The organism is Candidatus Phytoplasma pini (assembly GCF_007821455.1).
Classification (GTDB): Bacteria; Bacillota_I; Bacilli_A; order Acholeplasmatales; family Acholeplasmataceae; genus Phytoplasma; species Phytoplasma pini.
The window spans coordinates 1-110,223 of the sequence record NZ_VIAE01000001.1 but is presented as its reverse complement, the minus strand read 5'-3'; the positions used below and the strand labels follow the sequence as shown (position 1 = coordinate 110,223).

Here is a 110,223-nt window from a genome sequence, read left to right as displayed (position 1 = left end):
TTCAGGGGTTAATTTTTCCCAAACATGGAGATCGCTTTGCAAACTAATATCCTCAGGACGCCAAAATTGACTTAAATTTTGCTCGTAAAAAAATTGGGTATAAGGATCTTCCAGAATATTCCAATTTGCTGCATTATATTTAAATTCTTTTATTTTAACTTTTTTATTCATGATAAGTTATGTTTTTGCTTTATTTTCATTTCTAAATCTTTAGCTATATTGGGATTTTGTTCCAAAAATTCTTTAACTTTTTCTTTACCTTGACCTATTGGTTTATTTTTATAATTATACCAAGTGCCACTTTTTTGAATTAAATCTAGTTCTACGGCTAAATCTAATATTTCTCCTTGTCTCGAAATTCCTTGATTATAGATTATTTCTAAAGTAGCCTTTTTAAAAGGAGAAGAAACTTTAGATTTAACAACTTTAACATTAGATTTAATACCTAAAATATTATTATTATTATCTTTAATATATTCGGTTCTTCTTATGTCTAATCTTAAAGAAGCGAAATATTTTAAAGCTTTTCCACCTGGAGTTGTTTCAGAACTCCCATAAATATTTCCTACTTTTTCTCTTAATTGGTTTACATAAATAACAGTAGTATTATTTTTTGATATAATAGTAGATTGTTTTCTCATTGCTTGTCCCATGATACGAGCATGTAATCCCATATGAGAATCTCCACTTTCGCCTCTTAGTTCGGCTTCAGGAGTTAAAGCGGCGACCGAATCTAAAACAATTAAGCTAACACTTCTGCTTTTAATTAGCATTTCTACAATATCTAGAGCTTTTTCGGCTGAATCAGGTTGAGAAATTATAAAGTTATTAATATCAACTCCTATTTTTTTAGCATATTGCGCATCTAAAGCATTTTCTAAATCTATAAAAGCTACATATCCTCCTTTTTTTTGCGCTTCTGCTACAGCATGTAATGTTAATGTAGTTTTTCCTGAACTTTCTGGACCAAAAATTTCAACAACTCTTCCTTTTGGAAAACCTCCTATTTCGAGAGCAATATCTAAAGCCAAAGAACCTGTCGGTATTACTTCTAATTTATTTATCTTTTCAGAATTTAATCTCATAATACTGCCTTTGCCAAAACGTTTTTCAATGTCTTTAAGTGTTTGTTCTAATATGTTTTTATTTTCATCATTATTTATAACTTTATTTTCTTTATTCATAATTAATTTTCTTTTCCTTATATTTTTATATTTATTTTTGTTTATTATAGAAATTTTTTTCAATAATTTTGAAATGTTTTATTATGTAATATAAACCAGAAATAAAGATGCAAACAGCATTTATAATTAAACAAGATTTAATCAACATATGTATTGTATTTACAGAACATGTTTCTACAAAAGATTGTCTAATTATATTAGATAATAAAATAAAAATTATAGATATAAAAGCGAAAATAGTTTTTAATTTTCCTAAAAAAGATGATTTTATAATTTTTTTTTGTTCAAAAGCTATTAAACGCACACCCATAATTAAAAAATCTCTCATAATACTTAGGACAAGAACGCCTAAAACATAATATTCAATATTTTCTTCTATTTGATAATCTTCAAACAATACTGCTTTATTACATAATAAATGAATATATAAAAAAGAAATAATAACTAATAGTTTATCAGCTATTGGATCAAAAAATTTACCGAAAATACTTTGTTTTTTAAATTTTTTAGCAATATATCCATCTAAATAATCTGTTATACTCGCTAATAAAAAAATAATACTGAACCAAATCCTTGAATCTTTAAAAAATTTTATAAATGTAGATGTAGATTCAATTTTTATTTGTTTCTTCTCGATATAAAATAAAAAAGGTAACATTACAAAAACTAAACAAATACGAAATAGGGTAAGTAAATTAGCTACTATTCTTGTAAATTTTTTCATTTTTTTATATTTTATACCTCATATTCACTTACATAACATTGATGAAAATTAATTTTTCGTTTTTTAAAATAAATTCATTAATTAGATTAATTAGGCAATTTTAAAAATATTTTTATAATATTAATTAATTTCGAATTTTTATTTTGAAAATTAATTTTTTCTATATATTTTTTTCATCCCTATATATATTTAATTTTAACATAATACAATTATAGCAATTCTTTTAATTTTTTATCTTTTCTTTTTTAGATTATTCTATAGATTTTTAAGTTTATTTTTATTTTTAATTTTTAGATTCATAGTATTTTTTGTAATAATATTTATTATATAAATATTTTTTAAATTAATTTTTAAAATTTAAAGTAATTTTTAATAATATTTATTATATTATATTAATGTATTTATTGATACTAATAGAAAAAAATATTTTAAAAAATAGATAATAAAATAATTTTTTGTTAGTGTGCAAAAAAAGCGTTATTAAATTTTGAATTTTTTATGATAATACTAGAATTAGGAAATATTATCATTAAATACATATTAATCATAAATTTAAAAATATTTTTTACGTTAATTAAAGATTTAAAATTTTAACATCGATTTTATTTAATTAAAAAATTTAATTTAAAGAAGGAAATTAAGGAAAATTTAAATTATGGCAAATATTAAACAACAAAAAAAACGTATTAAAACTGATCAAAAACGTAGATTGAAAAATAGTTGTTTTAAATCGCGTACTAAAACTCTAATTAAGAAATTTAAAGGATTTGCGACTGACGAAAATAAACAACAAATGAATTTGTTTTTTGATCTTAGCATTTCAGCTTTAGATAAAGGTTTATCTAAAAAAATTTATCATAAAAATTTTGTCTCAAGGCATAAATCTAATTTATCCAAGTTAAAAAACACTATTAAATAATAAGATATGATAATGATAATTGATATTATTGACGATAATTGTATCTTTTATTTTTTCAAAATAGATTATTAAATATTAAACATAAACATGTAATATATGTTAGGTTTATTTTATGTTATTATAAATATAGAATTTGATTATAAACATTTTTTATAATACTAAAACACTAATTAGTATTAATATATTAAATTGTATTTTATTACAAGTTAGATGTAAATTAATTATTCGTGTTATTAATTATTTTATTGATTAATTTTTTTTAATCATGAAAAATAAAAATTAAATAATTTTTGTAATATGAATATTACTATTTTGTATTATGCATGGATATTATTGATATTATATTAATATTTTGAATTTAATTTTTTCATTATTTCTTAATTAATAAAATCAATAAGAAAATAAAATAGTAATTTATAAATTTTTTTTATGAGGTTATCTTATAAGTGTTAGATTTAAAATTTGTTATCTCAAATATAAATTTAGTTATTGAAAAACTATCAAAAAGAGGAAACGATTTTTCTTTTTTAAAAGATTTATTGCCTTTGAATCATTCTAGGAAAGAATTAATTTCTCAAATAGAAATGTTGAGATTTCATAAAAATGATTTATCTCATAATATTAATAAAATTCAAGATAATTATGAATTGAAAGAAGATTTATTTTGCAAAGAGAAAATTTCGAAACAAAAAATAAAAGAATTAGAAGAAAGATTATCGATTATTGATCATAAAATATTTGATATTTTATCTTTTGTTCCTAATATACCTCATTTTTCTGTTCCTCAAGGAACTAAAAATAAAAATAATTCATTAGAAGTTTATAGTTTTTTAGAACCTCGAATATTCTCTTTTCCGATAAAAAATCATTTAGAATTAGGGAAACAATTAGATATTTTAGATTTTAAAAGAGCTTCCAAAATTGTAGGTAGTAAGTTTGTTGTTGCAAAAGGTTTAGGAGCTCGCTTAGAAAGATCTTTAATTAATTTTATGATTGATACTCATATACAAAAAGGATATCAAGAGATATTTCCACCTTTTATTGTTAATGAAAGTTCTATGTATGCTACAGGCCAATTGCCTAAATTTAAAAAGGAACTTTTTCGTTTAGACTTAGATCAAAAAGATTGGTATTTGAATCCTACAGCAGAAGTACCTATTATTAATTTTCATCGAAACGAAATATTAAATATTAATCAGTTGCCTATAAAATATGTGGGATTCACAACTTGTTTTCGACAAGAAGCTGGTGCATCAGGTTCTAATACAAGAGGGATTTTGAGACAAAAACAATTTAATAAAATAGAATTAATTCAATTTGTAGAACCTTATTTTTCTTACAAACATTTAGAAGAAATGTTAAAAGATTCTGAAGATATTTTAAAAAAGTTAAAATTACCATATAAAGTTGTAGTTTTAGACGCGAACGATTTAGGTTTTAGTATGGCTAAAACATATGATATTGAAGTTTTTTTCCCTGGGCAAAAGTGTTATTATGAAATTGCTTCTATTAGTAATGCAGAATCATTCCAAGCTATAAGATCTAATATTAAATTTCTTGATTCTAAAAAAATTTCAAAAAAATATGTGCATACTTTAAATGGTTCTGCTTTAGCTATTGGTAGAACATTAGCAGCTATTATAGAAAATTATCAAAATGATGATGGAAGTGTTACAATTCCTGAAGTTTTGTGTAGTTATATGGGAACAGACATTATTAAGTAATTTTTTTATAAATTGTTTTATTTTTGAATTATATATTATATTAATAAGTGTTAGTATTTTTTTTGCTAAAAGATAATTTAAAATTTTTTCAAAATTTAAAAAAATACTATAGGTAGAGATATGGAATTAAAAGATATTTTAAAAAAGATTAATATTTGGCATATTATTATTATAATTATGTTATATCATATAATGGCACCTTTATTTTATATCATAAATGAACCTTCAATTGGCCCAAATGCATTGGAAATATTGGATTTTTTAGAAAAAGATGAAATTAAAAAAATTGAACCTACTTTGATGAGTGATTCTTTTTATAATATTAAAATAACTTTGTTAAATGGTCAAATAAAAAAATATCCATGGGTGAATATTTTTCAATATAATAAAATATGTGATAAAATAGAAGGTAAAGAAAAAAATTCTATAATTAGTGGTGTAGAACCAAAGCAAGATCATTTAGCAAATTTTAAAGATTCTTTTCTTGCTGGTTTTTCTATGTGTTTAAGTATTTTATTTTTTTATTATTTATATACATCATTAAAATTTACAATTTCTCCTTTATTAGAACAATTTATGGATAAACAAGGTCAAGATAAATCTCCTAATAATGAGTTTCTTGATTTTTTACGTTCTCGAAAACCTGATATAACTTTTAAAGATATTGCCGGCGCTCAAGAAGAAAAAGAAGAAATGAAAGAGTTAGTAGATTTTCTTAAAAATTCTCAAAAATATGTTGAAATGGGAGCTAGAATCCCGAAAGGTATTTTATTATCTGGCTTACCAGGTACCGGAAAAACTTTATTAGCAAAAGCTTTAGCTGGTGAAGCAGGTGTGCTTTTTATAGCAGTTTCAGGTTCTGAATTTGTAGAAATGTACGCGGGTTTAGCTGCTCTTCGTATGAGAAATTTATTTAAGAAAGCTAAGAAAAACGCTCCTTGTATTATTTTCATAGATGAAATTGAAACTATTGCTCGTAAAAGAGGTTCTCATTCTAATTTTGCGGAACAAGAACAAGCTTTAAATCAATTATTAGTGGAATTAGATGGTTATAATCAAAATACAGGCGTTATTGTAATAGCGGCAACTAATAAACCAAGAATGTTAGATTCAGCTTTATTAAGACCAGGAAGATTTGATCGTATTTTTCGTGTTAATTTACCTAATTTGAAAGATAGAGAAGCTATTTTGAAATTACACGCTTCTAATAAAAAATTAGGACCTGATGTTAATTTAGAAGAATTAGCTAAACAAACTCCAGGAATGAGCGGAGCACAATTAGAAGGTATTTTAAACGAAGCTGCTTTATTAGCTATTCGCAAAAAATCTTCTTTTATTGATAAAAAAATCTTAAGTGAAGCTACTGATCGTATTTTAATGGGCCCTGCTAAGAAAAGTAGAAAATATTCTGAAAAAGAGAAAAAAATGGTGGCTTATCATGAAGCTGGACATGCTGTTATTGGATTACGTTTGCCAGATTCTAAAAAAGTACAAAAAGTAACTATTATCCCTCGTGGCGATGCGGGTGGTTATAATTTGATATTGGATGAAGAAGAATTATTTTTTTCTTCCAAGAAAAAATTATTGGCTGAAATTACTATTTTATTAGGCGGAAGAGCATCGGAAGAATTGTTTTTAGATGATATTTCAAACGGGGCTGTTGGAGATTTCGAAAGAGCAACAGAAATCGCGAGAATGATGGTTACTAAATTTGGAATGAGCAAAATAGGATTAACACAATTCGTAGAAGATGAAAAATATTTTCATAAAAATTTTTCAGATCCAAAAGCTTTAGAAATTGATCAAGCTATTCAAGAAATTATATCAAATTGTTATGAAATGGCTAAGAAAATTATTTCTGCAAATAAAGAACTTTTATCTAAAATTTCTGAGTATTTAATAGATTTAGAAACTTTATCTAAAAAAGATATTGATGAAATTGATAAAACAGGTATGTTATTTTGGTTCGAAGAGGAAAAAAAACAAAATGTTTCAAGCGAATATATTGATTTAAATATAATAGATCAAAAAGAAGATCAAAAAACAGTACAAAACGAAAATGATAAAAATAAAATATAATTTGAATTTCCAAAATTAAATTATTATCTATAATTTATTTTGATTTTTTGAATTAATCATATATATTTGTCTTTTTTTGAAAGAAAGTAAATTTTAGAATTTTTATTATATAATAATGTATATATGAAAAGTTTTATTGTTGCTCAGAAAGAACATGGTTTTCGATTAGATTTTTTTTTAGCTCAAAAACTAAATTTGAGTAGGAATAAATCTTGTTTTTTAATCATGAATAAAAGTATTTTCGTTAATAATCAAATTGTAAAAAAAAGTTATTTTTTAAAAAAAGATGATTTTGTTACTTTTCAACAAGACAAAAAACCATTATCTTTTGCGATTGATGATTATCGACCTATAAATTTAAATTTACAAATTATATATGAAGATGATTATTTAATTGTTATTAATAAACCACCTAATTTAGTTACACATCCTTGTTTAAGTTATACTGGTGTTACTTTAATTAATGGTTTGCTTTATCAAATTAAAGATTTTTCAAAATTAAAAGGTTTTAGGCCTGGCATTATACATCGTTTAGATAAAGATACTACGGGATTAATTTTGGTCGGCAAAAAAGATGAAATTGTTGTTGAGATGCAAAAAATGCTCCAACAGAAAAAAATTAAAAGAATTTATTGGGCTTTAATTCATGGTTTTTTAGGTTATAAAGGAACTATTAATTTACCTATTAATAGAGATCATAATAATCGTTTAAAGAAAATGGTCTTTTTTAAAGGAAAAAATGCTATAACTCATTTTAAAACTATTAGAAGATTTGAAAATTTTTCTTTATTAGAATTAGAATTAGAAACAGGAAGAACCCATCAAATTAGAGTTCATCTATCTTATTTGCAGCATCCGATTGTCGGTGATCCTTTATACGGAAGAAAAACACAAAAAGAGCCTCAAATGCAATTATTACATTCTAAAAATATAATTTTTATTCATCCTAAGACAAAAAAATCTTTATTTTTTGAATCTACTTTATTTCCTCATTTTCAAGAATTTTTAAATCAATTATTATCAAAATCAAAAATGTAATTTTTATTTCAAGATAATTTTATTATAATTGTTTTAATATTTTTTATACCATAATATTATTTTTTTCATTTTTTATTTTAATAAATATAAAAATTATAAAAATAGGATAATAAAGTTATTTATGTATTTAAAAGAAATTGAAGAAAAAATAAAAAATATTCTTAAGAAAGAATATAATATTTTTGTATTTTTGAAAAATAACCCTAAAGAAAAAGAAAACTTTGATTTATGTTTGCCGTTGTTTTTATACCAAAAAATTTTTAATATAGATTTATTAGAAATTTTCGAAAAATTTAAACAAAAAATAATTATTTTAGAAGAAATCGAAAATATTTTTTTTAAAAATGGTTTTTTGAATATTAAATTAAATAGAAATTGTTTTAGTCAAAAAATTTTAACAGATATTATTGTACAAAAAAATAATTATGGTCAAGAAAAACAAAAAAATAAAGTTATTGTTTTAGATTATTCTTCTCCTAATATTGCTAAAAATTTTTCTATTGGTCATTTACGTTCTACCGTTATTGGTAATGCTATGAAAAATGTTTATCAAAAATTAGGTTTTCAAACTGTAAGTATTAATCATTTAGGGGATTGGGGCACTCAATTTGGGAAACTAATTTTAGCTTATCAAAAATGGAGTTCTAAAGATAGTATTTTAAAAAAATCTATTGATGAATTACAAAAACTTTACATTATGTTTCATGAAAAATCAGAAAAAAACGAAGAATTAAATCGAGAAGCGAAATTTATTTTTTATCAACTTGAAAACAAAAATAAAGATATTTTATCTTTATGGAGATGGTTTAAAAATATTTCTTTAAAAGAATTTAAAAAAATCTATAATTTATTAAATGTTTCTTTTGATTTTTATACAGGCGAATCTTTTTTTCATACAAAAGCTCTAAAATTATTGAAACAATTAATAAAAAAAAATTTATTATTTTTAGATAAAAAAGCTTATATTATCCCTTTAGATAATCACATCCCACCTGCTTTATTACAAAAAGATAACGGTAGCACTCTTTATCTAACAAGGGATTTAGCTTGTGTTTTATATCGTTATAAAAAATTTAATTTTCATCAATGTTTATATTTTGTAGGAAATGAACAAAAATTACATTATCAACAATTAAAACAAGTTTTAAATAAAATAGGATATTCTGAATTAAACATAGAACATATTAATTTTGGTTTAGTTTTATTCCAAAATGAAAAAATTTCTACTCGAAAGAATCATAATTATAAATTTATTGATATACTTCAAAAAACTATTGATGAAGCAGTCAATTTTATGAAAAATAAAAATAATAATTCTAATAAAATAGAACTTAAAAAAATAGCACAAAAAATAGCTATTGGAGCTATTGTTTTTAATGATTTGAAAAATGATCGTCATTTAGATATTGAATTTGATTTAAAAAAAATGGTACAATTCGAAGGTAATACAGGTCCTTATTTACAATATACTATTGTTAGATTAAATTCTATTATTTCGAAAAATTATGATAAAAAAAAATTACACGAATATAATTGGTCAAAAATGAATGTTTATTATCAAAAAAATCATTATTTTATTTTGATTAAATTGATGGATCAATTTTCAGTTACTTTAAACAAAAGTAAAAATAAAAATATGCCTAGTATTTTTGCTAGATATCTTTTGTTATTAGCTCAAAACACAAATAAATTTTATAATCAAGAAAAAATTTTAGTTATTAATAATCTTATTTTACAAGAATCTAATATTCTTATAATGAAAGCAGTTGCAATTGTTTTAAAAGAAGGATTACGTATTTTAGGTATACCTGTTTTAGAAAAAATGTAAAACAAATTTTTTTATAAATAAAATAATAAAAATTATATTAGGTATTAAATATGGAATTTTCGATACAAAATAAAATTAAAATTTTGACAGATCAATTACATCAAGCTAATCATGAATATTATAATTTAAATAATACAATTTTAACTGATCATCAATATGATGCTTTGTTAAAAGAACTAATCTTGTTAGAAAAAGAATATCCTCAATATAAATTGCCTTATAGTCCTACTTTTAAAGTGGGCGGGGGGTTAAGTGTTAAATTTAATAAAATGAAACATGATGTACCAATGTTATCTTTAGATAATGTTTTTAATTTTCAAGAATTAAAGGATTTTAATAAACGTCTTCGGAAAAAAGTGACTAATTTTAGTTTCATTACTGAATTAAAAATAGATGGAGTTGCCATTAGTTTAAAATATAAAAAAGGAATTTTAGAACAAGCTTTAACCAGAGGTAATGGAGATTTTGGAGAATTAATTACAGAAAATGTCAAGACTATTAAAAGTATTCCTTTAAAATTATCGCACGAAATAGATTTAGAAGTTAGAGGAGAAATTCTATTTGATCATAATTCTTTTCAAAAATTAAATTACATGCAACAAAAAAAAGGCAAGACGTTATTTTCTAATCCTAGAAATGCTGCTTCAGGTACCTTACGCCATTTAAATTCTCAAATAGTAGCACAAAGAAATTTATTTTCTTTTTTTTATTTAATCGTTAATCCTCCTAATTATATTACAACTCAAGAAGAATCTTTAATTTTTTTAAAAAAAATGAATTTTTCTGTTAATTCTTATTATGAAGTTATTGATTCTTTCGATAAATTAAAAACAAAAATTGATTATTATTATCATTTAAAAAAAGAATTACCTTATGACACAGATGGTGTGGTTATTAAAATTAATGAATTAGAATCACATTCTATTATCGGTTATACAACAAAATTTCCTAAATGGGCTATTGCTTATAAATTTAGTTCTATTAAGAATACTACTGTGATAATAAATATTAGTTTTCAAGTAGGTCGTACAGGGATGGTTACTCCTTTAGCACATTTATCGCCCATCATTATAGGAGGCAGTTTGGTTTCAAAAGCAACACTGCATAATTATGATTATATTAAGATAAAAGATATTCGCGTTAATGATACAGTTTTAGTTCATAAAACAGGATCTATTATTCCAGAAATTATTGAAGTAGTTAAAGAAAAAAGAACCAATGATTCTAAATCTTTCGAAATGATTCAAAATTGTCCTTTTTGTAATAGCGAATTAAAAAGAAATAAGCATGAAGTAGATTATTTTTGTCTTAACGAAAAATGTTCAGAGAAAACAATTAAAAAAATTATTCATTTTACTTCTAAAGAAGCGATGGATATTAATTTTTTAGGAAAAAAAAATTTAATTTTATTATTTCAAAAAGGTTTTATCAAAAAAATTTCTGATTTATACGATTTACAACAAAAAATAGATGAATTAGAAAATTTGTTTAATTTCGGTAAGAAAAAGATAGATAATATTCTTAAATCTTTAGAAAAAAGTAAATTTCAAACTTTCGATAGATTTTTATTTGGTTTAGGTATTAGACATGTAGGCATAAAAATCGCTAAATTATTAACTTATAAATTCAAAAATATAAATAATTTAAAAAAAGCTACTTATGAAGAAATTTCAATTATTCCTGAAATAGGAACTAAGATAGCTGAAAGTGTTTATCAATATTTTAAAAACGAAAATAATCTTAAAGAAATTGAATTATTAGAACAAAAAAAAGTTATTTCTGATTTACAAAAAAAAGATTTTAATATTTTGAATAATAGTTTATTTCAAAATAAAAAAATATCTATAACAGGTAGTTTTCGTTTTTATTCTAGAAAAAAAATAATAATGATTTTAGAACAATGTGGCGCTCATGTTATTAATAATGTTTCTTCCAATACTGATTATTTAATTTGCGGTCATAATAGTGGTTCCAAATTAAATAAAGCCAAGAATTTAAAAATTAAAATTCTAAATGAACAAAAATTTGAAAATATTTTATCATCATTAATATCGGTAGATTAGATGTGTTTATTAGCAAGATTTGTATCTCACCTTTTATTACAAAACTAGCCCCGCTCCAAATCGTGTGAACAATTTTCCAAGTACACGGCTTTCAATAATATTCTTTTTTAGGGGATTAAATATCTATTGCTAGGTAATTTATACTGCTTTTCAAATAATTTTATGTTTTTAATTTGTTGATTTGTAATTCTTTGGTGGCATTTTTTGCATAATTTCTTTGTTTTTTGTTCAAGATATTACGTCAGTTTTGGTCCCTTACCTTTTTTTTGTGATGGATTTTAACAATTCTCTATTGATCCGCGCTGTTCGCATCTTTCAGCGGCCAAATATCCAAGGTGATAATAGCATTATTTATATATAAAATAATATAATATTTTTTTTGAAAAAAATAATTCTAATTCAATTTATTTAAAAAAATTTTGTTAATAAAAAGGTCTAAAAATATAAAAATGAAAAATATTGGCATTGATTTAGTTGAAATTTATAGAATAAAAACAATAGGTATGCAAAAAATAGTTAATCGTGTTTTATCTTTAAAAGAAATTGATATTTATCAACAAATTCGCCATATGGAAAAAAAATATAGTTTTTTAGCTGGCAGATGGGCAGCAAAAGAAGCTATTTTTAAAGCTTATCAAAGAGGCGATTTAAAAAATAATTATCGCGATTGGTCGATTTTAAATGATATTGTTTCTGGATTTCCTTATGTAGAAAATATTTCTAATCCTCGAATTATGATTTCTATTACTCATAGCGAAAATTATGCTTTAGCTTTTGTTATATTATTTTAATATTATATTTTTTATATCATTGTATTTAGCGAATTAATATATAATTTTAAAAACATATAAATAATTATATTAAAAAATTATCGATATTATTAAAAAATATTTGTGATATTATATTTTTTAAATAAAAAAATTTTTTAAATTTGATCTAAATATAATTTAGAATATTTTTAGTTTATATGTATTAATTCATTTTCAATTACTTTATAAAAAAAAGAGTAATTAATTTAACTCTTTTTTTTATTTATAAATATTTCTTTTGATTTAAAATATTTTATTGGATGTTTTTCTTTGTATTTATGTTATTTAGATTTTTTTTATTATTTATAATAAAAATTATGTAAAAATAACTAATAATAATACAAATTAAAATAATTAAAAAAATATTTTGTGAATTTTTTATTGTATTTAATTGATTGTTTAAAAAATTTATTTTTTCTATTTTGTTATCTGTTTCTTCAAATTGGAAAATATATTTAAAAAAATTTTTTATTGTTTTTTCTAAATCTTTATATTTTTGAAAAATTTTCTGAAAATTTAATTCAGATCTATTAAATTTGTTATTAATTTCCATTTCTTTATCAATATCGAATTCTGCTTCTTTATTGTCTATTACGTTCTTTAATTCTTCTTCAGTTTCTTTAAAATTTTTTTCAGTTTCTTCGTATAATTTATCTTTTTCAAGATCTAATGTTTTTTGTTTGATATTTGTCAGCATCTCTAGTGTTTTTTCTTTTTCACTTAAGTTTGCAAATTTTTCTAATTCTGCCAAAATTTCATCATTTAATGCTTTTGTGTCATATAATAATTTTTTTTGTGTTTCAGCTTTATATTGTTTAATTTGTGAAATAATGATTTTATAATCTTTTAACAATTTTTTGTAGTTGTCTTGAATTTCATTAATTTCTTCTTGTTGCTCTTCTTTGTTCCCGTTTTGCTTTATTCTTATTAATTTTTCTTCTTCTTGGTTAAATTTATAAATGAATGAATCTTGTGCGTTTTTATCGTCGTTTAAACTTGATTTTATTTTATCTAAATTGGTTTCTGTTTCGATGTTTTTGGTTTTTAATTCTTCCTGTATTTGTTTTGTATTACGTAGTTCTCTTTCAGCCCATTCTTTCTTTTCGTTGATTTGTTCTTTTAAAGTTTCGATAGTCTCAAAATTTGCTATTCCAAAAATTTTATTTTTAAAATTTAAATTAAAAATTAATATAAAAAATATTAAAAAATAATATGTTAGATGAAAAAATATTTTTTTAAATAAAAAAATATTTTTTTTAGATTCTTTCAATATTTTTATTTTTTCTTTTCTATTATGAGTTTTTGAAAAATATTATTAATTACTATTATTTTAATAAAAATAATATAATAATATCCTAATGGATTATATCATATTAACATTTTATCATAAATAGATAATAATGATTTTTTTGATATTTTAAAATCCAAAAATAAAACAATTTAAATATCTATATTTTCATGAAATAATATAAAAAAATATTAAATTGTATTAATTTTTATTTTTGAAATATTGTGTTATTACATTTTTTGAATTAAGCTTTTGCCTGTCATTTCTTTTGGTTTAGTTATTTTCATCAATTCTAATAAAGTTGGCGCAACATCGCATAAAGAACCGTTTTTTAAACAAATTGTTTTATCTGTTATAATAAAAGGAACTAAATTAGAAGTGTGAGCTGTATGTGGATTTCCCTTTGTATCTTTCATTTGTTCTGCGTTTCCATGATCAGCTACAATACAAGCTTTACCTTTAATAGATAAAATAGCTATAACAACTTCTCTTAAACAATTATCTATTGTTTCTATTGCTTTAATAGTTGCTTCGAGATAACCTGTATGCCCTACCATATCAGGATTAGCAAAATTCAAAATCATAGTTTGATATTTTTTAGATAAAATTAATTTTTTAGCGGTAGCAGCAATTTCTAAAGCGCTCATTTCAGGTTTTAAATCATAAGTTTTTATTTTAGGGGAAGGTATTAAAACATGATCTATTTTTTCTAAATTAATTTGTTTTCCGCCATCAAAAAAGAAAGTGACATGAGGATATTTTTCTGTTTCTGCAATTCTTAATTGATTTAATCCTAATTTAGAAATAATTTCGCCATAAGTATTTTTTAATTTATTTTTTTCAAAAGCTACCATTGCCTTTACTTGAGGAGAATATTGTGTCATTGTTACTAAACAAAGATTATGAATTAATTTTTCACCTTGAAAATTAATTTTTCCTTCGGAAGAAAAATAAGAAGTCATAGAAGGATTGGATAATGCTGTTGCTAAACGCATAGCACGATCAGAACGAAAATTTACAAAAATAACACTATCATTATCTTCAATTAAGCCGTTATAATTAGAAATAAAAGGTTTAATAAACTCATCTGTAATTCCTTTTTTATAAGAATTTGCAATACCTTTTAAAGGAGAATTGACAAAGTTATTTTTTTTAGATGTCAACATATTATAAACTAAATTAATACGATCCCAATTATTATCTCGATCTAAACCATAATATCTTCCTGAAATAGAAGCAATTTGAACACCATAATCTATTAAATATTTTATATAATAAATACCTGATTTAGGATCTGCGTCTCTTCCATCCATAAAAGCATGTAAATATGTTTTTTTTTCTAAATTATATTTTTTTAATAAATCAAATAAAGCTATAAAATGATCGATATGTGAATGAATACCACCATCAGAAACTAATCCTAAAAGATGCATTTTACTATTATTTTTTTTAACATGTTCTATTGCTTTTAAAAATTTTTCATTATTAAAAAAAGTTTTGTCATGGATAGATTTATTAATTTGTGTTAAGGATTGATAAACAACTCTTCCAGATCCTAAATTAATATGGCCTACTTCGCTATTTCCTACTTGATCTTTTGGCAAACCTACTTCTTCCCCTGAAGCTTTTAAAGTAGTATTAGGAAAGTTTTTAAAGAGGTAATCTAAATAAGGTGTTTTTGCTAAATAAAAAGCATTATCTTCTTTTTTTTTAGATAAACCCAAACCATCTAAAATAATTAGTCCTACAAAATCAAACATAATCACAAAACTCCTTTTTTAGTTATAAAAATATTTTTATATATTTTACATATATTAATATTTTTTTTATTCATATATAATATTATTTAATTTTCTTATTAAGAAAATATGGTATTATTTGTTAGTTATGAGATTTTTAAATTAATTATTTTGGATTAATAATGAATATTATTTTTTTAAATTATAAAAATTTTTAATACCTAAATAAGGAATATTACCTATTTTTTCTTCAATTCTTAATAATTGATTATATTTAGCAATACGATCTGTACGAGAACAAGAACCTGTTTTAATTTGACCTGTGTTCGTAGCTACAACTAAATCAGCTATAGTAGTGTCTTCGGTTTCTCCGCTTCGATGAGAAATAATAGCTGTATAAGAAGCTTTTTTTGCCATTTCGATAGTTTCTAAAGTTTCTGTTAAAGTTCCTATTTGATTTAATTTAACCAAGATAGAGTTAGCTACTTGTTGGTCGATTCCTTGAGATAGTTTTTGAGTATTTGTTACAAATAAATCATCACCTACCAATTGAATTTTTTTACCTATTTTTTTTGTTAAAATGTGCCATCCAAGCCAATCATTTTCATCAAGTCCATCTTCAATAGAAATAATAGGATATTTATCAATTAGTTTTGTATAATAGGAAATTAATTCTTCGCTTGTGAAAAAACTGTTATTTTCAGAATTTAAAATATATTTTTTCTTTTTTTCATCATAAAATTCTGATGAAGCGGCATCTAATCCTAAAAAAATATCTTTTCCTGGTATATAACCTGCATTTTGGATAGACTCCATAATTATCTGAAAAGCTTCTTCGTTTGAATTCAAATTTGGAGCATATCCGCCCTCATCTCCCACAGTAGTCGGATATCCTTTTTGTTTTAAAATTTTTCCTAAATGATGAAAAATTTCTGTACCATAACGCAAAGCTTCTTTAAAATTAGGAGCTCCTGTTGGTAAAATCATAAATTCTTGAAAATCAATATTATTAGAAGCATGAGCGCCACCGTTGATTATGTTTATCATTGGAACAGGCATTTGTTTAGGTTGTATTCCACTTATGTATTGATATAGTTCTAATCCAAGATGATTAGCAGCCGCTTTTGCGCAAGCCAAAGAAACTCCTAAAACAGCATTAGCTCCTAATTTAGATTTATTATAAGTGTTGTCAAGTTGAATCAATAATTTGTCTATTTTGTTTTGTTCTAAAACTGAATAATTATCTTTTAAGGCAGGTTTAATTATTTCATCAATGTTTTTAATCGCTTGTAAAACTCCTTTTCCCAAAAATCTTTTTGAATCATGATCTCTTAATTCAACCGCTTCATATTTTCCTGTAGAAGCTCCAGAAGGCACTATGGCTCTTCCGAAATAACCCGAATATGTATACACTTCTACTTCTATTGTAGGATTTCCTCTAGAATCTAAAATTTCTCGAGCTAAGATATTTTCTATATGTGGCATTGATAAAAACTCCTTATTATTTTTTGATTTAAATGTAAAAAAATATTTTTTTATTTTTTTAATTATTATTAATATTTTAATATTAAATTGATTCTATATTCTATCAACATAAATTAATTATTAATTATATATAATTGATATATTTATTTTAACATTATTTTTTTATGTAATAAAATTTATTATCTTTTTCCCTAAATATTTAGATAATGTTATTTTTTGATTAAAGAAATTTCAAATGATAATTATTCCTGAAACTACAAAACAATTTTTTCAAAAGAAAAAATTATCTTTTTTGCAAAAAGATCATTTTTATAATAAAAAAATATCATTAATTTTATAAAAGAAATTTTGCAAAAAAAATCTTTATTAGCGTCGGAATTAATTTTTTAGAAGATAAGAAGTAATTTTTGAAAATTATTTTATTTCTAAAAAGTGTTTAGTTCGCTAAAAGAAAAAAGTCAAACTAAAATAAATTTGACTTTATTTTTTTTATCTTCTTGCTGGTTCCATTAAAATGGAACAGAACCAAATAAAAAAATGTTATAATACTTTTGAGTATTTATATATTCAAAAATGAAATTAAAATTAAAATAAAAAAGTTAAAAGTATATAATTCTAATAAAATATATAGTTGTATTATTTTAGCATTATATTATTTTATTATCGAAAAAAAAATTCTTACCTAATTACTTTTATTTTTTCATTTTTATGTTATTTTTTTGTTTCAAGAAAATAATTAAAATAATTATTTTTTATTTTATTTAATAAAATATGTATTAGTTATCGTTCGTAAGAAAGGATTATTATATTTTAGAATATGAAAATTTATCAATTACCTAAATTAAATTATAATTATGATGCTTTAGAACCTTTTATTGATAAAAAAACTATGGAAATACATTACTTAAAACATCATCAAAATTATACAGATAATTTAAACAGTGCTTTAAGTAAATATCCTCAATTAATATATGATTTAGATTTTTTATTAAAAAATTTAAGTTTAATACCTGAAGATATTAGAATTCTTGTAAGGAATAATGGAGGGGGATATTTTAATCATACTTTTTTTTGGAAAATTTTAAAATTATCTAATTCAAATGATTATGATGAAACTATTCAATTAAAAAAATTAGTTAAAGAAAATTTTGGTAATTTAGAAAATTTTAAAAATCAATTTCTTTTGCAAGCTAAAAATCTTTTTGGTAGTGGTTGGACATGGTTAATTTTAGATTTTAAAAATCAATTAAAAATTGTTGTTACTTCTAATCAAGATACACCGTTAGATGAAGGACACCCTCTTTTAGCCATAGATCTTTGGGAACATTCTTATTATTTAAGTTATCAAAATCGTCGTGTTGATTACATAGAAGCTTTTTATAATGTTATTAATTGGAATCAAGTAGATAAAAATTTACAAGAAGCTTTAATTTCTAATTCAGCTTTTTAAAAAAGATTAGTTATTTTTGAATTTTCAAAAAATGAATTGTAAAAAAATTTTATGTGGCCTATTAAAATCAAAAAAAAATTAAAGGAAGATATTATTCAAAGTCTTTATCAATATGATTTTTACCAAGAAGAATTAAAAAAATATAATAGTAATGTTCCCGAAAATATACCATTGTTTCAGTATATTATTGATAATATTTCTATTATAGATCGAATTATTGAAAAAAATTTGTATAATTATCAAATAAATAGATTAAATAAGGTAGATAAAGCTATTATTCGCTTAGCTACTTTAGAATTATTAGAAAAAAAAGTTTCTTATAGAATTATTATTAATGAAGCAATTGAATTAACTAGGAAATTCACTTGTTTAGAAGAAAATAAACAATGTAAATTTAATAATAAGTTGTTACAATTAATTTATGAAGACATTAGAGATAATAATTATATAAAAAAAACGAGCTTTTAGTTATTAAAAGCTCGTTTAAATATTTTCATTGAATATATTTTAATAAATCATATTTAAATTAAAATTTTTATATTTCTTTTAATTGTATTATTGCGATTATTAAAGGTAAGAATAGCAAAATAAATATCAAAATATAAATTATTATTTTTGACCAGGGAATTTTTTTTTTATTGTATTTATGTTTTTGATTATTTTTAATTGTTTGAAATTTTTTTTTATCTTTATTATTATTTTTTGGATTCGAATTTTTCATATTTCTCACTTTAAATTAACAAATTTATAAAACTTGATTTTTTATAAAAAATAATAAAAATAAAAAAAATTCTATATTTATTATAGATGAAATTTTAAATTTGAACAAATAAAAAATAAATATATGTGATATATTCTATAATATTTTTTTGAAATAGAAAAATCAAAATTTAATAAAAAATTAAAGGATATTTAAAAAATGTATAATAATTACATTACTCAAAAATTAAAACAATTAAAATTTTCTGTAGTAACTCCTATCCAAAAAGAATTATTTTTGAAATTTCATCAACCTTATAATTTAATAGGAATATCGCCAACCGGAACAGGAAAAACACATGCTTATTTATTACCAATTCTTAGCAAAATAGATTGGAATAAAAATATTATACAAGCTATTATCGTTATTCCTACCAATGAATTAGTTTTTCAAATATTCCTTATGTTAAAAGAATTTGAAATAAGAAATTCTCAAATCAAAATTTTTTACGGAGGCATGGATAAAAAGAAAATATCTTTATTTTTAGAAAAAAAACAACCTAATATTTTAATCACGACCTTAGATAAGTTATATGAATATTCACATATTTTAAAAAAAATAAATATTTGTACAGCTTCTTTTTTGGTTTTAGATGAAGCTGATATGTTATTTGATCAAAAATCTTTAAATTCATTAGATGTTTTATTAAAAAAATGGAATCCTAAAATTTTATTATTTTCTGCTTCTATAACAATAGCCATGCAACCTTTTATTAATAAATATTTTGGTAAATCTTTATTTTTAGATGTTAATTCACAACATAAATTAAATTTAAAATATTTTATTTTACAAAGTCCTATTCAAAAACGTCTAAATGATTTAAAACATTTATTAATCAATTTAAATCCTTATTTATCTTTGATTTTTGTTTCTAAAAAACAAGAACAAACAAAAATTTATAATTTTTTAAAACAATATAATTTAAAAATTTTAAATTTTTCTTCTGATTTATCCGTAAAAAAAAGAAAACAATATATTTTAGAAATTAAAAAAATGAAATATCAATATATTTTAACTAGTGATTTAATGTCTAGAGGATTAGATTTAGATGTTTCTTGGGTGATTCATTATGATTTACCAAAAAAAAATATAGAATTTTTTATGCATCGAAGTGGTAGAACCGGAAGAATGAATAAAAAAGGAAATGTTGTTATATTTTACGACATAGAAGATCAAAATTCTTTACAAAAAATCAAAAAAATAAATAATATTGATTTTCAAAAAATTATTTTAACTAAAAATGGTTTTCAAGAAAAAAATAAAAAAAATCTCTCGAAAAATAATCATAATCAGATATATAAGAAAAATAAATTTATTGAAAATCAAAATAAAACAAAAGATTATTTTGCGTATAAAGACAAAAACAAAAAAAATATAAAATTTAAAATAAAAAATAAAGGAAAGAAAAAAAGAAATGATTAAAATAGGCAGTCATGTATCTTTTAAAAAACCTTTAATGTATTTTGAATCTTTAAAACAATCTATTTCTTTTGGTGCCAATACTTTTATGATTTATACAGGTGCACCTCAAAATACTCAAAGAATAGATTTAAAAAAAGCTTATGTTTCTGAAACTTTAATAGAAATGCAAAAACATAATTTTATTTTCAAAGATTTGGTCGGTCATGCCCCTTATATTGTTAATTTAGCTAATCCTAATACATTAAAAAGAGAATTTTTTATTAAATTTTTAACAGAAGAATTAAATCGTTTTGCAAAATTAAAAATTAGTCAAATGGTTATGCATCCTGGTAACGCTATTTCTCAAAATAGGAAAGAAGCAATTCATTTAATTGCTGATGGAATTAATCAGATTTTATATAATACCCGTCATTCAAAAGTGAAAATAGCATTAGAAACTATGGCTGGTAAAGGCAATGAAATAGGTTTTGTTTTTCAAGAATTAAAAGATATTATTTCTTTAATTCTAGAACCACAAAGAATTAGTGTTTGTTTTGATACTTGTCATGTTTTTGATTCAGGTTATGATATTAAAGATAATTTAGAGTATATTCTACAAGAATTTGATTCTATTATCGGTTTAAAATATATAACAGTTTTTCATATTAATGATTCCAAAAATGTTTTAGGAAGCAAAAAAGATCGACATGAAAATATCGGATATGGTCAAATAGGATTTGAAGCTTTAATGAAAATTATTTATCATCCTTTATTTATTTTTGTACCGAAAATTTTAGAAACTCCTTTTATTAAAGGTTTATCTCCTTATAAAGAAGAAATCAAGATGATCAAACAAAAACAATTTAACCCAAATTTGAAAAATTAAAAATAAAAAATTCATATATTTCATTAAATTCAAATATATTTTAGATTTGTTTTTATTTTTATATTAAATTATATATAAAAACAAAGTAATTAAAATACTTTTGTAATTTAATTGACTTTTATTTATGTTTTTAGAAAAAAACAAATATAATTTAGAGTGAATGGTTAAAGATTAAAATTAATTAGATTTTTTTCTTTTAATGTAAAAAATAAAGGGAAATGATAAGAAAATTAAAATATTGAAATATAATTTGATTAATTTAAAAATTTCTAGATATTTTTTTATATTAATATAAGTATAATTTTATATTTTTGAATTTTGTTTTAAATTCGATTTTATATTATAATTTTTTAAAATAAATTTAAAGAAATTCAAGAAATCGAGGCAAAATTGTTTGTTCAAAAGAGTAAAATCTATCAAGGAACTTTACGATAAATATGTAATTTATTTAAATCAATCAATTTTAATCGAAGGTTGGTTAAAAAATAGACGTTGTCAAAAAAAAATGGTTTTTTTAGATTTGAATGATGGTACTTCATTAGATGATTTACAAATAGTTTATAGAATAGATGATTTTAATAATATTGTTAATGAAATCAAAAATAATTTACAAATTGGTATCTCTTTACAAATAAAAGGTTATTTAGTTAAATCAAAAACAGAAGAACAAAAAATTGAAATATTAGCTAAAGAAATTATCATTTTAGGAAAAAATTATTCTGATTATCCTATTCAAACTAAAAAACATTCTAAAGCTTTTTTAAGACAAAACGCACATTTAAGATTAAGAACGAAACTTTTTGGAGCTATTTTTAGAATCAGAAGTACCGTTTATTATGCAGTAAACGATTTTTTTCGAAAAGAAGCATTTTTTAATATTGCTACTCCTATTATTACAACTAGCGATGGAGAAGGAGCAGGAGAATTATTTAAGGTAACTTCTTTTGATTTAGAAAAAATACCTTTTGATCAAAATAAAAAAGTAGATTATAAAAAAGATTTTTTTGGACAAAAAACTTTTTTAACAGTTACGGGACAATTAGAAGCTGAAGCTTTTGCAACATCTTTACGAAAAGTTTATACTTTTGGTCCTGTTTTTAGGGCCGAAAATTCTAATACTCCACGTCATATTTCTGAATTTTGGATGATAGAAGTAGAAGAAGCTTTTTGTGATTTACAAAAAATTATAAATTTGGCACAAAAATTATTACAACAAATTATTAAATATTGTTTAAAGAATAATATTGAAGATTTTTTATTTTTAGAAAAAAACGGAGAATTTAATTTGATTTCTAGATTAGAAAAAATAGCTTTTTTAGAAAAAATAAAACAGATTGATTATAAAGAAGCTATTAAAATTTTGATAAATAATCAAGATCTTTTTGAAAATAAACCTTTTTTTGGTAGTGATTTATTTAATGAACACGAAAAATTTTTAACTGAAATATATTTTCAAGAACCTATTTTTATTATAAATTGGCCTAGAAATATTAAAGCTTTTTATATGAAAGACAATTCTGATCATCAAACAGTGGCTGCTATGGATTTATTAGTACCTAAAGTAGGTGAATTGATCGGAGGTTCACAAAGAGAAGAAAAATTAGAAGTTTTAATTAATAAAATGAAAGAATTTAATATTGCTTATGAAGAGTTAGAATGGTATCTAGATTTACGTCGATTCGGGAGCTGTATTCATTCAGGATTTGGTGTTGGTTTTGAAAGATTATTGATTTTTTTAACAGGCTTAGATAATGTTAAAGATGTTATTGCTTTTCCAAGAACTCCTGGGAATGCTTTTTTTTAAAAAATATTGATTGAATTGAAGGATTTTATTTATTATGGGCATAATATTAGAGAATGTTTCTAAATTTTTTTTTACTAAAAGTAATAAAACAAAACAATATGCTGTAGAAAAAGCAAATTTAAAGATTCCAAAAGGCGAGATGGTAACTATTTTAGGTCCTTCGGGTTGTGGGAAATCAACTATTCTTTATATGATTGCAGGTTTAATCGATGTAACTGAAGGAAATATTTTTTTTGAAGAAAAGAATGTTACTAATCTACCTCCTGAAAAAAGAGGAGTAGGTCTTGTTTTTCAAAACTATTCTTTGTATCCTCATATGACAGTTAAAAAGAATATTATGTTTCCTTTACAAAATAAAAGAATATCTAATCAAAAGATCGAAGAAGAAGTGCAAAAAATTGCTATTTTAGCGTCTATTGAAGAATATTTAGACAAGAAACCTTCTGAACTTTCTGGTGGACAACAACAAAGAGTAGCAATTGCGAGAGCTTTGATTAAAAACCCCAAAATATTATTATTAGATGAACCTTTATCTAATTTAGATACTCGACTTCGTTTGAGAATGAGAGAAGAAATTAGAAGAATCCAAAAAAAAACTAAAACTACTGCTGTTTTTGTAACACATGATCAAGAAGAAGCAATGTCTATTAGTGATAAAATTTGTGTAATGGAAAAAGGAAAAATTCAACAAATAGATGTTCCGAAAGAGATTTATGATAATCCTTCAAATTTATTTGTAGCTTCTTTTTTAGGAGTTCCTCATATTTCTGTTTTTCATGGTCAATTAGACAACGGCCAAGTTAAAATAGGTGAAACAAATATTTTTTATAATTCTAAAATTAAGCATATTAAAAAAGAAATATATATAGCAATCAGACCTGAAGGATATGTTCTAGATTCTAATGGTATTTTTGAAGTAGAAGGTATAGCTATTGAAAATTTAGGAAGAGAAATTATTTTATTAGCTAAACATAAAAATTCTTTATATTCTAATTTTAAAATTGTTATTCTTAATGAAAAACAAAAATTTTTTGATTTATTCAATGTTAACAAGAAAAAAATTCGTTTTAATATTTTAGGCAATAGATATTTTCTGTTTGATAAAATTCATCGTGGCAGGATTTTTTAAATGTTTGAAATTGTAGGTCATAAAAACAATAAACATTGGTATTATTTATTACCATCTTTAATTATTCTAACTATTTTTACTTTTTATCCTTTAACAAAAAATTTTTTAATTTCTTTTAATTCTAGTTATGATAAATTTAATGATACTTTTGAATTAAAATCTTTTTTTAGTTTAATGAGTTACAAAATGATTTTTCAAGATTTATATTTTAAGATTTCTATTGTTAATACTTTAATTTTAGTTTTGTTTATAGTTCCTATATCTTTAACAATATCTTTAATTATCGCTTTAATTCTAAATAGTATTAAAAATTTATTTTTTAAAAACTTTTTTAAAACTTTCTTTTTTTTACCTTTAATTTCTAATGTTGTTGTTATGGGTATGGTTTTTAGTGTTTTTTTTTACTATAATAATGGTATTTTTACTGACAAACCTGAAGGTTTATTTAATTATTTTTTAAGTATTTTTGGCATAAAATCAAGAAATTGGGTAGGATTTAGTGCTCCTAGTAGTCATAAATTTTTTGCTTTAATATTTTATAATACTTGGTCAAGGATTTCTTTTAAAGTTTTTGTTTTCGTTTTAGCTTTACAAAATATTAACAAATCATATTATGATGCTGCTAAAGTAGATGGTACTTCAAAGTGGCGTATTTTTACAAAGATTACTCTACCTTTATTAATTCCTGTTATTTTTTATCAATTTGTTATCGAAATATTAGCTGTTTTTAAAGAATATGAATCTATTATAGGTGTTTTAGGCCAAGATGCAGATCCTCAAATGCAAACTATAGTAATGTATATTTATAATCAATTATCTAGTTCAAGTATAAATTCTTATTCAAAAGGAGCAGCAGCTTCTATAGTTTTATTCTTTATTTCTGTTTTATTTATAGCCATAAGTTTTTATATTTCTAAAAAGAAAATTAATTATTAAGTTATAAAAAATGAATAATAATAAAAAAATATATTTTAAAAAAATTTTACAAAATATTAAATTACAAGTGAAAAAAATTGATTTTTGGTTTATTACAAAATATTTATTTTTAATTTTAGGTTTAATGTTAATGATTTTACCTTTTTATTTAATGATAATTCTTTCTTTAAAAAGTTCTGGGGATATTGTTAAAAATAATGTTTTATCTTTTCCTAAAGAAGGTTGGTTTTTTTCCAATTATACAAAAGTTTTTTCTTCTGATTTTTTGAAGTATTTTAAAAATACATTTATAATGGTTTTCTTTTCTACAAGTTTAAGTCTTTTTTTGTGTATTCTTAGTGCTTTTGCTTTAAGTATTTTAACATTTAAGTCAAGAACAGTAATATTAATGTTATTCGTCTTAAGTTTGATGATTCCTAACGAAATTTCGGTTTTGTTTAATTATCGAACTGTTTCTTATTTTAATTGGGTTAATACTGGCAAAGATTCTTCTATCAATGGTGGTGTTTATTTGGCAATGATTTTGCCTTTCTTAGTCAATGCAGTATATGTTTTATTATTAATTAATACATTCAACAGTGTTCCAAAAGAATTGTATTATACGTCTAAAATTGATGGAACAACGAATTGGCAATATTTATGGAAAATTTTAGTTCCAATCACTAAACCTACTATAATTATTATTATGATTTTTAGGTTGGTATCCGCATGGAACGCTTACACTTGGCCTGAATTAATTGGAGCAGAATTATTAACTAATATGTCTCGGAAAGCATTCGATCCTGAAACAGGAATTGGCGATGTGAATCTTCAAATGGCTTCTTCGGTTTTAATCAATTTACCTTTATTGTTTGTTTTTATTATTTTTAAAAATTATATTATTTCGGGAGAACATAATAGTGGTATTAAAGGATAATATAAAAAATTTTTTTCTTTTGGTTCTTTTTTTTCTTGTTTTAATATTATTCATTATAATAACAAATGCATTTAAGGATTCTGAAAGCGTAAGTACTTTCAAAAACAAATATGATGTTTTGGAAAAGTTTGTTAAACAAAATTTACCAAATTCAAAACAATATTTTAGTAATCCTGCGAAGAAAACAAAAATTGTTTTTTGGCATAATTTTTATCCAAATGAAGAAAAAATTTTGAAAGATATTATTCAAGAATTCGAAAAAGAATACCCAGGAATAGAAGTAATTTCTATTCATAAAGGTTATTGGTCTCAACTTATTAAAAGTGTTTCAAATGCTCTTCCTGTAAATAAACAACCTAATTTAGTTCTTTCTTATCCTGATCATATACATTTCTTTTCTTCTTCTCACAAAATAGTTCCATTAGATATTTTTATATATGCGGAAAAAGACGAACAATATTATGATCAAACTTTTTATGATGATTTTCGCCAAAAAATGGAATTAAAACAAGAATATGATAAGAAAGCACATTATTATTATTTACCTCTTTTGAAAACTACAGAAGTGATGTTTTATGATAGAAATGTTTTTAAAAAAATTCATAATGATTTTAAAGAATTAATTACTGATGAAGGAAAAATAAAACCACAACAATTAACTTGGGACGACATAAAAAAAATATCTGAAAAAATAAAAAAAGAAAATTTTATTCCCATTCTGGTTGATAGTGAATCAAATTTATTTATAGCTTCTTATATGCAAAAAAATGAAGAAGAAGACAAAAATTTAAAATACCCTAAAGACAAAAATGAAGTTAAAGGTTTTCTAGAAAACAAAACAGTACACGAAATACCTATATATTTTAAAGAACTTTATAATAAAGGTTATTTAACTACTTCTCAATTAAGTACTATTTCTGACAATAAAGATTTGTTTTATAATGAAAGAATTGCTATGTTTATTACTTCTTCAAGGAGAGTAAATTCATTTTATAATAATTCAGGAAATATCGAAATCACTCAAACTCCTACTTTTAATTCTAAGAACACTAAATGTATTTCTCAAGGATCTAATATTAATTTATTTTATTCAGATAAACAAGATGAAATGTTAGCTTCTTGGTTATTTTTAAAAAAATTAACATCTTCTGAAACATATGAATATTTTTTTAAACAAAAAGGTGGTATTTCTATTGTAAAACCAAAAGTATTAAAAGAATTAGAAGAAAAAATTTTTCCAAAACATTCTGTTGTAGAAAAAATCAAAAAATTAGAGACAACAATAAACGAAATAAAACCTCAAAATCAAAAAGTTGAATTATCAACAGAATTATTACAATATAAATATATTCAATTTCTCTATAACCATCATGACAAACATAAATTTTTTGAAAATATTTCTTTTGAAAATTCTGGAGTTTTAAGAATTTGTTTAAAATATTTATTTAATAAAGTTTTATCTATAGATACTAATAATGAAAATGATGTATCTAAAGAAACTGAATATTTATTCAAAAAATTTTCCGAAATAATTATAAATAATTAAAATATTGATTATATTTGTTTATTTATAATATTTTAATTATATAAAAAAACAAAAATTATTTAATCAATATAAAAAAGGTATTAATGTAAGATGCAATTTATATCAAAAAAAGATAAAATTTTAAAAAATATTAAAAAACAAATCGAAAAATTCGACACTATTATAATTCACGGTCATAGAAATCCTGATGGTGATTGTTATGGTTCACAGTTAGGATTAAAAGATATTATTCAAACAACTTTTATTCATAAAAAAGTTTATGCAGTAGGCGAAGATAATCCAAATTTATTTTTTTTAGGACAAATGGATCAAATATCAGACAATGAATACCAAAATGCTTTGGTGTTCATTGTGGACTGTGGCCAAAGCAGAGTCATTTTTGATCCTAAATATAAGTTAGGACAAATGATTATTCGGATAGATCACCATTTATTTGTAGAAAATATTGGTGATTTAGAATGGATTGATAATAATTTTTCTTCTTGCTCTGAAATGATTTATTCTTTTAAAGAATATGTTAATTTCCAATTAAGTAAAAAAGGAGCTTTGTCTATATATGTAGGTATGATTACTGACTCAGGTCATTTTCGTTTTGAAAGAGTCAACGGAAATACTTTAAGAATAGCATCCGTTTTATTATCTAAATACGGATTAAATGTTTTTGAAATTGATCAAAAAATCAATGCACAAAAAATCGAGATTTTAAAATTTAAAGGTTATGTATATCAGAATTTTATAATAGACAATGGCTTTATTTATTTTAAAATGCCTTTTTCTTTATTATCTAAATTTGATTTAAATATTAATGAAATTTTTTCTGTTTTAAATATTTTAGGTTATATTCCAGATTATCCTGTGTGGGGGTTTATTATTGAAATATTTGAAAAACAATGGAGAATAAGTATTCGTTCTCTAGGCCCAAGAATAGATCATATTGCTCGCCAATTTGGAGGTGGTGGACATTACAGAGCTTGTGGTATTCGTATAAATAAAGAAGAAGAAATTAAATTAATTATTAAATTAATACAACGATCTATTAACGAATTTCATAACATCTAAATCAAAAATGATTCTTTGAAAAAAAATAATGAATTTCTAAAAAAAAGGAGAAATTAAATTCGAATGTTTTTCGAAGATACTATTGCAGCAATCGCAACTCCTTTGGGTACTGGTAGTATTAGTGTTATTAGGGTTAGCGGTTATGAATCAATTGAAAAAATTAATCAAATTTTTATAACAAAAAATAAAAAAAAAAAATTGTTATTTGTTTCTTCACATACTATTCATCATGGTTTTATTTTGGATGAAGAAGAAAATATTTTAGATGAAGTTTTAATTTCTGTTTTTAGAGCACCTCATTCTTTCACAGGTGAAAATGTAATAGAGGTTTGTGGTCATGGAGGTATTTTAATTACTCAATTATTATTGGAAAGAATTTTATCTTTAGATATTAGATTAGCAAAACCAGGAGAATTTAGCAAAAGAGCTTTTTTAAATCAAAAAATAGATTTAATACAAGCAGAAGCGATGATGGATTTAATTCATGCTCAAAATGAAAAAACAATTAAATTATCTCAGAAGGGTTTACAAAAGAAAACTTCTATTTTGATCCAAAATTTAATTCAAGAAATTATTGATTTATTAGGCAAAATAGAAGTTAATATCGATTATCCTGAATATTATGATATTCAATTTATTACTAATGATATTATTTTACCTCAAATTAAATTATTAATCCAAAAATTAAAACAAATTTTAGATGATTCTGTTAAAACACGTTTAGTAAAAAAAGGAATTAAAACTTTAATCATTGGTAAACCTAATGTAGGGAAATCTAGTTTATTAAATAATTTTTTAAATAAAGAAAAAGCTATTGTAACTGACATTGCTGGAACTACGAGAGATTTTGTAGATGGTTATGTTAATATTGAGGGAATAAGTTTATTTTTAATTGATACAGCAGGAATTCGAGAAACCCAAAATCCTATAGAACAAATAGGGATAGAAAAAACTAAAAAACTTTTAGAACAAGCAGAATTAGTTTTATTATTATATGATCAAAGTAGCACTTTAGAATCTATAGATTATGAATTATTAGAATTAACTCAAAAATATCTAAGAATTATTATTGGTAGTAAATCAGATTTACCTACTAAATCAAAAATAAATTTAGCAAACAAAAAAGAAGAAATTGTTTTTATTTCTAACATCAATCATAAAGGAATTGAAGTTTTAAAAAAAAAGATTTTAAAAATGTTTCAATTGGATAAAATCGAAGATAAAGATTTTAATTATTTTTCTAATTCAAGACATATCCAACAAATCAAAATTGCTCTTAAAGCTTTACAAAATATCGAAATAGATATCGAAAAAAAAATTCCTATAGATATGCATACTATTAGTTTAAAAGAAGCTTATTCGGCATTATCTGAAATTATAGGAAACAATATTTCTAATAATACTAATGATTGTTTAATTAATGAATTATTTTCGAAATTTTGTTTGGGAAAATAATTTAAAAATTTAATTTATTTTTGAAATTAAATATTTTTATTTAAAATAGATAATTTTTTAGATTTATCAAATATAAAAAAAGATATAAAATAGAAAGGAATATAAAAAGAATATGATAAATATTAGATTTAAACATAATGATGTTATCCAAACATTTCCTAAAGGAATTTTGATCAATGATATCATATCCCAAAATTTTATTCTAAAAAAAAAAACCCCCATAGCTGCTTTATTTAATAACCAATTAGTAGAGTTAAACAGATCTTTAAACACAGATGGTTATTTAGAAATTATAACTTGTGAAGATCCGAGAAGTTTTGTAATTTTAAATCACAGTACTTCTCATTTAATGGCACAAGCAATTAAAAGAATTTATCCTCAAGCACTTTTAACCATCGGCCCCGCTATTAAAGAAGGTTTTTATTATGATATTGATTTTCAAGGAGATATCGTTTCGGATAAAGATTTTTTTTTAATCGAAAAAGTTATGAATCAAATCATTCAAGAAAAATTACCTATTGTGCGTCAAGAAATGCCAAAAGAAAAAGTTTTATTATTATTTAAAGATAATAAGTATAAACAAATTATATTAGATAAAATTAATGATTCTATCGTGAGTATTTATACTCAAGGAGAGTTTAAAGATTTATGTCGTGGACCTCATCTTATTAATACAAGTTTAATCCAAAATTTTCGTTTATTAAAAACTTCTGTTTCTTATTTTCAAGCTAATAATAAAAATAATGTTTTAACTAGGATTTATGGTATTGCTTTTTTTACTTCTAAAGATTTAAAAAAATATTTATATATACTAGAAAAAAGAAAAACAAAAGATCATAAAAATATTAATAAAGAACAAAATTTTTTTATGTTAAATCCAGAAGTTGGGTTAGGATTGCCATTTTGGTTATCAAAAGGTGCTACTATTCGTCGTATTATCGAAAGATATATTGTTGATAAAGAGTTAAAATATGATTATCAGCATGTTTACACACCTATTTTAGCTAATACTCAATTGTATGAGAAATCAGGACATTTACAACTGTATCAAGAAAATATGTTTCCTGTTATGCATTTAAAAAATGAAGAAAAATTAATTTTACGTCCTATGAATTGTCCTCATCATATGATGATTTTTAATCATAAAATACGTAGTTATAAAGAATTACCTTTTAAAATTGCCGAATTAGGTATGATGCATCGTTATGAACATTCAGGAGCTATCATGGGTCTACAACGAACTAGAGAAATGACATTAAATGATGCTCATATTTTCATAACAGAAAATCAAATTCAAGAGACTATTTGTCAAATTATTGATTTAATTTTAGAAGTTTATAAAGATTTTAATATTAAAGAATATCATTTTAATTTAAGCACAAGAGATATTCAAAATAAAGATAAATATTTTTCTAATGATTTAATTTGGGATAAATCTGAAAATATTTTAAGAAATATTTTAAAAGATTCAAAAATATTTTATAAAGAATCTATGGGTGATGCTGCTTTTTATGGCGCCAAATTAGATATTCAAGTTTTAAATGCTTTAGGTCATGAAGAGACTTTGTCTACTATTCAATTAGATTTTTTATTACCAGAACGTTTTAATTTGAGTTATATAGGATCTGATAACAAACGCCATACTCCTGTCTTAATTCATAGAGCAGTTGTTTCTACTATGGAAAGATTTATTTCTTATTTGATAGAAAAAAATGAAGGTGTTTTCCCTTTATGGTTATCTCCTGTACAAATTATATTGTTGCCAGTTAATAATCAATTACATTTAGAATATTTGAAAAAAATTAGAATTTTATTGATAGAAAATAATTTTCGAGTTGAATTAAATGACAAAGAGACGAGTTTATCTTATAAAATAAGAAAAGCTCAAAAAGATAAAATCCCTTATCAAGTGGTTGTAGGCGATAAAGAAATAAACAATAATTTATTGACTTTTAGGAAATTTAAAAGCGATAAACAAAAAACTTTATCTATTGATGATTTTATTCAATATCTAAATATCATTATTAATTCTAAAAAATAAATAAATTCTTAAATTAAGTGTTTATTTATATTAAAAAAATCATAAAACATTATTTATAATTTTATTAATTTTATTATTAATTTCTTTTGTATTTTGTTTTCGATAATCTTCGAATTTTATATGAGGATGAATAAAAATTTCTGCTTTTTTTTTGCGAAACCAACATTTCTTTCTCATAGAAGAAATTCCTTTGATTGAGATAGGTAAAATAGATGCTTGGGATTTTAAAGCTATTTTAAAAGAACCATCTAAAGAAGAGATAATTCGATCATTATTGTAATTAATAATTCCACCTTCATGAAAAATAATCATTACTAAATTATTTTGAATATTATTAATTTGTTTTAAAACATTTTCTACTGTTTTTCGATTGTTTCCTCTAACTATTTTTATACAATTACAACAATTAAAACAAAAACCTAAAAACCATCCAAAAAAACCTCGATAAAGTTCATCTTTTGGAGTAAATGCGATAGTACGAGGAAAAATAGAAGCAATAATAAAAGGATCGAAATTTGTTTTGTGATTTGAATAGACGATCAATTTTCCTTTTTTTGGAATTAGATGTTTATTATGAATAATAATTTTAATTCTAAAAAAACGAATAATTAATTTTGAAATACTGGATAGGACTTTTTGACGAGTAATATTATCTATTTTTGTTGATCTTAAAATTAATAATGAGATTGAAAATAATAATAAAACAATCAACCAAGTACATATGATGCTTGTGACAAAAAACATAAAAAATAATAAAAATTTCATCCATATAGTAGCTTTGGAAAAAAAAATTAAAATAGATGATACAATCCATATAAGAAAAAAAATAAAAACAAAAATAAAACTAAACATATTTTTATTTGCTCTTTCTTTATTTTTTGATATAAGTTACAAAAATTAATTCATTTGAAATTTTTTTTTCATGAATACGATATTTTTGATAAGAAAAACGAGGAAAAAAAACATTTCCTTGATATCTTTTTAAAATATGTGTCAAATAAATAATATTAGCATAAGGCAAAGATTGATGATAAATTTGGCCTCCGCCTAAAACCATAATATATTCATTTTTAGATTGATATGATTTTAAAAAATTAATTAAATTAGAAACTATTATAACTTGGTTTATTTTTATATTAGGTTCTAAACTAGCTACATAAATCTTTTTAAAAGGTAAAGTTTTTTTTTTATAATATTTTTTTAAAGAATAAAAAGTTTTATTTCCCATCAAAACATTTTGACCTAAGGATTTTTTTTTAAAAAAAGAAATATCTTCAGGATAATTCCATGGCAATTTATCTTCAGAACCGATTAAGAAATTTGAATCTACAGCAGCAATTAAACTAATTATATTGAAACTCCCCCTTTTATTGGTTTATGACAAATATAGTTTTTTAATTTAAAATCCTCAAAAACAAAATCTTCTATATTTTTTTTTTGAGGATTTAAAATTATTTGAGGCAATTTATAAGGTTTACGATTAATTTGTATTTTAATTTGTTCTAAATGATTTTCATAAATATGTGCATTACCTAAATTATGAATGAATTCATAAGGTTGAAGTTTTGTAATTTGTGATATTATGATTAATAATAATGAATAAGAAGCTATGTTAAAAGGGATCCCTAAAAAAACATCTCCGCTTCTTTGAAATAATTGTAACGAGAGTTTTTTATTTTGAACGTGAAATTGAATTAACACATGACAAGGGGGTAAAATCATTTTTTCTATTTCTAATGGATTCCATGCAGAAATAATTAAACGTCTAGAATGAGGATTTTTTTTTATTTCTTGAATTATTTTTTTTATTTGGTCGATTCCTCCAAAATTACGCCATTGTTTACCATAAATAGGTCCTAAATCACCATTTTTTAAAGCGAAATCCTCATTTATTTTAATTTTATCAATGAATTCTTTAAGAGTTTCATTTTGGTAAAAAGGTGATTTACAATATTTTTCATAAGGCCATTCATTCCAAATATTAACATTATTCAAAACTAAATAACGAATATTAGTATCGCCTTTTAGGAACCATAAAAGTTCATGAATTACCCCTTTTAAAAATAGTTGTTTTGTTGTCATTAAAGGGAATCCCTCATTTAAATTAAAACGCATTTGATAACCAAATATGCTTTTCGCTTTATTTTTAGTACGATTTTTATTTAAGACCCCTTTTTTTAATATTAAATTACATAAATCTAAGTATTGTTGCATATTATATTTATTAGACCTTATTTTAAGATTTAAAATTAAAAGATTTATAATATTTGTTTTATTGAAAGAATATTGAAAATTTAATTAATTATCTAAAACAAAATTTTACTAAATAAAAAAAATAATTTTATAAATATAAAATACTTTTATATTAATGCCTAAAAAAATTAAAAAGAATAAAATTATAGATAATTATTTTTTTATTTAATAAAATTATTAAATTTTAATTGGCGGAAGAAAAGGGATTCGAACCCTTGCGTCTCTTTTTTGACCTATATGCTTTCCAAGCTTACCTCTTCAACCACTTGAGTATTCTTCCTTATTTTCTTTATTATAGAATTTTTTTTATATTTGCAAATCTTTTTAAATCTATATAAAAATAATTCTATTAAAAATTAAAAATTTCTAATTTTTTTATTAAAATATTGGATTAAGAATTATTATTTTTAAACATATAAACTTCTCTATTAATTACTAATTCTTCATTAGTTGGTATAATCATAATTTTAAATGATGAGTTAGTAGTAGAAATAATTTTTTCACCATGTTGTTGATTTAATTTTTCATCTAAAAAAACATTCAATACATTTAAACGTTTTACAACTTCTTTTCGAAAAAAAGAAGAATTTTCGCCTATTCCGGCTGTAAATACTAAAAGATCTATTCCTTTTAGTAAAACATAATAACTTGCTATATAATCTACTAATCTTTTGATTTGGATGTCAAAAGATAAAAAAGCTCTTTTATTCTTTTTCAAAATCATTTTTTCTAAATCTCTTCCGTCATTGGAAAAACCCGAAATACCTAATAAACCAGATTTTTTATTTAAAATATTTAAAATTTCTGCAATAGTTTTATTTTCTTTTTTAGCTATAAAAGGAATAATAGTTGGATCAATATTACCGCTGCGTGTTCCCATCGGAATTCCTTCTAATGGAGTAAAACCCATAGAAGTATCTATAGATTTACCATTTTCAATAGCACTTACGGAAACTCCATTGCCAACATGACAAACAATCATTTTTAAATTTTGATTATTAAAAATTTCTTTTGTTCTTTGACAAATATATTGGTAAGAAATACCATGAAAACCATATTTACGAATTTTATAATCTTGATACCATTCATAAGGAGTAGCATATAAAAAATTTGTTTCTTTTATTGTTTGATGAAAAGTAGTATCAAAAACTCCTACTTGTAAAACTTGCGGTAAAATTTTTTTAAATAATTTAATATTTAAAACATTAGCAGGATTATGTAAGGGAGCTAAATCATTTAAACTTTCTATTTGAGCAATATTTTGATCATTTAAAATAACTGAACTTTTAAATATTTCTCCTCCTTGAACAATTCTATGCCCTATTCCTTCTATTTCTTCTATTTGATTTATAATTTTATTTTCGATTAAAGAATTTAATAACACATTAATTGCTTGTTCATGATTAGTAATAGGAAGTTTTTTTTCTATTTTATTATTTTGAAATGAAATATTATAAATAGCATTATTATCACCTATTTTTTCAATCACACCATAACAAATTATTTTTTCCGAAGGCATATTTAACAATTTAAATTTTAAAGAAGAACTACCAGCATTGACTGACATGATTTTCATAAATATTATTTTTTTAATTCCTTACATAAATTTGTTTAATAAAAAAATTATATCATTAATATTTATATTAAATAATTAATTTTTTATTTTTCACTTATTTTTATATTATTCAAAATTTAAATTATTATTTTTAATTATTCAATAATAAAAAAATAATAATATATTATATTTAATTACCAATTACCAAGATATAAAAATTAATATACATTTAATATTTTAACATATAAAAATTTATAGGAATATAATCATATTTAATAATTAATAAATATTGAATTTTCAAAATACAATTTATTTATTTTTGAATTTTCTTTCTCGAATAAAATGAATTTTTTTAAATAACAAAATTTTAATTTTTCAAAAGATTTGATTTTTTAAAAAAATATTTATTTATAAATTAAAATATTTATAGTATCAAGGTTTTAAAAAAGTAATCAATAATTCTAAAAAAATAGGATAATAAAGACAATAATATATGTTAGATAAAAAATATTTTAAAAAACTTAACGCCGAACAGTTAAAAGCAATAACTTATAAAGGTTCTCTCTATGTTCTTTCTGGCGCAGGAACAGGAAAAACTACAACTTTAACAACCAAAATTGCTTATTTAATCGAAGAATTGAAGATAGCTACACAATCTATTTTAGCTATTACATTTACTAATAATGCTGTCGTAGAAATGAAAGAATATTTAAAAAAATTTTTGAATGTAAGTGATTTATCTTGTTTAACTATTTGTACTTTTCACAGTTTATGTTATCAAATTTTAAAAAGTCATATCCATCTTTTAAATTTAAATTTTTCTTCTTCTTTTAGTATTATCGATGAATCAGATCAAAAAAAAATTATCAAAGAAATAATAAAAAAACAGAATATTGATTCTGATCTTTTTCAAATATCTGATTTGAAACATTACATTTCTATTAGAAAAATCGCTAATGAAGAAAAAAAAATAAAAGAAGAATTTAAATCGATTGATAATGAATTAAGTTTTGAAAAAATTCTTCAATATAATTATCATAAAATAAAAATCATTTATAAAAACTACCAAACTATATTAGAAGAAAATAATTTAATAGATTTTGATGATTTACTTATTTATGCTTATCAATTGTTAAATAATTGTCCAGATGTAAGAAATTTTTATCAAAAAAAATTTTCTCATATTTTAGTTGATGAATTTCAAGATATTGATTTATTACAATATCAGATTATCAAAAAAATAGGTCAAACTAAGGAACATGAAATCTTTGTTGTTGGAGACCCAAACCAAAATATTTATTCTTTTCGCGGCTCCAAATCTTTTTATAGTACTTTATTTCAGCGTGATTTCCAAACTCCTGTTTATAAATTAAAACAAAATTATCGTTCTACTGTTAATATCTTAGAAAAAGCAAATTTATTAATTAGTTATAATTATCAAAATCAAGATGATATTTTTAAAAATGAATTACAAAGTTATAATAAGAATATTCAACAGCCAGTAATTTATCATAATTTTTCAGATTCTTATTTAGAATCTAAGTTTGTAGCTAAAACAATTCAAAAATTAATGGCTCAAGAACAATATAAATATAATGATTTCGGTATTTTATATAGAATTAATGCATTATCTCAAGATATTGAAAATCAACTTATTTTATATGGTATTCCTTATAGAATAAAAAATGCTACTAATTTTTTTAGCAAAAAGGAAATTAAAGATTTTATATCTTATTTAAAAATTTTATTAGAACCAGAACAAGATTTTTATTTAAAAAGAATTCTTAATGTTCCTAAACGTCAAATCGGGCTTAAAACCATTAATTTTTTAGAAGATTTTGCGAAAGAAAATAATATTTCTTTATTAAAGGCTATGCAACATATTTCTAATTCGAATTCTAGTAATTTTAAAAAAAAGATTGATTTTTTTTTAACGATTTTTTCAAAATTACAAAAAATTTTTAATGATTCTTCGAAATGTTATTTATCTAATGTTATTTATTTAATTGATGATGTTATTGGATATTCAAGATATTTAGATAAAAAAAAACAAAATACAGAACAAAAACAAGAAATAGAAAATAAAAAAACTTTAATTCAGAAATTACAAGATTTTTTTCAACAAGAAGAGTTGCAAACCGAAGGTAATTTTTATGAAAAATTAAGTTTTTTATTAGATAAAATCATTCTTAACATAGATAATGAAGAAGATAAAAATCATAATCAAAAAGTAACTTTGTCTACAATTCATAAAACAAAAGGTTTAGAATATTGTGTTGTTTTTGCTATTGGTTGGGAAAATAGAATTTTTAGTTTTGATGATACAATTGAAAATTTGTTTTCTGATAGAAATAAAGATATGGAAGAAGAAAGACGTTTAGCTTATGTTGCAATCACACGTGCTAAGGAGTTATTGTATATTAGTAGTGCTAAAAAAAGAAATTTATTCGGAAAGACTTTATTTTCTGAACCTATCTCTTTTGTCCAAGAAATGAATCTTATTCCAACATCTTTAAAAGTTCGAAATTTGTTTGTTTCTAATAAAATATCAAATTTTACTCACACAAATTTTTATAAAATAGGTGATAAAGTTAAACATAAGTTATTTAATCGTGGTGTTGTTGTTTCTATATCTAAAGATATAATCACTATTGCTTTCGACAAACCTTATGGAATAAAGAAAATATTCATTAAACATCCTTCTTTGAAAAAGATTTAAGTAAAAGAAAATGAAAATAATTTTTTTTCATTTAAGATTAAATAATTTTTACCTAATTTTAAAGGTTTTGGATTTAATTTTTTCTTTTATGTTATAATCAGTCATATATGAATTATTTATGTAGGTAATCGAGAGTAACCTTTTTTTCATAAAATTAAAATAATTGAACTCTTAAAATTGCTAAAATCAATATTTATATTTAAATTTATGTTTATCTTTTTTATTTTTATTTATGCGAAATATGTTAAACGCATAAAACAAAATTATATTCGAGGAGATTATAAATTTTCAATGTCAAAAAATGATAATTATAATGCTGATAGCATTCAGATTTTAGAAGGTTTGGAAGCTGTTCGGCTTAGACCAGGAATGTATATTGGTTCTACTTCAGAAAAAGGTTTATATCATTTAGTTTGGGAAATTATTGATAATTCTATTGATGAAGCTTTATCCGGGTTTGCTAATAATATTACTTTAGAAATTATTTCACCAAAAATTATTCGTATTTCGGATAATGGTCGCGGTATTCCTGTTGATATACATCCCAAAACACAAAAACCAGCTGTAGAAACTATTTTAACTACTTTGCATGCAGGAGGAAAGTTTAATAATTTTTCTTATGAATTTTCAGGAGGATTACATGGTGTAGGCGCTTCTGTTGTAAATGCATTATCTGAGTGGTTTGAAATAGAGATTCATATGAATCAAAAAATTTATTATCAAAGATATAAAAAAGGTGTTCCAGTTTCTCCTTTACAAGAAAAAGGAATTACAAAAGAAACAGGTACCGTTATCACTTTTTGTCCTGATTTCGATATTTTTAAAGAAATAGAAAATTTTTCTTTCCGTTTAGAAATTTTAAAAACAAGAGTACAACAATTAGCTTTTCTTAATAAAAATCTTAATTTAAATTTAATCGATCTTAGAGAAGAACCAACTAAATCTATTAGTTTTTGTTATAAGGGCGGAATAAAAGAATATCTTCAATATTTAAATGAAAATAAAAAAGTTTTAAATCAAATTTTTTATCAAGAATATAAATTTAACGATGTTTATTGCGAAATTTCTTTTCAATATTCAGAATCTTATTCTTCTAATATTTATTCTTTTGTTAATAATATTCCTACCCATGAGGGCGGAACACACGAAGAAGGATTTAAGATGTCTATGAATAGGATTTTAACTAAATATGCTAAAGATAAAAATTTATTAAAAAAAGATGTTAATTTTATAGGCGAAGATACTTTGGAAGGTATTACAGTCATTATTTCTTTAAGAATCCATAATCCTTTATTCGAAGGACAAACTAAAGCTAAATTAGGGAATCAAGAAATTAAATATTTTATTTCTAAAAATTTTGGTGATCGTTTAGAAAGATATTTATTAGAAAATCCTCAAGAAGCTAAGAAAATTATAGAAAAATGTTTATTATCTGTTAAAGCTAGAATAGCTGCTAAAAAGGCACGCGAAATAACCAGAAGAAAATCTCCTTTAGATTCTTTAGGTTTTGCTTCAAAGTTAGCTGATTGTTATAATAAAGTTCCTTCGGATTCCGAATTATATATTGTTGAAGGAGATTCAGCTGGTGGTTCTGCTAAACAAGGAAGAGATTCAAAATTTCAAGCTATTTTACCGCTTAGAGGTAAAATTATTAATGTTGAAAAATCACGTTTAGAAAAAGTTTTAAGCAATAATGAAATTATTTCTTTAATTCAGGCTATAGGTACTAATATCGATAAAGAATTTGATTTAAATAAAGCACGTTATCATCGTATTATTATTATGACAGATGCAGATGTCGATGGAGCACACATTAGGACTTTATTATTGACTTTCTTTTTTCGTAAATTAAGACCCTTGATTGAAAAAGGTTATATTTATTTTGCAAAACCTCCTTTATATAAGCTTCAACAAAATAAAAAAATTCATTATTTATATTCTGAAGAAGAATTAAAAAGTTTTATCCATGAAGACACAAATAAATCTAAAATTTCTATACAAAGATATAAAGGTTTGGGCGAAATGAATCCTGAACAACTATGGGATACTACAATGAATCCTACAACTAGAACTTTATTGCAAGTACAATTAGAAGATGCTTTAGAAGCTGATCGTATTTTTAGTATGTTAATGGGCGAAGAAGTATCTTACAGAAAAACATTTATTCAAGATAATGCTATTTATGCAGATATAGATATTTAAATTTTAAAAAAATTATTTTTCTTTTTTAAGAAAATTTTCAAAATAGCAAAAAAAGGATAATTGTAAAATATGTCAAAGGACATGAAACCAAAGGACAAAACGAATATTAAAGATTCAAATTCTGTTATTAAATATGATATTATTGAGAAAATTGATATCAATCAGGAAATACAAAAATCTTTTTTAAGTTATGCTATGAGTGTTATTATTTCTAGAGCTTTGCCAGAAATTCGAGATGGATTAAAACCAGTTCAAAGAAGAATTTTATATGGTATGAAAGTTCTAGGGGTAAATTATCAATCTAGTCATAAAAAATCTTCCAGAATAGTCGGTGATGTTATGGGTAAATACCATCCACATGGAGATAGTAGTATTTATGAAGCTATGGTTAGGATGGCTCAAAATTTTAATTATCGTTATCCTTTAATAGATGGACATGGGAATTTTGGTTCTATTGATGGAGATGCAGCAGCCGCTATGCGTTATACAGAAGTTAAAATGTCTAAATTATCTATGGAATTAATGAAAGAAATAGACCAAAATACTATTAAATTTATTCCTAATTATGATGGTAACGAAAAAGAACCTGTAGTTTTGCCATCTAGTTTTCCTAATTTATTAATGAACGGTTCTACTGGGATTGCTGTTGGTATGGCTACAAATATTCCTCCTCATAATTTAAGAGAAGTAATTGATGCTGTTATTGCTTATATCGAAAATAAAGAAATTGATATTTCAGGATTAATTCAATTTATTAAAGGTCCTGATTTTCCTACGGGCGGAGAACTTTTAGGTGTAGAAAATTTAAAAGAAGCTTATGAAACAGGAAGAGGAAGAGTTTTTATTCGTGCTAAAACAAGTATTATCCAAAAGGATAAAAACAAACCTTCAGTTTTAATAACCGAGATACCTTATCAAATTAAAAAAAGTGCTTTAATAGAACGTATTGTTTTTTTAGCGAAAGAAAAAATCATTGATGGTATTGTTGATTTAAGAGATGAATCTTCTAATCGTGAAGGCATCAAAATTGTAATTGATTTAAGAAAAGATATTAATCCAAAGATTTTTTTAAATAATTTATATAAACATTCTCAACTTCATATTTCTTTTAATTTTAATATGATTGCTTTAGTAAAAGGAACGCCAAAATTAGTTAGTTTAAAACAAATTATTCAAGAGTTTTTCAATTTTAGAATTGATATTATTAATCGTCAAAAACAATTTGAATTAGAAAAAGCTTTATCAAAAAAACACTTAGTTGGGGCTGCTATTATTGTTTTAAAAGATATTGATAATGTAATTTTAATGATTAAAAATTCTCAAGATATTAAAAGTGCTCAAATTAATTTAATGGAAAAATATGGGTTTGACGAAATCCAAAGTAAGTCTATTTTGGAAATGAGTTTGCAAAAAATTACTAATTTAGAAATAGAAAAAATTAAAGAAGAAGAAATAAAATTAATTTCTCAGATTCAAGAATGTGAAAAAATTATTTCTTCTCAATCTCAAAAAGAAACAATTTTAAAAAGAGATTTATTATGTATTAAAAAAACTTTCCAAGACGAAAGAAAGACATTTATTAATTATAAAATAACTAATTTCAATATTCCGAATGAAGATTTAATTGAGGAAGAACGTGTTTTGATTACCGTTACAGTTAAAGGTTATATTAAACGTCTTAGATTAGATACTTATAGACAACAAAATCGTGGCGGCAAGGGCATAAGCGGAATGGATATAAATGAAAATGATTTTGTCAAACATTTTGTTATCGCTTCTACACATGATTATCAGTTATTTTTCACTAATAAAGGAAAAGTATATCAAAAAAAAGCTTATGAAATACCTGTTTTTTCGCGCCAATCAAAAGGAATACCGTTGATTAATTTAATCCCCTTAGAGCAAGGAGAATTTTTGACTTTTATCAAAAGCATTAGTGATTTTAAACAAACCAACAATTATTTAGTTTTAATCACTAAAAAAGGTTTAATTAAAAGAAATAATATAATGGATTATCAAAATGTTAGATCTAATGGAAAAATAGCTTTTAATTTGAAATCAAATGACGAAGTAATAACTATTTTAAAAACTACTGGCAAACAAGACTTGATTTTAGCAGCTTCTAACGGTAAAGCTATTCGTTTTAATGAAAGTTCTATTAAGAAAACTACACGTATGTCTTCAGGAATTATAGGAATGAGAGTAGAACCTGAAATTAATATTATTGGCGCTACTGTTATTTCTTCAAATGAAGAAGACATTTTAGTTTTAACAGAATTTGGTTTTGGTAAAAAAACAAAAAATAGTGAATATAAAAAACAAAAAAGAGGTGGAAAAGGTACTAAAACTTTAAAAATAACTTCTAAAAATGGCTCAATAGCTGCTATAAAATCTATTTTGCCAGATACAGAATTAATTTTAATTACTGATGATGCACGAGTTCTGCGTCTTTCTTACAAAGAAATTTCAACAACTAAATCTAAAATAACTCAAGGAAATAAATTAATTTCAATAGATCAAAATAGTAAATTAGTAAATGTTGTCGTTGTGAAACAATCAGAAGAAGAATCAATTATAATTAAAGAATCATTCCAATAATATATTATATTTGTTTTGATTAATTTTTTATTTTTCATAAAATAATTGAAATAAAATATAGATAGTTTATTATTTGAAATATTTTTTATATGATGAGAATTAAAAAAATATGAATTATGATTATAATTTTTGTATTCACGAGACTTCTTCTTTTTTGATGACTAAACAAATAGCTTTTTATTTTAGCGAACAAAAGCTTAATTCATCAAGAATGTTTAATCAAAAAATTATTCTTTTGTTAGAAGGAGAAATTGGTTCAGGCAAAACTGCTTTTACTAAAGGAATAGCGAAGCAATTAAAAATTAAAAAAAATATTAATAGTTCAACTTTTATTTTATCTAAAATTTATCAAGGGAAATATCGAAGAATGCATCATTTAGATTTATATCGTTTATCAAATGTTAATAAAAATCACATTACTCATATAATTTTTCAAGAATTATTAGAAAATTTAGAAGATAATGATATTGTCGTTGTTGAATCTTCTGAAAAAATTGGGTCTTTTTTTTCTTTTTGGAATTTTAAAATTAATATAGATATTTTAAATTACACAAAAAGAAGAATTAAGATAGAATATAATAAAGAAATTATAGATTGTTTTTGATAATTATGTTTAAAAAAAAAAAATCTAAATATCTTATCTTAGATATTTCTATTCAGTTACAATTAATAATTGTAGCTACTGATAAAAATATCATTAGTATTTATAAATATTTTGATAAAAAAAATTTTGTCGCTAATATTGTTCCTTTACTAGATCAAGCGATGAAAGAAAATTCATGTCTTTTTCAAAATTTAAAAGGTATTATTGTAGGAGTGGGTCCTGGATCTTATGTTGGAACTAGATTAGCTGTTTTAACAGCAAAAATGTTATCTTTAGAATTTAATATTGATTTATATCAAATTAGTAGTTTATTACTTTTATCTAGTGGTTATGGTTCGGGATTAATTACTCCAAAAATAGATGCTAAAAATCATTTTTTTTATAGTTTAAGTTTATTAAATCAAAAAATAATTTTAAATGAAAATTTATATCATGAATTTTTTTTAAATCAATTTGAAAATCATGTTATTTTAACAGAACAAAATTTTAAAATTTCTCTTTCTAAAGTTTTGTGCTATATGAAAAAAGTAACTAATCCTCATGTTTTAATCCCAAGTTATTATGTACCTTTTATACCAAAAGAATAGTTTTTTAATTGAAAAATAATTTAAAAATATTTTAATATAAGAATTTTTTGAATAAAGGTTACTTTATTATGATTATTTTATCTATTGAAACAAGTTGCGATGATACTAGTATTGCTATAACAAAAGATGGTAAAAAAGTTTTATCAAATATTATTTTTTCTCAAAATTTATATCATCAAGAATTTGGTGGTGTTATGCCTGAAATTGCTGCAAGAAAACATGTAGAATATATAACTATAATTTTACAAAAAGTTTTTGTTGAAACTCAGATTAAACCTCAAGATATTGATTTGGTAGCAGTTACAGAAGGACCTGGTTTGATTAGTTCTTTGTTCGTAGGTATTAATTTAGCTAATTTATTTGCTTATATTTATCAAAAACCTCTTTTAGGTGTTAATCATTTGATAGGCCATATTTATTCTATTCAAATAGAACATGAGTTAAAATTTCCTTCTTTAGTTCTCTTAATTTCTGGTGGGCATACAGAATTATTTTATATAAAAGATCATTTTCAAATTAAACATTTAGGTACTACTTTGGATGATGCTATAGGAGAAGTTTATGATAAAATTGCTAAAAATTTAAATTTAGGTTATCCAGGCGGACCGATTATAGAAAAATTAGCATCTCAAGGACAAGATAATTATCATTTCGTTAGACCTTATTTGAAGAATAAAAATTTAAATTTTAGTTTTTCAGGTTTAAAAAGTAATATTATTTATTTTATTAATCAATTGAAAAATAAAAATCAACAGATACAGTTAAAAGAATTAAATGATATATGTGCTTCTTTTCAAGCAAGTATTTTTGATGTCTTGATTATTAAACTTCAAAGAGCTTTAGCTATTTTGTCAATTAAACAATTAATTGTTGTTGGCGGAGTAGCGTCGAATCGAACTTTAAAAAAAATATTACAACAAAAATTTGATTATTTAGAAGTTATTTTCCCTAGTTCACAATATTGCACTGATCAAGCAGCAATGATTGGAATTGCAGCTTATTATCAAAATGAATTCGATCAAAAAGCTCAAAAAAAATATAATATGACAGGTAATGCTGATTTATCTTTCAAATTTCACTTGAAAAATTGATTAGTATAGTTTAATTTAATTTTTATTCAAAAATGAACGAAATAAAACCAAATTTATCTCAAAAATTTTAAAAACTATTTTTTTATGATATAATGAATTTATATAAAATTAAAAAAGGATTATACAGTTTATGCCTGATTATAAGCATGTTTCAAGAAAAATCAAATTTTATTAAAACTATTATTAAAAGAGATTTAGAAAAAAATAAATATCAATCGGTGGTGACTCGTTTTCCTCCCGAACCAAATGGGTTTCTTCATTTAGGACACGCAAGGGCTATTATTGTTAATTTTGAATTAAGTAAATTTTTTAAAGGAAAAACTTATTTGAGATATGATGATACTAATCCTAGATCAGAAAAAAAGATTTATGTTGATTCTATTTTAGAAGATATACATTGGTTGGGTTATCAACCAGATAAAGTTTTTTTTTCTTCAGATTATTTCGAAGAAATATTTCAAAAAGCTGTTTTGTTAATCAAAAAAGGGAAAGCTTTTGTTGATGATTTAAACTCTGAACAAATCAAAAATACTAGAGGAGATTTTCAAAACGCAGGTTTAGATTCTCCTTATAGAAACCGTTCTATTGAAACAAATTTGCTTTTATTTTATCAAATGAAGGAAGGTTTGTTTCAAGAAGGAGAAAAAGTATTACGAGCAAAAATTAATATGGATAATCCTAATATGAATTTAAGAGATCCTGTTTTATATCGTATTTTGGATGCTTATACTTTAAAAAATAAACATTATTTTATTTTCCCTTCTTATGATTTTGCTCATCCTTTGGGAGATTCGATCGAAGGAATTACCCATTCTCTTTGTTCTTTAGAATTTGAAGATCACCGTCCTTTATATGATTGGGTAATTAGAGAAACAGAAATGCAGAATATTCCTACTCAAATTGAATTTGGACGACTTAATGTTTCACAAATTGTTTTAAGTAAAAGACATTTAAAAACTTTAATAGAACATGATTTGGTTTCAGGTTGGGATGATCCTAGAATACCTACTTTAAAAGGTATGCGTCGTAAAGGTTATACGCCAGAATCTATTAAAAAATTTGTTTTAGAAAGTGGATTATCTAGGAATAACACTTTTGTTGATTTTAAAATGCTCGAAAATTCTATTCGAAACGAATTACAATATAAGGTTAAAAAAGTTATGGTTGTAACTGATCCTTTAAAAGTTACAATTTTAAATTATCCCGAAAACAAAAGAGAATTTACAGAAGTGCCTTATGATGATTGTTTAAAAGAATTAGGCACTAGGAAAGTTTTTTTTTCAAAATATTTATATATTGAGAAAGATGATTTCCAAATTGAAAAAAAAGATCCAAGTTCTAAAAAACTATTTTTAAATGGTGAAGTAAGATTGTTTCATTTTTATTTTATTAAAGCCGTTGATGTTATTAGGAATAATGAAGGGGAAATTATTGAAATTTTAGCTTTTTATGATCCAGAAACTAAAAGTGGTACAGGTTTTAACAAAAGAAAACCTAATGGAACTATTCATTTTATTGAACAGATGAATGTTCAAAAAGTTTTTATAAATTTTTTTCAACCTCTTTTTAAAACTTCTTATCCTAAAAATATTATTGATGAATTTAATTTTGATTCTTTTCAACAAAAAGAAGCTTTTATAGAAGGTTCATTATATTTCAATTCTAATTATGAAAAATTTCAATTTTTGAGAAAAGGTTATTTCATTCTAGATTTAGAACAGCAAAAAAATTCAATTATTAATTTTAATGAAATTGTTTCATTGAGGAATTTATACAATACTAAAAAAAGTTCTATGTAAAATAAAAATTTTTTGGAAAATAAAAATATAAAATAGTAAATAAGTAAAATTTTATTTTTTTATTAAATAAATTTCAAATTTAAGATAAATAAAAATGGATATAAAATTTTTATTATTATAAATATAATTTTTATTTGTATAAAATAATTTGATTTTATTAAAAATAATTTTAATATTTTTTTGTTATTTTATTATTTGTATTATAAAGTTAAATTTATTAGAATAAAAGTATATTATGTTAAAAGTTGCAGGAATTTAAAAATATAAAATATTTTATATTTTTAAAGTAAGAAAATAGTTTTTAGTTTGTGGATTTTTATGTCAAATGTGAAAATAATTAGCGAATAAAAGATTTAATTTATTTCTTTAATTGGCTAAAAGTATAAAATGTAGTTAATGATGATTAAAAATATCGAAATAATAATGATAATTAAGTTTTTGTTAAAATTTTTAGGAAGTATTTTGTATTATTTTTTTTTGTTTTGTATTTTGTGTTTGATTTTTTTAAATATTATTAATTATTTTTATCCTAAAGATGAGTCTAATTTTTTCGGTTTTAATATTTATTCCGTATCTACCGAAAGCATGCAACCGGATATTTATCCTAATGATTTAGTCATCGTTAAGAAAGTAAAAGATTGTTCTTATTTACAAAAAGATGACGATATAATTTTTCATCTTGATAAAACTTTTAAGTTTGATACTCTAGTTGCCTTAGTTGTTCATAGAATATTAATAAATAATAAAGATGAAAAATGGATAACCACTAAAGGAATTAATAATCGTGATAGTTTTCCGTGGGAAAAAAAAATTAAATATGAAGATGTGGTTGCAAAAGTAATTTATACTATTCATTTGCATAAGTTATTTTCTTTTTTTAAATATTTCAAAGAAATTTTTATATTGTTATTTCCTATAATAATAATATTTTTTGCATTGTTCTTAATAATAATTATTTTTTTATATAATTAATTTTGAGATTTTTTATGTTTTTTTATGGTAGTGAATAATATTTTTGAAAAATAAAATATAAAGTGGGTTCTTATTATAAATTTGAATTTAATTAGTTATTTTGAAAATTTTTTAAAAATCGAGCGTAATTATTCATCATTAACTATAGCTAATTATATTTATGATGTTCAAGAATTTAAAAATTTTTTGATCAATAATAATATTGAATTTAATTTAGAGTTTTTATCGCAAAAAAATAAAGCACGTTCTTTTCTTGTTTTTCTTCATTCAAAAAAATTAAAAGATACAAGCGTTAGTAGAAAGATTTCCGCATTAAAAACTTTTTATAATTTTTTAATAGAAAGATTTGATTTGAAAATAAATATTTTTAAATTAATTAAGTTAAAAAAAATACCTAAAAAAATACCTAAGATTATTTCAGAAGAGGATATTCAAAAATTATTTGATTCTATTGATCAAAATAAAATTTTAGGTTTTCGTAATTATTTAATATTAGAATTGCTTTACAGTTTTGGTTTAAGAGTAAGCGAATTAATTAATTTGAAAGTACAAGATATATATTTTGATAATGCACAAATTTTAATTAACGGCAAAGGAAGAAAAGAAAGATATTTACCTATACATACAAATTTAATTCAAACATTAAAATATTATATAAATCATATTCGTCCTTTATTAATTTTAAAAAATAAAAAATCAATGAAAAAAGAACATTTCTTTTTGTTAGTTAATTATAAAGGAAATGTTTTTACTTCAAAAGGCATTAGATTTATTTTAAATCAATTATGTATTCAAACAGGTCAAAAAAAAATTTCTCCTCATGTTTTAAGACATGCTTTTGCCACTATTTTGCTTAACAAAGGTGCTGATTTAAGAGTAGTACAAGAATTATTAGGACATATTAATTTAAAAACTACACAAATTTATACTTATGTTTCTAATCAATTTTTAAAAAAAAAATTTTTAGAATTTCATCCTCTCAATATGAATCTTAAATTAAATCAAAAAAAAACAAAGAAAGAATGTTAAAATGGCACAAAAAGTTCAATTTTATTTTCAAATTATTAGTAAGTTTAAAAATGAAAAAATTAATTTACCTCGAAGACAGACTTTTTTAAGTGCGGGATATGATTTAGAATCAGCTATTGATGTTCAAATTTTACCAAGACAAACCGTTTTAGTTCCGACAGGAATTAAAGCTTTTTTTGATTATGATAAAGTTTTATGTGTTTATGCTAGATCTTCGTTGATAAAAAAAAATTTAATGTTATCGAATGGTGTTGGAATTATTGATAGTGACTATTATAATAATACACAAAACGAAGGACATATTTTTGTTGCTTTATATAATTTGTCTGATAAAAATGCTGTTCTTATTCAAAAGAATGAAAGAATTGCTCAATGTATTTTACAAAATTTTTATTTAACAAAAAACGATTTAGCTTCTAAGAGAATTCGCGACAATGGGTTTGGTAGTACAAACGAAAAAAAATAATCAAAAAATTTTTAATAATTATTTTTATTTCAATTCAATAGATTAAAAAAAATAAAATATGCTAAAATAAGAATAGGTTAATTTTTGAATCATTATTTAGATAGTTGTATATTGTTTTTTTTGGATATAAAAAGAAAGTTATTAAGTATTTTTATTTTTTATTAATTAATATTATTAATATCGATATGTAAAGTATTATGAAAAAATATTAAACAAAGATAAAAAAAATTATGGAAAGGTTTTTTTGAAAAAAATTATGGCAGTTGTTTCTATTAAACAATTATTAGAATCAGGTATTCACTTTGGACATACAGCTAGACAATGCCATTATAAAATGAAACCTTATTTGTTTTCTTTGAGCGAAGGAGTACCTGTTATTAGGAATAAAATTAATATCATAGATTTAAAAAAAACAATTTTAGCAGTAGAAAATGTTTATGAAAAAATTTTTGATATTGCATTGAATGGTGGTAAAGTTCTTTTTTTAGGAACTAAAAAACAAATTCAAGAAATTTTAAAACAGGAAGCAAAACGTTCAGGTCAGTTTTATGTTGTTCATAGATGGTTAGGAGGAATTTTAACTAATTTTCAAACTATTTCTAAAAGAATAACTTTTTTAAAAACATTATACAAGCAAGAACAAGAAGGTTTATGGAAAGATTTGCCTAAAAAAGAAGTGTCTTTATTAATGAAAAAAAGAGATAAATTAGAAAAGATTTTAGGCGGAATCAAAGATATGTCACAATTGCCGCAAGCTATTTTTGTAGTAGATGTGCAAAAAGATGTTATTGCTATTGCAGAAGCTCGAAAATTAAATATTAAAATTTTTGGTATTGTTGATAGTAATTGTGATCCAGATTTAGTAGATTATATTATTCCTGCAAATAATGATGCAATTAAGGGAGTCAAATTAATTACTTCGATTATTGCAAATGCTATCATCGATGCTCAAAATAATAATAATATTACTACCAAGAAAGATAATATTTTTACAAAAAAAACAATCTCTTTTTCTTCAAAATTGGTTGATTCTAATGATAAAATTAGTAAATGATGTTTTATAAATTAAATAATAAAATAAGTTAATTTATTTTTTATTTATAATTATTTATAAGATAGACATTTATAAAATAAATTTTAAAATTAAAAAAAGATGTTAAAAATATAAACATCTTTTTTAATAAATAGTTTTTTTGAAAAATTTTAATTTTTAATGAAAAAAAAGTTATTTTTTCTAATTTTTCAAAAATACAAAATCAATTTTATTTTATCTTTAAACAATAGATAATTTTATAAAAAGGATAAAAGAAATGAAAATCAGCAAAGAAATGATTCAGCAATTAAGAAAAATGTCTAATATAGGTATTTTATATTGTAAAAAAGCTTTAGAAAAAACCGAAGGAGATATTGAAAAAGCTTTTTCTTTACTTAAAAAAGAAGGATTAATAAAAGCTGCTGAAAATAATAAAGATCTTGTTCTTTCAGAAGGGTTAACTAATGTTGCTTTTAGGAATAATAAAGCTGTTTTATTTGAATTAAATACAGAAACTGATTTTGTCGCTAGAAATTCAATTTTTTTAAATTTATGTTCTCAATTAGAAAAGATTTTATTAGAAGCTGACGATTATATAAAAACTTTAGATGATTTTTTAAATTATTCTTATAATGATAAAACTGTAAAAAATTTTATTTTGGAATCAATAGCTGTTTTAAAAGAACAAATTATTTTAAAAAGAATAGCTATTTTTTATAAAAACAATACAGAAAGCTTTGGTATTTATAAACATCAAGGAGGAAGAATTTCTTCTTTAGTTTGTTTAACGAAACCTTGTCTTGAAGTAGAAAGTAATTTACCTATTCACATAGTTGGACTTAAACCTAAATTTTTGAATAAAGAAAAAATTGATAGATTTTTTTTAAAAAAAGAGGAAGAACTTTTGAAAGAAAAAACTATAAATGAATTCAAAGAACAAAATAAAACTTTAAATCATGTTTTGATAGAAAAAATAGTTCAAAAGCGTCTAGATGTTTTTTTAGAACAAAATTGTTTATTAGAACAATTTTTATATAATAATTCGGATCAAAAAGTAAAAGAATATTTAAAAAAATACAATGTTGATGTTCTTTTTTTTGAACGTTTTGAATTAGGAGAAGATTATTAATTATTTGAAGAAAAGATATTTTCTGATTTTCTTATAAAAAATAATTTTTTTTATATTATTTTATTTTTTTAAAAAGAGATTTATTGTTTATATGTTCTATAATTTTAAAATTTGGAAAATTAATTTAATAAAAAATATTGTTTTTACATTTTGGTTTGATAATCTTTATCAAAGGATAAAAGGTTTTAATGTCAAAAAGAATTCTTTTAAAATTAAGTGGAGAAGCTTTAAAAGGAGATGATTTTAACATTCAACCTCAAAAAGTTAAACAAATTGCTAAAGAAATTAAAGAAATTAAAGATTTAGGGTTAGAAATAGTTATTATTGTAGGAGCTGGTAATATTTGGCGTGGTATCATAGGTCAAGAATTAGGAATGGCGCGTAGCCAATCTGATTATATGGGAATGCTAGGTACTATTATAAATGCTTTAGCTTTACAAGATGCTTTAGAAAACATACAAGTGCAAACTCGAGTTATGACTGCTTTTAATGTGATTTCTGTAGCAGAACCTTATATTAAAGGAAGAGCCTTGCGACATTTAAACAAAGGTCGTGTTGTCATTTTAGGTGCAGGTTTGGGTTCTCCTTATTTTTCTACAGATACCGCTGCTGCTTTAAGATCTGCGGAACTGAATATTAATAATATTTTAATGGCCAAAAACGGTATTAAAGGAGTCTATGATAAAGATCCGAAAAAATTCAAAGATGCTATTTTATTTAAAAAGATGGAATTTAAAGAAGTTATTGCTAGAAAATTAGATGTTATGGATATAACTGCTGTTTCTTTTTGTTGGGAAAATAAAATTAATATTTTTGTTTTTGATATGAATGAAGAAGGTAATATTAAAAAAATTATTTTAAATGAAAAAATAGGTACTTTTATTACTTATTAAGGAGAATTTATTAAAATGGAAGAATTAGCAAAAGAAATTTTGATCGAATTAGAAATTAAAATGTCTAATTCGAAAAATATAATGTTATCAAAATTTATTAATATTAGAACAGGAGTAGCTAATCCTAAATTATTAGATAAAATAATTGTTGATTATTACGGTGTAGGAACTTTTTTAAAAAATATGGGAACTATTAATGTTATAGAGGGTTATCAATTACATATTAAATTATTTGATCTTAGTTGTAATGATAAAGTTGTGAATGCTATTAAAGCTCATAATTTAGGTATTACTCCACAGACTGATGGTAAAATCATTAAATTAATCTTTCCTCAACCTACAGAAGAAAGAAGAAAACAATTAATTAAAGAAATTGAAGAAATTTCGATGCAAACTAAAGTTGTTGTTAGAAATATTCGTCGCCAAGGTAATGATAAAATTAAAAAAATGAAATTCAATCAATATTTAGAAAATCATTTTTTAAAACTTATTCAAGACTTAACAGATAAGTGGATTGATTTGATCGAAAAAGAAACTCAACAAAAAAATAAAGAATTATTGAAAATTTAATGCAAAAAAAAAAATCTCATTTCATTTTTAAAAAAATTTATATAGGATTTATAATATTTTTTATTGCTTTATTTTTTTTCTTTCTTATGTCTTATTTAGATAAGACAAACAATTTTCCTTTTTTTGTCCCTTTTTCTTTATTTATTTGTTCTTTATTATTTAATTTAAAAGCTTCGAAGGAATTTTTAGATTCAACGACAACAAAACCAAAAAATAAGAATAAATCCTTATATAAGATTATTATTTTTCTTTGTTTTTGCAATTTTTGTTGTTTTTGTTCTTTTATTATAAAATTTTTAGAAACAAAAAAAGATTTTATTTTTAGTGTAATTGTCAAGGATTATAAAAAAGATTATATTTTTAGTGTAATTTTCAAGGATTATTTTGACTATTTTCTTTTCTTTTTTCTTTTAGGCATATTGTTTGTTTTTTTTTTGTTTTTGTTTAAAAAAGAATTTGATATTTTTTATTTAAATTGTTTTTGTTTTATTTCTTTATATATTGCGTTTTTTAGTTCTTGTTTTTATAGTTTGATTATTTTTAATCAAAAATGGTTTTTTTATATTTTTTTGATTACGATTATAAGTGATAGTTTTGCTTTTGTTGGAGGACGTTTATTTGGTAAAAATTTTTTATGTTCTTCTTTAAGTCCTAATAAAACTTGGGAAGGTTTTTTTTCTGGTATTATTTTTACACTTATATTAGTATTATTTTTTTTCCCTCTCAAAGAAGAAATAAAAAGTTACACTTATTTTATTATTTTTACTATTTTTTGTAGTATTATTGCCCAATTTGGAGATTTGATCGCTTCTAAAATTAAAAGGAATTTAAAAATTAAAGATTTTGGTAATATATTTTTAGAACATGGTGGTTTATTAGATCGTTTTGATTCACTTTTATTTTTATCTTTTTTTATTATTTTAATTTTATTTGGAATTCCTATTCTAGGAATAGAATCATTTATGGATATTATTAATATAGAATAACAAATATAAATGATTCTTTAAACAAAAAAAACATCTTTTATATAATAAAGATGTTTTTTTTGTTTAAATATAAACTTTTTATTTTATATAAATATAAAATTATTAAACTCTTTTTAATTCTGTTCTTTTTAAAAGACGTGCGGAAATATAAACTTTTTTTATTTTACCTTTGTCATCTAAAATACGAACTTTTTGTAAATTAGATTTCCAAATTCTTCTATTTGCATTCATTGCATGACTACGTTTATTACCGAAAAAAGTAGTTTTCCCACTCAAATAACATTTACTCATAATATAATATCAACTTTCTTACTTTTATGAAATCAACGCATTAAATTAATTAATATTAATAATAAATTAATTTCACAATATTATTGTATTAATTATATACTAAAAAAATAATAATTTCTAAAATTTTTTCATTAAGTATTTTATTTTTATTTTCAACTGAAAGTAATTAATAAATAATTTTACTTCTAAAAAGTTTATTTTTAGGACAAAATTATCTTTTTAACGGTTTCGTTTTAATAGTTATCAACCTATTAAAATAGTATTTCTTGCTTTTTTCGCGCTTAACCCGAATAAAAATAAAAGATTTTTTTTAATTTTGTTAGATAAAAAATAGGCATTTTTTTATTTTTTTTTATTATTTACAAATCTTATTTTATTTCTAAAAGGGGGTTTTAAGTTTACTTTTTTTTATTTGTTATGAAAAATTGTCAATATCAAGTAATATAACAGTGAAGGATTTGAATAATCTATATATTTTTTTTCTAGATTTTGAACCGAGATTTTTTATATTACAATTGTTATAAGAGCGAATATATAAATAAAAAAATCAATATAATATAATTTTTACTAAAAAATAATTTGTTTACTGAACAAAATTATTATATTTATGAAAGAAATTTAAAATAAAATAATATTATTTTCTATCATTTTTTTTGAAAGACGGAAAGTATATAATATCTCCTAATAAATATAGAAAATTTTTTATTTTTTGAATAAACAATTTATTTATGAATATTAGATTAAAAATATTTATTTTTGATATTATTTTATTGTTTTATAATATTTATTTTTTCAATTCAATTTATTAATAATAAATATTAAATTATAGGAAATAGGAATTTATGATAATAAAAAAAATATTTTTTTTTACAATTTTATTTATAATGTTTGTTTTTTATATAAAAAAAATATTTTTTATTGAAAAAAAAACATTGCCACCAATATTTTCAAATAAATTAGAAAAAGAATTAGAATTAGAATTTCAAATAGAAAAAATTTTAAAAAAAAAAAATTTTATAAAATAATTTTAAATTTTCCATATTTTATAGGCTCTTGCGAAATAGATTTAGAAAAACAAATAATACAAAATTTAATATTAATGACAAATGATAATATTAAATATGATATTCAAAAAAAAAAATTATAGTAAAAAATATTGATTTTATAATAAATACTGAAATTTTATTTGCTAAAAGTTATTTTAAACTTAACCCAGGTTTTTATAAATTTCGAGATTTGTTTTTTATTCGTTTTAAAATTTTTTTAATATTTAAAAAAGATAAAGATAAATATTTTGTCGAATATAAAATTCAAAGAAAAAAAATTTCTAAAATATAAAAATAAATAATAATAATCTAGAAAAATATAAATTGAATATTTATAATAAAAAAATTAAATCCTAAAAATTTATTTTTGGTTTTGTTGGATACATATACATATATATATGTATATTCAGATTTAAGAATATTAAAAAATAAGATAATAGAATAAAATATCAAATTGAATCATTTTTTAATAATTCTTTATATTGTTGCAGATATTTTTTATATTTTTCTTTTTCTTCTTTTATTTTTGCAGAAGAAGCTTTTTCTAAAAAATATGAATTATTTAAAATTTTTTCACTTCTTTGGATTTCTGATAAAATATTTTTTTTTTGTTTTAAAATATCATTTTCTAGATTGATATTTTTTAATTTTGATAAAATATCTTTATCTATAAAAAGAGAGATGTTTTTTTCAGAAAATAAAACACAGTATTTTTTATTAGGTGTTTTAAATTTTATCTCAATATTAGAAATTTTGAAAAATTTTTTTAAAATAGGTAATAAAGGAATACAATTTTCTATTTTTTTTTGAGAAGTTTTTATGTATAATTTAAAAACATCATTTTTATCAACTTGATAATTTTTCCTAAAATTACGCATACGTATAATTAAATTCTTTATAGATTCAAAATATACTAGATCTTTTTTATTATTATAATTGATTTGTGGCCAATTAGTATTTATAATTGATTTTTTTGTTAGTTCATAATAAATGTTATTAGTTACAAAAGGAATAAAAGGATGTAATAATTTTAATATTTGTTCCCAGATATAAAAAACAAATTTTTGAGTATTTAAATTATTATCTTTGTTTTTAAAAAAATGTTTTAAAAATTCTAATCCCCAATTGGAAAAATCTTCCCAGATAAAATGATATAATAAATGACCAATAATATTAAATTCGTATTTTTCATGCAAAAGATTAACTTTTGTGATTAGTTGCGATAATTGAGATAATAAAACTTTTTCTGGTAATAATAAAATTTTTTCTTGAAATAAAGTATTGTTTTTTTCTGTCAAAATATTTGAAGAAATATTTAATTTAATAAAACGACTAATATTCCATACTTTATTAATAAAATTACGACTAGCTAATAATTTATCTTTTTGAAAAGACAAATCAGAACCATTAGATACGCTTGTCGATAAATACCATCTTAAAGTATCTGTTCCGTATTGATTAATAATTTCCATCGGATCAATAACGTTTCCTTTGGATTTCGACATTTTTTTTCCATTTTCATCTCTTATTAAACCATGTAATAAAATATTTTTAAAAGGTATTTTTTTAGTTAAATTTATACTTTGTAAAATCATTTTAGAAACCCAAAAAGTTAAAATATCATATCCCGTTACCAAAACATCTACTGGAAAATGTTTTTGGAAAAGATTTTTATCATCACCATTCCAATTCAAAGTGCTTAATGGCCATAAAGAAGAAGAAAACCAAGTATCTAAAACATCTGAGTCTTTGATGAATTCTTTACCTGGGTTTTCTTTTTGTACTTTAATTTCATTATCTTTGTACCAAACAGGAATAGGATGTCCCCACCATAATTGTCTTGAAATACACCAGTCTTTTAAATTTTTTAACCAATTGTTGAAAATTTTTAAAAAACGAGCAGGATAGAAATTAATTTGATGTTTTTTTAAAACCAAAAGTGTTAAATCTTTAGTTTTTAAAAACCATTGTAAAGATAATCTAGGTTCTATTTTTGCATTCGAAATACTAGAAAAACCTACATCATGTTGATAATTTTCTATTTTGGAAATCAAATTTTTAGAAATTAAATCAGAAATTAATTTTTGACGACAATTATCAGCATCTAAATTTTCATATTTTCCAGCTATTTTTTTCATTTTTCCATCAGAGTCTATACAAAGAATATTTTTTAATCCATATTTTTGACCGACTTTAAAATCATTTTCATCATGAGATGGAGTTACTTTAACTACTCCAGATCCGAAGTTCATATCAACGCTTGTATCACTAATAATAGGGATTATATTTTTAGTATCAGGAACTAATACTTTCTTCCCTATTAAATGTTGATAACGAAAGTCTTGAGGATGTACCATTAGAGCTTGATCAGCAAAAATAGTTTCAGGACGAGTAGTCGCTACTTCTAAAAAAACATTATCTATATTGTTTTCTACAGAAATTATAAAATATTTCAAGTAAAAGAGTTTATCTTGAATTTTTTTATAATTTACTTCGATATTAGAAATAGTTGTTTTTAATATAGGATCCCAATTAATAATTTTGTAATCACGATAAATTAAACCATCATGATAAAGTTTGATAAAGACTTTTTCGACTAATTCACTTATATCAGAATCTAAAGTAAATTTTTCTCTTTCATAATTTAAAAATAATCCCAAAGCATTCCATTGATTATGAATTTTGTTTGTATATTTGTCTTTCCAAATAGAAGCATATTTTAAAAAAATTTTTTTAGTAATGTCCTGTTCTTTAAAATTTTCTTTTTTTAATTTTTCTTTTATTTTATTTTGAGTTGCGATGCCTGCATGATCTATTCCAGGAATAAATAATACATCAAAACCTAACATTTTTTTTCTTCTTATGATAATATCTTGTAAAGTATTATTCCAAGCATGTCCTAAATGTAATTTTCCTGTAATATTAGGAGGAGGTAAAATGATAGTAAAAGTATTTTTAGATTTTTCTTTATTTTTAATGTTTTCTGTAAATTTATTTTTATATTTATTATTTTCTACTGATTTAAAATCGTATTGACTTTTCATATAATATTGTGTTTATCCTCTTATTTTATGATATTTATTAATTTTTTCATTTATTCAAAAAATATTTATTTTTAAATAATATAAGGAATATTGAAATAAAAATTTAATTTTATATTGTGATTTTTTTAATAATCATGAATATAAAATTAAAATATACAAAAAAAGAACAAAAATTTGCTTGTTTTTATTTATGTTTTTAAACGCATGAAATCAATTATTTCTTTTAATCCTTCTTTAGTTTTACAGGAAAATAAGTACACGATAGGAATTGAATGAGTAGTTAAATCATGTTGAAGTTTTGTTTGAATTCTTTTTTTGTGATTAATAATTTTATTTTTTATAACTTTATCTTTTTTATTTAAAATTACAATGGGTGTTTGGTTATATTGTCTCAATTGTTGATTTATAAGTAAATCTAAATCAGTTAGTCCTATTTTAAAATCTATTAATTGAAAAATATATTTTATATAATTATTCTTTTGTAAAAAAACACTAATAATAGGAAAAATATTTTTTTGGAATTTTTTTTTTTTGGAATAACCATATCCAGGAGAATCGATTAAATAAAAATCATTTTCTACCAAAAAATAGTTTAATGTACTAGTTTTTCCTGGTTTTTTAGAAATGAAAGCTAATTTTTTATTATTTGTTAAACTATTGATAAATGAACTTTTTCCGACATTACTTCTTCCAATTAATAAAATTTCTGGTAATAAAGGTAAAGGACGATCTTCGATATTAATAATACTTTTTATAAATTGAGATTTTTTAAACATAATTTTAAAATGCCTTTTTGAAAAATATTATTAATATATTTTAAATCGAATAAGAATTATAATGAATTTTGGAATCATAATAAATCTTTTTTTATTTTTTTAAGATCTTATATTATAAGAGATTAATATTCCTGTCTTTTTGACAAAAAAATTAATTTTGATTTCTATTTTTAAAACTTAAATATAATAAACTTTTTAATATATATAAATATATTTTATCATAACTGAATTTCATAACTGAATTTATTTTAAAGAAGAGTAAGATATTAAATATATTTATACAATCAAGTAGGTTATTTCAACTTATTTTTTAATATAAGTCAATAGTTTATTTATATCAATTAATATATTTTATTTTTTTTTGATGGTAATGTATCATCGTTTTTTGATTTTTTTTATATTATATTTTTTAAAATTAGTTATTATCATAAAATATTTCATTATCATAAATACGTGAAATTTATTTTTATTTTTAAATGAAATATTATAAATTTATAATTATAAAAATATATTTTTGTATATTTTTTATGATAAAATTTAAAATAGTGATTGTATTTATAAATTTCAATTTCATATTTAACTATGAATTTTTTGAAAATCTAAAAAAATTATTTTTTTCATTTGATATAAAAAATATTGGAGTAGTACTCAAGTAGGTTATAAGAGGCGTCCCTGCTAAGGACGTAGTCCATAAATTGGTGCAAGGGTTCGAATCCCTTCTACTCCGCCAAAACAATTATTGATTATAATAAAAGAAATAGTACAAAATATGTTTTATTAAATAATAAATTTATAATATTTCATTTAAAAATTATAATAATTATTTTTTTTAATAAAAAAAGACATTTAATAATGTCTTTTTTTATTTTTTGTATTATTTGGAAAATATTTTTTATTTTTTTTAAAAAATATTAATATTAATAATAATATTATTATAAATATTATTCCAGTTGTAACATTATTACTAGTAGTAGCGGAATCATCTGATTTTGTATCAGGTATTGTATCAATTTTTGATTTTATATCGATGTATTTTTGTGTAATATCTTTAATACTAGATTGTATTTGTCCACTATTTTCTTTGTCTAAATCATTTGCTCCAAGTATGCTTTGTTGCGTAGAATCGAAAAGTAATTGTAAATCTGAAAAAATTTTTGAATCTATTTTTTGTGTTGAATCAGCAATTGAATCATTTGTATTCTTTATGAAAATTAGATCATCGTTTAAAAGCGAATTAAAATTATCTTTAAATATGTCATAAAAATTTGAAAGTATAGAATTTAAATCTTTAAATTTTGTTGTTTCACATTGTAATTTATCTATGTCGTTATCATTAATGTTTTCAAAATTATTATTTGTTTTGGATTTTAAATCTTTTATTTTAATCGGTATTGTTGCAAAAGGTTCTTCTTGGTTTTTCCATAGACTGCTATTATCTATTTTTAAAAATATTTCATTAATTTTTTCTTTAATTCCATTTGTGTTTGAAATATGATTTTTTATCGAATTTAATTTTTCTACGTTAAAGAAAATACTAATTTTATGCTTTGTATCTTTTATTTGTGTTATTAATTTTTCAACATCGTCTTTTATTGTCGGATTTTCTTTTATTCGAGCTAAAACATCTTCAATATCTTCTTCTGTATCCTTTGGAGAAACTACTTCTTTAATTGCTAAAATTGTATTTATGTTTTGGTTTTTTAGAGAAAATAAAACTAAAAAAAGAAATAAAAATAATAATAATAATATTTTTTTTATTTTATTTTTTAACATTTATTAAAAATTAACACCTTTTCCTTTTATTTTAATAAAATTTTTTGAAATTTATTATTTTTATTTATTTTATTAAATAGATTTTTAACTTAAATCAAAATAAAATAATATAATATAATAAATTAATTTAATTTCATAAATAATAAATAAAATAAATTATTCTTATAAAGAAATTTTTTTTGCATTGCAAAAAGTTAAAATAGAATAAGATAATAATCTATATTATCAAGAATTAAACAAAGAAAAAATTATATTTTAAGATAGTAAAAAATTAAATTTTGAAATAAATTATTTTAAAAAATTTTAATATTAATAAATATAAAATATAAACTACAATTATTTTGGTTGCATAATAATCTATTCATTCAATATATAATCATATAATCGCAATTATTTTAATTATATAATAATCTATTATAAATTTCAATTAGTTTAATTTTGATTTAATCAAAATAAGATTTTGTGAATTTTAATTTTTTTTCATTAATTTTTAAAAATATTATAAATTATAAAAATTATAAATATTATAATAATCGATAACCGTTAAAAGTTCTATTTAGTTCGTGGGATGTATTTAATTTATATTTTTTATTATTATACATACAATATATATATATATATATATATATTGCTATATCTTTATTTTTTGTAAAAAAATAAAAAAGTAGGAAGTTGATAAGATGATATGAATAATAATGATTTTCGTTCTTTTTTTCCGATTTTCAAAAAAAATCCTAAATTAATTTATTTTGATTCTGCAGCTACTTCTTTAAAGATAGAAGGAGTTTTGAATTCAATTATTCAATTTTATCAAAATAATGGTATTTCTTTAACTAATTATAATTTTTTATCAAGCGAAAATATTCAAAATATTGTTTATACTAGAAAAAAAACAGCTTATTTTCTTAATGCTTCTTTTGAAGAAATTATTTTTACAAAAGGGACTACGGAATCTTTAAATATAGTCGCTCAAATGTTAGAAGAGTTTCTTAATCCTGGAGATGAGATTATTACTTCGGAATTAGAACATAATTCTTCTTGGTTGCCTTGGCTTAAAATAGCTAAAAAAAAACAAGCAAAATTAGTTTTTATTCCTTTAGATGAACAAAATAAAATTACATTTGATAATTTTAAAAAAGTTTTATCAGAAAAAACAAAAATTGTTGCTTTAACTCATGTTTCTAATGTTTTTGGTTACGAAACCCCTATTCGTCCTATTGCTTTATTGGCTCATGAAAAAAAAGCTTTTGTTATTTTAGATGCAGCTCAGTCGATAGGCAAACAAAAAATTGATGTTAAAGAATTGGATATAGATTTTATGGCTTTTTCAGCACATAAAATGTATGGACCTTTTGGCGTAGGAGTTATTTATGGTAAAAAACATCTTTTAAAAAAATTAAATCCTTTTTTTGTGGGCGGATCTAATAGTCTTGTTTCGGATAAAAATTTTTTCAAAAATGATCTTTTGTTTAAAGAATTGCCTTATAAATTCGAAGCTGGTACTCCTAATATTAGTGGGATTATTTCTTTTGTCAAAAGTATTGAATTTATCCAACAAATAGGTTTTGAACAAATTCAAAAACATAATTATTATATTACTCAAACTTTAATTCAAGAATTAAAGTTTCATTTCCCACAGATTCAAATTTATAATCCTGATACAAATAAAGGTCCGATTCTTTTTAATTTTTTATCTATTCATCCTCACGATATTGAAAGTTTTTTGATAAATAATCATATTTATTTAAGAACAGGGAAACATTGTTCTGATTTAATAATGCAAAAAATTAAACAATCAAGTGCTATTCGTGTTTCTATAGATATTCATAATAATATAGAAGATATTCGTATTTTTATTTTATCTTTAAAACAAATGTTAGATATTTTTATTTAATTTTTATTATTATTTTTTGATTTTACGTAATAAATTTTTATCTTTTTTAAAAAACCACTTATTTTAATTTTTCAATATATCATTTTATGCACAAGAAAATTATTTTTTTGAATAAAAATAATTTTGTTTTTGGTTATTATTTTTTATGAAATTCATTGTATAATATAGTCGTGTGTTTGTGTATTTATATGATATATTTTAAATTTTTTGAATATTACTAAAATTTAGGATTTATTTGGATTTATTTTTTGTTTCTATTTTTTTGTTAAATTCGAAATTTGTTATCTTTATTTTTAAATTTTGTTTTAAGATTTCTTGAAAATAAAATAATATAAACAAAGTACATAAATCATAAAAATTATTTTTATTTTAAAAAATATGAATAAAAATTAGATTTTAAATCGTAATCATGTAATGAATTGTTAAAATTAAAGAAATTTTTTGATATTTTTATATTAATTTTATTTGTTTTTTAAAAACTTTCTTAAAAAATTTATTAAATAATTAATAAAGATTAATAAAAAAATAAATAATTTAAATTATAATTTAAATGTTTCAAAAAAAGATTAACGAAAGAAAGGAATTGCATCAATGAAAATTAAACCATTAAATGGAAATATTGTTCTTAAATATAAAGAAGAAGAAAACACAACTAAAGAAGGTATTATTTTAAATTTAGATAGTCAAAAACAAGATTCTGTTGGTGTTGTAGTTTGTTTTGATTCTGAAGATGATAAAATTAAAAAATCAGGTATAAAATTGAATGATAATGTAATTTATAAAAATTACTCAGGAACTAAAAGTAAAATTGAAGGTCAAGAATATTTGATTGTTAAATTTGAAGATATTCTAGCTATATTAAATCATTCTAATTAAAATAAATGATTTTCAGTTATTTAAAATATTATTTTTTGAAATAAAAAAGAAAAATATATGATTTAAAAATATAAAGGAGTTAATTAAAATGGCTAAAAAGGTTATTTTTGGAAAAGAAGCTAGAAAAGAAATTTTAAAAGGCGTAAATGCTTTAGCAGAAACAGTTAAAATTACTTTAGGTCCTAAGGGTAGTAATGTAGTTTTAGAAAAACCATATGAATCTCCTTCTATTATTAATGATGGGGTTTCTATTGCAAAAGAAATAGAATTAAAAGATGCTTATCAAAATATGGGTGCTAAGTTGGTATGTGAAGCAGCTATAAAAACCAACGATGATGCAGGAGATGGCACAACAACAGCTACTATTTTAGCTCAAAATATGATTCAAAAAGGTTTTAAATTTATCAATTCAGGTTATAAAGCAGTTTCAATTAAAGAGGGTATTTTAAAAGCCTCTAAAGAAGTGGCTAAAAGACTTTTGGAAAAATCTAAACCAATAGAAACACAAGAAGATATTGAAAATGTCGCTTCTATCTCATCAGGCCAAAAAGAAATAGGCAAAATTATAGCTGATGCTATAGAAAAAGTAACAAAAAAAGGCGTTATTAGTGTTGATAAATCGCAAGGTTTTAAAACTGAATTAGAAGTAATTCAAGGTATGCAATATGATAAAGGCTATTTATCTCCTTATTTTGTTACTAATAAAGAAAATATGTCAGTAGAATTAGAACAAGCATCTATTTTAGTTACTGATCATAAAATTAGCAATATTCAAGAAATTAGGCCTTTATTAGAAGATATAGTAAAAAATTCAACACCTTTATTAATTATTGCTGATTCATTGGAAAATGATGTTGTTAGTACTTTAATTTTTAATAAAATGAGTGGTATTTTTAATATTGTAGCAACTGATGCACCAGGATTCGGCGATAATCAAAAAGATTTTCTTCAAGATATAGCAGCTTTAACACAAGCTACTTTTATTTCAAAAGATTTAAATATGAAATTACAAAATGTTAGAGCAGAGCATTTAGGCAAAATTAATAAAGCAATTGTTAAAAAAGATAAAACAGTTTTAATAGGCACTGAAAAAACAGAAATTTTAAAAAATAGAATTAAAGAAATAGAAATACATATTCAAAAAGCAACTAGTGATTATGAATTAAAAAATTTAAAAACACGTTTAGCTAAATTATCTGGTGGAATTGCAATTATAAAAGTTGGAGCAGCTACAGAAGCAGAATTAAAAGAACAAAAATTAAGAATTGAAGATGCTTTAAACGCTACTCAAGCAGCAATTGCTGAAGGTATTTTAGTCGGTGGCGGGAAAGCTTTTATTGAAATTTTTAATGATTTAAAAGATGAACTAAAAGATGAAAATTCTGATGTTCAAAAAGGAATTAATATTGTTTTAGATAGTTTGTTAATCCCTTCTTATCAAATTGCAGAAAATGCAGGTTTCGATGGTGATTCTGTGGTTAAAGAACAGTTAAAACAAAAAGAAAATTTTGGTTTTGATGCTAAAGAAGGAAAATATGTTGATTTATTGAAACAAGGAATTATTGATCCTACTAGAGTATTAAAACAAGCTATTTTAAATTCGTCTTCTATTGCTGCTATAATTATTACAACAGAAGCAGCTGTAGCGACATTTAAAGATAAAAATAATGATAATATTTCTTCTTCGATGCCGAATCCTAATGCTTTATAATAATTAAAAAATTAAATTTAAATATAAAATAAAAGTTAGTTTTAAATAACAAAATTTTGATATTTCATAATTTTGGTTAAAATAAAAACTAACTTTTTTATTTTATTTAACAAAAAATAAAATAAAAATATAAAAAAACAATAAAATGTCCTATAATTAACTATAGGAATTGTTTTTTACGTATTTTATTTATTTATTTTTTTGTTAAATAAATTATGAGAAAGTTTCTTAGGTTTAAGAAGATATATGAAATTAATTTTGCGATATTTAAAAAAATATAAAATGTTGTTCTTTCTGAACTTAATATCTGTAATATTTATTATTTGCGGAGAAGTTTTGATATCTTTTTTTATAGGGAAATTTATTCTTAATCAAGAACCAAATAATAATATTCAGTTTTCGAAAATAGTTATTTATTTGATTTTTTTATTAGTTTTAGGTATTTTAGGTAATTTGATTATGAGCTATTGTTCAGCAAAATTATCTTCTTTAATTTTTAAAGATTTAAGTATAGATTTATTCCAAAAGATTCAAACTTTTTCTCTTGAAGATATACAAAAATTAGGTATTTCTAATATTATGCACCGTAGTGTTTTTAATGTTTATCAAATTATGAGTTTTGTTTCTTCTTTTTATAGAACAGCAATTGTAGCTCCTATTACTTTAGTGGTTAGTTTGATATTGATGTTTTTCATTTCTCCTTATTTATCATGTAGTGTTTTTTTTATTGTACCTCTTTTTTTAGTTATTTTGTTTTTTATTATGAAAAAAAATTATAGATTATCTTTAAAACAACAAGAAAAATTAGAAAGCATGAATTCTATTATTAGAACTAGTATTAAAGGTGTTAAAACAATCCGAATTTTTAATCAAGAAAAAAATGAAGAAAAAAAATTTAATAAGATTAATTTAAATTATAATAACTTAATTATTAAATTATTTTTGTCAGTATTTTCTATTGAACCTATTTTTTATTTATTGGTTAATGTATCTGTTATTTTAACTATTGGGTTAGGAGTTTCTATGTTAAAACCAGTAAAAAACATTAACATAGGAGATTTGTATAATTGCATTAATTTACAATATAATATCTTATTTTCTATTTTGAATTTATTATTATTATTTACGATGTTGCCAAAAACTTCTATTGCGATAAAAAAAATTCAAGATTTATTAAATATTGCACCTGCTATTAAAAATAATTTTAATTTACAAAAATTAGCATTTTTAGACAAAAAACCTTTAGATAAAATAAAAACTTTAGAATTTAAAAAAGTTTTTTTTAGATATTCTAATTTGTCTCATTATACTTTAGAAGATATTAATTTTAAGGTTCGCAGTTCAGAAATAATTGCTTTTATAGGGTCGACTGGTGCTGGAAAAACAACTTTAATTAGTTTAATTCCTCGATTAATGGATCCTACTCATGGGATAATAGAAATAAATGAAAATAATATTTTAAATTATGATTTAAAAGAATTAAGAAATAAAATTAGTTTTGTTTCTCAAAAAAATATTTTATTTAAAGGTACTATTTTAAGTAATTTATTATTTAGCAAAGAAGATGCAACGCCGAATCAAATATTAGAAAAATCCAAAATTGCTCAGTCATATGAATTTATTCAAAATAAAGAACATCATTTAAATGAACCTATTAGCGAGTTAGGATCTAATTTGTCTGGTGGCCAAAAACAAAGACTTTCTATAACTAGAGCTTTATTAAAAAAACCCGATGTTTATATTTTTGATGATTCTTTTTCTGCTTTAGATTATCAAACAGATTTAGCAATTAGAAAAGCTTTTTTTAGCTCTATTAAAGATGTGATTGTTATAATAGTAGCTCAAAGATTATCTTCTGTTTTAAATTCTGATAAAATTGTGGTTTTAGATAGAGGAAAAATTGTAGATATAGGTAATCATAAAGAATTAATACAAAGATGTTTTATTTATCAAAAAATTTGTTTGTCTCAAAAAATAAAAGAGGTTGTCTAATATGATTAGATTATTTTTTTACTTAAAACCTTTTAAAAAAAAAATTATTAATAGTATTATTTTAATCTTATTATTAAATATTGTTTCTTTATCGATCCCTCTATATGAAGGTAAATATATTTTTAATTTTATAAAAGAACATTTGGATAATAATAAAATAGATACTGAAAAAACTGAAAAATTTATAAAAATGATTTATTTAAGTTTGTTTATTAATTTTTTATTATATTTTATTGCTACTTTAGGTAAGTTTATTTATAATAGATTATTAATTCCTTCTATTCATAAAGGTATTAAAAATCTTCGTGAAGATTTATATAAAAAAATTAATAAATTAACAATAAAGTATTTTGATCAAAATACTGTTGGTAATATTATAAGTACTATGACAATTGACGTTGAAATTTTATCAAATGGTTTACAACAGACTTTTGCTTCTTTGATTTCTTCTTTTTTTAGTATTAATTTTTTAGTTTTTTTGATGTTTTACTTAAATTGGCGTTTAGGAATTATTATTTCTTTAATGATTCCTTTATCTCTTATGACTATTTTTATTATTAATAAAAAATCTCGTAATATTTTTATTCAAAGATTTGAAATTAATGGTGAATATAATGGTTTTTTACAAGAAAAATTAACTGGGCAAAAAGAAATTATATTATATAATCAACAACAAAATGTTATTAAAGATTTCAAAAAAATTAATCAAAAATTATCACAAACTATTTTTAAATCTAATTTTTCTTCTGGATTAGCATCGCCGATAACAAATTCTTTTACATATATTATATTAACAGTTATGTTTGTATTAGGATATTTTTTGTTACAATCTCAAGATGAAATTAATAAAGTTACAATTTTATATAAATTAGGTTTTGTTGCAATTAAAATAGGTACTTTTCAAGCTTTTATTCAATATATTTGGCGTTTAGGTAATCCTATTAATGAATTAAGTCAATCTTTTGTTGTTTTACAATCTGCTAAAGCTGCTTCGCAACGTATTTTTATTTTTTTGTATGAAACAGATGAGAAAGAAAATCCAGAACCTTTAATTTTAGAAAAAACTCAAGGGAATGTTGTTTTCAAGGATGTTTGTTTTGGTTATCGCAAAGATCATTTAATTCTGAAAGATATGAATTTATTTGTTGCTAAAAATCAAATGGTAGCTATTGTAGGGCCTACAGGTTCCGGAAAAACAACTTTAATTAATTTATTAACTCGTTTTTATGATGTAAATTCAGGTAATATAACTATTGATGGAATAGATATTAGAAATTTAAAAAGATCTAATTTAAGACAAATTGTTGGTATGGTGTCACAAGATGTTTGGTTATTTCCTGGAACTATTTTAGACAATATTAGATATGGTAATGATCAAATAACAGATGAAAAAATAATTGAAATAGCTAAAAAAACTAAAATTCATGATTTTATTATGGAAAAAAAAGATGGTTACAAAACAGTTTTGAGCGAAGAGACTGATAATTTATCTCAAGGAGAAAAACAATTAATTACTATTGTTCGTGTTATTTTAAGAAATCCTAAAATTTTAATTTTAGATGAAGCTACTTCTACTATTGATACTAGAATGGAAATGATTTTTCAAGAATCTATTCAAAAATTAATTAAACAAAAAACTTCTTTCATTATTGCGCATCGTTTATCAACTATTGTTAATGCTGATATTATTATATTTTTAAGAAATGGTTGTATTTTAGAACAAGGAAAACATTATGAATTATTGCAAAAAAAAGGTTTTTATTATGAACTTTATCAAAGTCAATTTGCAAAATAAATTTTAAAATTTAAAAAAATTAAATAAAATAAAAAATAATAATTAATCGATTTAGAAATTATTTTTTTTAGATTTTCATATTTTAATATTTATAAATTTATGTTATTTTATTTTTGGAATCTTTTTTTATGCAAAGGGTATTTGTGAATATAATTCATGGGAAAATGAAAAAAACACATATTTAAAATAATGATGTTTATGAATGCGGAATGCGAAAATGTTTACTTATTAAAAAAAATCGAACCAAACATTGAGATTCATAATTAACTATAAAATATGAAAAATAAAGGTAAATCAATGTTAAACGAAATAAAAACAGAAGAATTAGTAAAAAAATTTTTTACTAAAAATATTAATATAAAAAATTCTTTTGTTTATACTTCCAATTTTATTGTAGAAAATATGTTAAATGCTATTCGTTATGAAGATAGAAATATTTTCAAAAACATATAGATAATTCATGCGTAAAAGGTATTTTTTTAGTAGAAATAGTACAAAGATATATATAAAATTGCTAGGCAAAAATATTAATTTCAAATATTGTTGATGATTTAGAAACTTTTATTCATGGAATAGAAATAGATTTTTTACTCATAAAGAGTGTGTTAATAATTTAAATAAAGTTTAATTCCGAACGATATAATTCAAAAAGTTCATTGGGATCTTGTTAAAGATAATGCTTTAAATGTTAAAAAATTTAATCACAAAATGGATTATGTTGTCGGTAATCTTCCATATATTTGTATTCATGATTTAAATAAAAATATAAATTATATAAAATATAATTTAACAAAAAAATGATTGATTTATATTTAATTTTTTAATTAAGTTTTAACATTGTTCATAATAAGGGATAAATTATTTACATTACATCTATTCTTTTTTTACTTCTCGATCAGTTAGTGATTTGAGAAATTATTTAATAAACAATAAATTTTTAAAAAAATAATTAATTTTAATCCTTTGGAAAAAAATTAAAATTTATCCTACTATTACTTTGTTAAGTAAAGTGAATTTTAAATTAGAAATAAAATATTATGAATTTGATCAAAAACAATTATTTAGAAAATAAATTCATTTCTACACTTCAATATCAAGTTTTTTTATTAATAATTGTTTTTATTTCGGTAGTTTAACACAATTACAAAAATTTAAAGAGATTGTGTTAATTAAAACCAATCCTTTTATTAGATTATGAAAATGGAATATCATACTAATTTCGATTCTTTTTGTTATGATAATGATTATTCTAGGTTCATTTATCAATTAAGAAATCAAGATTTCTCAAATGCAAAATAATAAAGTTTTTATAAATTCAGTTCTTTAATTCCTTCTGAAAAATATTATTTTCATTTTATTAAAAAATATTAATTAATCAAGAATTTATTGAATATTGAAAAATGATACGAAAAAACAAAAATGGGCAATATTATTTTTTTCTACTAATGATTTATATTTATATATTTTTTATCAAATTTCTAAACAATATCAAGGTTATTAGGATGATGAAAGATAATAAAAATATAATTTTATTTATAGGATGTAATTAAGGTTATTAGTGATTCATTTAAATTTGTTTCCCAAGATAACAATAATAATCGAATATATTTCTCAAAGTCAATAAAATCCATCAAAAAATCTCTAAACATTTAAAAATTTTTTTTGGTAAAAGCTATGATATTGAAAAAAACAGATATCAAACCAAAAAAGAGCAATATTAATTAGGAAAATATTATGATCAAAAGGTAGATATTGTTATTATTGATCTTCATAAAAACAAAAAAGTATTTTTTTAAACTTAAAAATTTATTTTAAATAGTTTTCAAAAAAATGCTAATAATTATTTTGAAAATATGTTATTCGAAACCGCTAATATTTAGACAAACAGTTATCATTATTTTATTCAAAAAAACTCCTAATTTTAATAATCATAAAATTAATTTTAGCGAAATTGATAAACTTTCATTAAAAAAATATTTCATCTTATCAAAAGATAATATTACTTCTTTTTTTCATATAACAACAAAAACATTTTTTTTAATCTTAAAAAATAATCTTGAAAAAAAGTATAAAGGTATTCGTACAAAAGAATATTATTATAATTGTTTTCAAGAAAACGATTTTCATTTTAGTGTTTATGATGAAATTAAAATTGAATTTGATAGAGGAGTTATTTTAAATAATTATCTTGATTTTATTCAACAAATCGATTATTTAATCAAAAGTTTTTAATTCAAAATAAATTTGAAAAAAAAGAATAAAACAAAAAAATTATTAAGCAATATGCTTATCAAAATTGTTTATTATGATCACAATTTTCATCAAAGAGTGAATATTAGATAGATAAATTGTTACAAAAAGTTAGCAAAAATGTTTATGTTAAGAATTATCCATATTTTATTATATTTTTTTATCAATGAACAATTATTTTGTTTCAATCAATTACAAATAATTACAAAATTTATTTTGTATATAATTATTTTAATTATTTTCAAAAAGTTGAAAAGCTTTATTCGTAGCAATGCGTCCTCGAGAAGTTCTTTTGATATAACCTTCTTTGATTAAATAAGGTTCATGTACTTCTTCTATAGTTAAAATTTCTTCTCCGATAGTAGCAGAGATGTTTTTAATTCCTACAGGACCACCATTAAATTTTTTTATTAAATTATTTAAATAATCATAATCTATTTCGTTTAAGCCATTATCATCTATTTTTAGTTTATTTAAAGTTTCTAAAGTTATTGCTTTTGTAATAATTTTATTAGAATAAATTTCTGCGAAATCTCTTACTCTTCTAAATAAACGATTAACAATACGGGGTGTCCCGCGACTTCTTTTAGCTAATTCTATCAAAGAGGTGTCTTCGATTATATTCTTATAAACAGAAGCTGTTTTTTTTAAAATTAATTTTAATTCTTCTTCTGTATAATAATCTAATTTGAGAATTAATCCAAAACGATCTCTTAAGGGGAAAGAAATTTGTCCGAATTTGGTTGTTGCTCCTATTAAAGAAAAAAAGGGTAGATTAATGCGAATATTTTGTGATTCTTCATTTTTACCAATTATAACATCTAAAATATAATCTTCCATTGCGGTATATAAAATTTCTTCTACATTTTTAGGTAAATTATGTATTTCATCAATGAATAAAATATCTCCTTTTTTTAAATTACTTAAAATAGCTGCTAAATTTCCTATTTTATCAATATTAGCTCCGCTCACTATATGGAAATTAACTTTTAATTCATTAGCAATAATTTTAGCTAATGTTGTTTTTCCTAAACCGGGAGGTCCATAAAATAAAAGATGATCTAAAGATTCTTTTCTTTTTTTTACAGCTTTTAAATGAATGTTAATTATATTTTTAATGTTATTTTGTCCTATATAGGATTTTAATGTTTGTGGTCTAATTAATTTTTCATCAAAATTTTGGTTTTTATAATTTGTGTTTTGTGTTTCTTTATTTTTTTTTTTATTCATTTTTTAAATTCCTTTTATTTTTCTCTTATTAAAATAAGAGCTTCTTTTAACATTAAATCTAATTTTTGGCTTGAATTTAATTTATAAATTATTTTTCCTATTTGTGTTTTTTTAAATCCTAAATTTATTAAAGCTTCTTGAATTTGTTCTTGTTTTTTATTTAATTTTTGTATTTTATTTAAATTTAATAAATTTTTATGAAGATGCAGAATAATTTGTTGAGCTGTTTTTTTTCCAATTCCAGGAAATTTAATGATATAATTAATGTTGCTTTGTTTTATAGCTTTTTGGGTTTCTTCAAAAAAGTCTATATTTGTCATCAAAATCGCACTTTTAACTCCTATTCCTGGTATAGAAATTAGTTTTTGAAAAAAATTAAGCATTTCGACTGTTACAAATCCATATAAAGCATGAATGTTTTCAGTAACATAAAAGTAAGTAAATAATTTAATTTCTTGGTTTATTTGTAAATCATAAGGATTTGTGAAATTAATAATATAACCTATTTGATTATTTTCTACAATAATAATATTATTTTTAATCTCTTTGATTGTTCCTTTAATATAATAATACATAAATTTATACGCCTCTTTTAATATTTTATATATTATATTATTAATTTTTACTATTTATTTTTTTAAAATATTTTTAATATAATTTTGTTTTGTGTAAAGGTTGTAATTTATGAGTTCAAAAAAAGAAAATATTTTAATTCAAGAAAAATTTAATAATGAAGATATTTTAAAAATTTTTTCATCATCAGATATTGTTCGAATTTTAAAAATTTTCGATAAAATTGATTTATTTAATGATTTTCAACAAAAAAAATTATTTCAAAATCAAGATTTTAGTAATGTTCTTAAAAAAGATAAATCACAAAAAACATTGATTTTTAAATTTAATCAGTCGAATATTGAAAATAAAGAGAGTATTTTGAATTTAAGTAATGAAATAATGCAAAATTGCGAAACTATTCCGATATTATTAAATTTAAAAAACGAAGAACAATTAATTAAAAAATTAAAACAAAAAATAAAAAAAAATTATTCAACAATTAATAGGATAAATTCAGATTTTGATAATAAGATAAAACAAAATAATCAAGAAAAAGACGAAATTTTAACAAATATTTTATTTTCAGAAAAGGAAACGACCAAAGAACAAAAAAAACAAGAAGAGAAACATTCGGAAGAACAAAATAGAATATTTATTAAAATAGAAAAAATACAAGATGATATTTATGCTTTATTTTATAAAAAAAATATTTTATGGAATCAAGATATTAATCAAAATAAAATTTTTACAAAACAATTACAGGAAAATATAGAGAAAAAATATCAATATGAATTAAATAAAATCGAAGAAGAGAAGAAACAAAAAGAAAATCATTTATTCGAACAAACAAAAAATATTAATGATTTATTTCAAAAAGAATTAGATCAACATAATAAAAATTTAGTTCAAAATCAAAATAAATATGATTTAAATAAAAAAAAAATATTTAATAAACAAAAAAAAATATTTTTGTTAAGACGAATAAATTATATTTTTTTTATTCTTAAGGATGGTATTATTGTAAACGAAAATAATTATCGATATTTGGTTTCTTTCATGAAAGAAATACAAAAACATGAATTAATTTATTTGCGTAATTTGTTTTTATGGCAAAAAAAATATATATATTTAAAAAATTTTAATAATTATAGATTAAATTTAATTGTTCTTGAAAATAAATTATTATCATCTCAATTTAAATTGAGAAATGAACATAATAATAATATTTTATATTTACAAAATAAATTAATTTATAATCAACAATTAAAAATAAATTTGGATTTAGAAAAAAAATTAAAATTGTTGCAAATTGATAATAATTATCAAAAGAATAAATACGAAATATTAAAAGAATCCGAGATAGACGAAATAAATTATATTTTTGACGAGAAACAAATTATTTTTAAAATAAAAATAAATAATTTAATGTTTCAAAAAGATTTGATAAATCTAAAATATAAAAAAAAAGCAAGAGAAGATTTGATAAAAAAACAATTAAGGTTACAAAAAATTCAAGTAAATTTTCAATATTTTCAAAAAATTATTCATTATCACGAGATAATTAAAAAAATCAAAAAAAAATTGATAAATTTAAAAAAAACTCAACAAAATCAATTAGATATTCAAAATATTTTATTTTATAAACAAAAACAAGATTTTTTACAAAAAAATTATGAAAAAAAAATTCAGATAGAACAATTTATCAAAGATAATATAATTAATGAAAAAAAATATTTTAATTATTTAATTTCATATATTAAATATATGAAAGATAAAAATTTACAACAAAATTATTTGTTTCAATTAATAAAACAAAAATATAAATCAATTTATGAAATTAAATTGAAAATAAAGAAAAAAAATTTTTTTTACGAAGAATTCACTAATATAAGTAAATTATGTAGATTATTTTTAAATAATATTCAGAAAAAACAATTTGATTATTTTATTTTTTTGCAAAAAGAAATTTTTAATTTAGAAAAATATTTTATTTCGAAAGAAAATTATTTACATGATAATATTTCTTCTTTTTTTGATAATAATATTTTATTTATAAGTAATTTAATGTTTAAAATTAAATCAAAATTAAATATTCAAAAAAATATAAATTTATCTTTTTTAGAAACCAAAATTAAAAATTATCAAAATTTTTTTGTTTTATTAAAAGAAAGAAAATCTTTGATAGAAAATAAAAAAATGAAAATAAATTTTTCACAAATTAAAATAATCCAAAAAATATATAAAAAACAAGATTTTTTTTTCAAAAAATATTGTTCTAAACAACAAAAAATATTATTTTTTTTACAAAAACAAAATCTAAAAGGCATTTTTAAAATATTTTTTTGGTTTAGAAAAAAAAAAATTATTTCTAATTGGTTTTATTTTTGGAAATATTTAGAATTATTAAATCATCAATTTAGTTCTCGATATGATTCTTTATTAAAACAATTTCCGTATGTTATAAAAAGTTTTCAACAAAAAAATCTGCTTTTTATAGAAAAATATAAACATGAACTTCAAGATTTATTCGATTCTTTTATTGATATTATTAAAGAAATTCACGAAATTAATATTCGTCATATTTTATTAGAACAATCAAAAGAAGAAAAAAAATTAAAAGATCAAATTGCTTTTTATCAACATTTAATTCGAAAACAATTACGAAAAATGAAAGATGAAATGAATTTGATTCAAATGAATTTAAATGATGCATTAAATGAAATAGAATATTTTTCTCAAAATGAAAAAAAAAAAATAATTACGATTAAAGATGTTAAAAAAAAAGATTTAACAAGTTCATTAAATAAAATTACCCATTTTTTTTTAATGAAAGAAAAACGGAAATTGACAAAATTAACAATATTAAAACAAAATAAAAAACAAACAGAAAAGAATGAATTATTTTTGTTAAACCGAAAACAAAACAAAATCATCAAAGATAATTATGTTTTGAAAAAAATGATTTCTAAAAAAAAAAGAAAACTTTATTTTAAAATAATTCTTTTGATATTAAAAAAAATATTTTATTCTTATATTTCAAAATTTTTATATCGAATTAAAAACATTAAAGATGTATTTAAATTTAAAAAAAATTATAATAGTAATATAAAAAAAATAAAACAAAAAATAGAAAAAGAAATTTCTTTATATAAAAAAATTAATATTTTTTAGATATATAAAAATTTATATGTTATTCAATTATTGAATAATTCAAAAATAAAATGTATATGATTAATTTTTATTTTAGAATATAAAAGATAGATTTAATTTACTTATTGAGGCAATTAAATAATGAATATAGGCTTTCAAATTAAATATTTACGATTGAAAAAACAATTAACTCAAAAAGAATTAGCCGAACGTGTAAAAGTTACAAGTGGTTATATTTCACAAATTGAAAATAATTTAATTTCTCCTTCTTTAAAAGTTTTGTTTTCTTTATTACAAATTTTTAAAATATCTATTTCGGATTTTTTTAAACAAGTAAATAATATAGAATTAATTTCGCAAAAAAAAGATTTTTCATCTATTAGTAATAAAGAATTAAAACATATCACATATTTTCTTTTTCCACAAGTTCTTAAATATAATATGGAGCCGATGATTATCGAAATAGAACCATACGGTCAAACAACGATCGAAAGGCCAAATGTTAGTGATGTTTTTTGTTTAGTTCTAGAAGGAGAAGTAAATTTATTTTTAAATCAATATCAATTTTTTGTAAAAGAAGGCGAAACTTTTTATTTATCTACGAATAAAGAATATTATTTATCAAATCATAATAATAAAAAAATGGTTAAGATTTTAAAGGTAATATCGCCCTCTTCAGTAGATTAATTTTTAAATATATACATATTATATATCATAAGGAGTTCAGAATGAGAAAAATTATTATCGCTGGTAATTGGAAAATGTATAAATGTAAAGATGAGGCTTTAGATTTTGTTTTTAAAATTAATAACATGGTTCCTGATAAAAATATAGTGGATACAGTTATTTTTCCTCAAATAACTTTATTAGATACTTTAACTAAAATAGAAGGAGAAAATTTAAGAATTGGCGCACAAAATGTTTTTTATCTTGAAGAAGGACCTTATACTGGTGAAATTTCACCTTTAAATTTAGTTTCTTTAGGAGTTAAATATGTCTTATTAGGGCATAGCGAAAGAAAAAAATTTTTTGGCGAAACGGATGAAATTGTTAATTTAAAATTATTATCTGTTTTATCTTATTCAATTCATCCAATTATTTGTTTGGGCGGAGATAACGAAAGTGCAGATAAAGAAAAAAACAAAATACTTTTAAAAAACCAATTAGAAAAAATTTTTAAAAATGTTAACATATCTTTGATTAAAAAAATTATTTTTGCTTATGAACCTATATGGGCAATTGGCACAGGAATAAATATGTTTCCACAAGAGGCTAATGATATTATAAAATATATTAGAGAACAAATTGCTTTTAAATTTTCGTTAGAAATATCTCAAAAAATTAGAATTATTTATGGAGGTTCTATAAATATTAAAAATATCGATTCATTTTTAAAACAAGAAGAAATTGATGGTATTTTAGCTGGAAAAAGCTCTTTAAAAGTAGAAGATTTTTTGTATTTTACTAAAATAGCAACTAATAAAAATTATTTATTGTAATATATTATTGTTTTATGATATTTAGTGTTTTTTGAAAAAAAAAAAAAAAAAATGATTTTTTAAATTATCTCTTTAATTCTTTATTTCAACTATTGAAATTTTTATATATATATGATATAAGTATTAGGTATGTTTTTTGTGAGTTCGTTATAATTATTAATTTTGGATTCGTTCTTTTGGATTTGGATTCATTATTCATTGTTGTTTATTTTTTAACATTATTAATTTTATTTTAAATAAAGGATAAATAATAGAATAGAGAATAAGCAATATTTTTTTTATATTTAAAAAATAAAATTTATAAAAATCTTGAGAATTACCTTAAAAAAATGATTTTTACAAGGTAAAAAGAAAGGTAAAAATATATAAAGAAAAGTGAATTTAATATTAATAGGTCCTCCTGCTACTGGAAAAGGTACGCAATCTTCTATATTATCTAAATATTTTAAAATCCCTCATATTTCTATAGGTGATATTTTTAGGAAAAATTTAGAAAATAAAACTCCTTTAGGTAAAATAATCTGTGATTTTATTGATAAAGGTCTTTTAGTGCCTAATGAGATTACGAATAAAATGATAAGTCAATATTTATCACAAATTGATATTTCTAATGGTTTTATTTTAGATGGTTATCCGCGTAATTTATCTCAATCTTTTTTTTTATCTCAAGAATTTGAAAATAAAAAAATTATTTTAACAAAAGTAATTTATTTTAATTCTAAAATAGAATTTTTAAAAAAAAGAATTTTAGGCAGAATTATTTGTCCTCAATGTCATGAAATTTATCATAAAGAAACAAAACCACCTTTCAAAAATAATTTTTGTGATAATGACGGTGTTCTTTTAATTCAAAGAAAAGATGATAATATCGAGACTTTTATGAAACGTTTATCTATTTATGAAAAAGAAACTTTTCCTTTAGTCGAATATTATAGAAAAATAAATAAACTTTTAGAAATTAAAGTAGACGAATATAATACAAAAACATCTATTCAATTCATAACAAATTTAATTTTAAAAGTATTGAGATAATTATAATCTGTTGAATATACTTGCAAAGTATTTATATTTTTAATAATTTGAGGAATTTTTTACCGAATTCGATATTTTTTATAAAATAATTAAATTATTTAAAAAAAGTTATTTTTTAATTTATTTTTGATAAAATATTTTATTTCTTATTAAGAAAATTTAAATAATAAGAAGATTTTTAAAATTAATTTTCAATATTATTTGATTTTATTTTGAATAATTGCAAACTAATATTTCAAAATAAAAAAAGTTAAACAAATTATTTTTAAAAATGAGATTTCCCTTAATAAGGACAAAATTTTTTTTCATTTAAAAGAATTTTTTAAAAAAAGAAATAAAAAAAGTTGATATTTTATTTCTTTTTTTGTTAAAATAAGGTTACTTAGTAAGTTTTTTGAAAAATATTAAATGATTTTTCAAAAAATAAATAAAATTTTTAAGGATTTTAAATTTAATTATCGAATGAAAATTTTTTTATATTAAAATGGATTATCGTTCTAATTATTTAATAATTATTAAGAAAAAATATTTTTTTATAATTTTTTATAAAAATTTTTCATATTTATTTAAGTTGGGTATAAAATTAAATAATTTTTAAAAATTATTTAATTTTTTTAGAAAGTTTTTTATTAAAATTGAAAATTATACTAAAAATCAATGTTGTTGTATTTTTTATATTAATGTTTATTTTATTATTTGTTTTAAATTTTTCAAAAATTATTAAAGCTTCAATTGTACAAAATATAAATTTATTACAAAATTCTCAATCTCCTTCTGTTGTTAAATTAAAAAAATCCTTTCCGCAATTAAAAAATAACGAAAAATTACTGATGAAAGTTTTAAAAGTAATTGTAGAAGAATTTAAAAATGAATTTTTAAAAATTGAAACTAAGTCATCAGATGATTTAATTAATTGTATATTGTTTTTAGATCAACACGATATGTTTAATAATTTAAAAGATTCTTTTTCTACAGTTGTATATAAACCTCAGGAATATGTTTTTGTTTTTCCGGGAAATACAATAGATTTCGCTAATTATCAAAAATATTTATGGCATAAAAGCAAAAATTTTATCGGTATTCAAGGAAATTATTGGAAAAATTCATGGTCGCCAGCTAATATATCATTTGTTTCCAAAAAATATATTAATTTTTTAATTGATTGTTTTGAAGAAATCGAGAATTTACAAAAACAAATTCAAACAAACGAAAATCAAAAAAATCTGAATGAATCAAATAAAAAACAAATTTTGGATGAATTAAAACAAAGAATTCAAAATTTAGAAAAATTAATTAAAAATTATAATAATATTATTCAAGAAAAAGAATCAATTATTCAACAATTTCAAAATGATTTAGAAAAATTAGGCAACGAATCAAAATCTTTAAAAAGAGTAGTTTTGGATTTAGAACAAAATTTGACCAACATAAAAAAAGATTTAAATGACAAACAAAGAGAATTAAACGAGAATAAAAATTTATCTGAAAAAACGAAACAGATATTAAACAAAGAAATTGAAAGTTTAAATATAAATATTGTTTCGCTTAATCAAGAATTAACAACAGCAAGACAAAACATCGAAGAAGAACAAAAAAAATCGAATAATTTAGAAATACGATTAACAGAACAAAAGAATCAAATTAATAATTTAAGAAGAGTGTCGATCGAAGACAAACAAGCATTAACGACTCTTTTAAAAAATAAAGAAGATGCTTTAAAAGATGTTCGTGTTGAACTAGACGAAAGCAAAAACAAAATTTTAAATTTATCATCTGAAAATAATTTTTTGACAACAGGTGTATATCCGATAATGATGTCTGCTTTTGACAAAATTTTAACGCAAAATACAGAACGCTTAGGAGATATTCTTGTCAAAAACGATAATAATTATAATCAATTAATCAAATATTTGGAAGAACAAAAATCAAAAAATGAAGATGAAGAAAAATTAAAAAAAACAACAATAATGGATGAAAATAAAAAAAACATTAATGCTAAATTTTTAAAGAAAACAGATGATTTTAGCTCATTTAAAGATGTTATCGGAATGGAATCAGAAGTTAAACAATTAAAACAAATTTTAAAACGTCTTAAACAACCGGAATTATACAAACAAATAGGTGTAAAAAAAAGTCCCAAAGGAATTTTATTATATGGACCACCAGGAACAGGAAAAACTTTTTTAGCACAAGTTTTTGCAAAAGAATCTGAACTTCCCTTTTTTTCTGTAACATCATCTGATTTTTCACAAAAATATGTAGGCGAAGGTTCAAGAATAATCGAAAGTCTTTTTGAAGAAGCTAGAAAACATTCACCTTGTGTTGTGTTAATTGATGAATGTGAAAATATTTTTAAGCAACGTATTTCTGATCATGTAAGTTCTGATCATGGAAATAACGTAACATCTTTTTTATCTCAAATAGATGGAATTTATACCGATCCAAAAAAACCAGTTTTCATTATAGCTACTACTAATTATAAGAATATGATAGATCCTGCTATTATAAGCCGTTTTGACACTCACATTAAAATAGATATATTAAAAAAAGAGGAAATTAATATTTTTTTAAAAATGTTTGCTAGCAAATATCGATTAGATATAAGATCTTTTCAATATCTAGATCAAATCGCAGAACAAATTAATGATTCGCCAAAAGAATTTTTCAAAACACCGCGTAAAATAGTTTTATTATTAGAAAAAGCAGCCGAGATAGCTATAGAACGCCATAATCAAGAACAACAAGAACAAAGTTTTCAACATTTAAATATTTTACCTATAGATTTAAAATTTGCTTTTGAAATAATAAATGAGAATATTTATTTTGATTGGGGAAATCATGAACATAAGAAACATGAATTGGATGAATTATTTTCTACTAAACAATATAAAAAAATATCTATTAAACATTTATTTAAAGATAGCCAATTAAATGATAAAGAAAAAAAATATTTTGAATTTATTTTTCGCCCCAATATTTTATCAAATCAATTTTTTTTTAATGATGTTAATCAAGAAAGAAAACAAATCAGTTTTAGTTTAGATAAAGACAAAATTAAAGCTTTTTATAATTCTGAAAATCCTTTTCCAGAAAGACTATTAGGATTTTATTTTGAATATCCTTCATCGAATATGAATACAAATGATGAAAAATCATATTCTAGTTTAAATATAGAAAATATTAAAACTTTAGAAGAAGTTTTACAAATAGCTTTAGATAAAAAAATTAAACTAATTTATTTTATATGGGATATAAATAAAATAGAATATAATAAAACAATATCCGAAAAATTTAAAAATGAAATTATTTTTAAATATCCTTTTTTGCAATTTGATAAAAATTTTAATTCAAAAATATCTGATTTTTATTATAAAATCGACAATAATAAATTAGATATTGAAAAAAATATTTTGAATTATATCGATCAAATTAAAAAAAATTTATGTGAAAATATTTTTTTAGCAATTATTTCATCTAATTATATAGTTGATGATGGGCATTCAAACATGATTAAACAAAATATTTCTAGTGAAGTGGATTTTAGTTTTCTTGATAGCGAAAATAAAATTTATTCTATAGAAAATTTAAAAGATAAAATTTGCAACAAAATGAAACCAAAATCTTTACAATATCCAAATATGTTATTAAAACAAAAAATACAAAATTTAATTGATGAAAAAATATTTTTTAATAAAAAAGTATTTTCTGAAATTGAAATAAAAAAAATTAAAAATCGAATCAAAGACAAAGTTTATACTCGATTAAAAGAAAACATAGAATTTAGCAAAGTACCGCCTTCTTATTCAATAATTGAAACAGAAATAGAACAACAAAAAGAAAAAGAAATAGAAGATATTTTTAATTTAGAATTTTTTTTACCCATATATACAAAATTAGAAATATCATTGCCTTTTCTCGAAAAAGAAAAATTTAAAAATACTGTTAAAGAAAAATTAAAGCAAGAATTATTTTATGGAGAGATCAATTTAAATAATATTAAAGAACAAATTCAAAAATATATTAACGATTATATCGAAAAATTCGAAATAAAATTTAAAGAAGAAATATTTGATATTGTTCATAAATATTTTTTTATAGATAATTTTTTAGATCAAAAAATAGATACACAAGAGATAGAATTTATCAAAAAATCTGCTTTATTTATAGCAAAAAAAGAATTAGAAAAAGATAATGCAACAAATGAAAAAATAAATGAAAAAATATTATCATTTGTTAAAAGATATAAAGCAGAAAATATTGATAATCAAAATAAATTCATTTCATATATTTTAGATAATTTCTATTTTTTTGTATTATTTGTATTATTTGTATTTTTTTCAATAAAATTTTCACGCTCTTCTAAGAATAAATAAAGATATTTTGGATTTTATATAAAAATTTTATTTTCAAATATTAATTTATTTATATAATTAGCTATATAAAAAATATTTAAAATTGAAAATTTATGTTTTTGCTGTATAATTAAGAATGTAGTTATTTTGGGATTTAAGAATTTTGTTTAACAAAAATATGTGAAAATGAAAAGGGATTTTTTCTCTTGACTACCTGAAAAATTTACCTAATTTGAAAAATTTTTGGGTTAAGAAGCACAAATATAACATTAATATGAATTAATATAATAATCAAATAATATAATTTTTTATTATTTTGTATATATAAATGCTTTATTTAATAGAGAAAAAATACTTTTTATAAGTATTTTTTATTTTTTTAAAAAATAAAAATTTTTTAATTAAAAGGAGTTTTTTTTGAGCATTAAATATAAAAAAAATAAGAATAAAGATAATTTTAAAGAAAATAAAGTAATGGATATTTTATATAATGAAAAAATTCCTCAAGGTGAATATTTATTAATTGATGAAAATGGAGAAAAATTAGGAATTTTTGATAAATCTTTAATAATGAATATATCTTCAGAAAAAGAAACAGATGCTTTGTTAATAAGCGCTAATTCTTCTCCTAAAGTAGTACGTTTAATGAATTATTCTAAATTTCGTTATCAACATCAAAAAAAGTTAAAACAAATCAAAAAAAAACAAAATCAAATTGTTATTAAGAAAATTAGTATGAGTCCTAATATTCAAGATAACGATTTATTTAATACACAAATTCCAAAAGCACGTAATTTTTTAATTAAAAACAATAAAGTTAAAATTATTATAATATTTAGAGGAAGAATGATTCAACACACTGATTTAGGAACATATATTTTGAACAAAATTATATCAAATGTACAAGATATTGCTATTATCGATACATCACTAAAAATGGAGGGAAATCAAATGATTGCTTTTCTATCTCCAAAGATTAAAAAAAATAATTAAAAGGTAAAATTATTTTATGATGAAAGTTAAAAAAAAAACTCATAGAGGTTTAAAAAAAAGAATTAAAATCACTGGAACAGGCAAATTTTTAAGAAGACATGCATATAAAAATCATTTAGCCGGTTCTAAAACTACGAAACAAAATAGACAACTTAGAGGTATTACTAAGGTTGATCCTTCAGATGTTAAAAGAATTAAATATCTTTTTTAATCTGAATAATATCGGATTAATTCATTATCAGTAAGAAAGTAGTAAAAAAATGGTAAAAATAAATTTTGTAAATGCTAGACATAAACGTCGTAAGAAAATATTAAAATTAGCTAAAGGATATTTCGGTTCTAAAAGCGTTCTTTATAAAACAGCACATGAACAAGTTATGCGTTCTTTGCAATATAGCTATAGAGATAGAAGACAAAGAAAAAGAGATTTTAGAAAATTATGGATTATAAGAATTAATGCGTGTTGTTTAGAACATAATATTAAATATTCTCATTTTATCCATGGTCTTTCTTTATCTAAGGTTTTAGTTAATCGTAAGATGTTAGCTGATATGGCTATGCAAGAACCAGAAATGTTCGGTCATTATGTATCTTTAGCAAAAAATAATTTAAAAATACAACAAGATAGTATTTTAGTAGAAAAAGAAAATCAAAAAAAAGAAGCGATTGATATAGAAAATCAAAAATATTTTTCTTTAGAACAACGAATAAAAAAAAATAATGAATTCAAAGTCGAAGATCAATTGATACAAAAACAAGAAAAATCAGAAGATTTAATTTTAAATAAAATGTTACTTTCTGAATTAAAAAAATTAGCAAAAGAATATAAAATCAAAAATATTTCTAAATTCAAAAAAGCAGATTTAATTAAATTTTTAGAAGAATATAAAAGAAAATAATTTTTTTTTATGATTTGCGATTAAAAAATAGGATTAAATATTTCATTAAGAGTGTGTAAAAATGGAAAAACAAATAGAAATTAATAATAATAAAAGAAATAAAGAAATTATTTTTTCTATTATTAAGGTTTTATTTTTTACAATATTATCCTTATCTTGTTTTTTGGCTGATAGTTTTAAAATAGGGAGTTTTAATTTTAATAATTTTTTACTAGGAATTTTTATTTTTTTTATTAATTATTGGTTAGTTTTTGTTAATTTTAAAAAAAATAAAGGTTTTCTTAAATTTTTGTTTTTTTTAGAATTTTGTGTTTTTAGCGTTATAGGATTGATAAATATATTTTCTTCTGATGAAAAGATATTACGATCTTATGATGTGTTTAAAAAAACTTATATAATTTATTATATTTTGATTTTTCATTGTATTATACAACTATATATTAGCTACTTAAAAAATAATAAAAATATTTTTTCTTCTTATTATTTCTTTTTAAATTTATTTTTTTTAAGTTTAAGTTTTTATCTTTTAGGAAAAGGTTTTGAAGCTGATAAGTTTATTCAGCGTTTATTAGGTTCTATTTTTTTATTTTGTTCGATTTTTGTTTTAACAAAAATTTTAATTAAAAAAAAATAACAAATTTACTAACGAAAGAGGTTTTGATTTTATGAAAAGAACTTATCAACCAAGCAAAATCAAAAGAAAAAGAACACATGGTTTTAGAAAGAGAATTTCTACCGTAGGTGGACGTAATATTCTTTCTTCTAGAAGAGCCAAAGGACGTAAGCGTTTGATTGTTTAACATTTTTTAATTTAAAAAATGTTCATTTCTATATACAAAAATAAAAATATTTTGATTATTTAATTTTAATAAAATTTTCACTAATAAAAATTCATTTTTATTTGATGATTTTTTTATTTTTCTGATGATGTTAAATGTATTTTTTTAAATTAATAAAATTTAAAAATAAAAGGAAATATTATCATTTTTTTTATTATGAAATTATGAAGAAGAAATTTATTTTAAAAAAAAAAAGCGAAATAAATCTAATTTTTAAATTTAAGAAAAATGTAAAGAATCGCTTTTTTTTATTATATTATATAAAAAATCCATGTTTTCAAAATTTTAAATTTGCTTTAAGTGTTAATAAAAAATATGGCAAAGCTTATGAAAGAAATTTAATCAAAAGACGTTTAAGAATTATTATTCATAATAATATGTCTTTAATAGAACCAAAAGCTTCTTTTGTTCTTGTCATTAATTCTATTTCAAAAGAACTTAATTTTTTTGATTTAGAAAAAAATTTTTTATTTTTACTCAAAAAGTCTTTTTTAATTGTTAAAAAAGGGTATTATTGATTAAATTATGAATATAAAAACAGACAGAAAAAATTTTTTTCCAAGTAAGTTTTTTATCTTTGTTTTTTTGTTGTTGTTTTTGATTTTTATTTTACGAAAAACAAGAACAGACAATCAGTCTTTAAATTTTCATTTTTTAGAAAACAAAATTATTTTAAAAAAGAAACTGTTATCGGAATTACATGGATGCGTTACAACACAAGACAATTTTTTTAATGATAACTTTTTTAATGATAACCAAAATATCACAATATTACTTGAAAAATATTTAGAATTATTTAAATTTGATATACATAAAAACACAGATCAAATTAGAATTGAATTAATTAATGTTGAATATTTTAATAAGTTATTAAATTCAAAATTAGAAGAAGAAAAAGAAGAAATTGAAAAAATTAAAAAAGATTTAAAAGACTATTTAAAAAAAATATTTTCACAAGATGAAAAAAAAAATGTTTTTTATTTTGATAATGAAAATAGTAACATTAATTCAGAAAGTGAAAAGATTAATAAGATTAAAGATTTTTTTACTGTTACAGTAGGCACTGAAAGAAAATATATTGAATCATATAAATATGATAAATTAAAATTTTTTTCTCCTTCAAAATTTTTATTATTTGGAAAAATTTATAAAAGTGATGATAATAGTTATAATATAAAAGAAATTGAATTACCTTTTTTGATTCAAGAAGATATTGATTCGCCACAGAAGATAAATAATTTAAATTATAATAATTTAATTCGTGAAAAAAAAATTATCAATAATATTCCTACCAATATGTTTTTAATCGATAAGGAAGGCTCTGAAATTAATTTTTGTGAAGTTTTTATTAATGATATAACTAGTGCATTACCTATTCAATGGCCTTCTAAATTAAAATGGAACTATGCTTTTGGATGGGGTTATATTTGGAATGTTTTAATTATTTTTATAGGTTCTTTATTGTCTTTTTTTTCTAATATTTTTTCAAAAGGTCAAAGTGGTTATTTTTTTGGTAATTTAGGTTTAGGAATCATTTTAACAACTATCATTATAAGAACTTTATGTTGGCCGATTTATACTAAAATGAGTACTGTGAATTTAAATATGAGTTTAATGCAACCGGAAATTAACAAAATCAAAGATAAATATTATTTAAAAAAAGATAAAGAATCTATGCAAAAAATGCAAATTGAAATTTTAAAAGTTTATCGTAAACATAATTTTAATATATTGGGGATTTTTGTTGCTTTTTTGCAATTCCCTATTTTTTTAGCAACTTTTAGAACTTTAATTCGTTTTCGTGTTAATGGTGGTATTTTTTGTAAATATTATGATGATCCAAAACCTTTTTTAGGTTTTATTTATTTTTATGATAATTATACTAATGATAAAATTTATATTATTTATATTGTTAACTTTTTATTGTCTTTTTTAGTTGGTTTAAGTATATTATTTTTAAATAAAATTAATTTAAAAAAATCTGATTATATAAAACAAACAAATACTCAAATATTAACTGAAGAAGAAAAAATAAAAAAACAAACTCAAGACAAATTATTTAAAATAATTAGTTATTTTATGGTATTATCTATGACTTTTGCTTCTTACAAAGATATTACTTTAGCTTTATATTGGTTAGTAGGCAATTTTTATACTATTTTACAAACAATTATTAATAACAAAATAATAAAAAAAAAATTTAATAAAATTAAACATAAATATATTTAATTTAAATTAAATATATTTATTTTTTTTATTTATAAAATAAAATATTATTTTTTTTATAAATATGTTAAAATTAATTATGTTATATTGAATTTTGAAATTTTATTTTTTTTTAAATTAAATATTTTTATATTTTAATAGTATTTTTTAGGAGGGGTAGCGAAGTGGCTAAACGCATCAGTCTGTAAAACTGCTCCTTAATAGGTACGATGGTTCGAATCCATCCCCCTTCACCATATTATATTATTAGAATTTTATTATAAATATTAAGTTCAAAAACATAATATTTGTTTTTATTTTATTTCTTTGAAAACTGAAGATGATTTTTTTTAAGCAATTTTTTAAAATATATATAAATAAATAGATTAGGTTTTGAACTCAAAAGATGTTTGAAGTTTTTTTTATTTAAACGAAGAGTTTGATCCTGGCTCAGGATGAACGCTGGCGGCGTGCTTAATACATGCAAGTCGAACGGAAATTCCTCGGGATTTTAGTGGCGAACGGGTGAGTAACACGTAAGCAACCTGCCTTTAAGACGAGGATAACAATTGGAAACAGTTGCTAAGACTGGATAGGAAATAAAAAGGCATCTTTTTATTTTTAAAAGACCTTTTTCGAAAGGTATGCTTAGAGAGGGGCTTGCGCCATATTAGTTAGTTGGTGGGATAAAAGCCTACCAAGACGATGATATGTAGCCGGACTGAGAGGTTGAACGGCCACATTGGGACTGAGACACGGCCCAAACTCCCACGGGAGGCAGCAGTAGGGAATTTTCGGCAATGGAGGAAACTCTGACCGAGCAACGCCGCGTGAACGATGAAGTATTTCGGTATGTAAAGTTCTTTTATTGAAGAAGAAAAAATAGTGGAAAAACTATCTTGACGCTATTCAATGAATAAGCCCTGGCTAATTATGTGCCAGCAGCCGCGGTAATACATAAAGGGCGAGCGTTATCCGGAATTATTGGGCGTAAAGGGTGCGTAGGCGGTTTGTTAAGTCTCTAGTTTAATTTCAGTGCTCAACGCTGTTTCGCTAGAGAAACTGGCTTACTAGAGTGAGATAGAGGCAAGTGGAATTCCATGTGTCAGCGGTAAAATGTGTAAATATATGGAGGAACACCAGAGGCGTAGGCGGCTTGCTGGGTCTTTACTGACGCTGAGGCACGAAAGCGTGGGGAGCAAACAGGATTAGATACCCTGGTAGTCCACGCCGTAAACGATGAGTACTAAGTGTCGGGGAAACTCGGTACTGAAGTTAACACATTAAGTACTCCGCCTGAGTAGTACGTACGCAAGTATGAAACTTAAAGGAATTGACGGGATCCCGCACAAGCGGTGGATCATGTTGTTTAATTCGAAGGTACACGAAAAACCTTACCAGGTCTTGACATACTCTGCAAAGCTGTAGAAATACAGTGGAGGTTATCAGGGATACAGGTGGTGCATGGTTGTCGTCAGCTCGTGTCGTGAGATGTTAGGTTAAGTCCTAGAACGAGCGCAACCCTTGTCGTTAGTTACCAGCACGTTATGGTGGGCACTTTAACGAGACTGCCAATGAAATATTGGAGGAAGGTGAGGATTACGTCAAATCATCATGCCCCTTATGATCTGGGCTACAAACGTGATACAATGGCTGTTACAAAGAGTAGCTGAAACGTGAGTTTTTAGCCAATCTCAAAAAAGCAGCCTCAGTTCGGATTGAAGTCTGCAACTCGACTTCATGAAGTTGGAATCGCTAGTAATCGCAAATCAGCATGTTGCGGTGAATACGTTCTCGGGGTTTGTACACACCGCCCGTCAAACCACGAAAGTTGGCAGTGCCCGAAACCGGTAGCCTAACTGCATTAGCAGAGGGATCCGTCTAAGGTAAGGTCGATGATTGGGGTTAAGTCGTAACAAGGTATCCCTACCGGAAGGTGGGGATGGATCACCTCCTTTCTAAGGAAATTTTAAAATAATCATCTTCAGTTTTGAAAGACTTTAGAATAAAAATCATAAGTTTTTCTTTTTTAAAAGAAAAGGGCCTATAGCTCAGTTGGTTAGAGCACACGCCTGATAAGCGTGAGGTCGGTGGTTCAAGTCCATTTAGGCCCACCAACTTAGTAAAAAAGCCATTCTTTTAAAAAAAGTTCTTTGAAAAGTAGATAAACATGGACAAGAAGATAAATTAAAGGAATCAAGAGCGTACAGTGGATGCCTTGGCACTAAGAGCTGATGAAGGACGCAATTAACGGCGATACGCCATGGGGAGTTGTAAATAAATGAAGATCCATGGATTTCCGAATGGGGCAACCTACTATAAGCACATTATAGTATTTTAATCTTTAGATTAAAAAAGGAACGCAGTGAACTGAAATATCTAAGTAACTGCAGGAAAAGAAAGTAAAAACGATTCTGGTAGTAGCGACGAGCGAAACCAGACCAGCCAGATACAACTTTCTAGTTAACAAATTTTAAGGAACTTGAAGTTTTTGGAAAGAAACACCCAAGAAGGTGATAGTCCTGTAAGGGAATCCTTAAAATCTAGTGTATCAAAAAGTACAGCGAGACACGAGAAATCTTGTTGGAAGATGGGAGGACCATCTCCTAAGGCTAAATACTTCTTAGTGACCGATAGTGAACTAGTACCGTGAGGGAAAGGTGAAAAGAACCCCGAAAGGGGAGTGAAAGAGATCCTGAAACTGTATGCTTACAATTAGTCAGAGCTCGTTAATGAGTGATGGCTTGCCTTTTGCAGAATGAACCGGCGAGTTATGATGTAGAGCAAGGTTAAGTTTTCAGGAACGGAGCCATAGCGAAAGCGAGTTTGAATAGAGCGTTTAGTTCTATGTCATAGACCCGAAACTGAAGTGAGCTAGCCATGAACAGGTTGAAGTATAATTAAAACTATATGGAGGACCGAACCAGGACACGTTGAAAAGTGTTTGGATGATTTGTGGCTAGGGGTGAAATTCCAATCGAACTCAGAGATAGCTGGTTCTCCCCGAAATAGCTTTAGGGCTAGCGTTGATTATTTGTTTTCATGAAGGTAGAGCACTAAATGAGTGAGGGCTACACCTCGTAGTACCGATCTCAATTAAACTCCGAATGTCATTAAAATACGATCAGCAGTCAGACTACGGGTGATAAGGTCCGTGGTCGAAAGGGAAACAGCCCAGACCGTCAGCTAAGGTCCCCAAATTAATGTTAAGTGGTAAAGGAAGTAGAGATGTTAAGACAACTAGGAAGTTGGCTTAGAAGCAGCCATCTTTTAAAGAATGCGTAATAGCTCACTAGTCGAATGACTTTGCGCCGAAAATGTAACGGGGCTCAAACATTATACCGAAGCTACGGATTGATAAAATAAAAATTTTATTTTATTTATGGTAGGGGAAGCGTTCTGATGTCAGTGAAGCCATAGCGGAAGCAGTGGTGGAGAAATCAGAAGTGAGAATGCCGGTGTAAGTAACGAAAAGATAGGTGAGAATCCTATCCGTCGAAAACCCAAGGTTTCCAGGGCCAGGTTCGTCCTCCCTGGGTTAGTCAGGTCCTAAGGCGAGGGAGAAATCCGTAGTCGATGGCAAGCAGGCTAAAATTCCTGCACTAAGAAAACAACTGATGGAGGGACAAAGCAGGCTAAGCACGCCCTTTAATGGATTAGGGTTGAAAAATCAAGTTTGAGAAGACAGGCAAATCCGTTTTCTTATTCCAAAAAATGAGATTTGAGGGTAACGTGACTGAAGTCATACTTTCAAGAAAAGCTTCTAGGTTATTGTTTTTTTACCTGTACCGTAAACCGACACAGGTGGGAAGGTAGAGTATACTAAGACGCGCGAGAAAACTCTTGTTAAGGAACTCGGCAAAATTGCTCCGTAACTTCGGGATAAGGAGAACTTTTACGATAAAAAGTAAAAGTCGCAGAGAATAGGCCCAAGCGACTGTTTATCAAAAACATAGGTCTCTGCTAAACCGTGAGGTGATGTATAGGGGCTGATGCCTGCCCAGTGCTGGAAGATTAAAAGGGGATGTCAAGTGGTTTCGATCACTGTAGCATTGAATTGAAGTCCCAGTGAACGGCGGCCGTAACTATAACGGTCCTAAGGTAGCGAAATTCCTTGTCGGGTAAATTCCGACCCGCACGAAAGGCATAACGATTTGGGCGCTGTCTCAACAAGAGTCTCGGTGAAATCAAATTACCGGTGAAAATGCCGGTTACCCGCGACAGGACGAAAAGACCCCATGGAGCTTTACTGTAGCTTAATATTGAATTTGAGAAATAAATGTACAGGATAGGTGGGAGACAGAGATTTGTTGACGCTAGTTGACAAGGAGTCATCCTTGGGATACCACCCTTTTATTTTTTAGATTCTAACCTCCGCAAGTGGATTGCGAGGGACAGTGTTTGGTGGGCAGTTTGACTGGGGCGGTCGCCTCCTAAAAAGTAACGGAGGCGTTCATAAGGTTCCCTCAAAATGGTCGGAAATCATTTAGAGAGCGTAAAGGCATAAGGGAGCTTGACTGCGAGACCTACAAGTCGAGCAGGGACGAAAGTCGGACTTAGTGATCTTACGGTACCGCATGGAAGGGCCGTAACTCAACGGATAAAAGCTACCCTGGGGATAACAGGCTTATCGCTTCCGAGCGTTCACAGCGACGAAGCGGTTTGGCACCTCGATGTCGGCTCATCGCATCCTGGAGCTGAAGAAGGTTCCAAGGGTTGGGCTGTTCGCCCATTAAAGCGGAACGCGAGCTGGGTTCAGAACGTCGTGAGACAGTTCGGTCTCTATCCGTCGTGGGCGTTGGAAATTTGAAAGGAGCTGTCCCTAGTATGAGAAGACCGGGATGGATATACCGCTGGTGTTTCAGTTGGTTCGCCAGAGCCACAGCTGAGTAGCTATGTATAGAAAGGATAAACACTGAAAGCATCTAAGTGTGAAGCCTCCCTTAAGATGAGATTTCCCTATGAGATCCCTGAAAGACGATCAGGTTGATAGGCTAGAGGTGTAAGAAGAGTGATCTTTTCAGCTGACTAGTACTAATAGATCCATTGACTTTAGTTTTTTTCTTTATCTTTGTTTATCTAGTTTTGAAAGAATTTTAGAGATTCTTTTTGGTGATTTAGGACAAGGGATACACCTGTTCCCATTCCGAATACAGAAGTTAAGTCTTGTCTCCCGAAAATAGTTTTTGGTAACGAAAGCAAAAATAGGTTTTGCCAAAAAGAAACGAAAAAAATTTTTTTTAAAAAGATTTCGATCAAAAAAAAGCCTATATAGCTCAGTTGGTAGAGCATCTGACTGTTAATCAGAGGGTCCTAGGTTCGAGCCCTAGTATAGGCGCCATTAATATTCAATAATTAATATAAATTTTGAAGGTTAAATATTTTTTAATTTTTTTGTTTAAGAATACATTATTTTCAAAAATAGTTCTTTTTATATTATTAACTTAAAAATTTTTTAAAAATAATACATATTATATATATAAATAGGTAAATATTAGATGAATTTTCAATTATTTGAAACTATTTTTGAAAATAATTTATTAACTGTAGAAGTCAATAATTTAGCAAAACAAGCTAATGGGAAAATATTGATTCGTTATAAAGATACTGTTGTTTTAAGCGTTTCTGTTTCTAAAAAAATAGATACTATTCTTAAATATTTTCCTTTGATGATTATATATCAAGAAAAACTTTATGCAGCAGGAAAAATACCAGGAAGTTTTGCTAGACGCGAAGGAAAACCATTCGATCATGAAGTTTTAAATGCACGTTTAATTGATAGATCTTTGAGGCCTTTGTTTTCTAAAAAATTACAAATAGAAGTTCAAATTGTAAACACTGTTTTGAGTAGCGATTCTGAATGCAATGATGAACTTTTTGCTCTTTTAGGTAGTTCTTTATCTTTGTTGATTTCAGATATTCCATTTAATACTCCAGTTTCAGGTGTTTGTATTGGTAAATTAGATAATAAATTAGTTATTAATCCTAATACGCAACAGAAAAAAAAGTCTGATTTTTTATTAACTCTTGCTGGTACCAAAAAAAGTATAAATATGATTGAATTGATTTCAAAAGAGGTTTCAGAAACGGAAATATTAGAAGCTGCTTTTTTTGGTCATAAAATTATTCAAGAACTTTGTTGTTTTCAAGAAAAAATCCAAAACCAAATAAATCCTAAAAAAGATGATTTTTTAATATCTCATGATTTTTCTAATAGTTTTTTTTATAATGATATGGAAAAAAAATATTGTTCATCGATTCAAAAGATGTTAAATAAAAATTGTGAACAAAAAAATAATAAAAAAAAATTGAATTTTGAAATCGAAAGTTTAAAAGAAAATATAATAAATGAATATCAGAAATTTTTTTTAACAAAAAATAATGAGTCTAATTTTTTTAACTTAGACAATAAAAAAGATTTTATGAAATCAGAAATAGAAGAAATTTTTGAATTTTTATTACATAGAGAATTTAAAAAAATGGTTTTACAAGACAAAAAGAGAATTGATGGTAGAAAATTTGACGAAATTAGAATGATTAAAAGTCAAGTTAATTTTTTACCTCGGACTCATGGTTCAGCTCTTTTTACTAGAGGAGAAACACAAAGTTTAGCTGTAGTTACTTTAGGAACTCTTGATGAAAGTAAAAAAATTGATGATTTAACAGATGAAGATAAAAAACGTTTCGTTTTGCATTATAATTTTCCTCCTTTTTCTGTTGGTGAAATCGGGCGATATATAGGTCCAACAAGGAGAGAAATTGGTCATGGGATTTTAGCTGAAAAGGCTTTGTATTATGTTTTGCCTTCAGAAGAAGATTTCCCTTATTTTATCAGGGTTGTTTCTGAAATTTTAGAATCTAATGGTTCTTCTTCGCAAGCTACTATTTCAGCTTCTTCGATGGCTTTGATGGATGCCGGAGTTCCTTTAAAAAGATCGGTTGCTGGAATTGCCATAGGATTATTTACCGATGGGGAGGATCATGTTATTTTGAGCGATATTCAAGGGTTAGAAGATCATTTAGGTGATATGGATTTAAAAGTAGCAGGAACAAAAAAAGGCATTACTGCTTTGCAAATGGATGTCAAAAACATTTTTTTAGATTTTGATATTTTAAGCGAAGCGTTAGAAAAAGCTCATATTGGACGATTAGCAATTTTGAAAGAAATCGATCAAACTATTTCTAAAACTAGACCTAAATTATCTATTTATGCTCCTAAGATAAAAATTATTAATATAAAAACAGATAAAATACGTGATATTGTTGGTTATGGAGGAAAAATTATTTCTCAAATTATCGAAAATCATGATAATGTTCGAATAGATATTAAACAAGATGGTAAAATTTTTATTACTCATCATAACGAAGAGATTATCAAAAAAACTGCTAATTATATTTTAGATTTAATTAAAGATGTAAAAGTTGGAGAGATTTATGAAGGAGTTGTTCTTAAAATTTTAAAAGATAAAAAAGGGAAATCTTTTGGTTCTATAGTAGAAATTATTCCGAAAAAAGAAGGATTCATTCATATTAGTAAATTATCTAACAACAGAGTGGAAAAAGTTGAAGATATTTTATCTGTTGGTGATCATATTTTAGTGAAATGTATAGAAATTAATGAAAAAGGAAAAATTTTATTTTCTTTGAAAAATTTTTTAGAATAATATAAATGTTTTATTTTTTTAAAAATTTGTTAGAATATTATTGTTAAAAAATAACAGAAGGTGATCGAAGTTTATTCTTATTATTTGCTAATATAGCCTATTTAATAAAAATAAATTTAGGAAAGTCCATGTTAGCACATGTTTATTTTTAGGAAAGATATGTAATGTTTGTGCTTAAGAAAAAAATAACTTAAGGTGTTTAATTATAATATTAAACAACGGCTTTTTTTAAATTCTAAAAATTTATATATGAAAAAATTTTATATAAATTCATGAATATGAAATAATAAAGTGCCACAGAGACGAGTTAATTAGAAATAATTAAAATGAAACGCGGTAAACCCCTCAAGCTAATAATCCAAAATATGGTAGGAGCATGTAAAAATTAACCTTTCCTATTCTTTTATTGATAATATAAGTTAATTTTTATACTTTTTCAAAAGGAAAAAGAGATAAATGATCACACTTGTTTTTAAAAAACAAGAACAGAACATGGCTTATGCATGTTATTTTTTAAACATATTTTTTATTTTGATTTTGAAAAATATTTTTTATTTAAAAAAATTTCATTAAATATTTTTGCATATTAAAAATTAATGTTATTTGATTTTTTATTTTTTTATTTGTTGATGTATTAATTAATAAATTTTCAATGAATAAAAAAATAACGAAAACAACAAAAATAATAATTATTTATAAAAATTATATAATATAAATGTATATTTGAAAATGAATTAGTAAATTATGAATAAAGAAACAGAACAATTTTTAATTAGAATTAAAAAAGCGGAAGAATTAAATAAAAATAATATTAACCCTTTTTTAAATAAATTTATAGAAAAAAACCAAATTGGTGATATATTAAAAGAATATCAAAATTGTTGTTCTTCAGAATTAGAGTTAAATAAAGTTTTTGTTTCTGTATCAGGAAGAGTTATTTTAAAAAGAATACAAGGAAAAGCTGGTTTTTTAATTTTGCAAGATTTTGAAGATACTATTCAAATTTATGCTAATAATAAATTAGTTTCTGAGAAGGCATTTTGGATTTTTAAAAATGTTGATTTGGGAGATATTATAGGTATTTCTGGTTATTTATTTAAAACTAAAACTAATGAATTAACTATTAAGTCTAATGATGTTTTCCATTTAAGTAAAAGTCTAAGACCTTTACCTGATAAACATAAAGGTTTAAAAGATAAAGAAACTATTAGAAAAAAACGTTTTTTAGATTTAATTATTAACGATAAAACAAGAAAAATTTTTTTAAAACGTATTAAAATTATTCAAATGATTAGAAATTTTTTTCATAATAGAGGTTTTTTAGAAGTAGAAACTCCTATTTTACATTCTATTTTAGGTGGTGCCGCTGCTAAACCTTTTATTACACACCATAATGCTTTAGAATCAGATTTTTATTTGAGAATAGCAACTGAAATACCTTTAAAAAAACTTATTGTTGGCGGTATAAAAGCTATTTTTGAAATAGGTCGTGTTTTTCGTAACGAAGGTATCGATGCCCATCATAATCCTGAATTTACTACGATCGAAGCTTATTTAGCTTATTCTGATATGCAAAAAATGATTCATTTAACAAAAGATTTGTTAAGAGAAGTTTGTCAAAATGTTCTAGATAGTTTAACTTTTGAATATCAACAATATCAAATTAGTTTTAATAAATTTTATCAATATGATATGGTTGATATCATTAAACAAAAAACAGGAGTTAATTTTTATGAAATTTTTTCTTTAGAAGATTGTTTGCGTATAGCTAGAGAACATCATATTGTTACCGAATCTTTTTATACTAAAGGACATATTATAATAGCTTTTTTTGAAAAGTTTGTAGAAGAAACTTTGATTCAGCCAACTTTTATTTATAATTATCCCTTAGAAGTTAGTCCTTTAGCACAGGTTTGTCCTCGAAATCCAGAATTTGTTGAACGTTTTGAGTTATTTATCGCAGGAAAAGAATTTGTTAATGCTTTTAGTGAATTAAACGATCCTATTGAACAAAAAAAACGTTTTGAAAATCAATTATTACAAAAAAAATTAGGAAATGAAGAAGCCGAAGAATTAGATTCTGATTTTATCGAGGCTCTTGAATATGGAATGCCTCCTACAGGAGGCATGGGGTTAGGGATAGATCGCTTAGTAATGCTTTTAACTAATACCGCTAATATTCGAGATGTTATTTTATTTCCTCATTTTAAGCAAAATAAAACAATATTATAATAAAAAATAAAATGAATTTTCGAGGGTTTTGAAGTAGATGAGTATTTTTTATTTACAAAGTTTTTATAGTATTATGAAAAGTCTTAATTCTATTGAATCTTTAGTAAAAAAAGCGAAAGAAAACTGTTATGATTTTATCGCTTTAAGCGATAAAGAAAATTTATATGGCATTTTTGATTTTTTTTCTTTGTGCAAAAAATACAAAATTAAACCTATAATCGGATTGCAAATTGATTTATCTTTAGATGATATCATTAATCAAAAGAAAAAAATTATTATTTTAGTTTATGCTTTTAATGATATAGGTTTGCAAAATTTAATTAAAATTTCTAATTATTTTCAAATCCATAAAAAATGTACTTTGAGTAAATTAAGAGATTTACAAGATGGTGTTTTTTTTGTATTACCTAATGTGGATTTTGATTCAAATTATTTATTTAATTCTGATTTGATTCGAAAAATTTTGCAAAAATTAAAAAATGTTTTTTCTTTTTTCTTTTTAGGATTTTCTTTACAATCTAATATTTTAGATTTTTTTGCTGATATTTTTTTATCTATAGCGAAAGAATTAGATATTAAAATAGTCCCTGCCCATAAAACTTCTTATTTAGAAGAAAATGAAAAAGAAGCTTTTGATTTATTATTAAAATTATCTAAATCTAAAAAAGATTTTTCTAATGATAAAAAGCAATTTTTTTTTGATAAAACGCAAAAAAGAATAAATGAAATTAGAGGACTTTTGTTTGACGATAAAGAAGAAAATAATAATCATGAAAAACTTTTAGATTTATATTTAGAATCTTTAGAAGAATTAAAATTATCTAATTATCGCGAATTTCAAAAAATAATGAATATGTCTGATATTCTTATTGAAGAACATTTTGAAGATTTTAAACAAAAGCATATTTTTTCTTTTCAATTCTTGACACAAGAAGAAATTAAAAAAAAATATCAAATATATTTTAATAATTATAAATATTCTTTTTTGAATTTAAAAGAATTTATTAATTTAATTGATTATAAAAATCTTTTTCCTTGTGATTTAAATCTTCCTTGTTTACCTTTGCCTAAATCGAATTCGAATTATTCTTCTTTTGAATATTTAAAAGAACAAGTTTATATTTTTTTAAAAAAATATCAAAAATATTTTTCTGATGATATTTATCAAAAACGTTTAGAAAAAGAATTAAAAATTATTCAAGAAACAAAATATGAAAATTATTTTTTGATTGTAGCTGATATTGTTCGTGAAGCAAAAAATCAAGGTATTTTGTTAGGACCAGGAAGAGGATCTTCAGCTAGTTCATTGGTTTGTTTTTGTCTAGGTATTACAGAGATTGATCCTTTATATTATAATTTGTTTTTCGAACGTTTTTTGAATATTCAAAGACAAAAAATGCCTGATATTGATTTAGATTTTCCTGATACTAAGATAAGCCTTATTTTAAAATACATTTTGCAACGTTATAAAGACAATTTTGTTGCTAATATTGTTACTTTTAATACTTTAAGATTAAAGTATCTTCAATCTTTTTTAGAAAATGTTATTTTTCCTAAGGAAAAAAAAAGATTTGCTAATTTGAAATCAATGTTTCAATATTATTCACAATCTTTAAAAAAATTGGATGGTATACCAAGGTTTTGCGGAACTCATCCTTCAGGGATTGTTTTAAGTAATAAAAATTTATTAGAATATATTCCTATTCAACCTAATCCTTTAACTAATTCTCCCTTTATATATCAAACACAACTTGGTTTTAAACAATTAGAAAAAATAGGTTTATTAAAAATAGATTTATTGAGTTTAAAAAGTTTATCTTTAGTGGAGAAAATTTTACAAAAAATCAATGAGAAAATAGATATTTCTTGGTCTAATTTACCTTTAGATGATCAATTAACTTATTCTACTTTGCAAAAAGGTAATACGGATTATATTTTTCAATTAGAATCTTTTAGTGCAAAAAAGATTTTACAACAAATAAAACCTGATAAATTTGAAGATTTAATTGCTATTTTAGCTTTAAATAGACCAGGACCAATTAATTATGTTAATAATTATCGTGTGAATAAAATAAAAAAAATTTCTTTTTTTGTTCATCCCTTGGTGGATCCCATCTTAAAGAAAACTTATGGTCTGATTCTTTATCAGGAACAAATTATGGCAATAGCAGTAAAATTTGCAGGTTATTTTTTAGGAGAAGCTGAAACTTTAATGAAATACATGAGTCAAGATAAAAAATCTAAAGATTTAATTTTTCAAAAATTAAAAGATGTTTTCATTAAACGTAGTATTCAAAAAGGACATTTAGAAGAACAAGCAATAAAAGTTTATAATTATCTTTTAAAATTTTCTAATTATAGTTTTAATAAAAGTCATAGTGTTTCTTATGCTTTGATTAGTTATCGTATGGCTTTTTTAAAAACACATTATATTGATTTTTTTTTAGTTATGTTAAACGAATATATTAATAATCCTTTGGAAACTTATAAATTATTGAAACAATTAAAATTACAACATCAAGTAAAGATTTTAGTTCCAGATATTTCAAAAAGTCATTTAGAATATTGTTTACTACATAATCAACTTTTAATGCCTTTAAAAACAATTCTTAGTGTTAATAATGAGTTGGTTTCTTTTATTATTCAAGAAAGACAAAAAAGAAATTTTTGTGATTTTTTTGATTTCAAAAAAAGATGTCATAAATTTTTAAATGATAAAATATTAAAAGATTTAATTTTATCAGGATCTTTAGATTTTTTTGGTTTAAATAGACAAACTTTACATTTAAATGCGGATTTAGAATATTTAGAACATGAACAATATTTATCATCTTCTTTTCGGAAAGTGATTAAAAAAGAGGAATATTCATCTGAATATTTAAAAGAATCTATTTCAGAAATTTTTGGATTTGCTTTATCTGAATTAATTTTATAAAATATAATATATATATTATATTCGTTTAATAAAAAGAAAGTATAGAATCATAATGATAATAATCTTTGAAAAATTATTTTTATTTTTTAAAAAGATATTTTATTTTGAATCTTTACCCAAAAAACAACAAAAAATTTTAAAGTTTTTTTGGGTTTTATTTGGCATTTTATTATTTTTTTTAGTTTTATCTTCTAATTTATATAGAGGGGTTTTTAATGAAAGTAAAATCAATTTCCAAAATGTTTTTGATACAAAAGTAGTTCAGGAGATAATCCAGGAACATAACGAAGAAGAAACAAATATTAATTTAAAAACTATGTGTTTGGTTATTGTTGGGTTGATAACTATATTGGTTTATAAAAAAGGGGTTATTGGTATTTCTTTAGGTACTTTATTCGGATCTTTTTTAGGGATTTGGTTGGCTTTTCTTTATCCCTCTATCACTTATTTTTTGGAATTAGTATTTCGATATTTTTTAAACATTTCTTAATGTTAAAATAATTTTAGATTATTAATTATAATAAATTATAAAATAAAGTTGGGTATAAAAATAAAATAATGAAAAAAAATATTCATTTATCTGAAATCATAATGAATTCTTTTTTTATTACTATTGCAATAGCCTGTGATCTTTTGTCTAAATCTTTTGTTTTTTTAAAGATGTCTTTTTTTTTTGCAGGCGTTATGGGGAAAATTTTTAAAATATCTTTTTTAATTCTTCTTTGTTCTGGTTTTTTATTAGGTTTTCGAAATGGTTTTCTTGTTTGTTTAAGTTATTCTTTTTTTCATTTAATTAAATCTATTCCTTTTTTGATAGAAATGAAAAAAGTTCTTTTATGGAGCGATTTGAAATTATTGAGTTCTTGTATTTTAGATTATATCTTGCCTAATTTAATAATTAGTTTATCAGGTTTTTTATATTCTTCTAAAAAAAATAATATTATAATGAAAAAGAATATTATACGTATTTTATTAATTATTTGTTGTTCAAGAATGTTATTTTATTTTTTATCAGGTTATTATATTTATTTTTCTTGTTATCCTCAATATAAAGATCATTTTTTTTGGTTTTGTTTAATATATTCTTTTTTTCCTTGTTTTTTATCTTTTTTTATCAGTATTATTTTTTTATTTTTTTTATTAAAATCCAAAATAAAAACACTTTTTGAATTTGAATGATTATTTATGTATAATTTTATTTTTAGATTTGATGAAATAAAATAATATTTTTCAAAATTATTTTAATAATTTATTTTTAAAAGGAGATAATAATATCAATGTCTGAAATTAATGAAAAAAATTATTCAGTTATTCTATATTATAAATATATTCGTATTATCAATCCTGAAGAATTTAAAAAACAACATTTTGATTATTGTAAAAAAATAAATTTAGTCGGAAGAGTAATTGTTTCATTCGAAGGTATTAATGGTACTTTATCTGGTTTGCAAGAAAACATAAATCAATACATATCATTTATGCAAAAACAAAAAGATTTTAATGATATTAATTTTCAAATAGAGCATGTGACAAAAAATGTTTTTCGAAAATTATCTATAAAATTTAAAGAAGAAATTGTTTCTTTGAAGTTAGACAAAGATCTTTTCCCTCCTGATGTTAGTAAGAATTATTTAAAACCAAAAGAATTTTATCAGTTATTACAAGAAAAAAATGTTTTAGTTTTAGATGTAAGAAATAATTATGAATACTCTTTAGGACATTTTCAAAATGCTATTAATCCTGATATTAATAATTTTCGAGATTTACCTTATTGGCTAGAAAAAAATTTAGATATATTAAAAAATAAAAAGATCTTAACTTATTGTACAGGTGGGGTGCGTTGTGAAAAAATATCTGCTTTCTTGAAAATCAAAGGAATCGATGAAGTTTATCAACTAAAAGGTGGTATTGTTGCTTATAGTCAAGATAAAGAAATTAAAGGACAATTATTTAATGGAAAAGTATATGTTTTTGATCAAAGGATTGTTAGTGAAGCAAATCACCAAAAACATGTAATAGTAGGTAAAGATTTTTTCGATCAAACTCCTTGTGAAAGATATATTAATTGTGCTAATCCTATTTGTAATAAACAAATTTTATGTAGTGAAGAAAATGAACATAAATATTTAGGTAGTTGTTCTATAAAATGTCGTCAACATTATTTAAATCGTTATAAATTAAGAAATATTTCAACAAATGATTTTACAAAGATTTCATAATTTATAATTGTTCGAATATTTATTCGAAAAAAAAGATAAAATATTATTTAGTTGTATTATTTTATTTTTATTTTAAAATGTTGTTTTTTTAAAAAAAATTATTGAAAATTATAAGAAAGGTTATAGAAAACAATGTTTGCTATAATGAAAACTGGAGGAAAACAGTTTAAAGTATCACCAGGACAAGAAATTTTTATAGAAAAGATTGATCAAAATGTTGAAGACTGTTTTTATTTCGATCATGTTTTAGCGATTAAAAATTCAGATAATCAAAAAACTATTTTAGGAATTCCTTTTATTGAAAATGCTAAAGTAGAAGCTCAAGTGGTTAAACATGGAAAATATAAGAAAATTTTAGTCTTTAAATACAAAAGAAGAAAAAAATATCGATTAAAACAAGGTCATAGACAAAATTACACGAAAGTTTTAATTAAGAAAATTATTTTTTAAATTTATGATTATATATTCTTTTTTTAAACAAAAAGAGAAAGTACAAAAAATAATTATTAAAGGACATGCTTTATATGATAAGAAAAATAAAGATGTTGTTTGTGCTTCAGTTTCGACAGCAATTATTATGACTTTAAATGCTATAGAAATTTTTGGATTAAATCATAAAATTAACTATAAATTAAAAACTGGTTATTTTTTGTTAGAAATTTTAATTTTTGATCAAAATATAAATTATTTATTATTAAATTTAGAATATAATTTAAAAGATTTAAATGAAAATTATTCACAATATGTAAAAGAAGAGAATTAAAATAATAAAAGAAAGAAAATTTTGTAATTATGTTGAAATTAAATATTCAATTATTCGCTACCAAAAAAGGAGTAAGTTCGACTCGTAATGGGCGAGATTCACATTCAAAGAGATTAGGTTTAAAATTATCAGATGGTCAATATGCAAACGCAGGTTCTATTATCTATCGCCAAAGAGGTACTAAAATTTTTCCAGGTAATAATGTAGGTTTAGGAAAAGATCATACTTTATTTGCTCTTATAAATGGGTTAGTTAAATATGAAAAAAAAGGGAAAAACCGCAAAAAAGTTTCTGTTTATTAAATATATCGGTATTTACAAAAAGTAAATAATCTATGAATTTTGTAGATGAAACAATTAATTTTGTTAAAGCTGGTAATGGTGGGAACGGAATTATTTCTTTTAGAAGAGAAAAATATGTCTCACATGGTGGTCCTGATGGTGGTAACGGTGGTAACGGTGGTTCTATTATTTTTATAGGCGATTCTGATATAAATACTTTAAGTTTTTTTAAGTACAGTAAAAGAATTACAGCTGAAAATGGTAAAAATGGTGGCGGTAAGAAAAAAAACGGGGCTAATGCCTCTGATTTATTAATCAAAGTTCCTTTAGGAACGGTAGTTTATAATTACGAAAATAATTTTTTAATTGGTGAAATTTTAAAAAATCAAGAAAAATTAATAATTGCTAAAGGCGGCAGAGGCGGTCGTGGTAATTATTTTTTTACTAATTCTAAAAATAGATCTCCTTCTTTCGCTGAAAAAGGAGATTTAGGAGAAAGTTTTGCTATTAAATTAGAATTAAAAATATTAGCTGATGTAGGGTTGATTGGATTACCTAATGTTGGAAAATCTTCTTTAATTTCTTGTTTTTCAAATTCTTCTTCTCCGATTGGTAATTATCCCTTTACAACTATTAAGCCTTTTTTAGGCATTGTTAAAAATGATGATTTCAATTTTACAATGGCTGATTTACCTGGTTTAATTAAAAATGCTCATCTTGGTCGTGGCATAGGAATTCGTTTTTTAAAACATATTGAAAGATGTAAAATTTTAGTTCATTTTTGTAGCGTTGAAAGCGATAATCTTTATGAAGATTATTTGCAATTAAAAGAAGAATTAAAATATTATAATTCTCAAATTTTAAAAAAACCTTGCATTATTGTATTAAATAAAATGGATTTAGAAAATTCTTTATTAAAATTTAATGAATTTCGAAAAAAAATCCCTAATGCTTTAATTATTGGTATTTCTATTCATGAAAATCTTAATTTAAACATTTTAAAAAAAGAAATAATTAAATCTTTAAAAACTTATAATGAAAAACAAAAATTTCAAAATGTTAATGTTGATGATTTAAATATTTATGAACATCGTTTTTTTAAATTAACAGAAGAAAATGAAAATTTTTCTATTTTTAAAGATTCTAAAGGTTATTTTGTTGTTCAAGGTAAAATTATTTATAAATTATTTAATCGTGTGGATTTAAATAATTATGAATCAGTTAGAAGATTTTCTTATATGTTGAAAAATATGGGAGTAGAAGAAGAACTTAAAAAAAAAGGTATGACAGAAAAAGATAAAGTTAATATTTGTGGTTATATTTTTGAATTAGTTAATTAAAAATTTAAACACAATCATATAGTATAATTGTGTTTAAATATTCAAAAATATCTTTTTTTTGACTAATAGTTTATTTTATTTTTGTTGTTTTGTTCTATTCTATGAAAAATCGTATATGATATTTAAAAAAAATTCAAGTAATATTTTTATTTTAAAGCAAGTAGTTATATCTTCTCTTTTGGTTTCTTTATCTATTTTATTTGAAAATTTTTTAAAAAAACCTTTTAATTTTATGCCCTTAAAAATAAGAAAATTTTTTTTTCTTGATATTTTTAGTTTTTTTCCTTTACTCTTTTTACCTTTATTACAAAATAAATATTTATCTTTCATAAGTGCTTTTTTATCAGAATTTTTGTGTTTTTGGTTACGAAAATCTTCTAAAAATTTTCCTTATAAACCTATTTTAAGTTTTAGTTATGCTTTTTGTTGGGGTTTTTTGCCAAATTTGTTTTTAACAAAAAATAATAATTCTTTTTGGAAAACATATTTATCTTTGATTTTAATTTTTATTTTTTATTTTTTGACTTATCATCTTTTAAGTTTAAATTTGGTATTATTGTTTGTTAGTAAAAACAAAAAAAATTTATTAAATTGTTTAGATAAGTATTTTTGGATTCTTCCTATTCGTTTTTTTTCTTTCTTTTTGATTTCTTTTTTAATTTCTTATTTATATTTAAAAATAAAAAAACAAATTATACACTTATTATAAAATATTTATTTTCGGGTTCTAAAGATTTTTATTTTCTCGATTTGAATTAGAATATTATTTATTAAAAATTTATTTAGGTAAAAATAAAAAAATAAAAAATATAAATTATATAATTAATTTTATAAAAATAATTATTTTATTATTTTTTTGAAAAAAAATATAATTATTTTTAGATAAAATTGATTTTTTATAATAAAATGAGGTAATTATGGTTATTAAAGTTGTTTCTACATCAACTAGTTGTCTTGATTATTATCCGCAAGTACACGAAATTGATTTAATAAGAATTAAAATTTATTTTAATGATAAGGAATTTATTGATAATCATACTACTGCTTATAAATTTTATGAAATGTTAAATAAAAATCCTAAAATGATCGCTAAAACATCTCAACCTTCTGTCGGTGAATTAGTTATTTATTTTCGACAATTATTACAAAAAGGTTATAAAAAAGTTTTTGTTACTACTTTATCTAAAGAATTAAGCGGAAGTTATAATACCATTTTGCAAGCTCAAAAAATAGTTAAAAATGAAATTGAAGTTATTGTTTATGATACGGCTACAGTTTGTTTTTCTGAGGGTTTTTTTGCTTTAGAAGCATATCGTTTATTTGCTCAAGGTCTTTCTGTTTCAGAAGTTCTTCAACATTTGGATTTTTTGAAAAAAAATAATACTATTTTTTTCGTAGTTAATTCTTTAACACAATTAATTCAAAATGGTCGTTTAACCCATATGAATGGATTTTTAGGAAGATTATTTAGAATCAAACCTATTTTACAAGTTAATAATGAAGGTAAAATTGTATTAATTGATAAACATATTACTTTAGAAAAAACTTTTACTTCTATTTTTAATAAAATTAAAAAATATACTGAAGGAAAACAATTTATATTACATATTATGTTTACCGGTAATCCTGATTTAAAAAAAGATTTTAAATCTTTTTTGATGAAAAAATTTAATTTAACAAATATTTTAGAAATCCCTTGTACTCCTGTTGTTGGAGCTCATATTGGAAATAATGTTGTTGGAGTGGGAATAATTTTAAAATCATAAATAAAATAGATAATAAAAATATGTATATTAATTGCGAAAAAAAATGTTTATATAAAATTCGTAAAGCTCAAAAAATATTAAAAATATTGAAAAAAAGAAATTTTGAATCTTTTATTGTAGGCGGAGCTGTTAGAGATCTATGTTTAGGGCTAGAAATCTCTGAAATAGATATTACAACTAATGCTCTTGTGACAGATATTCAAAAAATTTTTTTATGTTACCCTAAAGGTATTAAATATGGTTTATTAACTATTTTTTTTGATGGAGATTATTTTGATATTGCTTCTTATAGACGCGAGGGTTCTTATTATGATTATCGACATCCATCAACTTTTTTTTTTATTTCAGATATTAAAGAAGATCTTTTAAGACGTGATTTTACTATCAATAGTCTTTTATTGGATCATAAAGATTTAATTATTGATTATAATAATGGTTATGAAGATTTAATTCATAAAAAAATTAAAACTATTGGTGATTCTTATCAAAAATTAACAGAAGATGTTTTAAGAATGATGAGAATTTTTTATTTTCAGGCTAAATTAAATTTCGACATTGAAGAAAAAACACAAAAAATTTTAAAATCAAATATTTTTTTGATTCAAAAAATACAACCTGCAAAAATTTTAGAAATCTTAAAAAAAATAATAAAACAAAAATATTTTCGAAAGGCTTTTATTTCATTTTTGGATAATAATGCTCTTTCTTTTTTGCCAGGATTTCAAAAAAGCATTATGTTTATTCTTCAAAATAATATACTAATGATCAATGAAGAAACTTTTTTTTCTTTATCTTTTCGTTTAGAACCTAAGTTAATAGATTATTATCCTTTTAGCAAAAAGGAAAAGGTGATGTTTCGAAAAAATATTTTTTTTGATGATTAATGATGAAAAAAATAATAATTTTTTTAAATACTAATTAAAATACAAGAGAGGAGAAAAGAAGAAATATTATATTACAAATCTTTATTATTTAAAAATATATATAAATATAATGATCTTTAAAATATATTTCTTTTAAAAAAATAAAAGTATGCATTTGCCAAAAAATCAATTTTTACAAGAAAAACAAATAGGTAAAAAATATCAATTGATAGGTAAAATAACAAGTATCAATAAAGGAGAAAATTTTCATAATATTGATCTTTTGTTATTAGAAGGTTTTAGTATTAATGTGAAAATTAAGCCAGATTTTTTTTTGTTTCAATTAGAAATAGAGAAAATTTATTGGTTTGAAGTTCTTTATTTAAATAAAAATACCAAAAATATTTTTATTAGTGAAAAATATGATTATATCGAAAATGTTTTAAATTTAACAGAAATTTATAATTTTTATAACCATTTTTTTAAATGTTCTGCTTTGTCTTTTAGCGATTTAGATCAATTAATTCAAAAATATTTGTATAAAATTAAAAATCCGATTTTGAATAATATTACTAAAAATTTATATTTTAAAAATCAAAAAAAATTTCTAATTTCTCCTGCAGCTTTTAAGATGCATCATAATTATTATGGGGGTTTAGGATTTCATACTGCTATAATTTTAAAAAATGCAGATGCTCTTTCAGAGGTATATTCTTTTTTAAATAGAGATTTATTATATTCTGGAATTATTTTGCATGATATGGCTAAAATTCAAGAATTTGATTTTTTCACAAAAAAATATACTAAAGAAGGTATTTTATTAGGACATTTAATTTTAGGAGTTAATAATATACATGAAGAAGCTGTTTTTTTAGGATTTCAAAATAGTGAAGAAGTTTTGAGTTTAAAACATTTATTAATTTCTCATCATGGTTTATTAGAATATGGTTCTATAAAAAAACCTCAAATTAGCGAAGCTCTTTTGTTATGGTATTTAGATGATATAGATGCTAAATTGTCTACTCTTGGGGATATATTGAAAAATACAGAAAAAGGTACTTTTTCGGAACCTATTTCTGTTTTAAATCAAAAAAATTTTTATAATCCAGATTTAAATTAAAAAAATTTTTTATATCATTTGATTTTTTTAATTTATAAAAAAATACAGAAAAAGGTACTTTTTCGGAACCTATTTCTGTTTTAAATCAA

General features: G+C 22.3%; 82 protein-coding genes, 5 tRNA genes, 3 rRNA genes, 1 other RNA gene and 1 pseudogene. 75 read left to right on the top strand and 17 right to left on the bottom strand.

Translation table 11 applies throughout. From position 1 onward, the window contains the following. The 3 genes and pseudogenes from MDPP_RS00450 to MDPP_RS00440 all read right to left on the bottom strand — a co-directional run. Positions 1 to 171 (bottom strand): annotated as a pseudogene (locus MDPP_RS00450) (ribonucleotide-diphosphate reductase subunit beta); the annotation flags it as partial. Then, the gene (recA, locus tag MDPP_RS00445) at positions 168 to 1,184 is read right to left on the bottom strand and encodes a recombinase RecA (protein ID WP_186390718.1); all 1,017 of its coding nucleotides are present in this window, start codon (positions 1,182 to 1,184) and stop codon (positions 168 to 170) included. The gene recA and the pseudogene MDPP_RS00450, both read right to left, overlap by 4 nt. Positions 1,185 to 1,215: 31 nt before the next feature. After that, the gene (locus tag MDPP_RS00440; protein WP_144658236.1) at positions 1,216 to 1,908 is read right to left on the bottom strand and encodes a CDP-alcohol phosphatidyltransferase family protein; all 693 of its coding nucleotides are present in this window, start codon (positions 1,906 to 1,908) and stop codon (positions 1,216 to 1,218) included. 655 nt (positions 1,909 to 2,563) lie between these two features. Here MDPP_RS00440 and rpsT point away from each other — a divergent pair. From rpsT to acpS, 7 genes are all read left to right on the top strand, one after another. Continuing rightward, positions 2,564 to 2,827 carry a 30S ribosomal protein S20 gene (gene rpsT / locus MDPP_RS00435; protein ID WP_144658235.1) on the top strand — a complete coding sequence of 88 codons (264 nt, stop codon included), beginning with the start codon at positions 2,564 to 2,566 and terminating at the stop codon, positions 2,825 to 2,827. A gap of 446 nt (positions 2,828 to 3,273) precedes the next feature. Continuing rightward, a complete protein-coding gene (gene serS, locus MDPP_RS00430) occupies positions 3,274 to 4,551 on the top strand; it encodes a serine--tRNA ligase (RefSeq protein ID WP_144658234.1) in 1,278 nt (425 codons plus the stop codon). Positions 4,552 to 4,671: 120 nt separating this feature from the next. Next, on the top strand, positions 4,672 to 6,630 hold the full coding sequence (gene ftsH, locus MDPP_RS00425) for an ATP-dependent zinc metalloprotease FtsH (protein ID WP_144658233.1): 1,959 nt from the start codon (positions 4,672 to 4,674) through the stop codon (positions 6,628 to 6,630). 123 nt (positions 6,631 to 6,753) lie between these two features. Beyond that, complete coding sequence (locus MDPP_RS00420) at positions 6,754 to 7,668, top strand: RluA family pseudouridine synthase (RefSeq protein WP_144658232.1); 915 nt, start codon at positions 6,754 to 6,756, stop codon at positions 7,666 to 7,668. A gap of 121 nt (positions 7,669 to 7,789) precedes the next feature. Next, positions 7,790 to 9,496: an arginine--tRNA ligase gene (argS, locus tag MDPP_RS00415; RefSeq protein WP_144658231.1), complete on the top strand. Its 1,707-nt coding sequence runs from the start codon at positions 7,790 to 7,792 to the stop codon at positions 9,494 to 9,496. 50 nt (positions 9,497 to 9,546) lie between these two features. After that, positions 9,547 to 11,559 carry an NAD-dependent DNA ligase LigA gene (gene ligA, locus MDPP_RS00410; protein ID WP_144658230.1) on the top strand — a complete coding sequence of 671 codons (2,013 nt, stop codon included), beginning with the start codon at positions 9,547 to 9,549 and terminating at the stop codon, positions 11,557 to 11,559. Positions 11,560 to 12,008: 449 nt separating this feature from the next. Next, entirely contained in the window at positions 12,009 to 12,350 is a 342-nt protein-coding gene (gene acpS, locus MDPP_RS00405; RefSeq protein ID WP_144658229.1) for a holo-ACP synthase, read from the top strand. Positions 12,351 to 12,621: 271 nt separating this feature from the next. On the opposite strand, the gene MDPP_RS00400 is transcribed toward acpS, so the two are convergent. The 3 genes from MDPP_RS00400 to eno all read right to left on the bottom strand — a co-directional run bounded on the left by MDPP_RS00400 (position 12,622) and on the right by eno (position 16,880). After that, a complete protein-coding gene (locus MDPP_RS00400) occupies positions 12,622 to 13,638 on the bottom strand; it encodes a hypothetical protein (RefSeq protein ID WP_144658228.1) in 1,017 nt (338 codons plus the stop codon). Between the two features lie 248 nt (positions 13,639 to 13,886). After that, positions 13,887 to 15,416, bottom strand: coding sequence for a 2,3-bisphosphoglycerate-independent phosphoglycerate mutase (gene gpmI, locus MDPP_RS00395; protein ID WP_420885455.1), 1,530 nt, complete (start codon positions 15,414 to 15,416; stop codon positions 13,887 to 13,889). Between the two features lie 168 nt (positions 15,417 to 15,584). Then, entirely contained in the window at positions 15,585 to 16,880 is a 1,296-nt protein-coding gene (gene eno, locus MDPP_RS00390; protein ID WP_144658227.1) for a phosphopyruvate hydratase, read from the bottom strand. 817 nt (positions 16,881 to 17,697) lie between these two features. Between eno and MDPP_RS00385 the strand changes: the two genes are divergently transcribed. From MDPP_RS00385 to thrS, 12 genes are all read left to right on the top strand, one after another. After that, a complete protein-coding gene (locus MDPP_RS00385; protein ID WP_144658226.1) occupies positions 17,698 to 18,330 on the top strand; it encodes a superoxide dismutase in 633 nt (210 codons plus the stop codon). 51 nt (positions 18,331 to 18,381) lie between these two features. Next, positions 18,382 to 18,798 carry a transcription antitermination factor NusB gene (locus MDPP_RS00380; RefSeq protein ID WP_144658225.1) on the top strand — a complete coding sequence of 139 codons (417 nt, stop codon included), beginning with the start codon at positions 18,382 to 18,384 and terminating at the stop codon, positions 18,796 to 18,798. A gap of 451 nt (positions 18,799 to 19,249) precedes the next feature. Beyond that, complete coding sequence (locus MDPP_RS00375; RefSeq protein ID WP_144658224.1) at positions 19,250 to 20,512, top strand: DEAD/DEAH box helicase; 1,263 nt, start codon at positions 19,250 to 19,252, stop codon at positions 20,510 to 20,512. Next, a complete protein-coding gene (locus tag MDPP_RS00370) occupies positions 20,505 to 21,377 on the top strand; it encodes a deoxyribonuclease IV (protein WP_144658223.1) in 873 nt (290 codons plus the stop codon). The genes MDPP_RS00375 and MDPP_RS00370 overlap by 8 nt, the downstream gene beginning before the upstream one ends. Positions 21,378 to 21,771: 394 nt before the next feature. Continuing rightward, the gene (gene asnS / locus MDPP_RS00365; protein ID WP_144658222.1) at positions 21,772 to 23,181 is read left to right on the top strand and encodes an asparagine--tRNA ligase; all 1,410 of its coding nucleotides are present in this window, start codon (positions 21,772 to 21,774) and stop codon (positions 23,179 to 23,181) included. A 34-nt stretch (positions 23,182 to 23,215) separates the two neighbouring features. Beyond that, positions 23,216 to 24,310: an ABC transporter ATP-binding protein gene (locus MDPP_RS00360; protein WP_144658221.1), complete on the top strand. Its 1,095-nt coding sequence runs from the start codon at positions 23,216 to 23,218 to the stop codon at positions 24,308 to 24,310. Beyond that, a complete protein-coding gene (locus tag MDPP_RS00355; protein WP_144658220.1) occupies positions 24,311 to 25,246 on the top strand; it encodes a carbohydrate ABC transporter permease in 936 nt (311 codons plus the stop codon). Between the two features lie 10 nt (positions 25,247 to 25,256). Next, complete coding sequence (locus MDPP_RS00350; protein ID WP_144658219.1) at positions 25,257 to 26,162, top strand: carbohydrate ABC transporter permease; 906 nt, start codon at positions 25,257 to 25,259, stop codon at positions 26,160 to 26,162. After that, positions 26,146 to 27,708 (top strand): ABC transporter substrate-binding protein, encoded by a 1,563-nt coding sequence (locus MDPP_RS00345; RefSeq protein WP_186390717.1) that lies wholly within the window; start codon positions 26,146 to 26,148, stop codon positions 27,706 to 27,708. Before MDPP_RS00350 ends, MDPP_RS00345 begins: the two co-directional genes overlap by 17 nt. 90 nt (positions 27,709 to 27,798) lie before the next feature. Then, positions 27,799 to 28,767 (top strand): DHH family phosphoesterase, encoded by a 969-nt coding sequence (locus MDPP_RS00340; RefSeq protein ID WP_144658217.1) that lies wholly within the window; start codon positions 27,799 to 27,801, stop codon positions 28,765 to 28,767. 63 nt (positions 28,768 to 28,830) lie between these two features. Then, positions 28,831 to 30,222, top strand: coding sequence for a tRNA uridine-5-carboxymethylaminomethyl(34) synthesis GTPase MnmE (gene mnmE / locus MDPP_RS00335; protein ID WP_144658216.1), 1,392 nt, complete (start codon positions 28,831 to 28,833; stop codon positions 30,220 to 30,222). A gap of 112 nt (positions 30,223 to 30,334) precedes the next feature. Next, positions 30,335 to 32,263 carry a threonine--tRNA ligase gene (gene thrS, locus MDPP_RS00330; protein ID WP_144658215.1) on the top strand — a complete coding sequence of 643 codons (1,929 nt, stop codon included), beginning with the start codon at positions 30,335 to 30,337 and terminating at the stop codon, positions 32,261 to 32,263. Between the two features lie 39 nt (positions 32,264 to 32,302). Here the strand turns inward: thrS and MDPP_RS00325 are convergent, their stop codons facing one another. From MDPP_RS00325 to MDPP_RS00305, 5 genes are all read right to left on the bottom strand, one after another. Next, entirely contained in the window at positions 32,303 to 33,115 is an 813-nt protein-coding gene (locus MDPP_RS00325; protein ID WP_144658214.1) for a lysophospholipid acyltransferase family protein, read from the bottom strand. Between the two features lie 19 nt (positions 33,116 to 33,134). Then, a complete protein-coding gene (locus MDPP_RS00320) occupies positions 33,135 to 33,557 on the bottom strand; it encodes a dihydrofolate reductase (protein WP_246058858.1) in 423 nt (140 codons plus the stop codon). Positions 33,558 to 33,610: 53 nt separating this feature from the next. After that, a complete protein-coding gene (locus MDPP_RS00315) occupies positions 33,611 to 34,477 on the bottom strand; it encodes a thymidylate synthase (protein ID WP_144658212.1) in 867 nt (288 codons plus the stop codon). A 228-nt stretch (positions 34,478 to 34,705) separates the two neighbouring features. Then, positions 34,706 to 34,796, bottom strand: a tRNA-Ser gene (locus MDPP_RS00310). A gap of 111 nt (positions 34,797 to 34,907) precedes the next feature. Further along, positions 34,908 to 36,092 (bottom strand): acetate kinase, encoded by a 1,185-nt coding sequence (locus MDPP_RS00305; protein WP_144658211.1) that lies wholly within the window; start codon positions 36,090 to 36,092, stop codon positions 34,908 to 34,910. Between the two features lie 472 nt (positions 36,093 to 36,564). Here MDPP_RS00305 and MDPP_RS00300 point away from each other — a divergent pair, with 472 nt between their 5' ends. The 15 genes from MDPP_RS00300 to MDPP_RS00230 all read left to right on the top strand — a co-directional run bounded on the left by MDPP_RS00300 (position 36,565) and on the right by MDPP_RS00230 (position 54,749). After that, complete coding sequence (locus MDPP_RS00300; RefSeq protein ID WP_144658210.1) at positions 36,565 to 38,790, top strand: ATP-dependent helicase; 2,226 nt, start codon at positions 36,565 to 36,567, stop codon at positions 38,788 to 38,790. A 291-nt stretch (positions 38,791 to 39,081) separates the two neighbouring features. Further along, positions 39,082 to 40,992 carry a DNA topoisomerase (ATP-hydrolyzing) subunit B gene (gene gyrB / locus MDPP_RS00295; protein WP_144658209.1) on the top strand — a complete coding sequence of 637 codons (1,911 nt, stop codon included), beginning with the start codon at positions 39,082 to 39,084 and terminating at the stop codon, positions 40,990 to 40,992. A gap of 81 nt (positions 40,993 to 41,073) precedes the next feature. Continuing rightward, a complete protein-coding gene (gene gyrA / locus MDPP_RS00290) occupies positions 41,074 to 43,590 on the top strand; it encodes a DNA gyrase subunit A (RefSeq protein ID WP_246058857.1) in 2,517 nt (838 codons plus the stop codon). A gap of 109 nt (positions 43,591 to 43,699) precedes the next feature. Next, positions 43,700 to 44,194 (top strand): tRNA (adenosine(37)-N6)-threonylcarbamoyltransferase complex ATPase subunit type 1 TsaE, encoded by a 495-nt coding sequence (tsaE, locus tag MDPP_RS00285; protein ID WP_144658207.1) that lies wholly within the window; start codon positions 43,700 to 43,702, stop codon positions 44,192 to 44,194. A gap of 5 nt (positions 44,195 to 44,199) precedes the next feature. Further along, positions 44,200 to 44,781 carry a tRNA (adenosine(37)-N6)-threonylcarbamoyltransferase complex dimerization subunit type 1 TsaB gene (tsaB, locus tag MDPP_RS00280; RefSeq protein ID WP_144658206.1) on the top strand — a complete coding sequence of 194 codons (582 nt, stop codon included), beginning with the start codon at positions 44,200 to 44,202 and terminating at the stop codon, positions 44,779 to 44,781. A gap of 68 nt (positions 44,782 to 44,849) precedes the next feature. After that, positions 44,850 to 45,872 (top strand): tRNA (adenosine(37)-N6)-threonylcarbamoyltransferase complex transferase subunit TsaD, encoded by a 1,023-nt coding sequence (tsaD, locus tag MDPP_RS00275; protein ID WP_144658205.1) that lies wholly within the window; start codon positions 44,850 to 44,852, stop codon positions 45,870 to 45,872. 146 nt (positions 45,873 to 46,018) lie between these two features. After that, positions 46,019 to 47,671 (top strand): glutamine--tRNA ligase, encoded by a 1,653-nt coding sequence (gene glnS / locus MDPP_RS00270; RefSeq protein ID WP_144658204.1) that lies wholly within the window; start codon positions 46,019 to 46,021, stop codon positions 47,669 to 47,671. A 396-nt stretch (positions 47,672 to 48,067) separates the two neighbouring features. Then, positions 48,068 to 48,643: a S26 family signal peptidase gene (locus tag MDPP_RS00265; protein ID WP_144658203.1), complete on the top strand. Its 576-nt coding sequence runs from the start codon at positions 48,068 to 48,070 to the stop codon at positions 48,641 to 48,643. Positions 48,644 to 48,724: 81 nt separating this feature from the next. After that, positions 48,725 to 49,672, top strand: a complete 948-nt coding sequence (locus MDPP_RS00260; RefSeq protein WP_246058856.1) for a tyrosine-type recombinase/integrase — start codon at positions 48,725 to 48,727, stop codon at positions 49,670 to 49,672. A 1-nt stretch (position 49,673) separates the two neighbouring features. Next, positions 49,674 to 50,138 (top strand): dCTP deaminase/dUTPase family protein, encoded by a 465-nt coding sequence (locus tag MDPP_RS00255; RefSeq protein ID WP_144658201.1) that lies wholly within the window; start codon positions 49,674 to 49,676, stop codon positions 50,136 to 50,138. Positions 50,139 to 50,394: 256 nt separating this feature from the next. Further along, the gene (gene rpsB / locus MDPP_RS00250) at positions 50,395 to 51,192 is read left to right on the top strand and encodes a 30S ribosomal protein S2 (protein WP_144658237.1); all 798 of its coding nucleotides are present in this window, start codon (positions 50,395 to 50,397) and stop codon (positions 51,190 to 51,192) included. Between the two features lie 256 nt (positions 51,193 to 51,448). Then, the gene (gene tsf, locus MDPP_RS00245) at positions 51,449 to 52,300 is read left to right on the top strand and encodes a translation elongation factor Ts (RefSeq protein ID WP_144658200.1); all 852 of its coding nucleotides are present in this window, start codon (positions 51,449 to 51,451) and stop codon (positions 52,298 to 52,300) included. A 188-nt stretch (positions 52,301 to 52,488) separates the two neighbouring features. Next, entirely contained in the window at positions 52,489 to 53,193 is a 705-nt protein-coding gene (gene pyrH / locus MDPP_RS00240) for a UMP kinase (protein ID WP_144658199.1), read from the top strand. A 15-nt stretch (positions 53,194 to 53,208) separates the two neighbouring features. Further along, a complete protein-coding gene (locus MDPP_RS00235; RefSeq protein WP_144658198.1) occupies positions 53,209 to 53,763 on the top strand; it encodes a ribosome-recycling factor in 555 nt (184 codons plus the stop codon). After that, on the top strand, positions 53,763 to 54,749 hold the full coding sequence (locus MDPP_RS00230; RefSeq protein ID WP_144658197.1) for a phosphatidate cytidylyltransferase: 987 nt from the start codon (positions 53,763 to 53,765) through the stop codon (positions 54,747 to 54,749). The genes MDPP_RS00235 and MDPP_RS00230 overlap by 1 nt, the downstream gene beginning before the upstream one ends. 102 nt (positions 54,750 to 54,851) lie before the next feature. On the opposite strand, the gene rpmB is transcribed toward MDPP_RS00230, so the two are convergent. From rpmB to yihA, 3 genes are all read right to left on the bottom strand, one after another. After that, positions 54,852 to 55,040, bottom strand: a complete 189-nt coding sequence (gene rpmB / locus MDPP_RS00225) for a 50S ribosomal protein L28 (RefSeq protein ID WP_144658196.1) — start codon at positions 55,038 to 55,040, stop codon at positions 54,852 to 54,854. A gap of 1,495 nt (positions 55,041 to 56,535) precedes the next feature. Beyond that, positions 56,536 to 59,130, bottom strand: a complete 2,595-nt coding sequence (locus MDPP_RS00220) for a valine--tRNA ligase (protein ID WP_144658195.1) — start codon at positions 59,128 to 59,130, stop codon at positions 56,536 to 56,538. A 188-nt stretch (positions 59,131 to 59,318) separates the two neighbouring features. Next, positions 59,319 to 59,906 (bottom strand): ribosome biogenesis GTP-binding protein YihA/YsxC, encoded by a 588-nt coding sequence (gene yihA, locus MDPP_RS00215; RefSeq protein ID WP_144658194.1) that lies wholly within the window; start codon positions 59,904 to 59,906, stop codon positions 59,319 to 59,321. Between the two features lie 638 nt (positions 59,907 to 60,544). Here yihA and MDPP_RS00210 point away from each other — a divergent pair. After that, a tRNA-Ser gene (locus tag MDPP_RS00210) sits at positions 60,545 to 60,636 on the top strand. 116 nt (positions 60,637 to 60,752) lie between these two features. On the opposite strand, the gene MDPP_RS00205 is transcribed toward MDPP_RS00210, so the two are convergent. Further along, entirely contained in the window at positions 60,753 to 61,679 is a 927-nt protein-coding gene (locus MDPP_RS00205; RefSeq protein ID WP_144658193.1) for a hypothetical protein, read from the bottom strand. Between the two features lie 685 nt (positions 61,680 to 62,364). On the opposite strand from MDPP_RS00205, the gene MDPP_RS00200 reads away from it, so the two are divergent. The 7 genes from MDPP_RS00200 (at position 62,365) to MDPP_RS00175 (ending at position 72,179) form a co-directional block, all read left to right on the top strand. Beyond that, positions 62,365 to 63,573 (top strand): aminotransferase class V-fold PLP-dependent enzyme, encoded by a 1,209-nt coding sequence (locus tag MDPP_RS00200; protein WP_144658192.1) that lies wholly within the window; start codon positions 62,365 to 62,367, stop codon positions 63,571 to 63,573. A gap of 591 nt (positions 63,574 to 64,164) precedes the next feature. Next, positions 64,165 to 64,449, top strand: a complete 285-nt coding sequence (locus MDPP_RS00195) for a co-chaperone GroES (RefSeq protein WP_144658191.1) — start codon at positions 64,165 to 64,167, stop codon at positions 64,447 to 64,449. A gap of 88 nt (positions 64,450 to 64,537) precedes the next feature. After that, positions 64,538 to 66,160 carry a chaperonin GroEL gene (gene groL / locus MDPP_RS00190; protein ID WP_144658190.1) on the top strand — a complete coding sequence of 541 codons (1,623 nt, stop codon included), beginning with the start codon at positions 64,538 to 64,540 and terminating at the stop codon, positions 66,158 to 66,160. Between the two features lie 246 nt (positions 66,161 to 66,406). Continuing rightward, positions 66,407 to 68,152, top strand: coding sequence for an ABC transporter ATP-binding protein (locus MDPP_RS00185; protein WP_144658189.1), 1,746 nt, complete (start codon positions 66,407 to 66,409; stop codon positions 68,150 to 68,152). A gap of 1 nt (position 68,153) precedes the next feature. Then, the gene (locus MDPP_RS00180) at positions 68,154 to 69,947 is read left to right on the top strand and encodes an ABC transporter ATP-binding protein (protein ID WP_144658188.1); all 1,794 of its coding nucleotides are present in this window, start codon (positions 68,154 to 68,156) and stop codon (positions 69,945 to 69,947) included. Positions 69,948 to 70,244: 297 nt separating this feature from the next. Next, a complete protein-coding gene (locus tag MDPP_RS02140; RefSeq protein ID WP_186390716.1) occupies positions 70,245 to 70,400 on the top strand; it encodes a hypothetical protein in 156 nt (51 codons plus the stop codon). Between the two features lie 1,392 nt (positions 70,401 to 71,792). Next, complete coding sequence (locus MDPP_RS00175; protein ID WP_144658187.1) at positions 71,793 to 72,179, top strand: hypothetical protein; 387 nt, start codon at positions 71,793 to 71,795, stop codon at positions 72,177 to 72,179. 249 nt (positions 72,180 to 72,428) lie between these two features. On the opposite strand, the gene ruvB is transcribed toward MDPP_RS00175, so the two are convergent. Beyond that, on the bottom strand, positions 72,429 to 73,427 hold the full coding sequence (gene ruvB, locus MDPP_RS00170) for a Holliday junction branch migration DNA helicase RuvB (RefSeq protein WP_144658186.1): 999 nt from the start codon (positions 73,425 to 73,427) through the stop codon (positions 72,429 to 72,431). 14 nt (positions 73,428 to 73,441) lie between these two features. Then, the gene (ruvA, locus tag MDPP_RS00165; protein WP_144658185.1) at positions 73,442 to 74,002 is read right to left on the bottom strand and encodes a Holliday junction branch migration protein RuvA; all 561 of its coding nucleotides are present in this window, start codon (positions 74,000 to 74,002) and stop codon (positions 73,442 to 73,444) included. A 109-nt stretch (positions 74,003 to 74,111) separates the two neighbouring features. Between ruvA and MDPP_RS00160 the strand changes: the two genes are divergently transcribed. The 33 genes from MDPP_RS00160 to MDPP_RS00005 all read left to right on the top strand — a co-directional run bounded on the left by MDPP_RS00160 (position 74,112) and on the right by MDPP_RS00005 (position 110,134). Beyond that, entirely contained in the window at positions 74,112 to 77,153 is a 3,042-nt protein-coding gene (locus MDPP_RS00160) for a hypothetical protein (protein ID WP_144658184.1), read from the top strand. 120 nt (positions 77,154 to 77,273) lie between these two features. Then, complete coding sequence (locus tag MDPP_RS00155) at positions 77,274 to 77,819, top strand: helix-turn-helix domain-containing protein (RefSeq protein WP_144658183.1); 546 nt, start codon at positions 77,274 to 77,276, stop codon at positions 77,817 to 77,819. Positions 77,820 to 77,860: 41 nt separating this feature from the next. Then, the gene (gene tpiA / locus MDPP_RS00150; protein WP_144658182.1) at positions 77,861 to 78,631 is read left to right on the top strand and encodes a triose-phosphate isomerase; all 771 of its coding nucleotides are present in this window, start codon (positions 77,861 to 77,863) and stop codon (positions 78,629 to 78,631) included. 375 nt (positions 78,632 to 79,006) lie between these two features. Continuing rightward, complete coding sequence (locus MDPP_RS00145) at positions 79,007 to 79,663, top strand: adenylate kinase family protein (RefSeq protein WP_144658181.1); 657 nt, start codon at positions 79,007 to 79,009, stop codon at positions 79,661 to 79,663. A gap of 680 nt (positions 79,664 to 80,343) precedes the next feature. Further along, positions 80,344 to 84,036 carry an AAA family ATPase gene (locus tag MDPP_RS00140; RefSeq protein ID WP_144658180.1) on the top strand — a complete coding sequence of 1,231 codons (3,693 nt, stop codon included), beginning with the start codon at positions 80,344 to 80,346 and terminating at the stop codon, positions 84,034 to 84,036. Between the two features lie 396 nt (positions 84,037 to 84,432). After that, entirely contained in the window at positions 84,433 to 85,008 is a 576-nt protein-coding gene (gene infC / locus MDPP_RS00135) for a translation initiation factor IF-3 (RefSeq protein WP_144658179.1), read from the top strand. Between the two features lie 16 nt (positions 85,009 to 85,024). Next, positions 85,025 to 85,219, top strand: coding sequence for a 50S ribosomal protein L35 (gene rpmI / locus MDPP_RS00130; RefSeq protein WP_144658178.1), 195 nt, complete (start codon positions 85,025 to 85,027; stop codon positions 85,217 to 85,219). Positions 85,220 to 85,268: 49 nt separating this feature from the next. Continuing rightward, positions 85,269 to 85,907 (top strand): 50S ribosomal protein L20, encoded by a 639-nt coding sequence (gene rplT, locus MDPP_RS00125; protein WP_144658177.1) that lies wholly within the window; start codon positions 85,269 to 85,271, stop codon positions 85,905 to 85,907. Between the two features lie 61 nt (positions 85,908 to 85,968). After that, entirely contained in the window at positions 85,969 to 86,541 is a 573-nt protein-coding gene (locus MDPP_RS00120; RefSeq protein WP_144658176.1) for a hypothetical protein, read from the top strand. A gap of 31 nt (positions 86,542 to 86,572) precedes the next feature. Next, positions 86,573 to 86,707 carry a 50S ribosomal protein L34 gene (rpmH, locus tag MDPP_RS00115; RefSeq protein ID WP_144658175.1) on the top strand — a complete coding sequence of 45 codons (135 nt, stop codon included), beginning with the start codon at positions 86,573 to 86,575 and terminating at the stop codon, positions 86,705 to 86,707. 203 nt (positions 86,708 to 86,910) lie between these two features. Continuing rightward, positions 86,911 to 87,264, top strand: a complete 354-nt coding sequence (gene rnpA / locus MDPP_RS00110) for a ribonuclease P protein component (RefSeq protein WP_144658174.1) — start codon at positions 86,911 to 86,913, stop codon at positions 87,262 to 87,264. A 7-nt stretch (positions 87,265 to 87,271) separates the two neighbouring features. Continuing rightward, the gene (gene yidC / locus MDPP_RS00105; protein WP_144658173.1) at positions 87,272 to 88,975 is read left to right on the top strand and encodes a membrane protein insertase YidC; all 1,704 of its coding nucleotides are present in this window, start codon (positions 87,272 to 87,274) and stop codon (positions 88,973 to 88,975) included. Positions 88,976 to 89,122: 147 nt separating this feature from the next. Further along, positions 89,123 to 89,208 (top strand) — tRNA-Tyr (locus MDPP_RS00100). A 170-nt stretch (positions 89,209 to 89,378) separates the two neighbouring features. Further along, positions 89,379 to 90,909: ribosomal RNA gene (locus tag MDPP_RS00095) — 16S ribosomal RNA — on the top strand. 82 nt (positions 90,910 to 90,991) lie between these two features. Continuing rightward, positions 90,992 to 91,068 (top strand) — tRNA-Ile (locus MDPP_RS00090). A 69-nt stretch (positions 91,069 to 91,137) separates the two neighbouring features. Beyond that, positions 91,138 to 94,010, top strand: a 23S ribosomal RNA gene (locus tag MDPP_RS00085). Positions 94,011 to 94,059: 49 nt separating this feature from the next. After that, positions 94,060 to 94,171: ribosomal RNA gene (rrf, locus tag MDPP_RS00080) — 5S ribosomal RNA — on the top strand. Together the 16S, 23S and 5S rRNA genes with 3 tRNA genes alongside form the textbook arrangement of a ribosomal RNA operon. Before the next feature lie 45 nt (positions 94,172 to 94,216). Then, positions 94,217 to 94,292: transfer RNA gene (locus tag MDPP_RS00075), tRNA-Asn, on the top strand. Between the two features lie 157 nt (positions 94,293 to 94,449). Next, the gene (locus MDPP_RS00070) at positions 94,450 to 96,615 is read left to right on the top strand and encodes a polyribonucleotide nucleotidyltransferase (protein WP_144658172.1); all 2,166 of its coding nucleotides are present in this window, start codon (positions 94,450 to 94,452) and stop codon (positions 96,613 to 96,615) included. A gap of 89 nt (positions 96,616 to 96,704) precedes the next feature. Further along, an RNA gene (gene rnpB, locus MDPP_RS00065) (RNase P RNA component class B) lies at positions 96,705 to 97,120 on the top strand. A 239-nt stretch (positions 97,121 to 97,359) separates the two neighbouring features. After that, complete coding sequence (gene lysS, locus MDPP_RS00060; RefSeq protein WP_144658171.1) at positions 97,360 to 98,847, top strand: lysine--tRNA ligase; 1,488 nt, start codon at positions 97,360 to 97,362, stop codon at positions 98,845 to 98,847. 37 nt (positions 98,848 to 98,884) lie between these two features. After that, a complete protein-coding gene (locus MDPP_RS00055) occupies positions 98,885 to 101,782 on the top strand; it encodes a PHP domain-containing protein (RefSeq protein WP_144658170.1) in 2,898 nt (965 codons plus the stop codon). A 52-nt stretch (positions 101,783 to 101,834) separates the two neighbouring features. Continuing rightward, a complete protein-coding gene (locus tag MDPP_RS00050) occupies positions 101,835 to 102,272 on the top strand; it encodes a hypothetical protein (protein ID WP_144658169.1) in 438 nt (145 codons plus the stop codon). A 68-nt stretch (positions 102,273 to 102,340) separates the two neighbouring features. Further along, the gene (locus tag MDPP_RS02135; protein WP_186390715.1) at positions 102,341 to 102,961 is read left to right on the top strand and encodes a hypothetical protein; all 621 of its coding nucleotides are present in this window, start codon (positions 102,341 to 102,343) and stop codon (positions 102,959 to 102,961) included. A gap of 98 nt (positions 102,962 to 103,059) precedes the next feature. After that, positions 103,060 to 104,001, top strand: coding sequence for an oxygen-dependent tRNA uridine(34) hydroxylase TrhO (gene trhO, locus MDPP_RS00045; RefSeq protein WP_144658168.1), 942 nt, complete (start codon positions 103,060 to 103,062; stop codon positions 103,999 to 104,001). 132 nt (positions 104,002 to 104,133) lie between these two features. Then, positions 104,134 to 104,451: a 50S ribosomal protein L21 gene (gene rplU / locus MDPP_RS00040; protein WP_144658167.1), complete on the top strand. Its 318-nt coding sequence runs from the start codon at positions 104,134 to 104,136 to the stop codon at positions 104,449 to 104,451. Between the two features lie 4 nt (positions 104,452 to 104,455). Further along, on the top strand, positions 104,456 to 104,764 hold the full coding sequence (locus MDPP_RS00035) for a ribosomal-processing cysteine protease Prp (protein ID WP_144658166.1): 309 nt from the start codon (positions 104,456 to 104,458) through the stop codon (positions 104,762 to 104,764). A 26-nt stretch (positions 104,765 to 104,790) separates the two neighbouring features. Beyond that, the gene (rpmA, locus tag MDPP_RS00030) at positions 104,791 to 105,066 is read left to right on the top strand and encodes a 50S ribosomal protein L27 (protein WP_186390720.1); all 276 of its coding nucleotides are present in this window, start codon (positions 104,791 to 104,793) and stop codon (positions 105,064 to 105,066) included. 32 nt (positions 105,067 to 105,098) lie between these two features. Next, entirely contained in the window at positions 105,099 to 106,385 is a 1,287-nt protein-coding gene (obgE, locus tag MDPP_RS00025) for a GTPase ObgE (protein ID WP_144658164.1), read from the top strand. A 115-nt stretch (positions 106,386 to 106,500) separates the two neighbouring features. Next, on the top strand, positions 106,501 to 107,094 hold the full coding sequence (locus MDPP_RS00020; RefSeq protein WP_144658163.1) for a hypothetical protein: 594 nt from the start codon (positions 106,501 to 106,503) through the stop codon (positions 107,092 to 107,094). 208 nt (positions 107,095 to 107,302) lie between these two features. Continuing rightward, positions 107,303 to 108,151, top strand: a complete 849-nt coding sequence (locus MDPP_RS00015; protein WP_144658162.1) for a DegV family protein — start codon at positions 107,303 to 107,305, stop codon at positions 108,149 to 108,151. 20 nt (positions 108,152 to 108,171) lie between these two features. Next, positions 108,172 to 109,035, top strand: coding sequence for a CCA tRNA nucleotidyltransferase (locus tag MDPP_RS00010; protein WP_144658161.1), 864 nt, complete (start codon positions 108,172 to 108,174; stop codon positions 109,033 to 109,035). A 148-nt stretch (positions 109,036 to 109,183) separates the two neighbouring features. Further along, positions 109,184 to 110,134, top strand: coding sequence for an HD domain-containing protein (locus MDPP_RS00005; protein WP_144658160.1), 951 nt, complete (start codon positions 109,184 to 109,186; stop codon positions 110,132 to 110,134). Positions 110,135 to 110,223: the final 89 nt, after the last annotated feature.

Excerpts from the sequence above, each read along its gene's own strand:
- recA (WP_186390718.1), bottom strand. The coding sequence starts at position 1,184 with ATGAATAAAGAAAATAAAGTTATAAATAATGATGAAAATAAAAACATA.
- MDPP_RS00440 (WP_144658236.1), bottom strand. The coding sequence starts at position 1,908 with ATGAAAAAATTTACAAGAATAGTAGCTAATTTACTTACCCTATTTCGT.
- rpsT (WP_144658235.1), top strand. The coding sequence starts at position 2,564 with ATGGCAAATATTAAACAACAAAAAAAACGTATTAAAACTGATCAAAAA.
- ftsH (WP_144658233.1), top strand. The coding sequence starts at position 4,672 with ATGGAATTAAAAGATATTTTAAAAAAGATTAATATTTGGCATATTATT.
- MDPP_RS00420 (WP_144658232.1), top strand. The coding sequence starts at position 6,754 with ATGAAAAGTTTTATTGTTGCTCAGAAAGAACATGGTTTTCGATTAGAT.
- argS (WP_144658231.1), top strand. The coding sequence starts at position 7,790 with ATGTATTTAAAAGAAATTGAAGAAAAAATAAAAAATATTCTTAAGAAA.
- ligA (WP_144658230.1), top strand. The coding sequence starts at position 9,547 with ATGGAATTTTCGATACAAAATAAAATTAAAATTTTGACAGATCAATTA.
- acpS (WP_144658229.1), top strand. The coding sequence starts at position 12,009 with ATGAAAAATATTGGCATTGATTTAGTTGAAATTTATAGAATAAAAACA.
- gpmI (WP_420885455.1), bottom strand. The coding sequence starts at position 15,416 with ATGTTTGATTTTGTAGGACTAATTATTTTAGATGGTTTGGGTTTATCT.
- eno (WP_144658227.1), bottom strand. The coding sequence starts at position 16,880 with ATGCCACATATAGAAAATATCTTAGCTCGAGAAATTTTAGATTCTAGA.
- MDPP_RS00385 (WP_144658226.1), top strand. The coding sequence starts at position 17,698 with ATGAAAATTTATCAATTACCTAAATTAAATTATAATTATGATGCTTTA.
- MDPP_RS00380 (WP_144658225.1), top strand. The coding sequence starts at position 18,382 with ATGTGGCCTATTAAAATCAAAAAAAAATTAAAGGAAGATATTATTCAA.
- MDPP_RS00375 (WP_144658224.1), top strand. The coding sequence starts at position 19,250 with ATGTATAATAATTACATTACTCAAAAATTAAAACAATTAAAATTTTCT.
- MDPP_RS00370 (WP_144658223.1), top strand. The coding sequence starts at position 20,505 with ATGATTAAAATAGGCAGTCATGTATCTTTTAAAAAACCTTTAATGTAT.
- MDPP_RS00360 (WP_144658221.1), top strand. The coding sequence starts at position 23,216 with ATGGGCATAATATTAGAGAATGTTTCTAAATTTTTTTTTACTAAAAGT.
- MDPP_RS00355 (WP_144658220.1), top strand. The coding sequence starts at position 24,311 with ATGTTTGAAATTGTAGGTCATAAAAACAATAAACATTGGTATTATTTA.
- MDPP_RS00350 (WP_144658219.1), top strand. The coding sequence starts at position 25,257 with ATGAATAATAATAAAAAAATATATTTTAAAAAAATTTTACAAAATATT.
- MDPP_RS00340 (WP_144658217.1), top strand. The coding sequence starts at position 27,799 with ATGCAATTTATATCAAAAAAAGATAAAATTTTAAAAAATATTAAAAAA.
- mnmE (WP_144658216.1), top strand. The coding sequence starts at position 28,831 with ATGTTTTTCGAAGATACTATTGCAGCAATCGCAACTCCTTTGGGTACT.
- thrS (WP_144658215.1), top strand. The coding sequence starts at position 30,335 with ATGATAAATATTAGATTTAAACATAATGATGTTATCCAAACATTTCCT.
- MDPP_RS00325 (WP_144658214.1), bottom strand. The coding sequence starts at position 33,115 with ATGTTTAGTTTTATTTTTGTTTTTATTTTTTTTCTTATATGGATTGTA.
- MDPP_RS00315 (WP_144658212.1), bottom strand. The coding sequence starts at position 34,477 with ATGCAACAATACTTAGATTTATGTAATTTAATATTAAAAAAAGGGGTC.
- MDPP_RS00305 (WP_144658211.1), bottom strand. The coding sequence starts at position 36,092 with ATGAAAATCATGTCAGTCAATGCTGGTAGTTCTTCTTTAAAATTTAAA.
- MDPP_RS00300 (WP_144658210.1), top strand. The coding sequence starts at position 36,565 with ATGTTAGATAAAAAATATTTTAAAAAACTTAACGCCGAACAGTTAAAA.
- gyrB (WP_144658209.1), top strand. The coding sequence starts at position 39,082 with ATGTCAAAAAATGATAATTATAATGCTGATAGCATTCAGATTTTAGAA.
- gyrA (WP_246058857.1), top strand. The coding sequence starts at position 41,074 with ATGAAACCAAAGGACAAAACGAATATTAAAGATTCAAATTCTGTTATT.
- tsaE (WP_144658207.1), top strand. The coding sequence starts at position 43,700 with ATGAATTATGATTATAATTTTTGTATTCACGAGACTTCTTCTTTTTTG.
- tsaB (WP_144658206.1), top strand. The coding sequence starts at position 44,200 with ATGTTTAAAAAAAAAAAATCTAAATATCTTATCTTAGATATTTCTATT.
- tsaD (WP_144658205.1), top strand. The coding sequence starts at position 44,850 with ATGATTATTTTATCTATTGAAACAAGTTGCGATGATACTAGTATTGCT.
- glnS (WP_144658204.1), top strand. The coding sequence starts at position 46,019 with ATGTTTCAAGAAAAATCAAATTTTATTAAAACTATTATTAAAAGAGAT.
- MDPP_RS00265 (WP_144658203.1), top strand. The coding sequence starts at position 48,068 with ATGATGATTAAAAATATCGAAATAATAATGATAATTAAGTTTTTGTTA.
- MDPP_RS00255 (WP_144658201.1), top strand. The coding sequence starts at position 49,674 with ATGGCACAAAAAGTTCAATTTTATTTTCAAATTATTAGTAAGTTTAAA.
- rpsB (WP_144658237.1), top strand. The coding sequence starts at position 50,395 with ATGGCAGTTGTTTCTATTAAACAATTATTAGAATCAGGTATTCACTTT.
- tsf (WP_144658200.1), top strand. The coding sequence starts at position 51,449 with ATGAAAATCAGCAAAGAAATGATTCAGCAATTAAGAAAAATGTCTAAT.
- pyrH (WP_144658199.1), top strand. The coding sequence starts at position 52,489 with ATGTCAAAAAGAATTCTTTTAAAATTAAGTGGAGAAGCTTTAAAAGGA.
- MDPP_RS00235 (WP_144658198.1), top strand. The coding sequence starts at position 53,209 with ATGGAAGAATTAGCAAAAGAAATTTTGATCGAATTAGAAATTAAAATG.
- MDPP_RS00230 (WP_144658197.1), top strand. The coding sequence starts at position 53,763 with ATGCAAAAAAAAAAATCTCATTTCATTTTTAAAAAAATTTATATAGGA.
- rpmB (WP_144658196.1), bottom strand. The coding sequence starts at position 55,040 with ATGAGTAAATGTTATTTGAGTGGGAAAACTACTTTTTTCGGTAATAAA.
- MDPP_RS00220 (WP_144658195.1), bottom strand. The coding sequence starts at position 59,130 with ATGAAAAGTCAATACGATTTTAAATCAGTAGAAAATAATAAATATAAA.
- yihA (WP_144658194.1), bottom strand. The coding sequence starts at position 59,906 with ATGTTTAAAAAATCTCAATTTATAAAAAGTATTATTAATATCGAAGAT.
- MDPP_RS00205 (WP_144658193.1), bottom strand. The coding sequence starts at position 61,679 with ATGTTAAAAAATAAAATAAAAAAAATATTATTATTATTATTTTTATTT.
- MDPP_RS00200 (WP_144658192.1), top strand. The coding sequence starts at position 62,365 with ATGAATAATAATGATTTTCGTTCTTTTTTTCCGATTTTCAAAAAAAAT.
- MDPP_RS00195 (WP_144658191.1), top strand. The coding sequence starts at position 64,165 with ATGAAAATTAAACCATTAAATGGAAATATTGTTCTTAAATATAAAGAA.
- groL (WP_144658190.1), top strand. The coding sequence starts at position 64,538 with ATGGCTAAAAAGGTTATTTTTGGAAAAGAAGCTAGAAAAGAAATTTTA.
- MDPP_RS00185 (WP_144658189.1), top strand. The coding sequence starts at position 66,407 with ATGAAATTAATTTTGCGATATTTAAAAAAATATAAAATGTTGTTCTTT.
- MDPP_RS00180 (WP_144658188.1), top strand. The coding sequence starts at position 68,154 with ATGATTAGATTATTTTTTTACTTAAAACCTTTTAAAAAAAAAATTATT.
- MDPP_RS02140 (WP_186390716.1), top strand. The coding sequence starts at position 70,245 with ATGTTAAACGAAATAAAAACAGAAGAATTAGTAAAAAAATTTTTTACT.
- ruvB (WP_144658186.1), bottom strand. The coding sequence starts at position 73,427 with ATGAATAAAAAAAAAAATAAAGAAACACAAAACACAAATTATAAAAAC.
- ruvA (WP_144658185.1), bottom strand. The coding sequence starts at position 74,002 with ATGTATTATTATATTAAAGGAACAATCAAAGAGATTAAAAATAATATT.
- MDPP_RS00160 (WP_144658184.1), top strand. The coding sequence starts at position 74,112 with ATGAGTTCAAAAAAAGAAAATATTTTAATTCAAGAAAAATTTAATAAT.
- MDPP_RS00155 (WP_144658183.1), top strand. The coding sequence starts at position 77,274 with ATGAATATAGGCTTTCAAATTAAATATTTACGATTGAAAAAACAATTA.
- tpiA (WP_144658182.1), top strand. The coding sequence starts at position 77,861 with ATGAGAAAAATTATTATCGCTGGTAATTGGAAAATGTATAAATGTAAA.
- MDPP_RS00140 (WP_144658180.1), top strand. The coding sequence starts at position 80,344 with ATGTTTATTTTATTATTTGTTTTAAATTTTTCAAAAATTATTAAAGCT.
- rpmI (WP_144658178.1), top strand. The coding sequence starts at position 85,025 with ATGATGAAAGTTAAAAAAAAAACTCATAGAGGTTTAAAAAAAAGAATT.
- rplT (WP_144658177.1), top strand. The coding sequence starts at position 85,269 with ATGGTAAAAATAAATTTTGTAAATGCTAGACATAAACGTCGTAAGAAA.
- MDPP_RS00120 (WP_144658176.1), top strand. The coding sequence starts at position 85,969 with ATGGAAAAACAAATAGAAATTAATAATAATAAAAGAAATAAAGAAATT.
- rpmH (WP_144658175.1), top strand. The coding sequence starts at position 86,573 with ATGAAAAGAACTTATCAACCAAGCAAAATCAAAAGAAAAAGAACACAT.
- rnpA (WP_144658174.1), top strand. The coding sequence starts at position 86,911 with ATGAAGAAGAAATTTATTTTAAAAAAAAAAAGCGAAATAAATCTAATT.
- yidC (WP_144658173.1), top strand. The coding sequence starts at position 87,272 with ATGAATATAAAAACAGACAGAAAAAATTTTTTTCCAAGTAAGTTTTTT.
- MDPP_RS00070 (WP_144658172.1), top strand. The coding sequence starts at position 94,450 with ATGAATTTTCAATTATTTGAAACTATTTTTGAAAATAATTTATTAACT.
- lysS (WP_144658171.1), top strand. The coding sequence starts at position 97,360 with ATGAATAAAGAAACAGAACAATTTTTAATTAGAATTAAAAAAGCGGAA.
- MDPP_RS00055 (WP_144658170.1), top strand. The coding sequence starts at position 98,885 with ATGAGTATTTTTTATTTACAAAGTTTTTATAGTATTATGAAAAGTCTT.
- MDPP_RS00050 (WP_144658169.1), top strand. The coding sequence starts at position 101,835 with ATGATAATAATCTTTGAAAAATTATTTTTATTTTTTAAAAAGATATTT.
- MDPP_RS02135 (WP_186390715.1), top strand. The coding sequence starts at position 102,341 with ATGAAAAAAAATATTCATTTATCTGAAATCATAATGAATTCTTTTTTT.
- trhO (WP_144658168.1), top strand. The coding sequence starts at position 103,060 with ATGTCTGAAATTAATGAAAAAAATTATTCAGTTATTCTATATTATAAA.
- rplU (WP_144658167.1), top strand. The coding sequence starts at position 104,134 with ATGTTTGCTATAATGAAAACTGGAGGAAAACAGTTTAAAGTATCACCA.
- MDPP_RS00035 (WP_144658166.1), top strand. The coding sequence starts at position 104,456 with ATGATTATATATTCTTTTTTTAAACAAAAAGAGAAAGTACAAAAAATA.
- obgE (WP_144658164.1), top strand. The coding sequence starts at position 105,099 with ATGAATTTTGTAGATGAAACAATTAATTTTGTTAAAGCTGGTAATGGT.
- MDPP_RS00020 (WP_144658163.1), top strand. The coding sequence starts at position 106,501 with ATGATATTTAAAAAAAATTCAAGTAATATTTTTATTTTAAAGCAAGTA.
- MDPP_RS00015 (WP_144658162.1), top strand. The coding sequence starts at position 107,303 with ATGGTTATTAAAGTTGTTTCTACATCAACTAGTTGTCTTGATTATTAT.
- MDPP_RS00010 (WP_144658161.1), top strand. The coding sequence starts at position 108,172 with ATGTATATTAATTGCGAAAAAAAATGTTTATATAAAATTCGTAAAGCT.
- MDPP_RS00005 (WP_144658160.1), top strand. The coding sequence starts at position 109,184 with ATGCATTTGCCAAAAAATCAATTTTTACAAGAAAAACAAATAGGTAAA.